Raw genomic sequence first — 114,092 nt, 5'->3', positions numbered from 1 at the left:
TCAGCGATTCGACCTCCATCCAAGGTGATGATGCGGTCCGCATGTTGAACGGTCGAAAGTCTGTGGGCGATGACGATGGTCGTGCGGTTCGTCATCAGACGCTCCAGTGCCTCTTGGACCGCGCGTTCCGACTCCGTGTCCAGCGCGGAGGTGGCCTCATCCAGGATGAGGATGGGGGCGTCCTTGTATATTGCCCTCGCGATGGCCAAACGTTGGCGCTGGCCTCCCGATAACTGGGTCGCGTTGTGACCAACCGCTGAATGGATGCCGTTGGGCAGGCTTTTGACCAGATCACCCAGGTTTGCAGCCTCCAGGCTGCGCAGCACGCGGGCCTCGTCGAGTTTTCGATCGCCAAGCGCGACGTTCGCCGCGATGCTGTCGTTGAGCAAGACCACATGCTGGTGGACGAACGCGTATTGGTTGCGCAGTGCTTGCAGATCCCAGTCTGGCAGAGAGACGCCATCCAACAGGATGCGACCTTGACTGGCCTCGATGAAACGGGGCAACAAATTCACCAGCGTGGTTTTGCCGGATCCCGAGGCGCCCACCAGGGCCACAGTCTCTCCCGGCGCAATTGACAGACTCAGGCCATCGATGGCGGGCCGTGCTGCGTCTGGGTAGCTCAGGCTGACTTGCTCGAAACGTATCTCGCCCCGTGCCCGATGCTCTGGCGGCGGCGGGCTGTACGTTCCGCCTTTCTCCAGTGGGGTATCTTCGACCAAGCTGATGGCGCGCTCAAGTGCGGCCAATCCGCCGGTGATCGAATTGGCCACGCCCGAGAGATGCTTCATGGGCGTCAAAAGCATCAGCATCGCGGTGATGAACGACACGAAGTCACCGATGGTGGCCTCGCCACGGATGCTTTGCATGAGGGCGATGCTGATGACCAAAGACAGCGCGACCGCGGCCAGCATTTGGGTCAGGGGTGTGAGCGCGGAGGACGCGACCCGGGATTTGAACTGCAGGCGCAACAGCGAGCGTCCCAGTTTCTCGAAACGCTGTTGTTGAATGGCCTGAGCACCGTGCAATCGCACGTCCCTGTGAGCCAGAACGTTTTCCTCGACAGCGTAAGCCAGTTCTTCCGTGGCACCAAGGCTGGCGCGCGTGAGCTTGTAGAGACGACGTGAGACCGTGCGTACGACCCAAGCAATGGCCGGGAACAGCAGCCCAACGATCAGGGTCAGCTGCCAGTTCACGTAAAGCAAGTAGGCCAGCAGGGCCACGAGCGTCAAGACGTCCCGGGAGGCACTGATCAGCGTGGGCACCAGCTGGCGCGTCCCGGATGTGATCTCGTAGACGATGGTGTTGGTCAGCGACGTGGCCGAACGATTGCCGAACAAGGTCAAGCGCGCGTCAAGCATGTGCTTGAACAGGTCGCTGCGCAGGCGGAATACGCCATTGCTGGTGATGTTGACGAGTGCCAGCGCCGCGACATAACCCGCGATGCCACGCACACCGAACAGCAGGATGAGTGCGATCGGTACCAACCAAGGGTTGAAGGTGGTGGTGGCGAAGCCGTGGTCCAGCAGTGGCTTCATCAACGCAGGCAATACAGGCTCGCAAGCCGCGACCAGAAAGGTACACAGAACGAGTGCGAACCAAGAGCCTTTGTCTTGGCTGAAGTAGGGCCACACCCGACGCAGGCGGGCAAACACACTGCGCGCGCTGGCGGAAGGTCGTGATGAGGCTTTCATGGGATATGACACCGAGCAAAAGAAGCATTCGCGGCAGACTGCTCGAAGCGAATGCGAAATCCTTCAAGTCTAACTGAACGCCCTTTAACCTCATGGGGTTGTATGATGCCAAGCCCACTTGCCGTGGCTACGTTCCGGTTTTCCTCTTTAGCCCATGCGATCGCCTGGGCCTCTGTCGGAGCGCGACATCGCAAGGTTTTAGTTGCTGGGCAATACGCATGTTGCATCGTCGGTATAGGTTTCCCAATTTCCTTCTGTCCGCTGTCTGGTTTTTTGCCTTGCTGCTGATTCAGCAAGTGCTGATCGCGCCCGCGCACGCCCAGTTCCGTGTCGAGGTGGCGGGAGTCGGCTTGACGCAAGTCCCGTTCTCAGTCGCGCCCTTTCGCGGGGAGGCGGCCACTCCGCAGAAGATCAGCGCGATTGTTCTGGCGGACCTTGAGCGCAGTGGACAGTTTCGCAGCGTGATGCTGAGCAAGGCGGATGCCTTGGATGAAACGGCACGCCCCGATTTGGCTGCGTGGCGGCAGGCCGGTTCGGATGCTTTGGTTGCCGGCAGCGTGACCCGCATGGCCGACGGTCGCTTTGACGTGCGCTTCCGTCTTTGGGATGTGGTCGCGGGCAAGGACTTGGGAGGTCAGAGTTTCTTGGTCAATGCGGCGGATCTGCGTCTCGCGGCGCACCGAGTGGCCGACTATGTGTATGAACAGCTCACCGGTGACAAAGGTGTGTTTTCAACACGCATCGCCTATGTGACCAAGACGGATCAGCGACACAGCCTTTGGGTGGCGGACGCCGACGGCGAGGCTGCACAGCCTGCGCTTTCCAGTCCCGAGCCCATCATTTCCCCCACATGGTCGCCCGATGGTCGGCAATTGGCTTATGTGTCCTTTGAGTCACGTCGGCCCGTGGTTTACATCCACGAAGTGTCCACCGGCCGTCGCCGGCTGGTGGCCAGCTTTCGCGGCTCCAACAGCGCGCCCGCGTGGTCTCCCGATGGACGCTTCCTCGCGGTGACCTTGAGTCGTGATGGAGGGTCGCAACTCTATACCCTGGACTTGAACAATCTTGCGGCCGAACCCGTCCGTTTGACTCGTTCCAACGGCATTGACACCGAGCCCACCTATTCCGCAGACGGCCGCTTCATTTATTTCGTCAGTGACCGCGGGGGCAGTCCGCAAATTTATCGCTTGCCCGCCAAGGGCGGCAATCCTGAGCGAGTGACCTTCAGCGGGACCTACAACATTTCCCCCGCGCTGAGTGTCGATGGGCGTTGGCTTGCCTACATTTCTCGTATCAATGGCGAATTCAAGTTACACGTGATGGAGCTTGCCAGCGGCACGGTGACGATGCTGACCAACACGGTCTCTGACGAGAACCCGAGCTTCGCGCCCAACAGCCGCTTGTTGCTGTATGCAACGAAGCAGAACGATCGTGAGGCTCTGATGACGACCACGCTTGACGGCGCCATCAAGGCGCGCCTGAGCGGACAGGGCGGTGACATCCGAGAACCGGATTGGGGGCCCTTCGTGGGCGTCGCCGGTTCAGGTGGGGCTGCGTCGGTCAGCGCCGCGGGCGGTCAAGCGAACGCGCCGCGGTAACTGCGGTGGACTCGCCATTCGAGCGTGCTGGGACGCGCTCAGCGGCTCAAACGCGGGGCTGTGTGGCGTGAAAATCCAGTCCTGACGCCGCACCTGGCGCACAGGCGCGGCTTTGAGGATTTCATACTTATTAACATTTCTGCCCGCTTGTTTCGGGTAAAGTTTCTTTATCTCTGTTAGCTGGAGCCCATCATGATGAAATTCAAATACTTGGGAATTGCACTGTTTTCATTGACGCTGGCGGCTTGTTCGTCGGTCAAGCTCGACCCGCAGACGGGTGCTGATAGCACCAGCGGTGCTCCATCAAGCGCGACGGTCTCGGATGGCGGTGCGGTGGGCTCGGTGCCCCAGCCCACTGCGACGCCGGAAACCGTGGTGCAGTCCACGGGCCCTACGTCTTCCTCCTTGCAAGCCGCCGCGCTGGCCGCTGGCCGCTTGGTTTATTTCGACTATGACAGCTATGTGATCAAACCTGAGTTTCAGAAGCTGATCGAAGCTCAGGCGCGGTATCTGTCCAGTGATCCTTCCCTGCGTGTTGTGATTGAAGGACACACCGATGAGCGCGGTGGGCGGGAATACAACCTCGCCTTGGGGCAGCGACGCGCCGAGGCTGTGCGTCGCGCGCTGAGTCTGCTGGGGGTTGCGGACGCCCAAACGGACGCCGTGAGCTTTGGCGAAGAAAAGCCTGCCGCGGAGGGAAGCAACGAGGCGGCCTGGTCGCAGAACCGTCGGGCAGAAATTAGCTACCGTTGAGCTGATGGCTCGATCGTGGAGCTTGACAACATCTTGAAGACTCAGTGAAGAACGTGCTGTTCCTGTTTCCCCGCTCATTCTTAGCATTTGATGCTCGATTGAGCCTCGGTGCCGTGTGCCTCAGTATGCTTGGGATGTTGAGCAACCCTGCGGCCGCAGCACTGTTCGGTGACGATGAAGCGCGGGCTGCGATTCTTGAGCTTCGACAGCGTGTTGACGTGCTGAGACTGGACCAAGAGCAGCGCGCTTCAGCCCAGCAGGATCAGCTGCGGCGCCTGATCGATGAAAACATTCAGCTGCGCCGCAGTCTGATTGATCTGCAGACGCAAATCGACAATTTGCGGACTGACAATGCCCGTCTCATTGGGAGGGACGAGGTCTCCGCGCGTGCCTTGGTTGACGCCCAGCGTCAGTACAAGGAGGCCTTGGCTGCGTTGGAAGAGCGTGTGCGTGCCTTGGAGCCAGAGCGCGTGAGCGTTGACGGGCGTGAATTTCTCGCGGAGCGGGCCGAAAGACGAGACTTTGAAACTGGTCTTGGCCTGTTCCGTAAGGGGGATTTCCAAGGCGCTCAGAATGCATTTGCCGAGTTCATCAAACGCTATCCGTCCAGCGGCTACGCACCCTCTGCCTTCTTCTGGCTAGGCAACGCCCAATATGCGACTCAGGACTACAAAGAGGCGATTGAAAACTTTCGCATCCTGCTCAGCCAGTCGCAGGACCATGCGCGTGCGCCCGAAGCCGTATTGGCCATCGCTAACTGCCAAGTCGAATTGAAAGACACCAAAGGCGCCCGCAAGACCTTGGAAGAGCTGATCAAAGCGTATCCCAAGTCAGACGCAGCCGCTACGGCCAAACAGCGTCTGCCACGCTTGAAAGACACGGCGCCCGCCGTGTCCTCCACTCAAGGCAATAGCAAGAAATAAGTTGATGAACTCGAAGGCAGCTCTCCGCCCAATTGGGATTGGAGTTGCTTTTGAGCGACTTGGGTGTTGGTGTATTCGACGTCTTACATGATCAACCTATGATGCAGGCAGTCGATACGGAGCGTCCCGATTTCGAACGTCGATTCGGTGGCTTGGCCCGTCTCTATGGTCAGGCTGGAGCGGCGCGCATCCGCTCCGCTCACGTCGTGGTTGTCGGGATCGGCGGCGTCGGTTCATGGGCAGTCGAAGGGCTGGCACGTAGCGGTGTCGGACGCTTGACGCTGATCGATATGGACCATGTGGCCGAGTCCAACATCAACCGACAGATCCATGCACTCGACGACACGCTCGGGCAAGCGAAGGTGCAGGCCATGCGCGAGCGAATCGCGCAGATCAATCCCTCATGCGAGGTAATTTGCATCGAGGAGTTTGTCGAGCCGGCCAATTGGCCGGGATTGATTGCCCAAGGGCCCCATGTCGATGCGGTGATTGACGCGTGTGATCAAGTCGTGGCGAAGACGGCCATGGCGGTTTGGGCGCGCGACCACTCTTCTAGCCAGCGCTATATCACGGTCGGTGCCGCAGGAGGCAAGACGCAAGCGCATCTGGTGGCTGTGGATGATCTGGTCAACGTCACGCACGACCCTCTGCTGGCCCAGTTGCGGTACCGCCTGCGTAAGCACCATGGCGCGCCGCGTGCGCCAGAGAGTTCACGAACAGGGAAGAAGACTCCTCGCAAAATCGGCATCGCCTGCGTGTACAGCAGGGAGGCGGTTCAAGGTCCGGCTCAGGACGATGAAGCCTGCTCGGTAGGCGGTGACGGCAGTCTTAATTGCAGTGGTTATGGCTCACTGGTTTCCGTGACTGCGACCTTTGGTCTGTGTGCCTCGGGATGGGTGTTGAACAGGATCGCGGCGGCGGACTTGATGTGATCTTCTTTCACCGTGGACTCTGCGCGGTCGTGGAGAGAGGATGTTGCAGGTGTGCGGCGAGCTAGAGGTGAAAAAAGAGGCGGCAAATTGGAGCCGAGGCAAAAAACTCAAAATATTCACGCTATAATCTTTGCTTTGTCGGGGCAAGCGTAACGCGCAGTAAAGCGTCCCGCTGAGTGGGACGTTAGCTCAGTCGGTAGAGCAGCGGACTTTTAATCCGTTGGTCGCAGGTTCGAATCCTGCACGTCCCACCACTGACCGACAAACGACAATTTGTTTACCGAATATTCCCCGATAGCTCAGTCGGTAGAGCGCCGGACTGTTAATCCGTAGGTCCCTGGTTCGAGCCCAGGTCGGGGAGCCAAATCAAAGCCCGCTACAGAACCTGTAGCGGGCTTTTTGCATTTAACCTCTTCTTGAAGGGTCACCGCTGGATATAGGGTGCGCAAGTGCGCTGGCCAGACGCGGATACGCATTCCTTGAGAAAATCCCCGTACCGCATTTGATCTCTTTCCCCATGAGCAGTCTTACCTCCGTGCCTTCCCAGAACACCACGCGCCAACATTTCGCCAGCGACAACTACGCAGGTGTCTGCCCTGAGGCCATGCATTGGTTCCTCGAGGCCAATGCCAGTGGGCATCAACCAGGGTATGGCGATGATGAATGGACCCAACGCGTTTGTGAGCAGTTGAGGCAGTTGTTCCAAACCGATTGCGATGTCTATTTTGTGTTCAACGGCACGGCGGCGAACTCGCTGGCGCTGGCGTCTCTTTGTCAGAGTTATCACTCGGTCATTTGTACCCCGGTGGCGCACATTGAAACCGACGAATGCGGCGGGCCGGAGTTCTTTTCCAATGGCAGCAAATTGTTGATTGCCGAGAACGAGAGTGCTGCTGCCAAACTCGGCAAGCTGACACCAGACGCCGTCGAGCAACTGGTCACTCGGCGCGCCGACATCCATTACCCCAAGCCCAAGGTGGTGAGCCTCACCCAGGCGACCGAGCTAGGCACGCTCTACACGGTGGAGGAGGTACGCGCCATCGCCGCTATCGCCAAGCGCCGCAAGCTCAAGGTGCACATGGACGGCGCGCGGTTCGCGAATGCGGTTGCTGCGCTGGGCTGTGAACCCGCGGACATTACCTGGCGTGCGGGCGTCGATGTTCTGTGTTTCGGTGGTACGAAGAATGGGCTGCCGGTTGGCGAAGCCGTGGTGTTCTTCGACAAAGCCTTGAGTGAGGACTTTGCCTACCGTGTCAAACAATCGGGACAGCTGGCGTCCAAGATGCGCTTCATTTCCGCCCCCTGGATCGGCATGTTGCAAGGCGACGTGTGGTTGCGCAATGCACGCCATGCCAACGCAATGGCGCAACGCTTGTACGACGCGATCAAGGACATGGCTGGCGTGCGTGTTCCGCACCCACCCCAGGTCAACTCGGTGTTTGCCTTCCTGCCTCAGGCCGCCATTCACGCTCTGCGTGCACAGGGCTGGAAGTTCTACGACTTCATCGCTGGCGGTGGCTGCCGCCTGATGTGCGCCTGGGACACTACGCCCGAGGCGGTGGACGCCTTCGCCGCGGACATCCGGCGCGCCTGCGCAGCGGCGTGATGGCCGAGGCGAGGTGCCTCCACGACCATACCGCGGTACGGGCGCGTCTCTGCTTTCAGTCAGGCAGCCTGCCGCGCCGGGATTCACGCCTGCCGGCCCCTCTCTGGCTCAGTCATAAAGGAAGTGCGGCAGCCACAGCGTGAGTTGTGGCCAGAGGTACATCAGCACCATGCACAGGATGACGATGAGCATGTAAGGCATCATGCCCGCGAAAATCTGGTTCAGCGTGACGTGCGGCGGCGACACGCCCTTCAGGTAGAAGGCCGACATCGCCACGGGCGGTGATAGGAAGGCCGCCTGGAGGTTCACAAACACCAGGACACCGAACAGCAGCGGATCGATCTGAAAATGCGCCAGCAGGGGTAGGAAGATGGGCACGAAGATCACGATGATCTCGGTCCACTCCAGCGGCCAGCCCAGGATGAAGATGATGGCCTGTGACAGCAGCAAAAACTGCAGTGACGACAGGTTCAGGGACATCACCCATTGCTCCACCAAAGCTTGCCCGCCAAGGATGGCGAACACGGCCGAGAACAACGCAGACCCCACGAACAGCCAACAGACCATGGCGGTCGTCTTGGCGGTCAGAAACACGGCCTCCTTGATCTTCTTGAAATTCAGCGTGCGGGCGTGCCAGGCCATGAGAAAGGCGCCGGCAGCGCCGACTGCGGCGGACTCGGTGGCCGTCGTGATGCCGAACAGAATCACTCCCAGCACCACCAGCGTGAGCGTGCCCAGCGGCAACACCGAAGACACCAGCATGCGCAGGATCTCGAACTGCTCGGCATCGAGCGCTCGGTAGTACCAGAGTAGCAGCGCAAGCGTGAAGGCCACGGTGATCCAGAAACCTGTATAGAAGGAGGTCGGCACCGCCGCCGCGTGCGGGGTCGGGACCGATTCACCAAGGCTCTGTAGGCCCTCGCTGCGGGCACCCTCTGGTTCACTGGCCCGTGGATCAGTCGCGACCTTTGTCGCAATTGTTGGTGGTTCTTGCACGGCATCGTCGGAGGGTGCGCTGCCCGGAGGTTCCTGCAAACCGCCGTCGGAGGAGGGTGGTTCTTGCAAGCCGCCTTCGGTGGGGGGCTCAGCCAGTCCCGACACGTCCTCGGATGCTGAATCGGCGGACTGGGCTTGCTGCACCTGTTCCATGGTCTGTGGTTCGGGCGCTTCGCTTTGCTGCGTGTAGATGACCATGTACCACCAAACGGTGCCCAGGGTCACTGCTGCGAACAGCAGGGGCGTGAGCGCACTGCCCAGATTGCGCAGCAGCAACCACCAGCTCGCCTTCACGCCCTCGATGCGGGCGGAGAGCGCGCGACGCGGCGAGACGAGCGCCATCAACAGCGCTGGCAGCATGCGCGGCGAGTAGTTTTGCGCAAGGTGAGTGACCCAGGGGGAGACGTCCGCACGCTGCTGTTCGGGGGGTAGCTTGGGTGCTACCTTGGGCTGAAGCAAGGCCCAGCCGATGACGTAGACCAGGTAGAGGAAGGCGAGGAAGAAGCCCGGGAACATGGCGGCGGCGTAGAGCTTCACCACTGACTGTCCGGCCACCGCAGCGTAGACGATGATCATCACAGACGGGGGAATGAGGATTCCCAGTGTGCCCCCGGCGGTGATCACCCCCGCGGCGAGACGCGTGTCATACCCGGCGTTGAGCATGGGCCGCATCGCGATCACGCCCATCAGCACCACCACCGCTCCGACCAGGCCACTGGCGATGCCCCAGAAGGTGCAGATGACCAGCGTGGCCACGGCCAGAGAGCCGGGCACGCGGCGGAAAGCAAGCTGCACGGCGTGGAACATGCGGTCCACCAATGCTCCTCGTTCCATGATGTAGCCCATCAGAACGAAGAGTGGGATGGAGAGCAGGGTTTCGTTGGTCATCGCTCCGAAAGCGCGTTGCACCATCAGATCGAAGATGCGGTTGTCGACCCAGTGCTGAGATGGGTCATAGAAGGCGATGAAGCCGAAGAACATGCCCAAGCCCATCAGGGTGAATGCCGTGGGAAAGCCCATCAGGATCACGACGATGATCAGGCCCAGCATCGTCAGACCAAGTGCGGGATTGCTCATGACGCGCTCCCGACGTTGCCCGTGCCGCGTTGCCGTGCCGATTCGTCGATGGCATGAGCGTTTGCAATCGCGTCCTGTTTGGCCTTTTCATCCACGTAGGTGCTTGCAGCGAGCTGTTCCTCCACCACATCCATCTCTTCGGCGTCCTTGAGGCGGGGCGTCCAGGAACCAGTCTTGAGACAGACGATGCAGCGGATGATTTCAGCGATGCCCTGCAACAGCACCACCGCGCCGGACAGCGGAATGATGAATTTGAAGGGGTAGAGCGGAATCGGCGTCGCATTGAACGTTTGTTCGCGCATGGCCAGCGAGTCTTGAAAGTAGCTCCAGCCCGACCACGTCAGCGCGCAGACACCTGGCAGGAAAAAGACGACGTAGAGCACGAGATCCAGCGTGGCCTGAGTGCGTGGCTTCATGTTGCCGTAGAGAAAATCACCTCGCACGTGGGCATCTTGGCAGAGGGCATACGCTCCGCACATCATGAACAGCGTGCCATACATCATGTTGTTGGCGTCGTAGATCCACGCCGTGGGTGCGTTCAGTGCGTAGCGCTTGAAGACTTCAGCGCACACCACGAGCATGAGCGCCACGATCAGCCAGGCAAAGGTTTTGCCAGTCCAGGTGCTCATTCGATCTGCGGCGTGCAGCAGGCGCTGTGCGTTGGGAAGGGATGTCATGTCAGAAAGCGACGCAACGCCGCGAATAGGTCAATCCGAGAGGGGGCAGCAAACGTCGGCCGTGCTTTGAAAAACTCCGCCACCGGGTAGGACGATGGCGGAGCGCGGATTTGTCGTGACGATCAGGCCTTCTTGGCGCCTCGACCAAAGTAGCGGTTGTAGGCCATGTTGAAGTCCACCATGTAGTCGTTCTGCCACTGCTTGGTGCGTTGCGCGAATGCCCTTTGCGAATCGAGCACCTTCTTGAACAGCGGGTTCTCCGCGCTCTTCTTCTCCATGATCTTGTCCCAGGCGTCGAGCTGGGCGCGCAGGATGGCGTCCGGCGTCTTGTAGAACTTCACGCCCTGCTTCTTCAACTCCTGGTAGTCCTTGGAGTTGCGGTCAATCGCTTTCCAGCTCATGTCAGCGCTGGCGGCCTGGACGGCGTAATCCACGATGGCACGCAATTCGGTGGGCAGCGCTTCCAGCTTACCTTTGTTGAAGAGAATCTCGAACTGCTCACCGCTCTGGTGAAAGCTCTGCAACATGCAGTTCTTGGCCACGTCGGGGAAGCCGAGCACCCGGTCACTGGAGGCGTTGTTGAATTCGGCGCCGTCGATGAGGCCCCGGTCGAGGGCCGCCACGATCTCGCCGCCCGGCAAGGGGTTCACTGCAGCCCCCATGGCCGTGTACATGTCCACGGCCAGACCCACGGTGCGGAATTTCATGCCCTTCACGTCCTCCACCTTGGCGATCGGTTTCTTGAACCAGCCAAAGGGCTGCGTGGGCATGGGGCCGTAGAGGTAAGACACGACGTCCATGTTGATGGACTTGTAAATCTCGTCCAGCAAGGCTTTGCCGCCCCCGTAGTTGTGCCAGGCCAGGACCATGTTGGGGTCCATGCCGAAGGCTGGACCGGACCCCCACAAGGCCAGGGCAGATTGCTTGCCGTAGTGATAGGCGACGACGCCGTGACCGGCATCGAGCGTGCCCTTGTTCACGGCTTCCAGCAGTTGGAAGGCCGGCACCACGGAACCTGCAGGCAGCACCTCAATCTTGAGGCGGCCGCTCGCCATGTCATTGACCTTCTTGGCGAAGTCTTGCGCGTACTCGTGGAAAATGTCCTGGGCTGGCCACGTGCTCTGCAGTCGCAGCGAAGTGGTTTGGGCGTTACTGATCATCGGCACCGACATGGCGCCGGCGGCCACCGCAGCGCCCTTGAGCAGGCTGCGGCGTCGGGTCGTCTTGCTCTGTGTCATCGCTGTCTCCTTCGTTGTGTGGAATGCCTGGACTTTCCAGACCCCGCATCTTTGACGCGTGCAGTGGTGGGACAAAGAGGGTTTTTACGCAGGTCGGCGGGTTATCACGGACGTGATGGGTGGTTTGCATGCGCACGGTGCATTTGGCTTAGGGGCCTCTATTGACGCAGGGGGCGCTGCCCACGCAGGCGTTTTTGCGTGGAAGTTTTCCTGCCGGGGCGCGGTGTGCAGCGTGCGAGTTCTGCGGATCGGGCACACTTAGGGCATGAGCAGCAACCCTAACGCGGCAGATCCTTTGCAGGTGGTCTGTCTCTGCGCCGATTGGTGCAACAACTGTCGTGCGTACCAACCGTTGTTCGAGTCTCTCCAGAGTCAGTTCAAGGGAGTCGCTCGCTTTGACTGGATAGACATCGAGGACGAGAGCGAGGTCATGGGTGACGCCGAAGTTGAAAATTTCCCGACGCTTCTGGTGCTGCGCGCACAAGTGCCGCTTTTCTTGGGGCCGGTAACGCCGCAGCCAGGGGTCTTGGTTCAACTGGTGCAGACGGCACTCGCCGGGCGCATGCAAGCGTTAACCGATCCCGATCAATGCGCCTTGGCCGTGCGGGTGCATCACCATTTGGCTCCGTTGCAAGCCTGATCCACGCCTACTGGGCGCCGCAGTTCAGGACCGTTGGGTATCGACTCTGCCCCAGTTTGAGCTGTGCGGTTCATGCCAGCTGGTTATGAGCTAACGTCAAGATATTCGTTGGAATCTGGGGTGCTGCCGTCCAGAATGGGCGCATTCCCACCTCAGGAGATTCCTCTCATGGCGACGCTACGACTGGGGGACACCGCCCCCGATTTCACCCAGGATTCCAGCATCGGACCCATCAAATTCCATGAATGGGCGGGCGACTCCTGGGTCATCCTGTTTTCTCATCCGGCGGATTTCACGCCGGTCTGTACCACCGAACTGGGCCGCACGGCCGCGCTCTCGGGGGAGTTCGCCAAGCGTGGCGTCAAGCCGATCGCCATCAGCGTGGATCCTGTCGACAAGCATCGGCAGTGGATTCCCGATATCAATGAGACCCAGCACACCACGGTCAACTTCCCGATCCTCGCCGATGCGGACCGCAAGGTGTCCGAGTTGTATGACCTGATCCATCCCAATGCCTCCGCCACGGCCACCGTGCGCAGCGTGTTTTTCATCGACCCCAAGAAAACCGTTCGCGCCACATTGACCTATCCGGCCAGCACTGGACGCAATTTTGATGAACTGCTGCGCGTGATCGATTCCCTGCAGTTGACCGACAGCCACAAGGTGGCCACGCCTGCCGACTGGAAGGATGGTGACGACGTGATCATCGTCCCCAGCCTGCAGGACGCGGATGAAATCGCCCGTCGGTTTCCCAAGGGCTACAAGGCGGTCAGGCCTTACCTGCGTGTCACACCTCAACCCAACAAATGAGGTGTCGCCGGGGACGGCTGCGCCAACAAGCCATGAGAGCAAGGCCGACGTGACGGAAGCGGTGCGTATTCTCATCGTGCCGGGGTGGCGTGATTCGGGTCCCGGACACTGGCAAACCTTGTGGGAACAACGTTACGCGGATACCGTGCGCGTGCAGCAGGACGATTGGCAGACCCCAGCGCGGACGGCTTGGGTGGAGCGCATACGGCAAACCATCTTGGCCCAGGTCGACCAGGATGGCCGTGACTTGCCGGTCGTGGTGGTGGCTCATAGCCTGGGCTGTATCGCCGTCAACCATTTGCCGCAGGACGCGCAAGCGCGCATCCGTGGAGCCCTGCTGGTGGCACCGGCAGACCCCGAGCGCCGCTCCATCCTCAGTGACTTTGCTCCTGTACCGAGTCGCAAGCTCCCATACCGGAGCATCGTGGTCGCGAGCAACAACGATCCCTACTGTCCGATCCGCTTGTGCGGCGCCTATGCCCGCAACTGGGGTAGCGAGTTTGTCCGCGTCCCCGATGCCGGGCACCTCAACGTGGAATCGGGCCATGGCGAGTGGCCGTTGGGTGTGGCACTTCTGCAGTCTTTGGTGGCAAGCGATGCGGGTGAGGGTGGAGGTGGGCTTCGCCGACGCAAACCTGCCGCAAGTTTGCCCGTTTGATCTGGCTTTAAATTCTTTGGTTATGAGCTAACAAGATAATCATCTTTTGAGTTTGAAAGGCGGCCTGGGAAAATCCTGCCCACGCTGATTCCGGAATGGTGGCCGTGTTGCCACCCCGCAGGTCCGCCTGACCCCATTCCAACCGGAGAGACATCCATGAACCTGAAAAATGCCTTCACCCTGACACTGGCGGCTTTGGCGCTGGGAGTATCCCAACTGGCCAGTGCCCAGCAAGTCACCTTGCTGAATTCTTCCTACGATGTGGCACGTGAGTTCTACAAGGACATCAACCCCGCCTTCAGCGCCTGGTACAAGAAAAAGACGGGCAAAGACGTGAAGGTGGACCAATCCCATGGCGGCTCTAGTGCGCAAGCTCGTGCCGTGGCGGATGGGCTGGATGCCGACGTTGTCACATTCAACACCGTGACCGACGTGGAGTTTCTGGCGGATAAGGGGCTTGTCGCAAAAGACTGGACCCAAAAATTCCCTAACAAGGCCACGCCCACCCTGTCCACCCATATCTTCGTGGTGCGCAAAGGCAATCCCAAGGGCATCAAGGATTGGGATGACCTCATCAAGCCAGGAGTCCAGGTCGTAGTGGTCAATCCCAAGTTGGGCGGAAATGGCCGTCAGACTTATCTGGGGGCTTGGGGTTATGTGAAGAAGAAGGGCGGCACGGACGCGCAGGCCGCCGAATTCGTTGCCAAGTTGTTCAAGAACGCGCCGGTGCTGGGCAAGGGCGGTCGTGATGCGTCGGGCATCTTCTTGCAACGCAACATTGGCGACGTGCTGATCACCTTCGAGTCTGAAGTGATTTCCATCGTCAACGAGTTTGGTGCGGGCCAAGTCGAAGCCGTCTATCCCAGCATCAGCGTGGTGGCGGAGAACCCGGTGGCGATCGTGGAGCGCACCGTGGCCAAGAAGGGGACCGCCGACGTGGCCAAGGCCTACCTGGATTTCCTCTACACCGATGAAGCACAGGAAATCGCCGCCAAGCATGCGCTGCGTCCAACCTCGCAAGCCGTGCTGAAGAAGAACGCCGCCACCTTCAAGCCGATTCAGTTGTTCACCGTGTCCGAGGTGTTCGGCAGTGCCGCGGAAGCCCAGAAGGTGCATTTCAACGACGGCGGCAAATTCGACCAGATCTACACCGTCAAATAAGCACTGAATGACTGCGCTAGCTGTACCCGCTGCCGAGCCGAAGGCGAGCCCGGCGGTGTCTTCGCGCCGCAAGGCACGACGCGTTCTGCCCGGTTTCAATTTGACGCTGGGCTACACGCTGCTCTACTTGAGCCTGATCGTCCTGATCCCGCTGTCCGCATTGTTTTTCAAGTCATTCACCATGACGTGGGAGCAGTTCTGGACTGCTGTCGCCTCACCGCGCGTGCTGGCCTCCTACCGTTTGACATTCGGGGCCTCTCTGATCGCGGCTCTGGTCAACTTGGTGTTTGGCCTGCTCGTGGCCTGGGTGCTGGTGCGCTATAAGTTTCCCGGCAAAAAGATCGTGGACGCGCTGGTCGATTTGCCCTTTGCCTTGCCAACTGCCGTGGCAGGCATTTCCTTGACGGCCTTGCTGGCAGGCAACGGCTGGATCGGCCAGTATTTCGAGCCAGATGGAGTCTTGGGCTTTCTGGGCATCAAGCTGGCCTACAACCCCACAGGGGTGGTGATCGCCTTGATCTTCATTGGCCTGCCGTTCGTGGTGCGCACGGTACAGCCGGTGCTGGAAGACACCGAAAAGGAATTGGAAGAGGCAGCAACCTGTCTGGGGGCCACGCGCTGGCAGACGTTTCGCTATGTGATCCTGCCCAGCATCTTGCCGGCGCTGCTCACGGGTTTCGCGATGGCCTTTGCGCGGGCGGTCGGTGAATACGGTTCCGTGATCTTCATCGCGGGGAACATGCCCATGATCTCAGAGATCACGCCGCTGATCATCATCTCCAAGCTGGAGCAGTACGACTACGCGGGCGCGACCGCCGTCGCCCTGGTGATGCTCTTGATTTCCTTCATGATGCTGCTGGTCATCAACGGCCTGCAAGCCTGGCAGCGCAAGCGTTCCGGAGCCTGACGCGATGACGAATTCGATTTCATCTTCTCGCAATGCTCCCGCTGCCCTCGACGTGCGCAAAAGACGCGTTCTGACCACCGAGACACCGCTCGTTCGGTGGACGTTGACCTTGATCGCCTTGGGTTTCATTGCACTTTTCCTGGTGCTGCCCTTGGTCGCGGTCGCAACCGAGGCCTTGCGCAAGGGGTGGGACGCCTATTTCGCAGCCTTGCTAGAGCCCGACGCATGGTCAGCCATCAAACTCACGCTCATTGCCGCAGGAATCGCCGTACCCCTCAATCTGGTGTTTGGTATCGCCGCGGCATGGGCCATCGCCAAGTACGAATTCCGCGGCAAGGCCTTTCTCACGACCCTGGTGGACCTCCCATTCTCGGTGTCGCCCGTCGTCTCCGGCTTGATTTACGTGCTGCTTTTTGGAGCGCAAGGCTGGCTAGGACCCTGGCTGGCCGAGCATGACATCAAGATCATCTTCGCGGTGCCGGGCATCGTGCTGGCCACGATTTTCGTGACCTTCCCATTCATCGCGCGCGAGTTGATACCGCTCATGCAGGCACAAGGCAACGACGAAGAGCAAGCCGCCATCGTGCTGGGCGCGAATGGCTGGCAGACGTTTTGGCACGTGACACTGCCCAACATCAAGTGGGGCTTGTTGTATGGCGTGATTCTCTGCAACGCGCGCGCCATGGGCGAATTCGGGGCGGTTTCGGTGGTGTCGGGACATATCCGTGGTCAGACCAACACGATCCCGCTTCATGTCGAGATTCTTTACAACGAGTATCAATCTGCCGCTGCCTTTGCGGTGGCCTCCTTGCTTGCTGTGCTGGCCGTGGTCACCTTGATTCTGAAGACTTTTGCGGAGTGGAAGCATGAGCGAGACCGGGCAGCTGCGGACAACGCACCACCCGAAAATCCCGGCAAAGCCGTCGCCAATTCCTTACCGGCGGCTTCGTCCGCTGCCTGAGAAAGCCGTTTTCCCATGAGCATTGAAATTCGCAAGGTCAACAAACATTTTGGCGACTTCCGTGCCCTGCACGATGTCGATCTGGACATCGCCTCAGGAGAGCTGCTTGCCTTGCTCGGCCCATCCGGTTGCGGCAAGACGACGCTGTTGCGCATCATCGCCGGTCTCGAGACCGCAGACAGCGGAAGCATCTATTTTTCCGGTGAGGACACGACGGACAAGCACGTGCGCGATCGTCACATCGGCTTTGTCTTCCAGCACTACGCCTTGTTCCGCCACATGACCGTGGCCGATAACGTGGCGTTTGGTCTGCGCATGAAGCCCCGCGGTGAACGTCCGACGGAAAAGCAGATCAAGGCTAAGGTCTTGGATTTGCTGAAGCTTGTGCAGTTGGATTGGCTGGCGGATCGTTATCCGTCCCAGTTGTCGGGTGGTCAGCGTCAGCGCATTGCGCTCGCGCGGGCCCTGGCCGTGGAGCCCAAGGTGTTGCTGCTGGACGAGCCGTTTGGGGCGCTCGATGCGAAAGTGCGCAAGGAGCTGCGCCGCTGGCTACGCCGCTTGCACGACGAACTGCACGTCACCAGTATTTTCGTCACGCATGACCAGGAGGAAGCGCTCGAAGTGGCGGACCGTGTCGTGTTGATGAACCGGGGCGTCGTGGAGCAGGTCGGGTCGCCGCAGGATGTCTGGGAGCACCCAGCAAGTCCTTTTGTGTATGGCTTCCTTGGCGACGTGAATCTGTTTCATGGCCGCGCCCATGAAGGCACTTTGCACCTCGACGGTGTGTCCAGTGACATCACCATTGCCGCACCTGAACATGTGGGTGCGCAAGATGCCCGGGCATTTGCCTACGTGCGTCCCCACGAATTCGAGGTACGTCGCTGGTCTAGCGGTGCGCCGGGCATCGCAGCGCGCTTGTCACGTGCCATCGTCGTCGGGCCGATCGCCCGTTTGGAACTTTTGCCCGAGGAGAGCACTCCATCTTTGCAGCAAGCGGTGATCGAGGTGCAAATCCCTGCATCACAATACCGCGAGCTTGGACTGACAGAGGGCGAGCTGCTGGCGGTAACGCCGCGCAAAGCCCGCGTCTTCGTTGAAGGAACCCAAGATCTTGCTGCATCGACAACTACTTGACATCCTGACGGCACCCCGCCGCATGCTTTTTCTGATTTTCCTGGCCTGTTTGTCGCTCTTGACATTCGGGCTCTATTTGCAACACGTTGTCGGACTAGAGCCTTGCCCGATGTGCATCGTGCAGCGATACGCGCTGGTATTGGTGGCGAGCTTCGCAGGCTTGGCCGCATGGTTCAAAAGTCGATACTGGCATGTGACCGGCGCTGTTTTGGTGCTGCTGTGCTCCGCATTCGGAGCTTTCGTCGCAGCGCGCCAGAGCTGGCTTCAATGGCATCCGCCGGAGTTCCTGAGCTGTGGTCGCGATTTCTACGGAATGATCGAAGCCTTTCCTCTTCAGCGCGTCGTGCCCATGATCTTCCGCGGGTCCGGCGATTGTGCGGCCATCGATTGGACCTTCCTGGGTTTAAGCATTGCGAATTGGTCGTTTGTCTGCTTCTCGCTCATGATCTTGGTGACCCTATTGATGTTGATACGCCCCAAAACAATGCGCGCATAACAAACAGCTGCACCAGTTGCTTGTGACGGGCCACTCGTGTTCAACGCGAGTGGCTTTTTCTTTGGGTGCCTCGGGAAAACACCGCTGATCCCGTTCGCTCAGCCTTCGCGCCTCTTGTTACAGTGTGCGCAGAATAAAAAACAAAACCTTGGTTCTCGCATGCCCTATACCTGGTAAGGGTTCAGTAAGGTCTGGACGCCGTTGAGGAGGAGTTTCCCGTGTTTCGATTCGCTACCATGAGTCTGGGCAAACGCCTGGGTGCCCTGATCGTCAGCGCCATTGTTGGCTTGATTCTGTTGCTGACTTTTTCCATGGTGTCTGAGCGCAGCCTGCTGCTGCAGGAACGCAAGGATGCCGTGCGTCAGGCGACCGAGGTAGCCCACGGCTTGCTGGTGCACTTTCACGATCAGGCCCTCAAGGGCCAGATGTCCATGGACGAAGCCAAGCAGCGAGCCTTGTCGGCCGTCAAGGCCTTGCGCTACAGCGGCACGGAGTATTTCTGGATCAATGACATGCATCCCAAGATGGTGATGCACCCCATTCGCCCGGAACTCGATGGCAAAGACCTGACTGAGAATAAAGATCCGAACGGCAAGCACCTCTTTGTGGAGATGGTGAAAGTCGTGAAAACCCAGGGCTCGGGTGATGTGGACTACATGTGGCCCAAGCCTGGACACTCGACACCGGTCCAAAAGGTTTCGCACGTGAAGGGTTTTCAGCCCTGGGGGTGGATAGTCGGCTCGGGCGTCTACATCGATACGGTGGACACTTCAATCCGACAGCGCGTCATGCAATCTAGCCTAGGTGCATTCATACTCGCTTTGCTGATGCTTGGCTTTGGTTTGCTGATTGTGCGCAGCATTGTTCGACAGCTCGGTGGCGAGCCAGCCGAAGTCAGCCAGATCATGCACAGCATGTCTCAGGGTGACTTGAGCGTGGAGGTTAGATTGAAATCGGGCGATCACAAGAGCCTCATGCATGGCATAAAGGCCTTGCGTGATGCCATGGCGGCCACCGTTGATCGTGTGCGCCGTGGCAGTGAGACCGTTTCGGCCACGAGTGTCGAGATCGCGCAAGGTAACCAAGACTTGAGTTCTCGCACAGAGAGCCAAGCCAGTGCCTTGGAGCAGACCGCGGCTTCAATGGAAGAACTGGGCAGCACGGTGAAGCAGAATGCTGCGAATGCCATGCAGGCCAATCAGCTTGCGCAAAGCGCCAGCAGCGTGGCCATTCAAGGCGGCGAGGTCGTGACCGAGGTCGTGAAGACCATGAAGGGCATCAGCGAGTCCTCCCGCAAGATTGTCGAAATCATCAATGTGATCGATGGCATCGCTTTCCAGACCAACATCTTGGCCTTGAACGCCGCGGTCGAAGCCGCTCGGGCGGGTGAGCAGGGGCGGGGTTTCGCCGTGGTTGCCAGCGAGGTTCGAACGTTGGCGGGCCGCAGCGCCGCCGCCGCCAAGGAAATCAAGGCGCTGATCACCGCCAGCGTGGAGCAAGTAGGGCAAGGCGCAGCCTTGGTGGACCGTGCTGGTTCCACCATGGAACAGGTGGTGAGCAGCATCCGGCTGGTGTCCGATATCGTCGCCGAGATCAGCACGGCAAGCAGCGAACAGAGCTCGGGTGTGATCCAAGTCGGCGAGGCTGTGACCAATATGGATCAGGCCACGCAGCAAAACGCGGCCTTGGTGGAGCAATTGGCTGCAGCGACAAGCAATCTTCGCGCTCAAGCCGAGGAGCTTGTGTCTTCTGTTGCCGTGTTTCAGCTGGCTCCTGGCACGCATGCGGGGAGCCCACATGCAGGTGACCGGCCGCTGGCCATCGGCCAACATACTCCAGCGTTGGCGCTTCCTCGTTGAATTTCTCTCGGGAGCGCGACTGTTACTTTGTTTCAGGTAGGCAGCGCGAGTGTTCTAAGATAGTCTCTCGCTTTGTTTTTCCTTGGCCTGTTTACCAAGGATTGTTACAAAAAGCGCGACCATGAACACGGAAACCTCCGCCAATTTCACGACTGATCTGCTGCGTCGTCTTGAGCAGCTTAACACCATCGGCACTGCGCTTTCGCGCGAGCATGACACGAACCGCTTGCTGGAGAGCATCTTGCTCGCCGCCAAGGAAATCACCAACGCCGATGGTGGGACCCTCTACCGCGTGACCGACGATGAGCGTGCCTTGCGTTTTGAGATCATGCGAACCGACTCGCTCAACATTGCGATGGGCGGCACGACGGGCAAGAAAATTGAATTGCCCTTGGTGCAGTTGTTCGATGCCGAGGGGCGGCTCAATGATCGAGCCGTGGCAGCGTATGCCGCCAACCATGAAAGCACGGTGAACATTCCGGACGCCTACGACAACACCAAATTCGACTTCACCGGAACACGTTCCTTTGATCAGCGCACGGGGTATCGGTCGCAATCGATGCTGGCCGTGCCCATGAAAAATCATGAAGATCGGGTGATCGGTGTGCTTCAGCTGTTGAATGCGCGCAAGCCCGGTAGCGGGGAGGTGACTGCCTTCCTGCCCGCAGACCAGAGCTTGGTCGAATCACTGGCCTCGCAGGCAGCGATTGCTCTGACCAACCGCCAACTGATCGCGCAGCTTGAAGAGCTTTTCGAGGCGTTGATCAGCATGATCAACGAGGCGATTGATGAGAAATCGGAGTACACGGGAGGCCATTGCCAGCGTGTGCCTGAATTGACCATGCTGCTGGCCGATGCGGCAGCGGCCACGACTGCCGGGCCCCTGGCCGATTTCACCATGAGCGACAAAGATCGCTACGAACTGAAAATCGCCGGCCTGCTGCACGACTGCGGCAAGATCACGACGCCCGTGCATGTGGTGGACAAAGCCACCAAGCTGGAAACCATCTACGACCGCATTGGACTGGTGGACACGCGTTTCGAGGTGCTCAAGCGGGATGCCGAAATCGCGGCATTGCGCGAGCAACTCGCATTGCGGCCGCTGGTTGATGCCGAGGCCGAAGCCCGTGTCAGCGAGCGATTGGCTGAGCAACTGAATCGCCTGGACGCAGACCGCGATTTTCTGCGCAGGTCCAACAAGGGCGGCGAGGCCATGCGGGAAGAGGATATTCAACGCGTGCGCCACATGGCCACGCACTACCGCTGGCGCGCGCCGGGAAATGCCGACGGGCAGGACAGCGATTTCCTAAGCACCAACGAGGTTGAGAACCTCACGATCGCGCGCGGCACGCTGACCCACCCAGAGCGCGAAATCATCAACCACCACATTGTCGCAACCATCAATATGTTGGAGCAGCTGCCATGGCCACGGCACTTGCGCAATGTGCCGGAGTACGCCGGCGGTCACCACGAGCGCATGGATGGCAAGGGTTACCCCAAGGGGCTCACCCGCGAGCAGATGTCGGTGCAGGCCCGTGTGATGGGCATCGCCGACATCTTCGAAGCCCTGACTGCGAGCGATCGCCCCTACAAACCCCCGATGAAGCTTTCGCAAGCCTTGTCCATCATGGCGAACATGAAGAAGGGTGGGCACATTGATCCCGATTTGTTCGAGATCTTTGTGCGCGAGCAAGTCTATCTGCGCTACGCCGAGCGCTTTCTGGCGCCCGAGCAGATTGACGAAGTCAATCAGGCCGCCGTGTTGGCCTAAGAAACACCGGTCTTGCGCTGATCCGTTCAGCGCCTTCACAGCGGTCAAAGCTTGAGCACAGGATTTGGTGCAAGCCGTGGCCGTCTTCCGTTTGTCCGGCTCTGCGGGTGGCGAACGGCAAGACCTGGCACAACCGCTGGCGCTGATGGCTGCCTGAATCTCCCGCTTGCTCTCGCTCTCAAACGGCGTCCCGATCGCACTGCCTTAGACGGCCGCTCTCAGGCTAGCTTCTTCACCAACACCTGGCTGCGGCGGTCCCAGTTGTAAAGACGGCGTCGGGCCTCCGGCAGCCAGTCGGGATCGACCTGCTGGAAGCCGCGCTTGATGAACCAGTGCATGGTGCGCGTGGTCAGCACGAAGATGCTCTTCAGTCCCATGGCCCGTGCACGTTGTTCGACGCGCTTAAGGACTTTTTCTCCATCACCCTGGCCTTGGGATTCGCTGGAGACGGTCAGCGCCGCCATTTCGGCCGTGTGGGCCTCGGGGTAGGGATAAAGCGCGGCGCAGGCAAAGATCACGCCGTCGTGTTCGATGATGGTGTAGTTGCCGATGTCGCGCTCGATCTCCGTGCGGCTGCGCTTGACCAGGGTGCCGTCCTTCTCATACGGCTCGATCAGGCGCAAGATCCCGCCCACATCGTCCGCCGTGGCCTCGCGCAGCTCCTCCAGCTTTTCGTCGACGATCATGGTGCCGATGCCGTCGTGCACATAGATCTCAAGCAGCAAGGAGCCGTCCACCGCGTAGGGAATGATGTGGCTGCGCTCAACACCTCCCTTGCAGGCGCGGATGCAATGCTGTAGGTAGAACGCGGCGTCGCTGGGCTGCTCGGGGGCGGGCAGTTCGGCCAACAGTTTTTCGGCGGCGGCCAAGGGCAGTTCGGTGTCGATGGGGTTGTCCTCGGATTCTGGTTCGCTGGGGCGCAATCGCAGGCCGGGAATCTCGGTGATGAAGATCAACTTGTCGGCGTGCAGGGCGGTCGCCACCGAGGTCGCAACGTCTTCCATGGTCAGGTTGAAGGCTTCGCCAGTAGGGGAGAAGCCGAAGGGCGAGAGCAAGGCCACCGCGCCCATGTCCAAGGTGTGCTGGATGGCGGCGACGTCCACCTTGCGCACCAAGCCCGAGCTCTGGAAATCCACGCCATCCACGATGCCCACGGGCCGCGCCGTGATGAAGTTGCCAGAGAGCACTCGCACGGTGGCTCCAGCCATGGGGGTGTTGGGCAGGCCCTGACTGAAGGCGGCCTCAATTTGGTAGCGCAACTGTCCTGCGGCTTCCTGTGCGCAATCCAAGGCGACTTCGTCCGTGATGCGCATGCCGCGCGAATACAGCGGCGCATGGCCCTTGGCCTTGAGTTGATCGTTCACTTGTGGGCGAAAGCCATGCACCAGGACAATCTTCACGCCCATGCTCTGGATCAAGGCCAGATCCTGCGCCAGATTGGGCAGCTTGCCCGCCGCGATGGCCTCGCCACAGACGCCCACCACGAAAGTCTGGTTACGGAATTTGTGGATGTAAGGCGCAACCGAACGGAACCAAGGGACGAAGGTGAAATTGAAGACGGCGGACATGCGTGGACGCGAAGGGCTAGTGGCTGTGGGATGGCGTGTAGGCTGGGATAATCGCGGATTCTCCACGAAGTTTTCCCTTGAGTTCCTCCACACTGAAAATCGAGTTTCCCGAGTCGCTGCCGGTGTCGGCCAAACGCGACGAGATCGCTGCCGCGCTGCAGGCCCACCAAGTCATCATCGTCTGCGGCGAGACGGGTTCGGGCAAGACCACGCAATTGCCCAAGATCGCGCTCAGCCTGGGCCGCGGCAAGCTGAACTACCCCGCCGGCCAGCGTGGCCGGTTGATTGGTCACACCCAGCCACGCCGGATTGCCGCCTCCAGCGTGGCCAAGCGCATCGCGGAGGAATTGCAGACCCCGCTGGGTGAGGTGGTGGGCTACAAGGTGCGTTTCAATGACCGGCTGGGCAAGGACGCCTCGGTCAAGCTGATGACGGACGGCATCTTGCTGGCGGAAACCCAGACCGACCCGCTGCTGAACGCCTACGATACGCTGATCATTGACGAAGCGCACGAGCGTTCGCTCAACATCGACTTCCTGCTGGGTTACCTGCGGCAGATCCTGCCGCGCCGGCCTGATTTGAAGGTCATCGTGACCTCGGCCACGATCGATGCGGAACGGTTTGCCAGGCACTTTGCTTCAGCGCCCAAGGATCGCCCGGCGCCGGGCCGCCCCAGGCCGGGCGAAGCCCCCTCGGGGGGCAGCGAGCCACATGAGGTGGGCGAGCGTGGGGTCCTTGTCCCTGCGCCTGTGATTTATGTATCGGGTCGCACCTACCCGGTCGAGATGCGCTGGCGTCCCTTCGAGGAAACACGTGAGCACGACATCAACGACGCCATCGCCGATGCCGTCGATGAACTCTGGCAAGGCCATGCGACGGGGGACATTCTGGTGTTCTTTCCCGGTGAGCGCGAAATCCGCGAGGCTGCGGACCACCTGCGCAAGCACCTTAGCCACGACCCCATCAAGCGCAGCGCCGAGGTGCTGCCCCTGTTTGCAAGGCTGAGCCAGGCGGAGCAGGACAAAGTGTTCGACGGGCACACCGGCCGCCGCATCGTGCTCGCCACCAATGTGGCCGAAACCTCGCTCACCGTGCCGGGCATCCGTTACGTCATCGACACGGGCACGGCGCGGGTCAAGCGCTACAGTTTCAGGAGCAAGGTCGAGCAGCTGCTGGTCGAGCCCGTCAGCCAGGCCGCCGCCAACCAGCGCGCGGGCCGTTGCGGACGCGTGGCCAACGGCATCTGCATTCGCCTCTACGACGAGCAGGACTTCAACGGGCGTGAGCGTTTCACCACGCCCGAGATCCTGCGCTCCTCTCTAGCGGGGGTCATCCTGCGCATGAAGTCCCTGCACCTGGGCTCGGTGGAGGATTTTCCCTTCCTCGAGGCACCGTCGGGCCGTGCCATCGCCGACGGCTACCAGTTGCTGGCTGAGTTGGGCGCGGTGGACGACGCCAACGAACTCACGCCCTTGGGTCGTGAGCTGGCCAAGCTACCGCTGGACCCCCGCGTGGGCCGCATGATCCTGGAAGCACGGGACCGGCAGGCGCTGGAAGAGGTGCTGGTGATCGCCAGCGCCCTCAGCGTGCAGGATGTGCGTGACCGGCCGCTGGAGGCCCAGGCTCAGGCTGATCAGGCGCACGCGAAGTTCGACGATGAGAAGAGCGAGTTCACCGGCTACCTCAAGCTTTGGAAGTGGCTACACGATGCACGGGGCGGCAAGCCGGACGGGGCGGCGGCTCCAGGGGCAGCAGAACACAAACTCAGCAACCGCCAGTACGAATCCCTCTTGCGCCAGAACTTCGTGAACGTGCGCCGCGTGCGGGAATGGCGTGACATCCACAGCCAGTTGCTGACGGTGGTGACCGAGCATCAATGGCGGCTGAATCAAGCGCCCGCGACTTACGAGCAGATTCACTTGTCCATGTTGGCAGGCCTGCTCGGCAATGTGGGCTGCAAGCACGAGACGGAGGACATCTACCTCGGCGCGCGTGGCGTCAAGTTCCATCGCCATCCTGGCGCACACCTTTCGAAGAAGCCGGGGCGATGGATTGTCTGCGCTGAACTGGTCGAAACGACGCGGCTCTTCGGGCGCGGCATTGCCGCCATCGAGCCGCCATGGCTGGAGCAGGTCGCAGGGCACTTGCTCAAGAAGCAGCTGCTTGATCCCCATTGGGAAAAGAAAGCGGCGGAAGTGGTTGCGTTGGAGCGGGCCACGCTTTACGGCCTGCTGATCTACAGCGGGCGGCGCGTGAATTTCGGGCGGGTCGACCCGGTGGCGGCGCGCGAGGTGTTCATCCGCGAGGCCTTGGTGGCTGGAGAATGGGATGTCCAACTGCCCTTCCTGGCCGCCAACCGCAAGCTGATCCGCGAGGTGGAGGAGCTGGAGCACAAGTCCCGCCGGCAGGACGTGCTGGTGGACGAGCAACTGATCTACGCCTTCTACGACCAGCATTTGCCTGCCCAGGTTTGCAGCGGCTTTGAGTGCGAGCGCTGGTATCGCGAGGCGAGTCGTAGCCAGCCTGACCTGCTGCGCCTGACCCGCGAGGAGTTGATGCGCCACGAGGCGGCGGGGGTCACCAGCAGCGCCTTTCCCAAAACCCTGCGCTTGGGCGGCGTGGATTGCGTGGCCAGCTACTTGCACGAGCCCGGTGACGCGCGCGACGGACTGACGGTCACGGTTCCGCTGTTCGTGCTGAACCAAGTCAGCGAGGAACGCTGTGAATGGCTGGCCCCGGGCATGATCAAGGACAAGATCCAAGCCCTCCTCAAAAGCCTGCCGCAAAAGCCGCGCAGCCGCTTCGTGCCCTTGCCGGAGTCGGCCGCCCGCCTGGCCGAGGAGCTGGGGCAGCCAGAAAACTTTGGCCGAGGCAGCCTCACCGATGCCTTGCTCAAGCGGGTGCGCGATGTGACCAGCCTGGATGTGAAGCGCACGGATTTCAAGCTCGACATGCTCAGCCCCCATCTGTTCATGAACCTGCGGGTGGTGGATGAACACGGGCGGCAGTTGGGCCAGGGGAGGAATCTCGCGGCTCTCAAGGCCGAGTTGGGCGCGCAGGCGCGCGGCGCTTTCCAAGCTTTGGCGGCGCTCAAGGCGGCTCCAGCGGCTCAGATGCCGGATGCCACGATGCGACGATCCAGCGCGGGTGGTGGGCCGAGGCAGTCCAATGCGGGAGAGGGTCTCCAGCCAGGCCAGGCCCCTTCTTCAAGCAAGAGCACATCTAGCCACCCGCAGTCCGCGTTATCCACCAGCCCGGCGGCCGACGCGGCACAGCGTTATCTGGCCTGGACGTTTGGGGAGTTGCCTGAACTGATGGAAATCAGAAAAGGCGGTCAGGCGCTGATTGGCTTTCCAGCCTTGGTGGACGCGAACGATGCCGTGATGATCGAGGTGTTCGACGAGCCTGAGTTGGCCACCGCCAAGCACCGTGCCGGTTTGCGGCGCTTGTTTGCCTTGCAAATCCGCGACGCGCTCAAGTATCTCGAGAAAAACATCCCGGACCTGCAGAAGATGGCCGTGGCCTATTTGGGTTTGGGCACCCTGGAAGAGTTGCGCGAGCAGATTCTGGAAGTGGCGTTGGATCGAGCCTTCCTGCTGGAGCCGCTGCCCGTGAACGAGGTCGAGTTCAAGCGCCGCCTGGACGAAGGGCGCGGCCGCTTGACCTTGATTGCCAACGAAGTGGCGCGCCTGGCTGCGACCATTTTGAGCGAGTACGCCATCGCGCAGCGCAAGATCAAGGACAACAAGAATGCGACGGAGGCGGTTGCCGACTGCAATCAGCAATTGCAGCGTCTTATGCCCAAGCGCTTTCTGGCGAGCACCCCTTGGGCAGCGCTGCAGCACTACGCGCGCTACCTCAAGGCCATCACCTTGCGGTTGGACAAATGGCGTGCCGATCCAGCCCGAGACGCGGCACGGTTGTCCGAGCTCAAGCCGCAGGAACAACGTTACTTGCGACTGTTGGCCGAGCGCAAGGGCGCGAGTGATGCCCGCTTGCAGGAACTGCGCTGGTTGCTCGAGGAGCTGCGCGTGAGTTTCTTCGCGCAAGAGCTACGCACTCCGCAGCCCGTCAGCATCAAGCGCATCGAAAAGGTGTGGCTGCAGTTGAACGGATAGCAAAACGGTCGGCTGAACGTTCGATGCGTGCTTGGCATCCTCGTGATGCCGATCTACTCGAATCTGCGCGCACGTCAGATCGCTCGGCATGCCCTCCTGCTTCATGGCTTTCCCTAGCTGGCCATCTTTGCACTCAAGTCGAGTCCTCTAAGGACGATGAGACAGAGTGGGGCAGTGGGGCCTGTCGCTCATCTCTTGTGCAATCAGTGCCTGATGATGGATTTCCACCACAGCTTGTTCATGTCTGGCCGACATGGCGCGGATGATGAAGGAGAATGACAACGTTGTTGAGGAACGTTTGGACAGGAGGCTGGAAACAGCGAAGAAAGTGATCAAGACCGGAGTGTCGGACTCCACCACGGTTGAAAGAGTCATTAGGGAATGTGAAAGTTGAAGGGTGACAGAGAGCGCCAGCAGAGCGCCTCCCTTCAAGCGCCCGACGAGGCGTGCAGAGGAGTCCATTGTGTCAGCAGAGGGTGATACGCCTGTGGCGGCGGCTTCAGGCGTTTCGGAGGTAGAGCGCAGACAGGCCAGCAGGCTTTATGGCGCGGCGTGGGCAGATGCCCTGCAGAGCATGCGGCCGGTCTTGCAGGACCAGCTCGAGGTCATTGTTGAAAAACTGTTCCGCAGTCTCGCGGAGATCCCGTCAATCAGTGATCTGATTCTGACCATGGCGCCGCCAGAGCAGACCCAGTTCAAGGCACGTCTGCGCGAGTACCTGCTGACCTTGTCTGCCCCCGACCTGGATGCGGAGAAGCATCGCGTGCTCGCGGGGCGCCTGGGTTTGCAGCATGCGGTCATGGGTGTAGCCCGGGACGATCTGACACTGGGCTCGGAAATTCTCCTGGCCCTGGTGCGTGACCACGTCGGTGGAGTACAGCACGGTCGCGCCCTTGCAGCGTTGGGGCAACGGCTGATGCGGGACTTGTCCTTGCAGATGCAGGTCTACCAAGACGTGCAGATTCAGCGGCACAAGCTGACGCAGGAACTGACGCAACTGGTCTGGCAGGTGGAGAGTTACACCGACCTGATAGACCGCATGACGCAGCGCTTGTCTGAACATGGAGAAATCGCCGCCTGCTCGTTTGGTCGGCTGGACAGCCGCGGGTTGTTCCGTTTCGAGGCGGTGTCCGGTCAGGCCAATGATTTCTTGATGCGATTCGAGCAGCTTGCAGGAGGTTCGCTGAGCGAGGTCAGCGAAGATCCGACCGCACGCGCCTGGCGCACCCGAGAGGTCCAACGCTGCATCAATTTCGCCACCGACCCGGCCACCGAGCGCTGGCGTGGCTTGATGCGAGAGCACGGCTACCGTTCCAGCGTGGCCATTCCGGTCGGGCCCAGCGATGGCCCGCCGTTCTTCGTGCTGACGCTTTTTTGCACACTGCCAGGTGGTTTCAGTTCGACGCACCAGCAATCGTTCATCGAGCAATTGCAGACCTTGTTGGTATTCGCCTTGATGGCCATCGAAGGTCGTCATGGCCCCGCGCGCGTGGTTCCGTACGCGACCCGGCAGCATTGGGCCAGCCTGCTGCGCACCGACGCGCTCGAAATGCACTACCAACCCTTGCTGGACCTTCAGTCCGGCAAGGTCACCAAGGTGGAAGCCTTGGCTCGCTTGCGCGCGGACGGTCGTCTGTTGGGGCCCGGTGAGTTCTTCGCGGCCTTGCTGCCCAGTGATTTCGTGGAGCTTTACGCACGCGGGCTGCGCGAGGTGCTGCTCCAACGCCGACGCTGGCGGGACGCGGGTCTGGATCTGGCGGTGTCCTTGAACCTACCGTCCAGTGCCTTGGTCGATCCTCGCTACTTCGAGGTCACGCAAAACATCCTGCTTGAGCAAGGTTGCGAGCCTGAGATGCTCACGCTGGAACTGCTGGAGACCGGGGCCATCGGCTATGGCGCTGACGCGGTCGGGGTGTTCCACAAGTTCAAGTCCTTGGGTGTGAAGTTGGCGGAAGACGATCTTGGGGCCGGCTACAGCGGCTTGGCGCGTTTGCGCGAAATGCCCTTTGACCTGATCAAGATCGATCGCAGCATCGTGCAGAACCTCGAACGCGATACCTTTGACGTGCTGCGCTTCATCTACCAGCTCACGCGGCTCGGGCATGCCTTGGGCAAGCGCGTGGCACTGGAAGGGGTGGAGGACCCAGGCCTCCTGGCGGCGGTGCGCATCCTGGGTGTGGATGCCGTGCAAGGCTACGCGGTTGCCCAGCCCATGCCGGGGGACGCTTTGCTGCCTTGGTTGCAGTCATTCCAGGCCCATTCGGTCGCGCCTTGCCCCCGTTCCAATGGTGTGCTGGCGAGGTTGGCGCGGCTGTTGGTCTGGGAGGAACGTCTGCATCTGCACCTGGAGCACGCCCAGACCCTGGGTGGAGATGTGGAGGAGGATACGTTGATCTCCGGCCCACCGCTGCCCACCTTGTTGGGCGAACGCGGGCGGGTGCACGCGGATCAGGCCGTCGCGGTGGCGCGCTTGCACGGCATGTTGAGCGTCCAATACCAGCATGCGCGTCAGGGACTGATTCTGGCCATCAGCGCCAGCGACTGAGTCGACCTAAACAGGCAGCGCCTGCACAAAGGCACTGCATCCTTCATGGCGGGCTGGCTCGTTCGTTCGTGCGAGCGAGCGAGGCTCAGAGTCTGCTCAGGCGCTCCAAGGCCAGCTGGAGCGTCTCGTCTTTCTTGGCATAGCAAAAACGGATGACTTTCTGGTCGTGGCTATTGCCATAGAAGGCCGACAACGGGATGGCCGCAACGCCAATTTCGGCAGTGAGCCACTGGCAGAAATCGGCTTCGCTCAAATCCCGCTCGGGCACCGACAGTTCAGAAATGTCGACGCACTGGAAGTAGCTCCCCTCGCTGGGCAATAGTCGAAACTTGGTTTTTGCAAGGCCCGCGCGGAACAGGTCTCGCTTGCGTTGGTAGAAGGCGGGCAGGGTCAGGTAAGGCTGCGGGTCAGCCATGTAAGCAGCCAAACCATGTTGCACCGGCGTGTTGACGGTGAAGACGTTGAACTGGTGCACCTTGCGGAACTCGGCCGTCAGTGAGGCCGGGGCTGCGACGTAGGCCACTTTCCAACCGGTGACATGGTAGGTCTTGCCAAAACTGCTCACGATGAAGGAACGCGCGGCGAGACCTGGGTAGCGGGCTACGCTCTCATGTCGCTGGTGGTCATAGACCATGTGCTCGTACACCTCGTCGGCAATGACCAGCACGTTGGTGGGGGCCAGCAGTGCTTGCAGCTTCTCCATGTGCAAGCGCGACCAGACCGTTGCGCTCGGGTTGTGTGGTGTGTTGATGATGATGGCGCGGGTCTTGGACGTGAGGGCCGCGGCGATGCGGTCGAAGTCGGGTTGGAACGATCCCGGTTCGCTGGGTGACCCCAAAGGCACCCTCACCACCACGCCGCCGGCCAGCTCGATGTTGGGCACGTAGCTGTCGTAGCAAGGCTCCAACACGATCACCTCGTCGCCTGGATGCACGACCGCGAGGATGGCCGTGAGGATGGCCTGGGTCGCGCCAGCGGTGATCGTGATTTCGCTGTTGGCGTCGTACGCGTGGCCGTACAGCGCGGTGATCTTGCTTGCCACGGCCTGGCGCAGAGCGGGCACACCCGTCATGGGAGGGTATTGGTTCAGGCCTTTGCGCATGGCGTCAGCCACCGCGTCAACCAGGCGCGGGTCCCCCTCGAAATCCGGAAATCCCTGGCCCAGGTTCACCGCATTTTTCTCCGCCGCCAGCGCGGACATCACCGTGAAGATGGTTGTGCCCACTCTAGGCAGGCGAGACTGAAGAACAGGCGTGGTTGGAACAGGGGTGGTCGCTGTCATGGTGTGATCATCGTCGGTGTTTTCAAGGAGTCCGCTCAACATGCCTCTGAAGAGGCTCGCTATCAGCGTTTTTCACCATCGCGCGATGGGCCGGAAAACGAAGCGAAGGTGCGCGGCGCATCAAGGGCTTCCTACAACTCGTACTCCGTGTGCTCCCCGCGCATCACACGCTGCACGAGGTCACGAGGCAGACGAGCGCTCAAGAGTTCGGCGAATTCGTAGACGAAATTGCGCAGGTAGGCCCCGCGCTTGAAGGCCACCCGGGTGACGTTGTGACCGAACAGGTGGCCCAGCGGGCGCACGACCAATTCGCCCGGATCACGTTGCGCATCCGTTTGCGCATCACCGCTGGTGAGCGAGGGCCGGTCGCGCACCGCCATCTCGGCCACCAGGCCCAGGCCCATCCCCAGCTTGACGTAGGTGGTGATGACGTCCGAATCGATGGCCTCCAGCACGATTTGGGGGTTCAGCTTGCGCTGGGCGAAAGCCGTGTCAATGCGGGTTCGGCCCGTGAAGGTCGGGTGGTAGGTGATGAGCGGCACGGCGGCCAGGTCTTCCAGGTGCAGACGCTCTTTGCTTGCCAAGGGGTGCTGGGCAGGCAGCACCAGCACGTGTTCCCACTCGTAGCAGGGCAGGGTGACCAGTTCATCGTAGTCGGCCAGGGATTCGGTGGCGATGCCGATCTCCGCCACTTCGTCGATCAACATGCGGGCTACCTGGTCCGGGTTGCCCTGGTGGAGCGACAGTTTGACTTGGGGCCAGGCCGAGCGAAGCTTGGCCACTGGCGCGGGCAGCACATAGCGCGCCTGGGTGTGGGTGGTCGCGATGGAGAGCGTGCCGCTGTCCTGGGCGCTGTACTGCTCGCCGATGCGCTTGAGGTTGCCCACCTCGCGCATGATGACTTCGATGCTGCGCAGCACTTGCTCGCCAGGCTCCGTGACGCGCTTGAGCCGTTTCCCGTGGCGGGCAAAGATGTCGATGCCCAGTTCTTCCTCCAACTCAAGGATGGCCTTGGACACCCCGGGTTGCGACGTGTGCAGGGCTTTGGCCGCCTCTGTCAGGTTGAGTTGGCGCCGCACCGCTTCTTGCACAAAGCGAAATTGATGCAGGTTCATGGCATAAAGAAGCTAAAGAATTGCTTTATTATGCCTTTAAATATTTATGACTTCCGGATCGCTTGATTCCGAGTCTTACGGACGCTACATCGATGCCGCCAGCAGGCTTTCATAGTCCTCTGCGCTCGCCTCCTTGGGATTGGTCTTATGGCAGTGGTCGGCCAGTGCGCCTCGCACGATGTCCGAGAACTGTGACGAAGTCACGCCCAGCGCCGCCAGGCCTGTTGGCAGGCCCAGGCGGGCGTTCATCTCCCGGATCGCCGAAGGAATGTCCGAGCCCGCATGCAGTCCCATGGCTTGCGCCATGCGTGCCAACCGGTTTTCCCGTGCAACGCTTTCCGCCCCGGCGTTGAACGCCACCACGGCCGGCAAGAACATCGCATTCAGCGTGCCGTGGTGGAGCCGCGGGTTGAGTCCACCCAGGCTGTGACTCAAGCTGTGCACGCAGCCCAGGCCCTTTTGGAAAGCCATGGCGCCTTGCATGGATGCACTCATCAAATGACGACGCGCTTCACCATCTCGGCCGTCGCGTGTCGCGCGCTCGATGTGGGCCCAGCCGCGCGCCAGGCCGTCCAGCGCGATGCCATCGGCCGGCGGGTTGAAGGCCGAGGCCATGAAGGTTTCCATACAGTGCGCGATGGCATCCATGCCCGTGGCGGCGGTCAGCAGCGGTGGGAGGCCATAGGTGAGTTCCGGATCGCAGATGGCGACTTTGGGCACGAGGTGCCAACTGTGGAAGCCGAGTTTGCGGTGGTCGTCCAAGATGAGCAGGGCCCCGCGCGCCACCTCGCTGCCAGTGCCGCTGGTCGTGGGCACGGCGATCAGCGGCGCCACGCGTTCGGTGATGAGGGCAGAACCCCCTTCGATGGTGGCGTAGCGCCGCAGTGGACCCTCGTGGGTGGCCATCAGGGCGACGCCTTTGGCGCAATCGATGGCGCTGCCGCCTCCCACGGCGATCAAGCCATCGCAATGCTGCTCTCGGTACAGTGTCGTGGCGGCGCGCACGGCCGCCTCGGTCGGGTTGGGCGGGGTCTGGTCGAAGATGGGGACGGTCGCTTTGGCGGGGCTTTGCGCCAAAGCCGCCAGGGCGCGATCAACGATGCCTGCTGCCCTTACCCCTGCGTCAGTTACGACCAGTGGCCGGGTGATGCCAACCCGCTCACATTCTTGCCATAGCTGCCGGATGGCGCCGAAATCGAACTGGACCTGGGTGACATACTGGATGAGTGCCATGTCGTCTCCTGCACAGTGATGGCGCCCTGGGTGAAGTTTTGCTGAGCGGGCGCGTTCGGGCTCGACTCTAGCGGCCGCGGTGCCCGATGTCGCTGGGCGGCTGTCTCGCGCGGTACTCGGTGTCCCGACTGCTTGTCTGAGCCGCAGTCTCCTGTAGGATGCGCGATCCAAGTCCGCGCCTAACGAGCCGCTATGTCCGACCGGTTCGACGGTGCATTGACGGTGGCGTGTCCGTCGACCGTCGCATCGATTCGTTCATCACCCTTTTCCCCGAGACGCCGTACATGCGCGCTCCGCAAGACCGCAATCCTCGCGACCTCCTCAGTCCGGCCATGAGGCAAGTCATCGACAACATCGCGCGCGCACGGCAGCCAGCACTGCATGATTTGCCGCCTGAACAGGCGCGGCTTGCTTACGCCAAGGGCTCGGGTGTGCTGGATGTGCCAGGCCCCGCCCTCGCGCGAGTCGAGGATGTGCAGGTGCCTGCCCGTGATGGCGCCAGCTTGCCAGCGCGGCTGTACGCCTCGCGCACTGTCGCGCAGGGACGCTTGCCCGCTTTGCTTTACTTCCACGGTGGCGGGTTCACGATTGGCGGCATCGCCAGCCACGATGCCTTGTGCCGCCGCTTGGCCGATCAGGCCGCGTGTGCCGTGCTGTCCCTGGATTACCGCCTTGCCCCGGAGCACAGGTTCCCAACGGCGGTGCACGATGCCTGGGACGCGTTGTCGTGGCTGGCCGATCCAGTGCAAGCCCGTCGGCTGGGGATTGATGCCTCTCGCCTCGCCGTGGGGGGGGATAGCGCCGGGGGGACGTTGGCCGTGGTCAGCGCCATCCAGGCCCGGGACGCCGGGTTGCCGCTGGCTCTGCAATTGCTGTTCTACCCGGGCACCACGGCGCATCAGGACACTCCATCGCACCAAACCTTCGCGGAAGGGTTTGTGTTGGGTGCGGCCTCCATACGCTACTTCTTCGACCACTATGCGCCTCGGCGTGAAGACCGGGAGGACTGGCGTTTCGCGCCCTTGCTAGCGCCGGACGTGGACGGCGTTGCCCCAGCGTGGGTGGGCCTGGCCGAGTGTGATCCGCTGGTCGATGAAGGACTGCTCTACGCTGACAAACTGCGTGCCGCTGGCGTGGCGGTCGACCTGGACATCTACCGCGGCGTGACCCACGAATTCATCAAGATGGGCCGCGCGATCCCCGAGGCACTGCAGGCCCAGGCCGACGCGGCCCGCGCCCTGCGCGGTGCCTTGCACCCCTGAGCACACATGAAAGCAGCCGCATGAAACGCCTGGACTTCCGATTCCTCCACCGCTTGCGCGTGCGCTGGGCCGAGGTGGACATGCAGAAAATCGTCTTCAACGCGCACTACCTGATGTACTTCGACACCGCCATCAGCGACTATTGGCGTGTCCTAGCCCTGCCTTACGAGGAATCCATGCAGCAGCTGGGCGGCGATCTCTACGTCAAGAAAGCCACGGTGGAATTCCACGCCTCGGCGCGCATGGACGATCAGCTGGAAATCGGTCTGCGCTGCGCCCGCATCGGCAACTCATCCCTGCAATTCATCGGCGGGATTTTCCGTGGCGAGCAGTTGCTGATCAGCTGCGAGCTGATTTATGTCTACGCGGATCCCGCGACACAGACTTCGCGTCCCGTGCCCGTTGAGTTGCGTCAGTTGCTGACCGATTTTGAAGCGGGTGCCGAAGCCAGTCCTGCCTTGACCCACTTGCGTGTTGGCGGTTGGGCCGAACTGGGCGAGGCTGCTTCGCGGGTGCGTACCGAGGTCTTCGTGCGAGAGCAGCGCATTCCCGCAGACATGGAGTGGGACGCGGCAGACCAGACCGCGGTGCATGCCGTGGTCTTCAACCGTCTGGGCATGCCTCTGGCCACGGGGCGGCTCTTGCGCGACGAGAAGCCTGGGGTGGGCAAGATTGGCCGCATGGCCGTGCATCGCGCCTTGCGCGGCACAAGCCTGGGTCGCGACATCGTGTCTGCCTTGACGCAAGCCGCCCGGCAGCGTGGCGACCATGCCCTGGTGCTGCACGCCCAGCGCAGCGCCGAGGGGTTTTATGCTCGCCTGGGCTTCGAAGTTCGAGGCGAGCCTTACGAAGAGGTCGGAATCCCGCACGTCACCATGGTTCGCTCCCTCGAAGCCTGAGCGATTGCTTTTCGAGGCGCAGACCCAAGGGCCGAGCAGTGCTCAGATGTCCTCGCGCAGGGGGTAGGGCAGAGGGAGGGTTGTGAGTGCCGCACCCTCTGCGGTTTGAAGTTGGGCTTGTGCATGAGCCATCTGGAGCACCACGATGGCGTCAAAGCCACCCTCGGGTGCGGCCCGCCGTCCCAGCGGTGCTGCCGAGGTTTGTGCCACCACGCCACAGGCCTCATGGGGCGCGGCCGCATCGAAAATCTCTTGGCCAGCGCTCAGGGCCACGGGGCTGCGCACGCGCAGCGCGCGGCGCTTGATCGCCCCCCGGAACTGGCTGCGCGCGACCACCTCTTGGCCCGGGTAGCAGCCCTTCTTGAAATTGATGCCCTCGATGGACTCGTAATTGAGCATCTGAGGCACGAACGCCTCAAACGTTGGCGCGCTCACCATGGCGACGCCGCTGAGCACTTCGCCCCAGAGCCAGTCTTCATGAGGCAGAGCCTGCGCTGCGGGCGTGGGCGTTGATGCAGGTGCCAGCCATAGCGCGCGCGCGGCCCACTCATCGCCGTTCACCGCAGGGTGCAGGTGAATTAATCGGGCTTCGCCGCCCAGAGTCTGGCAGGTCCAAGGGGCAGACCTCGGGCCAGCGCCCAGGGTGTGGGCCGCGACGGCGTCACCTGCCAAGCCGTAGAGGGCGAAGCTCGCGGTTGCGTCACTGAGCTTGACCTTCGCACGCAGCACGAACATGGACAAGCGCTTGAGCGTGCGCTCTAGCAAGTCTTTGCTGCAGACCAGCAGGATGTCATCGGCGGCCAGCTTCACGCCAATGAAGCTGGCCTGCATGCGTCCCTGCGCTGAACAAAAAGCGGCGAACCGGGCTTGGTTTGCGCCCAGCAAGGCGAAGTCGTTGGTCAGCTGACTCTGCAGGAACTTGGAGGCCTCTTCACCCTGGACGCGCAAGACGCCCAGGTGGGGCAGGGGGGAAATACCGTTGAGCAGGGGATTCATGGGCCTGAATTATCATCACCCGTCATCAACCTATTCGGATCAGGGTCTGTGTTCAGGACGCTCAAGAATCTCGTGGTTTTGTTTCTGTTGCTGGTCAGCCTCGCCCTGGTGGGGGCGGTGGCTGCGGCCACTTGGTGGTTGAACCAGCCGCTGCAACTCAACGCCTCCATGGTGGAGGTCATCATTCCGCCCGGGGCCTCGGCGCGTGCCGTCGTGCAGACCTTGAACCTCAATGGGGTGCAAACCCAGCCGGTGCTGTTGTACGGCTGGCTGCGATTTTCCGGTGCCTCGAAGCGCATCAAGGCGGGCAACTATGAGCTCACACCGGACCTGACACCGCGCACGCTGCTGGCCAAGCTGGTCAAGGGCGATGTGGCTCAGCGCAGTGTGACCCTGGCTGAAGGCCTGACTTTCGGCCAATGGCGCGCCATCCTGCGCGCGGCGCCAGACCTACAACCTGATACCTCGGGTTTGAGCGCGTCGGAGATCATGGAGAAACTCGGACACCCGGGGGTGCCCGCCGAAGGGCGCTTCTTCCCCGACACGTACAGCTACCCCAAAGGCTCCAGCGATCTGGCGCTGCTACGCCGTGCCAAGCAGGAGATGGACCGGCGTCTGGCCTTGGCCTGGGATCTGCGCGAGCCCAGCAGCCCGCTCAAGTCGCCGGACGAGGCCCTGATTCTCGCCAGCATCGTGGAAAAAGAGACCGGTCACCCCGAGGACCGGGCGCACGTGGCTGGCGTGTTCAACAATCGCTTGCGCATCGGGATGCGCCTGCAGACCGATCCGACCGTGATCTACGGTCTGGGTGAGAAGTTCGACGGCAATCTGCGCAAGGTTGACTTGCAGACCGACACACCCTGGAACACCTACACCCGCGCGGGCCTGCCCCCGACACCGATCGCCATGCCAGGCATGGATTCCCTGCTGGCAGCCGTCAAGCCAGCCAAGACCGAAGCGTTGTACTTCGTGGCGCGGGGGGATGGCACCAGCGAGTTCAGCACCACCTTGAGCGATCACAACCGCGCTGTGCGCGAGTTCCAGCTCAAGCGCAGCGGCAAGGCCGAGCCGGTGCCGGTCAAGGACGAGAAGGCGCCTGGTGTCGCTGAAGCATCGCCGCCGCCCCCGCCCCCGGCTCCGGCTCCGACTGCTCCGCCGCCCACGGCTGTTCCCACTCCAGCCCCCCCCGCACCCGCGCAGCGATGAGCGGTTTCTTCGTCAGCTTCGAGGGCATCGACGGCGCCGGCAAGTCGACCCACATCGAGCGTCTGGCGCAGGCCTTGCGTGAGCAAGGGCATGCGGTGACGCTTACCCGTGAGCCTGGAGGCACCCCGTTGGCCGAGAGCCTGCGGGCCCTGGTGCTGGCAGAGAGGATGGACGCGTTGACCGAGGCGCTTTTGGTCTTCGCAGCGCGGCGGGACCATCTGCAGAACGTGATTGAGCCCGCATTGGCGCGTGGTGACGCCGTGCTGTGCGACCGGTACACCGATGCCAGTTATGCCTATCAGGGGGGAGGGCGTGGATTGGACCTCGGCGTTTTGGGGGCCCTGGAACAGTGGGTGCAGGCGATGCCCGGCGTGGCTGGGTTGCGTCAGCCCGATCTGACGTTGTGGTTCGACCTGCCGCCGGAGTTGGCGGCCCAACGCTTGGCGGGCGCCCGCGCGCCCGATAAGTTCGAGGCCGAACCGGTGGCTTTTTTTCGTCGTGTTGCCGAGGGCTATGCCCGCCGCGCGTCCCAGGACGCTGCGCGTTTCGCGCGCCTGGATGCCGCGCAATCGCGCGAGGTGGTCTGGGAACAACTGCTGCGCGCAGTGCGCTCCAAAGGCTGGCTGACATGACGGAACCCGCCGTCGAGCTTGCCACCCCTGCATTGCCGCCCTGGATTCTTCGCCAGAGCCGTGAGCTGGCCTCTAGACCCGGGCATGCCTGGCTGCTGCAAGGCCCCTCGGGCCTCGGGCAGTACGGCTTGGCACTCGCCTTGGCGCGAGTTTGGTTGTGCGAAAGCCCGGTGGCGCCCGAGGACCATGAAATCGGGCGCAGCGGCTTGGTCGCCTGTGGCCATTGCCCCTCGTGTCACGCCATCGACGTGCGCACGCATGCCGATCTCTGCGTGCTGATGCCCGAGAACGTGATGCTGGAACTGGGCTGGCCCTTGAGCGAAAAAGCCCAGGGCGAAATCGACAAGAAGGAGCGCAAACCCAGCAAGGAAATCCGCGTCGATGCGATGCGAGAGGCTATTGAGTTCGCGCAGCGCACCAGCTCGCGCGGCCGTGGCAAGGTCATGCTGATCTATCCCGCCGAGCGCATGAACGCCATCACGGCAAATGCCTTGCTCAAGACTCTGGAAGAGCCACCGGGCGAGGCGCTCCCCGACACGGTGGCGACCGATGGGCCTGGCCTGTTCGGTGACGAGGTGCTCCCGGTCCCGGCAGCCGTGCCTTCGACCCGCTTCGTGTTGGCCACCGAAGCCGCGCACCAGCTTTTGCCGACCATCCGCAGCCGCTGCATGAGCCATGTGCTGGCCTGGCCTGCGCCCGACGAGGCCCTGGCATGGCTGGGAACGCAAGGACTGAGCGACACCGATGCCCAGGTCTGGCTGCGCGCCGCGGGTGGGCGACCGGAGGATGCGCTGCGCCTCGCGGCCCAGGTGGGTGAGCCGGCGCGTTGGCGAGGATTTCCTCGTGCCATGCTGGGCGGCGAACTGAGCAGCGTGGCCGAGTGGAGTCCCGCCCAACTGATTGACGCTCTGCACAAGCTCTGCCACGACCTGATGGGCCAGCGCGTAGGTGCTGCGCCGCGGTACTTTGATGCCGCTGACCTGCCGCCCCTCAAGGGCGCTGCCTCTGCCGGTAACGCGCTGGGCCGTTTGCGTGATTGGCAGCGTGAGTTGGTGCAGGAGGCCCGCTCGGCGGAGCACCCCTACAACCAGGGGCTGATGATGGAGTCGCTGGTGAGCCGCGCGAGCAGCGCCTTGCGCGTTTGATCACGAACAGACTTCCTTGGATTTGCGCATGTACACCGATTCCCATTGCCACCTGAACTTCCCGGAGCTGCGCTCGGACCTCCCCGGCATCCGATCCGCGATGCGAGCGGCAGGTGTCGAACGCGCTTTGTGCATCTGCACGCGGCTGGAGGAGTTCGAGCCGGTCCACGCGCTGGCCTTGGACCATGCGGACCCTGCCGAGGGCCCGGTCTTCTGGGCCACCGTGGGCGTGCACCCCGACGAGGAGGGCGTGACCGAGCCCAGCTTGGAGGATCTGCTGAGCCGGGGCCGCCTACCCCGTGTCATCGGCATCGGTGAAACCGGCCTGGATTACTACCAGATGGACGAGCGCAAGGGCGGGCGCACGGTGGCCGACATGGAATGGCAGCGCCAACGTTTCCGCGTCCATATCCGTGCGGCCCAGGCCCTGCGCAAGCCCTTGGTCATCCACACCCGCGAGGCTTCGGCCGACACCTTGGCCATCTTGAAGGAGGAGGGCGAGGACGCCTCCCCTGGCAGCGCAGGCGGCGTTTTCCACTGCTTCACCGAAACCGCCGAGGTGGCCCGCGCTGGCCTGGACCTGGGCTTTTACATTTCGTTCTCCGGCATCCTGACTTTCAAGAAGTCCGAGGAACTGCGGGAGGTCGCCCGTTTCGTGCCCCTGGACCGCATGCTGATCGAAACCGACAGCCCCTACCTGGCGCCCGTTCCGTACCGGGGCAAGACCAACAACCCGTCCTACGTCGTGCATGTCGCCCGGCAGATCGCCGAATTGCGCGGTCTGGCGCCCGAGGCCGTGGCCGAGATCACCAGCCGCAATTTCGAACAGCTGTTCAGCGGCTGCCTGGCTTCGGCCTGAGTGCCTGCCGGCGATCGCTGTCCTCGGCGGCGATTTCATACTCGCCGCCCGTGTCCCTCGTCATCCATCTCGCTGCCGGGCTCAGCGCTCCGGTTTGGCGGCGGGATGTCTGTGCATCAGCTCATCGGGTTTGCACCTGGGTTTCACGCTTCAAAGCCAGCACTTCAACTTGCATGAATCTTCCCAGGAAGGGCCTTGATTTCAAAAGACTTCTAGGCTTCTGGGGTGCTGTTCGGATGGGGTTTGAGCGGTTCATTTATTTAATACGATGTGTATTATGTAAACTTTAAAATTAGGTGACCGTCAATGGCTTTTGGGTTTTAAAAGGTTCCGGCCTGACCCCCTCAGCTTGGTCCCCTCTACTACTCGGGCCATCTGGTTGCTACGGAATCTTGCCGACCAAAGTGCTGTACGACTGGATTGCAGGGCCGATGCCACCTCCTGAGCCCTGGGCCAGGCTGGTGACGAAGACCATGCCGCTTTCAAATTCGGTCGCCGTCTTGTCGGCCCACGTGACGTTGGCGCCAGCGCCAGCATTCAGCGTCTGACCGAAGAACCAAGGCGCACTTTTCCCGGCATAGACGCTGCGACTATTGGCGGAGTAAGAGGTATTGAGCGCATCGGTGTTGCGGTAAGCCATCAGCACGGTTCCGTCGGTCAGGTCAATGACATCGCCCAGAAACGTTGGATTATTGGCACCCGCCACGGCGTAATAGCTGGGGTGCGTCACGGCCCAACAGGCATTCTTGCCAACGGGCAAGGCGCCCTTGTAGAGCGGCAGAGCGTTGCGCAGATTGGCGCAGAGGGTCGCTGAATCGGTACTCCAATTCGCCAATGTCCAGGGCTCGATATCCAGCACTACACCATCGAAGGCACTTGCCGGGCCAACGACCTTGGACACCATGGTCGTGAAAACGCTGCTGACGCCGGCGCTGGTCGCCCAATTCGGGGTGCCGGTCGCGACCAGCACCTGGCGTCCGACTGCAGCGGCCTTCCAGCCCGCGACCGCTGCCATGGCCGTTGCATATTGGCCGTTGGCGATGCCATCCCAATATTGGGTGTTGATCCCAAAATAGATTCGGTCGATGCCCCAAGTGTCGGCATAAGTCAGGACGGCTGGAAAATCATTGGGTGCCGTTTGCCAGACCCAGAGGGATTTCGAGAGGGCTAGGTAGTCGTCTTCTGGGCTGGGCATTGTTGACTCCTTTTGACTTTAAAATAGTCCCGTAATTTATTGATATTAAAAGACTTTTATTAAATAAAGGGTTGTCCTGTTGATGCGGCTTGTGGCCTGGCCTGGCCCAGATTGGGTTGGGCTGCCTCCGCCGACTGGCCGGTGGCAGCCCATGCGCATAAGGCGCGCCAAGCGTTATGACAGACCCAGGGCTTGCATCACGAGCCGTTGCTGCTCCGCTTGATGGATCGGCTGCGAAACGGTGGGGCCAGCTGCCGTGCCGGGCCTTGCGGCGCAGCGCAACTGCACGCCATCGGGACAGGCGTTGGCCAATTCGTCCCGAATGAAGGGCCAGGCCCCCTGGTTCAGTTCCTCCTCCTGGGCCCACACCAGTTCCTTGAGACCGCTGTAGCGCTTGAGCAGGCTCTGCAAGTCGGCCTGGGGGAATGGATAAAGTTGCTCCAGTCGAAGCAAGGCGATCCCCTGGGCCAGGGAGGACTCGCGCAGTCCCCGCGCAAGGTCGTAATACAGCTTGCCGCTGCTCAGAACGACCCGCCCTACCCCGTCCCAGGGCTGCGCCCTGGGGTCGTCCAACAAGGGGCTGAAGTGACCGTCCAGCATTTCTTGCAGCGGTGTATGCGAATCGGGTTCGTCATACAGCTTGCCCTTGGGGCTCATGACCACCAACGGTCGGCGTGGCCGCGTGCAGGCCTGCCGACGTAGCAGATGGAACCACTGCGACGCGGTGGACGGCATGGCCACTTGCAGATTGCCTTGCGCGCACAGTTGCAGAAAGCGTCCCAGGAACCCACTGGAGTGTTCAGGGCCTACCCCTTCATACCCATGGGGCAGCAACAGCGTCAAACCGGACGCGCAACCCCACTTTGCATCGCCCGCGGCAATATAGTGGTCTATGTAAACCTGGGCTCCGTTGACGAAATCACCGAACTGCGCCTCCCAGATCACGAGGCGTTTCGAGTCATGCAGGCTGTACCCGTACTCGAAGCCCACAACCGCTTCCTCGGAGAGCTGCGAGTTGTAGATCTCAAAGCGCGCTGGGCCGTTGCGCAGACGGTCTAGCGGCTGGAGCATCGCTGGCGCATGGCCATCCGCTTGCTGGCCATGCCAGACTGCCAAGCGGTGCATGAAGGTGCCGCGACGTACATCCATGCCAGACACCCGCACGCCGATGCCAGCCTGTAGCAGCGTCGCGTAAGCCATGTTCTCGGCGAAACGCCAATCGCACCGCGCATTGGCCCCGGCGGACATGGTCTGCCAATCCTTGATCAGGCCCTGCACCATGGCGTGCGGCTGGAAACCCTCTGGCAACTGGGTCAATGTGGACACGATGCCTTGCACCTGGGCGAGTCCTGGCAATGGCAGATCAGGCGCTCCTGCACGATCGGCTTCGAAGGCAGGCGCTTCAGTGGGCGGGAGATCGAAGGTCGCAATCGCTTGTTCACGCGCGCGGGCGACGACGCGCATCACGTCCAACTCGCTCGCCAGTCCGGCATCGCAGAGTCGGGCAGCATAGCGCTCGACCACCGTGGTGAGCTGATCGATGCGGGCCTGGCGCGCGGGGGCCGTCAGTGTCGGCACATCGTGCTCAGAGTGTCCATGACGGCGGTAGCCAATCAAATCAATGAAGACATCGCTGCCAAAGCGTGTCCGGTAGGCGAGCGCGATCTCGGCCGCTCGTTGCACCTGTTCGGGGGCGTCCGCACTCACGCGCAGCACCGGCGCATCGATGATGCGAGCGACATCGCTGGCATAACGAGGTTGCTCGGCGTCCATGACATTCAGTTCGGTGAAGCCAACCTGGTTGTTGATCACGATGTGCACGGTACCGCCCACGCTGTAACCGTGTTTCCGACCCATCACCAGTGACTCCATCACGACGCCCTGCCCTGCCAGCGCCGCGTCGCCGTGCATCACCACCGGCAGGGTTTGCTGGGGGGCATGATCGGCGCCACGGTCCTGGCTGGCGCGCGCCATGCCCGCCACCACGGGTTGCACGCTCTGCAAGTGCGAGGGGTTGGCAGCCAGTTCCAGCTCTATGTCTCCATGGCGGGTACTGATGCGGTGCCGGGCTCCCAGGTGGTAAGGCAGATCCTTGTGTTGTTCGGGGTGGGGGTAATTGGCTTGGAAGTAAGTCAGCAGATCCAGGGCTGGTCGCCCCATCAGATTGACCAGGACATTGATGCGCCCGCGATGCGGCATGCCCAACACCAGTTTGCTCACGCCATGGGCCCCCGCCTGCTCGACCAGCACGTCCAACAGCGGCAGCAGCGCTTCGCAGCCCTCCAGCGAAAAACGCTTGGCGTGCGGAAAGCGCCGCGCGACGTGGTGTTCCCAGGTTTGCACGTGTACCAGTCTCGCCAGCAGCCCCATGCCCGTCATGTCGGCGGGCAGTGTGTCCGAAGAGAGCGGAGTCTCCATCTCGGCATGGAGCCAGGCCAGCCGTGCCTCATCACGCACCGCGCTGGCATCCAAGGTCAGAGTGCCGCAATAGATCGCTCGCAGCGCTGTTGTCAGTTCCTGCACCGTTTTCAGACCCAACAGGGTTGAACCATCCTCGGTGAGCGCGTCGGTCGGCGACAACCCGAAACGTTGCGGTGTCAGCAGCGCCTCGTCCGCGATAGGGGCTTGCCCCAGCGGGTCCAACACGGCGCACCGATAGCCCCGCTGGCGGAAGGCGTCGAGCAGGCGCTGCACACCGGGGCGTACGCGCTGGCTGGAATTCCAAGCAGTGGGTGCCCCGGCGGTGGACTTGCCGGCATCAAGATGGGGACGGCGCAGCGGCGAATGCTGCGTGAGTGAAGGGTTGCGCATGAAACGTTCTCCCTAAAACACAGGTGGCACCGAGCCTGCACCGACTCTGCGGTGATGGGGCTCGCCATGGGGGCGCGTTCTGGGGCGCCGCATGCCATGGATGGCACGGGCCCGGCCGCGCCCCGGGCATGAGGCGCGGCGCGGGGTCATGCCGGTCTGTCTACCGGCCGTTGTCTCCGGCTAAAAAGAGTTGCGCTGGGGCGGAAGCAAGCATGGGCCTGCCGGCGTGAGCCTGGGGCTTGCCATTCAGCACGAAGGCCCGCACGACCTCGTTGAGCTGATTGGCCTGATCCTGCATGGCGTGCGCCGAAGCCGTGCTCTCCTCCACCATCGCCGCGTTCTTCTGAGTCGATTCGTCCATCTGCACGATGGCTTCGTTCAACTGTTCGATGCCTTGACTCTGTTCGCGGCTGGACGCGCTGATTTCGGCGACGATGTGGCTGACTTGCTTGATGCTGTTGACCACCTGCTGCATCGTCGCGCCAGCCTGGTCCACCATCTGACTGCCACGATCAACCTGATGGACTGAGTTGTCGATCAAGGACTTGATCTCCTTGGCTGCCACCGCGCTGCGTTGCGCGAGGCTGCGCACCTCGGCCGCCACCACGGCGAACCCTCGGCCATGTTCGCCAGCGCGGGCCGCTTCGACCGCCGCGTTCAAGGCCAAGATATTGGTCTGGAAAGCGATGCCGTCGATCACGCTGATGATTTCAACGATGCGCTTGGAAGATTCGGCGATGGAACTCATCGTCGCAACGACTTGGCCGACCACATCGCCGCCTTGGACTGCCACCGATGAAGCCTGCAAGGCCAAGGAGTTGGCCTGGTTGGCGTTGTCCGCGCTGAGTTTGACCGACGAGGTCAACTGCTCCATCGCCGCCGCCGTCTCTTCCAGCGCACTCGCCTGCTGCTCGGTCCGCGAGGACAGATCCAGATTTCCCTGGGCGACTTGGTGGGACGCGCTGACGATGTTGTCGGCGCCGGTACGCACTTCCAAGACGATCCGATGCAGGTTGTCCACCATGTGCTTGAGCGCCCCCATCAAACGCCCCACTTCGTCTCGGCTTTCATCCGATATCTTGTAAGTGAGGTTGCCTCGCGCGACGGACTCCGCCATCAAAATGGCGCGGTCGATCGGTTGCGTGATCGATCGCGTGATGAGGACAGCGGTCACGATTCCCAGCAACACGGCGACCACCGAGAACGCCAGCATGCCGACGCGTGCGCCATCGGACGCGCGCTTGGCCTGGTCCACGTCGGCGATCATGCCCTTCTCTTGGTGGGCCACCATCTTGTCGATCAAGGCGTAGTAGCGTGGTTGCAGAGTGGCCATGTCGCCGTGGTACACGGCCATGGCTTCCTCGCGCTTGCCAGCAGCCATCAGATCGAACAAATTGCGCACCGCGGCCCCATAGGCCTTGCGGGCCTCTGATTGCTCGGCAAAGATGGCCTTGCTTTCGTCGGTATGCAGGAGTTTCTCGAATTTGGCGAAGTTCTCGGTGTTGATGGTGCGCAAAGCCGCGTAGTCGTCCATGTACCTCTTGGTTTGCTCAGGCGTGGTTGCCAGCAAGATGCGTCCGATGATGATCGCGCCCTTGTCACCCACACCCTTGATCGAGTTGCTCAGCGCGATTTGTGCGTACCGGTCGTCCACCAACTGATCCATGGTGCGGTCCACGCGGGTCAGAACGGACAGGCCTGCGACAAGACTGGCCAGCAGCAGGACGATCACCAAGGCGAACGCCAGAGCCAGGCGAGTTCCAATTTTTAAACTGTTCATTTTCATAACGATTCATCTCCTGTTGTTCGGGGCCGCTGCATACGCTTTCACAAATCATCCGGTACCACCGCTTACTCGTTGACGCAGGGAGTGATGCATCCCTGCTGGCGTGAAGAGCAGTACAAGATTCGTGCCTGACTTGCGAGCCATCGACGAGAGAATTGCAACAGTCTGATAGCCCCTCTTGCGAGAGTGACCTCAACAACAACAGGAGACGGTTGGATCAAAGAGCGAGGAGATTTCATCCTGTTGTCGTGTCAGGCCGATGACCTCTGCGCTTGCATGCGATCACAAACATTAACGCGCTGTGCTTGCTGAACAAGGACATTCCCATGCACCGCGCGTAGCATCGCCATGAGGAATCTCTTACGTTGGCATGGCGCTCATTCTGAATGTGCCCACTCGATGCTCCAACGAATATCTCGCTCTTAGCTCATAACCAGGCGCAAGCAGGCTCAGTGGCACCGTGGGTGCCAAGACCAGGCGGACGTATTCGGTTTGTGCATGGATGGAGTCACACCAGCTCGCCTCGCTGTATGACTCGTGTTCATGGGCAGCAATGCACTGCCACAGTTTCTTTCGGCTATTGAGCGATGAGCGTCAGGTGTGCCCTACCCGCTCATCTACCTCGCATCTGCGAAACAGTTGCAGATACGGCGGGATTGCGGATACTGAATGCGGATGCGTTCCGCACGGGATGTGAAGATCAGTGGGAGTGATCTTCGTGGGGGCCATGCCCATGGGCATGGCCCCAGACCAGCAGCGCCTGTCGGTCCTCCACCAGCAGATCGCAGCAGGCACCGACGGGTAGCAACACCTTGGTGGGCACATGTCCGAAGGGCAAGCCAGTCAGCACGGGTACCTTGAGTTGACTGCGCAGCCAATTCACCACGCTTTGAAGCTTGAAGCCTTTGTCGTGCGCTGTCAGCTTGTAGTCAGTGAAGTGACCGAGCAGGATGGCGCGCTGCCGCCGCAATACGCCAGCGTGCAGCAGTTGGGTCAACATGCGCTCGATGCGATAGGGATGCTCGCCCACGTCTTCAAGAAACAGCAATCCCCCTTCGGTCTGCGTTGACGATGGGAAGTACGGTGTGCCCAACAGAGACACCAACACGGCCAGGTTGCCGCCCCACAGAGGTGCGTGCTCCACCTTGAAGTGTGCTGTGTCTCCCAATCGGCGTGCCTGCCATGTACCAGCCGCAATCTGATCGGCCTCGCGGGTGCGTGGCAAGCTCCAGCCGGTGCCCTCGCCCTGCCCCAACAGCAGGTCCTCGAAGCACGCCTGGGTGATGTCGTCGGGCTGCGCTTCTCCACCAAAGGCTTCGAGCAAGGCGGGACCGGCCCAGGTGATCCCTCCCTGCCCACTGCCTTGGGCCAGCAAGGCCAGTTGGAAAGCGGTGAAGTCACTCAGTCCCACGAACGCGGTGCCGCGCTCAATGGCTTTGCGGATTTGCTTGAGAGGTAGATCCGGCAAGATTCGAGTCAAGCCATACCCCCCGCGCGTGATCATCGCCACGTCCGCTCCGCTGGAGGCTGCTCGGCGGATGGCCGCCAGACGGGTCGCGTCATCGCCAGCGAAGCGTTGTTGGCTTGCCAGCGCAGCGTCGTCGACTTCTACCTCAATGTCGGTGCCGATGGCGGGGCCCAGGGCTTTCAAACGTTGGATGCCGCGCTTGAAGGCAGCCTTGTCGCGCACCGCGCCGGACGGGGAATAGAGGTAGATGTGTTTGCTCATACTGGCCGCCATTATCGGCGGCGCCAACGCCCGCCCGGTCCGGGGCGTGGCTGTTCAACACGAGGGTGCTTTCAAATAAGAGCCAAGGCAAGCGTTGGCGGATCAATCCCAAAGGGTGAGCGCCGCGAAGGCGCGTGGTGCCGCGCGGTGCCCGGTGTCGGGAAACGGGGCATCCCAAGCACGGGCCAGCTCGGCGGGCTCGTCCTGCACAAACGCGTCGGCGTAGTGGGTGTGCGTGCATCGCCGCGGCTCGGCCTGGGCCCAGCGTCGTCCGAGTTCGGCGATCACATCCTTGGGTTCTCCAGGCAACAACAAGGCCACCTCCCGCAGGTCCAGCCGTTCAACGAACTCTCGCAGCACCCTCAGATGCCAGTCCAAGCTGTGTGCTTCCTGCTTCTTGGGTTTGTCGCTCCTGCCGAAACCGATCAGGTCCGGCGCGACGACGCGGTGACCTTGCGCCAACAACTGCGGAATCAGCACGCGGTGGCGATAACTCCAGTCGCCTTGCCCGTGCAGGCAGAGCCAGGTGAGGCCTTTTTGAGTGTGATGGGCGTTCGTTGCGCCCTCGTCCCGTGCCACGTTTTCCTGGATCCCTTCGTCCAAGTAATGAAGGCGTAGACCATCCAGGGACGGCAGGTCGTTCATGTAACGCGGCGTCCACGGGAAGTTCGGCAGGTCCGCGAAACGGCGCTCGGGCGTGCGCAGCGCATCCTCCCGCAGCCGAAAGCGCGCGGGGTCGTGGTGCGCGGCTTGTCGCGCCTGCTGGCGGCGTTGCAGGAAGAAATCCTGCAACAGCGCGCCGCAGTCCTCCGCGAGCAATCCGCCGCGCACCTCGGTCTGGTGGTTGAGTTGGGGGTGCGCGAACAGGTTGAGCACCGAGCCTGCGGCCCCTGTCTTGGGGTCGGCCGCGCCGTACACCACGCGCTTGAGCCGCGCGTGCAGCATCGCGCCAGCGCACATCGGGCAAGGCTCCAGCGTCACGTACAGCGTGCAATCGTCGAGTCGGTAATTGCCAAGCACCGAGCCCGCGGACCGCAGGGCGCGCATCTCTGCATGGGCCGTCGGATCATGGTCGGCGATGGGCGTGTTGTGAGCAGTGGCGAGCACGCGATCGGCGCCGCCACGCGAGCCCTGCTGCACGAGCACCGCGCCCACGGGCACCTCCCCTGCTTGCGCGGCCAGGCGGGCCTGGTCCAGGGCCAGGCGCATGTAGTCCTGATCGGTGCTCATGCCCGCCCGTGTAGCCCCAGCCGGTCCATCCAAGCCGCCAGGCCTTGTTCTTCGGAGCTGCCGGTCGAGTAGCCGGCGCGCATGGCGGCGTGGGCCTCGGGCCGGTGCTGGTTGAGCTTGAGCTTGCACTGCAGCGTCGTCACGCGCAGTTCGAAGGCCACGATGCCGTTGAGCATCTTGCGCTGGAACTCGGGGTCCAGGCCGCGCCAACGGGCCGCGTAAGCCGGTTCATGGTCGCCGATCAGTTGCTTGAGCAAGGCGTCCTTGGCGTCGGCATCCTCAATCAGCCTCGCTTCCACCGTGCAATGCACGGCCACGTAGTTCCAGGTTGGCACCCGTTGCTCGTCCGGGTAGACCTGGGGAGACATATAAGCGTGCGGGCCCAGAAAGGTGACCAGCGCCCGAGGGCGAGTTTGCAGATACCGCCAGTGCGGATTGGGCTTGGCCACATGCCCCAACAGGCACAGTCCAGCCCCTTCGGCCTGGTCATCATCTACCACGTGCAGTGGCAGATGGGTCACGTAAGGCAACCCCTCGTCGTCAGTGCTGATCAGGCTGGCGAAGGGATGCTCGCGCATCAGCGCCAGCGCGAGCGACCGGTCCTCGGATCTGAATTGCGGCGGCAGGTACATGCGGGCAGAATGTAGCGCATGAGTGGCGCTTTGGTGGGCTTTCGGGTTGGCGGTGAGAAAAAACTGCTGCGCCTGCATGGCGAGCGCGGTTGCGAGAGCGTGCTGACGAATTTGCTTGCTTGGTTGCGTAGCGTCAGCGACCCACGCCTGCACGCCTATGCCGCCATTCTCAAAACCGTGGATGTCACCCAAGGGCGCTACACCACCGAGCTTGAAGAGAAAGAGCGTGCCATCTTGCTGGCCTTCTTCGAGGATCACTTGGGCGAGAGTTGCCAGCCACCGACCTGGGCCGAAGCTTTCGCGGCGTTTCCCGAACTTGAAGGCTGGCATGCCGGTTTCCCCTACATGCCGGCTGCCAGCATTGACGCCTGTGCGGATGTACCCTGGGGATTTCTGCTCGACCTTGACGCGGATCGCGGCGCGGGCGAGCTGCAGATTTACATCAATCGCCATGCCCGATTCGCGTGGCGCGACATGGGCAGCGAGCTGGCAGTGCCCTGTTGCACCGTGCCGCTGGCACATGCGCGCAAGCTCACGGCCCACGATGTGTCGGCCCTGCAAGGCTTGCTGCACCAGAATTTCTATTCCGACGGCATCGATCCCTGGCTGCCCTTGCGTGAGCCGGTGCGCAGTTACCTGTCGCCCCCATTCCCGGCCATGGGCGCAATCACGTCAAGCGTGGGTGAAGACGCCTGGCTGGCCCGCCTGCATCTTACGGCGGGGCACGCCCGCTTGTTGCTGGAGCGCGCGGGCCTGCAGGCCACGGTGCGGCAGGTCAGCGAGTTGCGGTTGAACGACCCGCACTGCGGTGCCTGGCTGCGCGAAGCGCTGGCGCCCGAGGCGCTGGCGTTGACCCTGGCGATCCACGGCCCCAGCGCCAGCCTGGGTCAGATGGCGCGGGTCGCGGCGCATCTGCCCAGCCTGCCTTTCGCCAGTGAAGCCCGGAACGAAGCCGGGGTCAGTGTCGAAACCGGCGGCCTGCCGCTGCTGGCCTTGGGGCTGAACCCGCACACCGGCCTGAACCTGGCCCTGCATCCGGAAGACGGACCAGCCTTCTTCGATGCGCTGCGCGCCTGTTTTCTGGAGGGGGGCATGAGCGTGCAAGGCTGGCGTTTCCTGATCAAGCAGGACAATGCGGTCCTGCGCGCCATCTTGCAGTTTTTTCCGCCTTCCGCGCGCATCCTGCGCGGCTTCACGCACTTCATCAACTTGCTTGCCGGCAGCCTGCAGCACGAGCCGCTGACCATCGCCCGCTGCCAGCCCGCCTTGCGCGGGGTGGAGCGCATCCTGGACCGCACGCGCGGCCGACCTGAGGCCATGCGCGAGGAGAACGCGCGCATCTTTCTGCGCGCCCTGGTGCGAGCCCGACTGTCGCTCGAACAGGAAGCCAACCTGGCCCACGAAGCGCAGGATGTTTCCGATTTCGTTTACGCGCACACCAACGTGCTCAAGGGCGCGACCTGGGCGTCTTTGTGCCGCCGCTCGGACGCCTGGCACCGCGCCCTGCTGATCGAAGTGGACCCCGCCAAGGACCTGCGCTGGCCCTCCCTTCTGCCCCACTACCAGAGCGGCGCCTACGTGGCGGTGGAGTTGGACTGCGGTTACCTGCTGGCCGAGGAAGGTTTGGAGCAGCGCCATTGCATCGGCAGCTATGCCAACGCCTGCGCGAGCGGCGGCACGCGCGTGTTTTCACTGCGTCAGGGCAGCCCGCAGGGTCGACGTGTCGCGACCTTGGAAGTGCAGCGTGGGCACGATGGCGTTTGGCACATGGTGCAGATTCGCGGCAAGGCCAATACGCCCGTCCACGAGCCGCAAGTGCTCCAGGTGGCGGATCAAGTCGTCGCGGCGTATGCCGCCGCAGTCCAGGCTCAGACCGACCTGCATCGAATCGAGCGCAAGGGGTTGCTGGGTCAAGAAGCGCCGCTGGCAGGCGACTATGCACTGCCGCCCTATGTCATCCACCGCCAGGAGCACTGGACCGGCTGAACTCAAACACGCCGAGGCTCCATGCCCCTCCTTGTGTCCACCGTCCCTCATCCCGAACCCCATGGCCACTGACCGCATTTCCACCGGCGGCCCTGCACTGCCCCTGCCACGCGCCCACAGCGGTGCGACCGCGGCCAACACCGCCTCGCGTTCAGGCGAGGTGCTGACACTGCGCATCGAGAGCCGCGATGGCATGGGTGCGAACCAGGTGTTCCATGCCCGCAGCACCGACGGGCGTCTGTTCCAATTGGGTGCCGCGACCAATGCCGCCGCGGGCATGAGTCTGTCGATTGGGCAGACCCTGCAAGTTCAAGTGCCTGCCGGTGCCTCCGAATCGGCATTCCAATTGACCCTCCAGGGCGGCAGTACCTTGCTCTCGGTGCCGACGTCGTTGACACCGGCGTCTTCCACCGAAACGGCCGCCCGCCTTGCTTTCGCGCAAGCACAGGCTTCGACGCAGGACGGGGCGGCAGGCTCTTCCTCCACAGCGCCTGACTTGGCCCAGCTGCTGGCTCAGCGCTTCTTTCAGGGGCAAGGGAGTCCGAATGACGTTCTGGTGTTGGCGCAGGCCTGGCGCGAACTGGTGCTGGCGCGCCTGCGGCAGGCCCCAGGCCAGGCCTCAACGCCCACGATCCCCTTGCGCCCTAACGCCTTGCCCGGCGATGCGGGCGCCACGGCCCTGTCGCTGGCCCTGCTGCAGGCCATGACCGCGGATGAAGCGCGGCAGGATGTGGCGCTGAATACACCCTCGCTGGGCGCAACGCTCTCGCAACAACACCCCGCGCCCTTGTTGCCGCAGTTCTGGATGTTCCATGCCTACGCTTGGAACAACACCTTGCCCCTGACTTTCTGGGTGTTGCCCCGGGACGATGACCAGCAAGACGGTGAGCCGTCGCCCCGCCCCGCGAACCGCGCGCGCATGTTGCGCCTGTGCTTTTTGCATCCCGTGCATGGGCTGCTGTGGATGGATGTGCGGGTGGACGAGCAGAACGTGACTCTGGACCTCCACGCGGATCAGCCAGATGCCGTGGCGGCCTTGCTGCAGTTGCGCCCTGCGGTCAGCGCGGCTCTCGCCGAGGCGGGCCTGCGATTGCTGCGTTACCAAGTGCGGGCGGGAGCACCGCAACTTCACGCCAACGAAGCTCTGGCTGCGCCGACAGCGTCTCCCTCATCGACCGCGCCTCCCATGAATGGCCTGCCAGCCCTGCTGAATTCACCCGAGACCACGCTGGCACCCGAGCTGTTCATGGCGGCCGTAGGGGTGATGGAGGCCCTCCGAACCGCTTGAATCACAAGCCACCCGCACCGTCGCGGTGCAGCGCCGCCTTGCCGAACCGCTGCGCGCTGATCCGATCGTCACGTGCTCAGCGCGCTTCACCCACGCAGACCACGGCCTGATGCCGCAGGTGGAACATCTCGATATCGGTTTCCAGGAAGAAGGCCGCTTCCCACGGGTTCTTCAGGATGAACTGCGCACGCAGTGGTTCGTACTCGGGCGCCGTGCGCGGCACGAGGTAGGCCTTCATTTCCAGGATGGTGTAGTTCCAGTGGATGGACTGGTCGAAGGTGAACTTGGCGCGTTCGTCGATGGTGAAGAAGCAGCGCGACTCCCGCTTCAGCACCTGTGATTTGAAGGTGCCAGGCCGCGTGATGATGAACACGTCATCGTCTTCCGATGAGAGGAAGGCCATCACGGTGGTGTGCGGCTGCGCGGGGCTCAAGGTGGTCAGCACGCCGATCTTGTTGTGATGGTCCTTTTCCTCGGGCACCGGAATGCGCGCCAGTGGCGAGGCGGCCAGCGCGCGCGCCGGGCGCGGATCGGCGGGAAATTCGTAGCCTGGCTCGCGCTGCGATTCGACCACCCGGGTGCCATGGATCAGACTGAACTCGACCGGCGTCACCGTGGCCCAGTTCTCGTCCACCGCCTGCACCCGGCCCTTGTAGGAAGTCCGGTAAACGCGCAGTTCGGCGTCCAGTTCGTCCACCCCGGTCCGGTTGTCCAGGTGTAGCGTGACCAAAGAGCCCTCCGCGAGCGCATGGCCCTTGGGAATGAAGAGCTGCAGTTGGTTGTCGCGGCGGGGGTAGACCACACAGATGTGGTGCACGATGCCGGCTGCCTGGTACGAAGCCAGCACACCCAAAATTTGCTCACCCAGATAGTCACGCAATGCCATCACGGAATCCTTTGTTTGAGTGCACGCATTCTAGACAGATGGATCCTGATTGGATCGCCCTGCCGTCGGTAGCTCCCACAGGCGTTGCCCCGGTGGGGCGGCGACCAGCAGCACATCGGGTGTCCGAGCCCCTTCAAGATGCCATGGCCATGCGTTCAAGTTCAAACCACATCAATCACGTCGGCTGGGTCAATGCCATCAGCACATCCGTGTACCAGGCGCAATTGAGTCCCAGCGACTCGTCTTCGACCCGATCACGCGTGCGCATGTCCATGCGTGTGGAATGCACCCCGAGCAACTGCCAGGTCGCCAGCGATGCGCTGCCGCCCTCGCCGTTCCTGCGGCGCAGCACGGGTGCTCCGCTGCTGCCGCGGTGGGTCCGGGCGTCGGTCAGGAAATAACCCTGCCGTTGGAAGCGCACGCCATATGCCGATGCAATCGATGCGCTACGAGCCACGGCGAGGTGATGCACTGTGTCATGGAATCCCAGCGGGTAACCGATGATCATCAGCGTGTCCCCAATCGCCGCGTCCTCGCCTTGGGAGGAAAGATTCGATGGCTCAAACGCCTGCAACACCGTGCCTGCGGGCAAGCGGCAGGCATGGATCTCGATGATGGCGACATCCACCGGGCCGGCCGTGTCCGCAGCTTGCCGCCACAGCGCCAAACCGCTGCCATAGAGCGGTATCGAGAACGTCGCGTACTGCGTCAGATCACTGGCATCGGTATGCAGCTCGATCTCGATGCGATCTGGTAGATGGCCACTCGGTTCATCGATGAAAACATGCCGGTTCGTCACCAGGAACAAGCGCTCGTCACGGCGAAAGAAAAATCCGCTTGCGCCTGTCGAGAGATGCGAGCCGGTGTAGGTTCGGATGTGCGTCGTGGTCAGCAGCACCTCCTCGATCGCGTGGCGCTGCTCCAGCGCGGACTGCGGCGGTGCCGTGCCCGCCAGCACGGCCCGCGTCCTGGCGATGTCGCGCTCGAACGCGGCCATCACGTGGTCCGATAGGGTGGTGTTCAGCATGACCGTCCGCGCCGCCTCGGCATGCGCTTCGAACGAGCGCGCCAAGGCGGTATGAGCACTCGATGGCAAAGTTTCCAGGAGCGCGGGAAGCAAAGCATCCAGGGCGACCAGACTGCCTTTGAGCTCGCAGATGCGCTCGGTGGCCTCCTGCAGATTCTTCATTGCAATGCTGCCTTCCAAAAAAGAAAGCGCGGACAAGCCGCGCTTCGGGAGCTCCGTGCAAGCTGTGTGCCTGGGCCCTCGGGCCCAAGGCGCCTCAGCTCACCGCACGAATGTTGGAGGCTTGCGGGCCTTTGGCGCCCTCGGTGACCTCGTACTGCACATGTTGGTTTTCAGTCAGGGTCTTGAATCCGCCACCCTGGATTTCGCGGAAGTGGGCAAAGAGGTCCTTGCCACCCTGGTCGGGGGCGATGAAACCAAAGCCCTTGCCTTCGTTGAACCATTTCACGGTTCCGGTTTGTGTCGTCATGGTGATTTCCTTTCGAAGTTTCCAGGCGCAAAAGCGCGCCCAGTGAAGAGACGCCAAGAAAATCATCAAGGGAGGTTCGACACAGCCACCGGAAGAATCCGGTGAAGCGAATAAAGACCGATGCAGTGATGGTCTTGCACATTTCAACGAACCCATGGTACACGGTATCAGGCCTGCGTGCGGGTTTGTTGAACTTATCTTTTCAAGGCCCCGTCAGCTGCTTGGGCTATCCAATGAAGCGCTGAACAGCGCGGTGTAACGGCGCTGCATCTCCTCGGGAGTGACGGTTTCGATCGCGTGCCCGATCAGCCAACGGTGGCCAAATGGGTCACGCACGGTGCCAGAACGCTCGCCGTAGAAATGGTCCTGCGGCGCGCGATCCAGCGTGCCCCCGGTCGCCACCACGCGCGAGATCAAAGCGTCTGCATTTTCCACATGCAGGTGCAGCGTGACCGGCGAGGCGCCCAGGCCCTCTGGGCTGCGCACGCCCAGTTCCGGGTACTCCTCCGAGATCATCAAAGTGTGGCCACCGAAATCCATTTCGACATGGCCCACACGGCCGGAAGGCTCGGTCAGGCGGAACAGCTCGCGCGCGCCGAAGGCACGGGTGTAGAAATCGATCGCGGCGCGCGCATCGCGCACGCACAGGTAGGCGTACAGCTCGTGGACGGTCATGGCAACTCCTGGTCGGTGATGCGGCATTTTGGCGTGGGCGGGCCTGCGCGTCTTGCAGGAAATTGACCTCCTGTGAATTCAACGGTGAGGCTGTTCCGGTGACTGCGCTTGGTACGGCACATGGCGCGGCGTGGCCAGATCAGCCTGGCGCCGCCACGCGCTGGGCGTCAGGCCCGTGATGTCCCGGAAGCTATTTGCCAGATGCGCCTGGTCTGCATAGCCAGTGGCTGCGGCGATGCCGGACCAGGTTTCCGACGGCCGGGCGGCCAGCGTCAGCACCTGATTGAAACGCTGCAGAGCCAGCCACTCGCGGGGCGCCAGCCCGGTGGCCTGGCGAAACAGCGCGATGCAATGGCGATGGCTGAGGCCGCTGGCGCGCACCAGGTCACGCACGCGCTGCTCGGGACGCCCGGGGCTTTGTAGCACCTGGATCAACGCCGGATGCAAGGCCGCAGGCCGGCCCTGCGCCCGTGCCAGCAACCAGTGCTCGAACCAGGCCAGCCGCCCTGCCCCGTCGCGACAGGCCCTTAGCCGCTCGAACAAGGCCCCCACCTCGCCCGAGTGCAGGATCTGATCCAGTGGCGTGTGCCGTCCGGCCAGCGCGGACTCCGGCACACCCAGCAGCACACTGGCCGCGCCGGGCCGGAGCATCGCGCCCACCGACACCGAGGGCTGCGACACATCGCGCAGGTGGTACACCGTGCGGGCGCCTCCCTCCACGGCATGGCCCAGGCGCTCGCCGTGCAAATCAGCAACGTGCTTGAAGATGTGCAGGGGCGGACCGTCGATGCGCAGCGCGATGTGCGTGGCCCCGGTGGGCAGCACATGCTCGCGTGCGCCGGGTGACGATGTCGCGCCCGAGTCTGGTTGCTGCTCATGCGCCCAGACGGTGTCCACCAGGGCGCGCAGCGCGGAAATGGGAGGACGGTGCAGCGTCGCCATGGGGGGATATTAGCGGGGCGGCATTCCGCAGATGTACTGCAGCACGTTGGCCGATGCCACGTGGGCGGTGCAGGTCGTGCGGAGTTTCATGTGCATGGATCATGCGGGTAAGTCGGGCCTCAGGCACGGCCAGGCCGTGCGAGCAGCGTTCGGATGGCCGCTTCAGTGCGGGCGTATTCGCCTTCGCCGAAGTGTCGGTAGCGGATGCGGCCCCGTCCGTCGACGAGGTAGTGCGCGGGCCAGTAGCGGTTCTCGTAGGCCTTCCATGTGGCGTAACCGTTGTCCATGGCCACGGGGTGCTTCACGCCGTGCCGTTTGATCGCTGCCTGAACGTTCGATGCCGACCTTTCGAATGAGAACTCCGGCGTGTGTACCCCCACCACCACCAGCCCCTGGCCGCGATAGGTTTCGGCCCACCGATTCACGTGGGGCAAGGTGCGCAGGCAGTTGATGCACGCATGGGTCCAGAAGTCCACGAGCACCACTTGCCCTTTCAGAGCAGTCAGCGACAGCGCTGGCGAATTGAACCATTGCTGGATGCCCTGGAAGTCGGGCGCCAATCCCCAGTCATGCAGACCGTCAGGAGCGGCGGAGGCCGCGCCCGACAGGCTCGCCAACAAGGCCATGAAGCTACGGCGGTCGAGCTTGCAATCGGTGTGATGCATGGTCAGAGTCCTCCCGACAGTGCAGGGGGCAGATTCGGAAAAAAGTCAGACAGCCAGAGCGTGACCAGCGTGTCGTACTGCAACAGCGTGAGCAAGCCCACCGCGGCGACCACGATGCCCATCGCCTGTTGCAGCCGGTGGGTGTGGCCGGCCAGGGCACGCACTTTGGCCAGGGCCCATTGCCCGCCATAGGCAATGGCCAGCATGGGCAAGGCGGCTCCCAGCGCATACAGTGCTAGCAGGCCTGCCGATGCGCCCCAGTTCGATTGCGTGGCCACCAAGGCGAGGATGGTCGCCAGTACCGGCCCGGCACAAGGCGTCCAGATGGCACCCAGCGACACGCCCACGAGAATTCCCCCGGCCCATCCTGGGCCGGCCCGGTCGCCCAGGTGGCTGACACGGTTGAGCACACCACTCGCCAACAGGCTCAGGCGCTGAAAGGCGCCTGGCCACACCATGCACAGGCCAAAGACGACGAGCAGGCTGGCGGCAACATCGCGCACGGTCTGTTGTTCCAGTCCCAGCAGGTGCTGCACGGAGCCGAACACCAATGCCAGCAACGTGAACGAGAGCGCGAAGCCAGCGGCGATGAATACTGGCCGCGCGCCGGGGCCACCGGCTGCCGTCGCACCCAGCACCACCGGCAACAGTGGCAGCACACAAGGTGCCGCCACCGTGAGCAGGCCAGCGGCAAACGCCAGACCCGGTTGGGCCAAAGCGACGTCGATCATGGCTTGCCCTCCACATCCGTCGTGGTGGAAGGCGCGCGCAGCCAAAGCTGCGTCTTTCCGAACAGCGGTATTCCCACGTAAGGCCGCACGAGCATCTGCTGCGTTCCGTCCATGGTCAGCTGCACGCTGTAGGTCTTGGCATTCTCGCGGTTGTAGATGGCTCCCGTGAGCGTCCCGTCGCCGGTGACGCGCAAGCCGGACAGGATCTGCATACCCAAAGCGGGTCGCTTGTCGGCGGCTTCCATCTCCTGGCCTGGTGCGCTCATCGAGCGGTTGGCCATCACCCGGGTCACCGTGCCGCACAGGGCATCACCGCAGACGGCGATATCGACCTCGAGGTTGCCGGATTCCGTGATCCAGCGCCCGAGTTGGGCTGGCGGCTGTTGTGGCTGCGCGTGGGCGGCCAAGGCACCCAGGGCAACGGTGGTTGCTGTGGCCATCGCGGTACAAATTAAAGGCATCTTCATGCAGGCTCCTTGAAATGGGATGCCTGTATTGAGCCGTCTCAACTTGTCCTGGATTTATCGGATCCAGGGGGATTTGTTCGCTCAGATGTTCAGCGGCGCCTGCAGACAAACTGAGATACAAAACAAGGGGGCCGGGCTTCGGCGCTGACGGATGCGACTCAAGCTTCTTCGTGTACAAACTTGGCATGGAAAAGCAGGATCACATCCTTATCGTCGATGACGACCCCGAGATTCGCGACTTGCTCACCGGCTACCTGGCGCGCCAGGGACTGAAAGCCACCGGCGTTGCCGATGGCCGAGAAATGCGTCGTGTACTGGCGCGCGAACCTGTGGACCTGCTGGTGCTGGACCTGATGTTGTCGGGCGAGGACGGCATCAGCCTGTGCCGAGAACTCCGTGCTCCTGGCCAGCCCACACTGCCGATCGTGATGCTGAGTGCGCGCTCGGAGGAGGCTGACCGCATCCTCGGGCTCGAACTCGGGGCCGATGACTACCTCTCCAAACCCTTCGCGGCGCGTGAGCTGCTGGCCCGTATTCAATCGGTGTTGCGCCGCACGCGCATGCTGCCGCCCGCCGTTGCCGCCGAGACGCCGCGGGCCCGGTTGCGCTTTGGCGCCTGGACACTCGACACCTTGGCTCGGCACCTGGTGGACCACGCGGGCACGGTGGTGTCGTTGTCGGCGGCGGAATACCGGCTGCTGCGCGTGCTGCTTCAGCATCCACACCATATTCTTAGCCGCGAGCAACTGCTGCAACTCACCCAGGGGCGGGACGCCGACGTGTTCGACCGCTCCATTGACCTGCTGATCAGCCGAGTGCGACAGCGCCTAGGGGATGGACCCCGGGACGCGCGCTACATCAAGACGGTGCGCAACGAAGGCTATGTGTTCTGCATGGCCATTGAAGCTGAGGATCGCACATGAACTGGCCACGCACGCTGTTTGGCCGGTTGATGCTGATCTTGTTGGGGGGGCTGCTGCTGGCTCATGCGCTCACCTTCGCGCTCGCGTTTGCTGAACGCGGCCAGGTGATGCGCCGCATGATGGTGTCATATTTGGCGGCAGACGTGGCCAGTTCGGTGGCCATGCTGGACCGGCTTCCGGCCTCTGAACGGGCAGAATGGCTGCCCCGGCTGCAGCGAGCCAACTACCAGCTTTCACTGCAAGTCGGTCCAATCAGTGGGGAGGCCAGCGCTTCACCGTTGGCGGCGCAGATCACGCAGGTGCTGTCGCAGGCCCTGGCTCAGCCGGTGCAGGCACTCGACGCACCATTGGAAGGCGTCGCGACGCGCCTGCACTTGCAGCTGCGGGACGGCACGCCGATGGTTGTGGATCTCGCCGAGCCTCGCCTGCGCATCTCCCCCTGGGTGATCGGCGTGCTCACGGTGCAACTCGTTCTGCTGGCCGGTGTCTGCGCTGTCGCCGTGAGGCAGGCCACACGACCGCTGTCCAGGTTGGCGCAGGCCGCCACCGCGCTAGCACCCGGTCTGCCCACAACGCCGTTGCCCGAGACGGGGCCAAGCGAAGCGGTTCAGGCTGCATCTGCTTTTAATCACATGCGCGAACGCATCGACGAAAGCCTGTTTGAGCGCACCCAGATGCTGGCGGCGATCTCACACGATCTGCAGACCCCCATCACGCGCATGCGCTTGCGTCTCGAAATCCTGGCCGATGCAGCCATGCGCGAGAAACTGCAAGCGGATCTGGGGCAAATGCAGCACCTTGTCGAACAAGGCCTGACGTATGCGCGAAGTGCACATCCTGTCCACGAGCCCGAGCTGCCAACAGACATCGTGGCTCTGCTGGAGAGCGTCGTGGCGGACTACGAGGACGCCTCGCAGCCCGTGCGCTGGCTCGGTGGCTTGCCCCGCACGGTGATGATCCGGCCTCAGGCGCTGCGACGTGCCCTCGGCAACCTGATCGACAACGCGATCAAGTTCGGCGGCGAAGCCGAAGTCATCCTTCACCATGCGAACGAGCAGACCATGGTGCGGGTGATGGACCGTGGGCCTGGCATTCCTGTCGAAGAGCGGGACAAGGTGATGCAGCCCTTCTACCGCATCGAAAGGTCGCGCAACATGGCGACCGGTGGTAGCGGCCTGGGGTTGGCCATCGTTCAGCGCCTGCTCGTGCACTGCCGGGCAGAGTTGGCCCTGGCCGAGCGTGAAGGTGGCGGACTGGTGGCGGAAATCCGGATCAAAGACCCAGCATGACCGAATCCATCACCAAAACCATTTCCACCGCGGTTCCAGCGAACAGGAACAAGCCCTTGGCGTCACCAAGCCATGGTTTGGACTGTTTCAATCACTCCCACTCAATCGTCGCCGGCGGCTTGCTGCTCACGTCGTAGGTCACGCGGTTGATGCCGCGCACCTCGTTGATGATGCGGCTGCTGACCTTCTTGAGCAAAGCGTAGGGCAGCTCGGCCCAGTCGGCGGTCATGAAGTCGCTGGTCTGCACGGCGCGCAGGGCCACGACGTAGTCGTAGGTGCGGCCGTCGCCCATCACGCCCACGCTCTTGACCGGCAGGAAGACGGTGAACGCCTGGCTGGTCAGCTCGTACCAAGTCTTGCCGAAATTCGCGCCACCCTCTTGGCAGGTGAAGTTGCGCAGTTCCTCGATGAAGATGGCGTCGGCACGGCGCAGCAGGTCCGCGTACTCTTTCTTCACTTCGCCGAGGATGCGCACGCCCAAGCCGGGACCTGGGAAGGGGTGACGGTAGACCATGTCGTGCGGCAGGCCCAAGGCCACGCCGAGTTCGCGCACTTCGTCCTTGAACAGGTCGCGCAGCGGTTCCAGCAGCTTGAGGCCCAGTTGCTCGGGCAGGCCGCCGACGTTGTGGTGGCTCTTGATGGTCACGGCCTTCTTGCTCTTGGCGCCGCCCGATTCAATGACGTCGGGGTAGATGGTGCCCTGGGCCAAGAAGGTCGCGCCCTTCGAGCCCGGACGTGCGGCCTTGAGCTTCTCCGCCTCGGCCTTGAACACGTCCACGAACAGGCGGCCGATGATCTTGCGCTTCTGCTCGGGGTCACTCACGCCTGCGAGTTCGCGCAGGAACAGCGCACTGGCGTCCACGCGCACGACCTTGGCATGCAGTTTGCCCGCGAACATGTCCATCACCATGTCGCCTTCATTCAGGCGCAGCAGCCCGTGGTCCACGAACACGCAGGTCAACTGGTCACCGATGGCGCGGTGGATCAACGCGGCCGCCACGGAGGAGTCCACGCCACCCGAGAGACCCAGGATGACCTCCTCGTCGCCCACTTGGCGCTTGATGGCTCCCACGGCTTCGTCGATGTGGCCGTCCATCGCCCAGTCGGGCCGGGTCTTGCAGATGTCGAGCACGAAGCGCTCCAGGATCGCCCTGCCCTGCAGCGTATGCGTGACTTCCGGATGGAACTGCACGGCATAGAAGCCGCGCTGCTCGTCGGCCATGCCCGCGATCGGGCAGGAGGGCGTGGAGGCCATGAGCTTGAAGCCGGGCGGCAGTTCCGTCACCTTGTCGCCGTGGCTCATCCAGACCTTGAGCATGCCGTGGCCCTCGGGCGTGGCGTAGTCCTGGATGCCATTGAAGAGCTGGGTATGCCCGTGCGCTCGGACATCGGCGGTACCGAACTCGCGCTTGTGCCCGCCTTCCACCTTGCCGCCCAACTGGTGGGCCATGGCTTGCATGCCGTAGCAGATGCCCAGCACCGGCACGCCCAGTTCGAACACCGCCTGCGGGGCCTTGTCCGTGGTTTCCTCGTAGACGCTGGCGTGGCTGCCGGACAGGATCACGCCCTTGAGCGTGCCGTCCTTGGCGTAGTCGCGGATCCACGCGTCCGTCACGTCGCACGGGTGGACTTCGGAATAAACGTGTGCCTCGCGCACGCGCCGGGCGATGAGCTGCGTGACCTGGGAGCCGAAATCGAGGATGAGGATTTTTTGGTGCTGCATGGTGCTGGAACTGAAATGACTTTCAAAACAGAAAGCCCGAACACCATGATGGGGTTCGGGCCTGGTGTCTCAGGGCGTCTTAATTCGCCCGATAGTTCGGTGCTTCCTTGGTGATCTGCACGTCGTGCACATGGCTTTCGCGCATGCCCGCGCTGGTGATCTCCACGAACTCGGCCTTGCTCTTCATCTCTTCTATCGTGGCGCAGCCGCAGTAGCCCATGCTCGCGCGCACGCCGCCGGCCATCTGGAACAGGATGGCGACCACCGAACCCTTGTAGGGCACGCGGCCTTCAATGCCTTCGGGCACCAGCTTGTCGGCCTGCGGGTTGCCGGCGGTCGATTCCTGGAAGTAGCGGTCGGCGCTGCCCTGTTGCATGGCACCAATGCTGCCCATGCCGCGGTAGCTCTTGTAGCTGCGGCCTTCGTACAGGATGACTTCGCCCGGCGCTTCTTCCGTGCCAGCGAACATGCTGCCCATCATGACCGTGGACGCGCCGGCAGCAATCGCTTTGGCGATGTCACCGCTGTAACGGATGCCACCGTCGGCGATCAGCGGAACGTCCGTGCCTTGCAGCGCCGTGGCCACGCCATCGATGGCCATGACCTGGGGCACGCCGACGCCAGCCACGATGCGCGTGGTGCAAATCGAACCAGGGCCGATGCCGACCTTGACCGCGTCCGCACCCACGTCGACCAGCGCGCGCGCGGCGGCACCGGTGGCGATGTTGCCGCCGACCACGTCCACCTGCGGGTAGTTCTGCTTGACCCAGCGCACGCGGTCGATCACGCCCTTGCTGTGACCATGGGCCGTGTCCACCACGATGGCGTCCACTCCGGCTTTCACCAGCGCTTCCACGCGTTCTTCCGTGCCCTCGCCCACTCCGACCGCTGCACCCACCCTCAGGCGTCCGGCCGCGTCACGCGCGGCGTTGGGGAAGTTGAGCTGCTTGGTGATGTCCTTGACGGTGATCAGGCCCTTGAGCTCGAAGGCGTCGTTGACCAGCAGCAAACGCTCCAGCTTGTGCTTGTTCAGCAGGGCCTTGGCCTCGCTCGGCGTGGTGCCGTCGGGCATGGTCACCAGGCGCTCGCGCGGTGTCATGATTTCGCGCACCGGCAGGTCATAGCGGGTTTCGAAGCGCAGATCGCGCCCCGTCACGATGCCGACCACCTTGCCGTTGTCCACGACTGGGAAGCCAGACACGCCCAATTGGTCCGACAACTGCATGACCTGGCGCACCGTGGCATTGGGGTTGATCACGACCGGGTCGCGCAGCACGCCGGATTCGTAACGCTTGACCTTGGCCACCTGGGCGGCCTGCTCGGCAGCGGTCAGGTTCTTGTGGATGATGCCCATGCCGCCTTCCTGGGCGATGGCAATCGCCAGGCGGGCCTCGGTGACCGTGTCCATGGCCGCGGAGACCAGGGGCAGGTTCAAGGCAATGTTGCGGGAGAAGCGGGTGGAGAGAGAAGTGTCCTTGGGCAGGACCTGGGAGTACGCTGGCACCAACAACACGTCGTCGAAGGTGAGCGCTTTACCGAGAAGGCGCATGTTCTAGGGCTCCAAAAACAGCATTGTACCCGCGCGTTCTTTGGGAGCCTGCGCGTGGGTCAAGAAGCGCCTGCGTTGCCCCGGGGCAACCCTTCGTGCGCCACCGCTGCGGTGTTCCGCCACAGCGTTCCTCAACCTAATAACCGGCTTTGGCACCAGCCCTTCGTTGCGCGAAAAGACCGGCGCGTTTGCTGCCTTGGCTGGCGAAGCGCTCGCGCCGCGCTACTTTGGGGTCCACCCGCAGGGGGCGGTACAACTCGACTCGATCACCCTCGCGCAACACCTGCTCGGGCGTGGTCTTGCGGCCCCAAAGGCCCAGCACCCCGCTGGTGGCCAGGGCGGCGAGGTCGTGCGCGGGGAACTCGGGCCAATCGCAGGCGGCCACGGCTTGCGCCACGGTGGCGCCGATGGGCAAGCTCAAGAGCTGTTCGCGCACCTTTCGCGGTGCATGGGCATGGGCCACGACCACGGTGATGGTCGTTGGGGGCTGCACGTGATCTTGCGCGAGACCTTGGGTTGGCCCTTGGCTTTGGGGCATGGTTGTGTTCATGCGGGAGCGCAGTTCGCCTGCCTCACGCCGTGCCGTAGACCTGCTCGGCCCGCTTGACGAAAGCGTCGACCAAGGTGCCGGCAATCTTGTCGAACACGGGGCCGACCAGTTTGCCCAGCAGGGCATTGGCGAAACCGTACTCCAGCGTCAATTCCACCTTGCAATGCGCGTCGCTGCCACCCACGGGTGTGAAGGTCCAGTGTCCGTCGAGCTGGGAAAACGGGCCATCGACCAAGGTCATGTGCACGCTGTTGCCTTCTGGGCCGCTTTGATGGGTGTTGCGTGTGGTGAAGGCCTGATGCAGGCCGCTGAAGGCGATGCCGACTTCGGCCGTCAGTCCATCGGGACGCGACTCGATCACTCGGGCGCGGTCGCACCAGGGCAGAAACTGCGGGTAGTCCGCCACGCGCGTGACCAGATCGAACATCTGCTGCGGGCTGAACCAGATCAGGACGGACTTCTTCACGGTTTTCATAGAATGCGGGGTTACTTTCTGATCCGCCGCGTGATTGTAATTTTGCGCGGAAGGCCCCACATACAGACGCATGTCCACCGACAAGAAAAAAACAGCGAAAACCGCTCTCCCCGCCCGCATCGCCGACAACAAGAAGGCGCTCTTCAATTACCACATCGAGGAGCGTTTCGAGGCCGGCATGGTGCTCGAAGGCTGGGAGGTCAAGGCCGTGCGCGAGGGCAAGGTGCAGTTGACGGATGGTTACGTGGTCATCCGGGAGGGTGAGCTGTTCCTGATCGGTTGCCAGATCAACCCGCTGAAAACTGCTTCGACGCATGTCCGGCCCGACGCGGTGCGCACCAAGAAGCTGTTGTTGCACAAGGACGAAATCCGCCGTCTGATTGGCAAGGTCGAGCAAAAAGGCCATACCCTGGTCCCCCTTAACCTGCATTGGAAAAATGGCAAGGTGAAAGCAGAGGTCGCTCTGGCCAAGGGCAAGGCCGAGCACGACAAGCGAGACACCATCAAGGAGCGCGAAGGCAAGCGCGAGGTAGAGCGGGCCCTGAAACAGCGCAGTCGCTGAGTTTTTTTTCAGGTTCACGGAATAAACGGTCCGGCCAGGGCGTTCATCCAGGTAGGCACGCTGTTGTGCCATTTTTTGGAGACCCCATGAAATCCCTTTTCCGTGCTCCTTCGGCTCTTTTCCTGGCCGTTGTGCTGGCTGGCTGTGCAGCCATGGCCGCCACGCCAGCCCAGGTCAACGATGGTGCCTTGGTCGGCCCCAATGGCATGAGCCTCTACACCTTCGACCGTGACGCCATGGGCAGCGGCAAATCGGTCTGCAACGGGCCCTGCGCCACCAATTGGCCCCCCTTGATGGCCAACGACATGGACAAGGGCACTGGCGACTACAGCGTGATCACCCGCGACGACGGCAAGAAGCAATGGGCCTACAAGGGCAAGCCCTTGTATTTTTGGGTCAAGGACAGCAAGCCGGGTGACCGCACGGGCGATGGTTTCAACAACGTCTGGAAGCTCGCCCGCCCCTGAGCGCGGCGTGGTGACCTCCAACAGTCCCCCGTGTAAGCCATGGACCGCCGACTGTTGACGGAGCAGATTCCGGCCATGCGGCGCTACGCCCGCGCGCTCACGGGTGACTCGTGGGCCGCGGACGATCTGGTGCAGGACGCGCTGGAGCGCGCCTGCGTCAAGTGGCGGCTCTGGTTGGCGGGCTCCGACTTGCGGGCCTGGCTGTTCACGCTCATGCACAACCTCTACATCAGCCAGGTCCGCCAGCGTTTGCGTCAGGGGCCAGCGCCATTGGAACTGGACGCGGTCGAGCAGGAGCCCGCCGCGCCCACGGGCGGCGGCGACGAGGCCCTGGACTTGCAGCGTTGCCTGCTGCAGTTGCCGCACGAGCAGCGCGTGACGCTGCTGCTCGTCACGCTGGAGGGCATGACGTATTCGGAGACAGCTCGGATCACCGGGGTGCCGGTCGGCACGGTGATGTCTCGCCTGTCTCGGGCGCGCAGCCGTATGCAGGAGTTGATGGAAGTCTCCCCTCGCCCCACTACATCCACTTCTGGCTCGGCCGTCGCGGGGCATGGCACGCTGCGCCGGCTCAAGTAGACGCATCACGTCAGCGCATCACGATCACCATGGACGCACCCCAAGACCTTCCTGTCACGGACGACGAGCTGAACGCCTTGATCGACGGGCGGCTCAAACCGCATGAGCACACGGCTCTGCTGGCCCGTTTGGCCCATCAGCCCACCGCGCATGCGCGGTGGACAGCCTGGCAGCGGCAACACGTGGCGCTGCGCGGCTTGCACGCCGACCTGTTGAGCCAGGAACTGCCACCCACACTGCAAGGTACCGCGCAGAATGTGCGGCGCGCGCAGTTGCAAGTGCAGCAGATGCGGCATTGGGGCGGCCTTGCCGCGTCCCTGTTGCTGGCCTTCAGTCTTGGCTGGTTCGGCCGCGCCGCGTGGCTGCCAGCCTCGCCAGCTGTGCTGGCCCAACAAGCACCGGCACGGGATTTCGTGCGTCAGGCCGCGATCGCGCACGCGGTCTATAGCCCCGAGCAGCGCCATCCCGTCGAGGTCGCCGCAAACCAGGAAGAGCATCTGGTGCAATGGCTGTCCAAACGCCTGGGGCGACCTTTGAAGCTGCCGCAATTGCAGGCGCTGGGATACGAACTGGTGGGCGGACGGCTGCTGCCCGGCGACGACGGTGCTCGGGCCCAATTCATGTACCAGAACGCCGGTGGCGAGCGCGTGACCCTGTACCTGGGCCAGCGCCCCGTCCGTCTGGCGGAGGATGCGACGGTCGAATTCCGCTACAGCGCGGATGGCCCCGTGCCGAGTTTCTACTGGATCGATGGAGCGCAAGCGTATGCGCTTTCTGGCACCTTGAGCCGTGAGCAGTTGTTGCGCCTGGCTCAGGCGGTTTACCAGCAGCTGTGATCGGTCATGGGCGGCGCGGTCAGCCGCCCGCTGGTAGCCGGCTCGAAGCCGACTCAGCTTAAATGTTTGAGAGGGTGCGCGTGCGCGGGCCAGGGCGATACAAAAAAGCCCGTCACCATCTCCGGTGACACATCCTCAAGCCGCGCGGGATTCCACTTCGGCGCGCGGTCCTTGTCAACGACCAGGGCGCGGATGCCCTCCATGGTTTCAGTCTGGTCCATGTACCGGCCCAGATGTCGCGTGTTGAAGCAATGCCGCACCATGTCGCGTTCCAAGCGCAGCTCATCGGCCAGGGCCATGCTGGCACCGCGGCGAATCAGCGCCAAGGTGACCTCCAACATCAGCGGCGAATGGCTGCGCAGCGCCTGGCGGGTGGCCTCAGCCCAGCTGGCCTGAGGCTCGTTGCAACCCGTTTTCTTCTCGAGGGCATGCACGATGTCCAGCACAGTGGGCTGATCAAAACAACGCGCGATCGTGTCCAGCGGCAAGGCCGCTTCCGGCGCCGCGCTTGCATACGCCGAGCACCAAGACTGGAGGGTGTCGCCATCGAAGGCAGATAGTCCAGCCAGCGCATCCCAGGCGTTTTGCAGGCGAGCCGGATCAAAGCAGGCATCGGCCAGTTTCAAGGCCAGTGCGTCGCCTGCGCCGATGGCGTCGCTGGTCAGCGCCAGCCATTCGCCCCCGCGTTGGGGGCAGCGTGCCAGGAACCAGCCGCCACCCACGTCAGGGAACAGTCCGATGTGGGTCTCGGGCATGGCCATCTTCGTGCGTGGCGTCACGATGCGCAGAGAAGCACCCTGCGCAATGCCCATGCCACCGCCCATGACGACACCGTCCATGAAGGCGATGTAGGGCTTAGAAAAATGGTGAATCAGATGGTTGAGCGCGTATTCTTCGGTGAAGAAATCCTCCACCTCGGCGTCCCCGCGCAAGACAGCTCCGTGAAAGAAGCGGATGTCACCGCCCGCGCAGAAAGCGCCGAAGGGCCCTTCCTTGCCCTGCCCGCGGATGGCCACGGCCTGAATGGTCGGATCATCGCGCCAGACGTGCAAGGTCTGGGTCAGCGCGCGCACCATGGGGAGCGACAGCGCGTTGAGCGCCCGGGGCCGATGGAGCGTGATGCAGCCAAGAGCGCCGCGCACCTCCAGCAGAAGTTCAGGACAAGATGGAAGGTGGGGGGCTGTCATTTCGCTTGTCCTTGTTCTGCTGGGCCCAACCCAGAGCCTCGTTCGCGGCCAGTGCGCCGATGACCAGCAGGCCACCCGTCAACGCGTTCGCGCCGGGGGCCTCTCCCGCGCCCAGCCAGGCCCAGAGAATGCCGAAGATCACCTCCAGCAGGCCCAGCAGCGCCAGCTCAGCCGCCTTGAGCACGCGCGCGCAGAAGACCGCCAGAACACAGGGAATGCCCAGTTGCACCACGCCCAGCAAACCCAGCCAGCCCAAGTCCGTGACGTCAGCTTGCCAAGGCAACGTCAAGGGCAAGGTGACCAAGGACGACAAGATCGCACCAATCAACACGGAAGGCACCAGTCCAATCTCCGCTGCAGTCTTGTCCGTCGCAACCCGCCGGGACTGGTGTTGTGCCACCGTCCACTGCACGGAGCCTGCGATGGGCACGATCAGCGCGATCAATGAACCTATCAAGAGCCCGTCAGACCCACCTTCTGCCGCTTTCCCGAAATTCAGTTGCGCGCCGTACATCCACACGATGCCCGCTCCCGCCACGACAATCGCGACCCAGGTGCGCACGGGCAGCTTGTGGCGAAGCGCGAAGCGCGCCATCAAGGCCGTGAACAAGGGCCCCAGGGCCATGGTGACCAGCACGTTAGCCACCGTGGTCAGGGTCAGCGCGAACATGAAGGCGGTGAACATGATGCCCCAGCACACACCCGATAGCCAGAGGGAGGTATCGCGCCATGGGATGTGCCGAAACACGCCCCTGCCCTGCCACAGCGGCAGGATGGCGAGCAGCGTGAGGACGGTGAAGAAGCTGCGCCAGAAAGTGACTTCCAGGCCGTGAGCGTGCGTGAGCTGACGCGAAACGAGGCCCGCGATGGACCACATCAGGGTCACGGCCAACATCAGCCAAACGGCCTTGCGATGGGTCAAACGCATAGGTATGGAAGGAGTGCCAATGTTCAGACGGGGGCACCCGTGGAACTGGCTTTGCCAGGCCACTGGGTGCGTCCCCCCTGCCACCGAAGGTTGGCGTTCAGGGGGGAAGCCGCGGAGCGGCTCAGGGGGGTCATTCCCGTGAAGCGCGCTTGCGTTCATGCTCTTTCAGGAAGCGCTTGCGCAGGCGGATGCTCTTAGGCGTGATCTCCACCAATTCATCGTCCTCGATGAACTCGACGCCATATTCCAGCGTGAGATCGATGGGCGGGGTGATCTTGATGGCGTCTTCCTTGCCGCTGACACGGAAGTTGGTCAGCTGCTTGGTGCGCGTGGCATTGACCACCAGGTCGTTGTCGCGGCTGTGGATACCGACGATCATGCCTTCGTACACCGGATCATTGGCCTTGACGAACATGCGGCCGCGGTCGTCCAGCTTGCCCAGGGCGTAGGTGAAGATTTCACCGTCGTCCATGGAAATCAGGACGCCGTTCTTGCGGCTGGCGATCTCACCCTTGTGCGGTTCGTAGCTGTCGAAGATGTTGGCGATCAGGCCCGAACCACGCGTCAGGTTCAGGAATTCGTTGGAGAAACCGATCAGGCCACGCGCCGGAATGCGGTACTCCAGGCGCACGCGGCCACGGCCGTCCGGCTCCATGTTCACCAGCTCGCCCTTGCGTTCGCCGAGGGCCTGCATCACGCCGCCCTGATGGCCTTCTTCGATGTCGGCCGTCACCAACTCGATGGGCTCATGACGTTCTCCATTGATGTCCTTGAACACCACGCGCGGCTTGCCGACGGCCAGCTCATACCCTTCGCGGCGCATGTTCTCCAGCAGGATGGTCAGGTGCAATTCACCGCGACCGCTGACCTCGAACACGCCGTCTTCGTCGGTTTCCTTGACGCGCAGGGCGACGTTGCTTTGCAGTTCTTTCTGCAGGCGATCCCAGATCTGGCGGCTGGTCACGAACTTGCCTTCGCGGCCCGCCAGCGGCGAGGTGTTGACGCAGAAGTTCATGGTCAGCGTGGGCTCGTCGACCTTGAGCATGGGCAGGGGCGCGGGCTTGACCGGATCGGTCACGGTCACGCCGATGCCGATTTCATCGATGCCGTTGATCAGCACGATGTCGCCAGGGCCGGCTTCCGGGGCCTGCACACGATCCAGGCCCTGGAAGGTCAGCACCTGATTGATGCGGCCCTTGGTGGATTTGCCGTCCGGACCTTCCATCACCAGCACGTCCATACCCGGCTTGATCGTGCCCTGGCTCACGCGGCCCACGCCGATGCGGCCGACGAAGGAGGAAAAGTCCAGCGCGGAGATCTGCAACTGCAGCGGCGCGGCCGGATCGCCCTTCTGCGCCGGCACATGCTTGAGCACGGTCTCGAACAGGGCCGACATGTCAGGGCCCCATTGCTCGCCTGGCGCACCCTCGGTCAGCGACGACCAGCCATTGATGCCCGAGGCATAGACCACGGGGAAGTCCAGTTGCTCGTCGTTGGCACCCAGCTTGTCGAAGAGGTCGAAGGCGGCATTGACCACCTTGTCGGGGTTGGCACCGGGCTTGTCCACCTTGTTCACCACCACGATGGGCTTGAGGCCCAGGGCCAGCGCCTTCTTGGTCACGAAGCGGGTCTGCGGCATCGGGCCTTCCTGGGCATCGATCAGCAGCAGGACGCCGTCCACCATGGACAGGGCACGCTCGACTTCGCCACCGAAGTCCGCGTGGCCGGGGGTGTCGACGATGTTGATGTGCGTGCCACCCCAGCTCACGGCGCAGTTCTTGGCCAGGATGGTGATGCCGCGTTCCTTTTCGATGGCGTTGTTGTCCATCACGGTGTCGACCACCTTTTCGTGCTCGGCGAAGGTGCCCGACTGGCGCAGGAGTTGGTCAACCATCGTGGTCTTGCCGTGGTCCACGTGGGCGATGATGGCGATGTTGCGGATTTGCTTGGTACTCATGATTGCGGTTGTGCTTGGGTTTCCAGAATCTGTTGAATTTCGATGGGACTCAACAGTCGTCCCGGTATCAGTTCGCTGGCCTTCACGTGGGCGGTGCCGAGCAGCGCCAGCGGTGCTGCATCTTTGACAGGGGCCGGGCCGAACACGGCCGCGCGCGGCGCGTCTGGCCAGGCGCCCCGGCGGCGCATGCCGGACAGGAAACGTCCGGCATTCTCCGCATCCAGCGTGATGGCCACATGACCATCGAGCAGGATCTCGGTGGGCCTCAACGCACGATGACGCCCAACCTCCTCCATCGCTTCAAGGGCCGCAAGGTCGATGCATTGGGACTCGTCAAACGGCCCGGTGGCGACGCGGCGCAGCGCGACCAGGTGACCACCGCAGCCCAGTGCCTCGCCGATGTCTTCGCCGAGGGTGCGGATGTAGGTGCCCTTGCTGCACAGCACGCGCAGGCGCAGGAACGGGGCATCCCCCTGAAGCTGCATGTCCAGCAGCTCCAGTTCGTGGATCACGACCTCGCGCGGCTTGCGGTCCACCGTCTCGCCATCCCGGGCGTATTCGTAGAGGGCTTTGCCATCCTTCTTGAGCGCGCTGTGCATGGGTGGCACCTGATGGATCGGCCCCATGAAGCGGTCCAGCACCTCGACCACTTGGCCAGGCGTGCAACGCACGGGACGCGTGGCGACCACCTCTCCCTCCGCGTCGGCGGTGCTGGTCTTCACGCCCAGGCGCACTGTGGTCTCGTAGGTCTTGTCGGCGTCCAGGTGCAGCTGGCTGAATTTGGTGGCGGCGCCGAAGCACAGCGGCAGCACGCCGGTGGCCAGCGGGTCCAGCGTTCCCGTGTGCCCTGCTTTCTCGGCGCGCAGCAACCACTTGGCCTTCTGCAAGGCCTGATTGCTGGACAGACCCAGCGGCTTGTCCAGCAACAGCACCCCATGCACGGGGCGCCTCACGACCCGTGCACGTGGAGCGTTCATGCCGGGTTAGACCTCGTCGTCTTTCGCACGGGACGCCACTGCCTTGGCGATCAAGGCGTTCATGTCGGCCGCGCGCTCGGTGGTGCGGTCGAACACGAAATGCAGCGTGGGCACCGTGTGGATGTGCAGACGCTTGAAGAGGCCGTTGCGCAGGAAGCCCGCCGCCTGATTCAGCGCGTCCTGGGTTTCCTGGGGCTCTCCGATCAGCACGCTGAAGTAGACCTTGGCGTGGGCATAGTCCGGAGTGACCTCCACGCCCTGCAGCGTGACCATGCCGACGCGAGGGTCCTTCAGCTCGCGCGCGATCAACTCCGACAGATCGCGCTGGATCTGATCGGCGACCTTGTGACCGCGGTTGATGGGGGACTTCTTCGCTGGCATGGGGGTCTTCGCCTCTGACGCTTACAGGGTGCGCGCGATTTCCTTGACCTCGAAGAACTCCAACTGATCACCTTCTTTGATGTCGTTGTAGTTCTTGAGCTTGATACCGCACTCGAAGCCTTCCTTGACCTCGCGCACATCGTCCTTCATGCGCTTGAGGGAGTCCAGTTCGCCCGTGTAGATGACCACGTTGTCGCGCAGCAGGCGGAAATGCGCGCTGCGCGTGACGTGACCCGAGGTGACCATGCAACCCGCGACGGTGCCGATCTTGGAAGCAACGAAGACGGTGCGGATCTCGGCCATGCCGATGACTTCTTCTTTCTTCTCCGGCGCCAGCATGCCCGACATGGCCGCCTTCAACTCGTCCACGGCGTCGTAGATGATGTTGTAGTAGCGGATATCGATGCCATTGCCCTCGGCCAGCTTGCGCGCGCCCGCGTCGGCACGTGTGTTGAAGCCAATGACCACGGCTTTGGAGGCGATGGCCAGGTTGATGTCCGACTCGCTGATGCCACCCACGGCGGCGTACACAAGCTGAACCTTGACTTCATCGGTCGAGAGCTTGAGCAGGGATGCGGCCAGCGCTTCCTGCGAGCCTTGCACGTCGGCCTTGACGATGATGGGCAGCATCTTGACCTCGCCAGCGGCGATGTCGGAGAACATGTTCTCCAGCTTGGCGGCCTGTTGCTTGGCCAGCTTGGTGTTCCGGAACTTGCCAGCGCGATAGGTCGCGATCTCGCGGGCGCGACGCTCATCGGTCAGCACCATGAATTCGTCGCCCGCCTGAGGCACCTCGGTCAGGCCCTGGATTTCGACCGGGATCGACGGACCCGCGTTGTCGATCTTGCGACCGCTCTCATCCAGCATGGCGCGCACGCGGCCATAGGTCTGGCCGGCCAGCACCACGTCGCCCGCCTTGAGCGTGCCCGATTGCACCAACACGGTGGCGACGGGGCCGCGGCCCTTGTCCAACTGCGCTTCGATGACCAAACCCTTGGCGGCGGCGTCAACTGGCGCCTTCAGCTCCAGCACTTCGGCCTGCAGCAGCACTTGCTCCAGCAGTTCGTCGATGCCCATGCCGGTCTTGGACGACACGGCCACGAAGGGTGAATCGCCGCCGAAGTCCTCGGGCACGACTTCCTCGGCCACCAGCTCGGCCTTGACCTTTTCGATATTGGCTTCGGGCTTGTCGGCCTTGGTCATGGCCACGACGATCGGAACCCCGGCTGCCTTGGCGTGCTTGATGGCTTCCTTGGTCTGCGGCATCACGCCGTCGTCGGCGGCGCAGACCAGGATGACGATGTCCGTGGCCTGGGCGCCACGCGCCCGCATTGCGGTGAACGCCTCGTGACCCGGGGTGTCGAGGAAGGAGATCATGCCGCGCGGCGTCTCGACGTGGTAAGCGCCAATGTGCTGCGTGATGCCGCCCGCCTCGCCCGCCGCGACCTTGGTGCGGCGGATGTAGTCCAGCAGCGAAGTCTTGCCGTGGTCGACGTGGCCCATGACGGTGACCACCGGAGCGCGCGGCAGCGCGTCAGCCTGGTGAGCCGATGCTTCTTCTTCGGTGAACGCTTCCGGATCGTCCAGCGCGGCGATGATGGCCTTGTGGCCCATTTCCTCGACCACGATCATGGCCGTGTCCTGGTCCAGCGGCTGGTTGATGGTGACCATCTGGCCCAGCTTCATCAACACTTTGATGACTTCGCTGGCCTTGACCGCCATCTTGTGAGCCAACTCGGCCACGGTGATGGTTTCGGGCACATGCACTTCGAGCACCCGCGCCTCTTGGGGAGCGGATGCAGCTTGTACTTCTTCGCGGTCATGACCGCGCTTGCCGCCGCGCGGGCCGCTGCGCCAGCTGCCGCGACCGACGCCGCCGCTGGAGTCGCCACGGGTCGGGATGGCCTTCTTCTTGGCCGGATCGCCCGCCCAGCTGGACGACAACTTAGCGGACTTGATTTCCTTACCTGGCGCGTTGGGCGCACCCGGCTTCGCTGCACCCGCAGCGCCAGTCTTGGGCGCGGCGGCCGTTCCACTCGCATTCGCGTTGGCGGGCTTGTGCAGCGTGCCCTTCTTGGCAGCCGGGGCTTCTTCCTTCTTCGGCGGCGGAGGGGGCGCCTTCTTGGCCGGACTGGCCATCATGGTGCGGATGGCGGCGGCCTCGGCTTCGGCCTTGCGACGACGCGCTTCGAGGTCGGCGCGCGCCGCTTCTTCTGCGGCACGAGCCTGGGCGGTCGCCTGTTCCTTGGCCGCCTGCGCGGCAGCGCGGGCAGCGGCCTGGTCCACGGCCACGGCCACGGCCGCGGGCGGCTGAGGCGTCGCCGCCGCCAACTGCTGTGCCGCGGCTTGCGCAGCGGCGGCTTCGGCCGCAGCTGCTGCGGCCCGTTCTTGAGCCTCCTGCTCTTCACGCTGTCGACGGCGTTCGGCCAATTCTTCTTCCTGGCGGCGGATCAGCTCGGCTTGACGGCGCGCCTCTTCCTGGCGACGTGTCAGTTCTGCTTCGTCGATCACGGGCGCGGAGGGGATCACTGGTGCGATTTCCTCCGCAACCGGCACTTCGGTCTCGGCCTGGCTTTCGTTCTCGCCGTCCTCGCGGCGCACGAAAGTGCGCTTCTTGCGCACCTCCACCTGAATGGTGCGCGCCTTGCCCGTCGCATCCGCTTGCTTGATCTCGGTGGTGGACTTCTTCGTCAGGGTGATCTTCTTGCGCTCGGGGGCCGCCGTGCCATGGCTGGCCTGCAGGTGGCTGAGCAGACGCTGCTTGTCAGCGTCGGTCAAGGTGTCGGCGGCGGCGTTTTTGTTGACGCCAGCGGCTTTGAGTTGCTCGATCAAGGTGTCGGTCGGTTTCTTGAGTTCGGCGGCGAACTCGGCGACGGTGGTGCTGGACATGGTGTGTGACCCTGGTTTACGGCCCGGTGCTTTACGCAAGGCGGCGGCTGTTTTGTTTCTCGTGCGCCGCCAGCGCAAGGAGCGCCGGCCTTCAAGTTAATACTGTGAGTTCATGGTGTTCTCTTGGTAGAGAAAGGATGGATCATCCAACGGTCAGGCCTTTATGAAGAAGCCCCCGACGAAGCCGCTTCGTCCGCGAACCAATGCTCGCGCGCCTTGAGGATCAAGGCCTTCGCGTCATCCTCGCTCTGGCCCGTGATCGCGGTCAACTCGTCGATGGCCAAATCGGCCAGATCGTCAAGCGTGTGAACGCCGCCTTCGGCCAGCTTGGCGATCACGTCGGCACCCAGCGGCTTGCCCTGGAATTGCAGATCGCGCAGATCTTGAGAGACCTCGTCCACGCTCTCCTCACGGGCGATCTCGAGCGTGAGCAGCGCGTCCTTCGCGCGAGCGCGCAACTCGTTGACGGTGTCCTCGTCGAAGGCCTCGATCTCCAGCATTTCCTGCAGCGGAACGTAGGCCACTTCTTCGAGGCTGGTGAAACCCTCGGTGATCAGGATGTCGGCGATTTCCTCGTCCACATCCAGCTTTTCCATGAAGAGCTTGCGCAGCGTGGTCGTCTCGTCTGCCTGCTTCTGGGCCGACTCGGCGGCGTCCATGATGTTGATCTTCCAGCCGGTCAGCTCGGAAGCGAGGCGCACGTTCTGTCCGCCGCGACCGATGGCGATGGCCAGGTTTTCTTCGTCGACCACCACGTCCATGGCGTGTTTTTCTTCGTCCACGACGATGGACGACACATTGGCCGGAGCCAGCGCGCCGATCACGAACTGCGCCGGGTCTTCACTCCAGAGCACGATGTCCACGCGCTCGCCCGCCAACTCGTTGGTGACGGCATTGACGCGTGCGCCGCGCACGCCCACGCAGGTGCCGATCGGGTCCACGCGTTTGTCATGCGAGAGCACGGCGATCTTGGCGCGGCTGCCCGCGTCGCGAGCACAGCTCTTGATCTCCAACAAGCCCTGCTCGATCTCCGGGACTTCCTGCCGGAAGAGTTCGATCATGAACTCGGGCGCCGAGCGGGACAACAGGATCGCCGGACCGCGCTGCTCGGTGTTGACTTCCATGATCATGGCGCGCACGCGGTCGCCCGCGCGGAAATTCTCCTTGGGGATCATTTCATTGCGCTTGAGGCGACCTTCGACTCGACCGCTTTCCACGATCAGATCGCCCTTGTCCATGCGCTTGACGGAGCCGACAAAGATCTTCTCGCCACGAGACATGAAGTCGTTGAGCAGCATCTCGCGCTCCGCGTCACGGATCTTCTGCAAGATGACCTGCTTGGCGGCCATGGCGCCGATGCGGCCGATGGGCACGGACTCCACGGCTTCCTCGATGTACTCATCGACCTCGATGTCGGGGATTTGCTCCTTGGCCTCGAACAGCAGAATTTCCTGGTCGGGCAATTGGAGGCCAGCTTCATCCGGCACCACGTGCCAGCGGCGGAAAGTTTCGTACAAGCCGGTGTCACGGTCCACGGCCACGCGGATGTCCACGTCGCCTTCGTAGAGCTTCTTGGTGGCCTGCGCGAGCGCGGCCTCGACCGCGCCAAACACCACGTCGCGCTCGACATTCTTCTCGCGCGAGATGGCTTCCACCAACATCAACAATTCGCTGTTCTTGATCGAACTCATTTCTGAATCCCCTTCAACACTTCAAAACCTCAACCAATTCTTTATCGCGTGACCCGACTCAAGCGTCGACCGCGCCACGGCCTTTGAAATTCACGACTGGCGCCAACCTGGCCTCGCGCAGCTCATTCAGCGTGAACCCAAGGGCTTGCAGTGGCGCTGGCTCACGCTTCTTGCTCACGCGCTGCCCGGGTTTGGGCGCTGGCTCATCGCTCCAGACGATCTGCCAGCCGCCGTCGGCCGTCCTCTCCAGCGTGCCGCGGAACTTCTTGCGGTTCGCCGAGACCTTGGCACCCGCCGCTACGCCTTCCGTGCTCCGAGCGGCTTCGCCGATGGGAGCCTTGAGTGTGACGTCGATCACCTGGCCCAAAAAACGCTCGAAATCTCGTTCGTGCCGCAGCGGCCGATCGATGCCGGGCGACGAAACTTCCAAACGCTTGTATTCAATGCCCTCGACTTCCAGCACATACTGCAATTGACGAGTGACCTTTTCGCAGTCCTCGACGTTCACGAACTGCTCGGGTTGGCCCGCGGTCCAGGGCAAATCGATCGTGATGCGCAAGAGCCCCCCGGCGGAGCGTTCAATCTCCACCAGTTCGTAACCGAGTCCGGTCACGGTTTGTTCGGCAATCTCTTGCAGCGTCAACTTGATCTTGTCCTTGTCCGAATGTGATGCGCCATCCCGTCGGCGGCCTTGGCGCTGGGGCCAAGGCGTGCCACATGCGGCATGCACACTTGTGACGGGACAAATAAAAACGGGCGGTTGGTATCCGCCCGTTGGTCTAGATGCACCGAATTGTAGCCGAAATTCGGCTCAAAACCAAGGCCTGGCCCGGATTTTGCCGGTGGCGAGCGGTCGATTCAACCCGGTTGAGCATGGCAGGCACAGGCCTCGCCATGGGCGGCGGCCACGAGATCGTTCAGGATGCCGCAATGACCGTTTTCATGGCGTCCGTCACAACGCGATTGCAGCTGCAGCAGTTGCTTTTCCAGGGCTTGCATGCTCTTAAGACGGGCGCGCACCCGGCTGAGTTGCTCGGCCACCAGGGCGTCCACCGCGCCCGCGCCAGCGCCCGCTCCTTCCTCGTCCGAGGTTTGGTCGATGAAACCCAGCAAGCGTGAGACATCGACCAAGGGCATGTCCAGGGCACGGCAGTGACGGATAAAGGCCAGCCGTTCTAGATGGGCGATTTGGTAGTCGCGGTAACCGTTGTCCCGCCGTGCTGGCGCGGGAAGCAGGCCTTGCTTCTCGTAATAGCGGATGGTTTCCACGTCGACACCCGTGGCGGCGGCCAAAGCCTTGATTTGCATGCGACGCCTCCTTACTCGGCGCTTGACACTGTAGCAACTTCAGGGTTTTCAATGCATGCACAGGAGAAATATCCATGTCTGCTCACTGCCACCATGACCACGATTTGAGCCCTGGCCAGATCACCCACCTTGCACGCTACCAAGCCATCCTTTGGGTGGCACTGGTGCTCAACGCCGGCATGTTCGCTTTGGAGATCGCCGCAGGCATCCATGCCGGTTCCCTGTCCTTGCTCGCAGACGCGGTCGATTTCGCGGGGGATGCCTTGAATTACGGGGTCTCGCTGGCCGTGTTAACCGCCGCCTTGCATTGGCGGGCCCGAGCGGCCTTAGTCAAATCGCTCTCCATGATGGGGTTTGGCCTCTATGTCCTGTGCCACGCGCTCTGGTCCATCTGGCATGGCGACATCCCCGAGGCCTTGACGATGGGGGTCGTGGCCGCGCTGGCCCTGGCGGTGAACGTCGCGGTCGCCGCCATGCTCTACGCCTTTCGGGAGGGCGATGCCAATATGCGCAGTGTCTGGCTATGTTCGCGCAATGACGCCATCGGCAACGTCGCCGTCATGCTGGCGGCGCTGGGCGTCTTCGGCACGGGTTCGGCCTGGCCTGACCTGGTGGTCGCCTCCCTCATGGCCGCACTGGCCCTGCATGGTGGCTGGCTGGTGATGCGCCAGGCACGCACGGAACTGCGACATGGCACCTCCGTTGATGCGCAGCCGCGTCACGCACAAGCTCAGGCGCACTGTTGTACGCATGACCATCGCCATGACTGAGGCTGGCCTCGACCTCGGAAGGTTGCGCTAGCGGCGGCCGCGCTTGTCTCCCTGGCGTTTATCAAGGTGTGGCTGCGGCCTTTACCAAGGCTTGTGTGTAGGGGTCGTGGGGAGCATCCAACAAGGCCAGCGCCGGACCGGCCTCGACGACGCGTCCAGCCTGCATGACCAGCACGTCATGGGCCATGGCGCGGATCACGTCCACGTCGTGCGTGATGAGCAGGTAGGCCAGGCCATGCTCGCGTTGCAGACGCTGCAGCAATTCCAGCACCTGTTTCTGGATGCTCACGTCCAGCGCGCTGGTGGGCTCGTCCAGCACCAGCAGGCGCGGTCGCACCGCCAAAGCCCGCGCGATGGCGATGCGCTGGCGCTGGCCGCCAGAGAACTCGTGGGGGTAGCGCTGGAGAAAGCCGGGGAACTGCCGTTCATCCAGGCCAACCTCGGCCAGCACCTGAGTGACCCGGGCGCGGCGCCCGGCCGCGTCCAACTCTGGCATGTGCACGCCCAAGCCCTCGCCCACGATCTCTTCGACCGTGCGGCGCGGGGACAGCGAGGAAAACGGGTCTTGAAAAACCACTTGAACTTGGCTTCTTAAATCCTTGTTTTCTTTCTGTTTTTTGCTCCAGACTTGACCTAGGACACGCAGTTCGCCGCTCACCTCCTGGAGGGGCAAGAGCCCCAAGGCGGCAAGTGCCAGGGTGGATTTGCCCGAGCCAGATTCCCCAATCACGCCCAGGGTTTGGCCCGCCCGCAGTTCGAAATCGACCTGATGCACAGCCACGAACTCCCCGCGCCCGAACCAGCCGCGCCAGCCCGGGCGTGCCACCGGATAGCGCACCCGCAAGCCGCGGGCCTCCAGCAGGAGGCTCGTCTCGGCGTCGGAATCGGGCGCGGTGTCCGGCACATCGCGTTGCGGTCTGCTCGCGATCAGGCTGCGGGTGTAGGCGTGTTGTGGACTGCCGAACACCGCATCCACCGCGCCTTGCTCCACGATATGGCCGCTTTCCATCACGATGACGCGTTGGGAGAACCGGCGCACCAGGTTCAAGTCATGCGTGATCATCAACACGGCCATGCCGTGCTTGCGCTGCAGGTCGTCCAGCAGGTCCAGGATTTGTCCACGCAGACTGACGTCCAGCGCGGTCGTTGGCTCGTCGGCCAACAGCAGGCGCGGCTGGCAAGCCAGGGCCATGGCAATCATGGCGCGCTGGCGCTGACCACCGCTGAGCTGGTGCGGATAGGCTGTCGCCCGCCGCGCCGGTTCGGCGATGCCCGTGTCCGCCAAAAGATCCACGGCGCGAGCCCAGGCGGCCCTGCGGCTCAAACCCACCTTGACCTGCAGCACTTCGGCGATTTGGTCTCCGATGGGATAGAGCGGATTCAGGGCCGTCATGGGCTCCTGAAAGATCATCGCGATGTCGCGACCGCGCACACCCCGCAGGGCACGGTCGCCCAGACGCAGCAAATCCACCGGCTCACCTGCACCGCCCTCGCCGCCCGTGAAATGCACCGAGCCTTCCACGCGCGCATCGCCGAGCAAGCGCAGCAGGCTCAAGGCCGTGACGGTCTTGCCCGAGCCGGACTCCCCGACCAGGGCAACCTTCTCACCAGCCGCGATGTCGAAGTCAATCCCATGGACGACCACTTTGTCGTCAAAGGCGACCTGCAAGTTTCGGGCTCGCAACAACACCGTCATGCGACCGCCTTCCGGGGCTGCGCGGGTGCGGATGGGCTGACATCCCGCTTGCGGGGGTCGAGGGCATCACGCAATGCATCGCCCATGAAGGTCAGCAACAGCAGGGTCAGCACCAGCACGCCAAACGTGGACAGGGAAATCCACCAGGCGTCGATGCTGTTCTTGCCCTGGGCCAGCAACTCGCCCAGCGAGGGTGTGCCAGGTGGAACGCCCAGGCCCAGGAAATCGAGCGAGGTCAAGGCGAGGATGGCCGCGCTCATGCGGAAGGGCAGAAAGGTCACCACGGGCGTCAGGCTGTTGGGCAGCACGTGCCTCCAAATGATTTGGGCATGCGACAAGCCGAGTGCGCGCGCCGCTCGCACATAGTCAAGCTGGCGGTTGCGTAGGAACTCGGCGCGCACGTAGTCGGACAAGCCCATCCAGCCAAACAGGCTGAGCAGGATCAGCAGCAACGCCACACTGGGCGTGAAGACGGCGCTGAAAATGATCAACAGGTAAAGCTCAGGCATGGCGCTCCAGATCTCGATGAAGCGCTGAAAGGCCAAGTCGGTCCTCCCACCGAAAAAGCCCTGAATGGCCCCCGTCAGCACCCCCAGCACCACGCCTGTGACGGTGAGCGCGAGCGCAAAAAGCACGCTGACGCGAAAGCCGTAGATCAGTTGCGCCAGGAGATCGCGGCCTCGATCGTCCGTGCCCAGCCAGTTGTCCAGCGTGGGGGCGGATGGATTGGGCGACTTGGCGAAGTAGTTGAGCGTGTTCGGTCCGTAGGGGTTCAGGGTGTAGAGCACCCAGTTGTCACCCGCGCTCAGGCGCTCCTTGATGAAAGGGTCGAGGTAATCGGTGGGCGTTTCGAAGTCTCCCCCAAAGGTGGTCTCGGGGTAGTCCTTCACCATGGGAAAGTAGGTCTGCCCTTCGTAGCGCACGATCAGCGGCCGGTCATTGCTGATCAACTCGGCGCCTAGGCTAATCAGTACCAGCGTGGCGAAGATCAGCAAACTGTAGAAGCCCAGGCGGTTGCGCCGGAAACGCAGCCAGGCTCGGCGTGAAGGTGACAAAGACACAGGCGCTCCGGCCGGTCCTTGCACAGGCTTGGCGTGCTTCTTCGCCATCAGGCGAGTGTTGGGCGGTGTAGAAGGTTCGTTGCCGACTGAAGTCATGGCATGGGCTTAGTCAAACTTCACGCGAGGGTCCGCCCACACGTAGCAGAGGTCACTGACAAGCTTGGTGACCAAGCCGATCAGGGTGAACAGGTACAAGGTGCCCAGCACCACGGGATAGTCGCGACGGATCACGCTCTCGTAACTGAGCAGCCCCAGGCCATCGAGCGAGAACAAGGTTTCGATCAACAGCGAGCCGGTGAAAAAAGCACCAATGAAGGCTGCGGGAAAGCCCGTCACGATCGGGATCAGGGCGTTGCGAAAGACGTGCTTCCACAGGACCTGCCGCTCGGTCAGGCCCTTCGCACGTGCCGTGAGCACGTATTGCTTGCGGATTTCTTCCAGGAAAGCGTTCTTGGTCAGCATGGCCGTGACCGCGAAACTGCCCAGCACCATCGCCGTCACGGGCAGCGTGATGTGCCAGAGGTAATCCACGATGCGCGCTCCCCAGGACAATTCCTCCCAGTTGGGCGACGTCAGCCCGCGCAGCGGGAACCACTGCAGCTGCCCGCCGAAAATCACCAGCAAGGCCACGCCCAGCACAAAGCCCGGGATGGCGTAGCCCACGAGGACGATCAGCGTCGAGACAAGATCAAACCGCGATCCCGCGCGCACCGCCTTGGCCACGCCCAGGGGCACGGCCACGAGGTAACTGATCAGAAAAGTCCAGAGGCCCAGGCTGATGGAGACTGGGAGTTTCTCGACGATGAGATCCCAGACCTCCTTGTTTTGAAAGAAGCTGCGCCCCAAATCGAAACTCGCGAACTGCACCAACATCTGCCAGAAGCGCTCATGGGCGGGCTTGTCAAAGCCATACAAAGCCTTGATCTCTTCGAGGCGTTGAGGCGCCACGCCCTGATTGCCCCGGTAGCTGATGCCACCTGACTCCACGCCACCTCGTCCTGCCGCTGAGCGGGCCTCCACCAGATACTGCTCGACCGGTCCGCCAGGCACGAACTGGATCACCACGAAGGTGACGAGCAGAACGCCCAGCAAGGTGGGCAGCATCAGCAGAAGGCGTTTGACGATGTAGGCGAACATGGCGGCAAAGTCAGTGCGTCGGTAGGAACCACCAGGAGGACATCAGCCACTCCTCCGCCTTCGCGTATGGTGGCATGGGTTCCTGGTAGGCCAGCCGCTGCTGGTTGTACACCATGCGATGGGAAAGCAGGGTCCACTGGGGGATCAGGTAGTGGCTGTGCATGATCACCCGGTCCAGAGCACGACAGGCCGGCAGCAATTCCGCCTGATCGCGTGCGCGCGTCATGGCGGTGACCAGTGCATCCACCGCCGGACTCTTGACGCCTGAATGGTTGCTGGAGGCCTCCACGTCCGCCCCCTGGCTTCCGAAAATTTCCAGCATCTCCTGGCCAGGGTTGTGGGTGCCCTGGTAGGCGAGCGTGATGATGTCGAAATCAAACTTGTCCAACCGTTGCATGTACAAGGCGAAATCCACGGTGACGAAACGCAGGGAGATGCCCAACTTTTCCAGGTTACGTGCCCAGGGTGTCACGCCTCGAAGACCGCTCTCTCGGCTGTCAAGGTACTCCAGCACCATGGGGTTCCCTTGGCTGTCCCGCAGAGCCCCATCGCGGTAGATCCAGCCTGCGTCGGCCAACAACTGCCGCGCGCGCCGCAGGTTGTTGCGCAAGGATTGGCCTTCCCCGTCGGTCGTCGGTGGCTTGTACATGGGGCCAAACACGGTGTCGGGCACCTTGCCGCGCCATGGCTCCAACAAGGCAAGTTCTTTGGAATCCGGAGCGCCAGTGGCTTGGCACGCCGTGTTGCCAAACAGGTCTTGCACTCGTGGGTAACCGCCGTAAAACATTTGGCGGTTCATCCATTCGTAGTCAATGGCCAAGCCCAGTGCCTCCCGGACACGGACGTCCTTCAGCTGGGGACGGCGCGTGTTCAACACATAACTTTGGAAGCCTGCGGGAAGCTGGTGCGCCAGCTCCTTCTTGACCAACACGCCTTGTCGAAACAACTTGCCATCGATGCGACGCGCCCAATCGCCCGCCGAGTAGATGGTCATGAAGTCGAACTCTCCGGCCTTGAGGGCTTCCAGCCGCGCCGTGTTGTCCTTGTATATCTTGACGGTGATGCGGTCAAAGTTGTTGGAACCCCGGTTCACATTCAGCGCGCCACCCCAGTAACTCGGATCGCGAACGTACGTGATGTCGCGCCCGAAACTGACCGGACCGATGCGGTAGGGTCCGCTGCCGATGGGGGTGTCCACCACGACCTCGTCAAAGCGTTTGAGCTTGCCGTCGGCCTGGCGTCCCCAATCGCGGCTGAAGACTGGTAGGCTGCCAACGATGAGTGGCAATTCACGGTTGGGTACCTTGAAGCGGAAACGCACCGTGCGGGCGTCCAACACATCCACGCCCACGACCTCGTGCAGCAGCGTCGCGTAACTGGGCTGGGCATAAGGCCCAATCAGTGTCTCATAGCTGTGTTTGACGTCTGCCGCCTCCACGGGCTTGCCGTTGTGAAAGCGTGCTTCGGCCCGCAAGCGGAAGGTGGCACTCAAACGGTCTTTCGGCACGTCCACGCTCTCTGCCAGCAAGCCATAGGCAGACGCGGTCTCGTCCATGGAACCGACGAGCAAAGTTTCAAAGATCAGCTGTGCCAGGTAAGCGGGCGGCGAACCTTTGATGGTGTAGGGGTTGTACTTGTCGAAGGTCGAGTAGCGCAGATTGCTGACCATCCGCAACTCGCCCCCTTTGGGAGCGTCGGGATTGACATAGTCGAAGTGCGCGAAGCCAGGCGGGTACTTCAAGTCACCCCAGAGCGCATAACCGTGGGCTGCCCAGGCCGGGGTGCCAAAGGCCCACAAAAGAAGAATCAGCCAAAACCGCATGCGACAATTCTGCACTACGTTCAGTGCACCCCGCAACGAATCACGTGATCAACCTGCGGTTGTGCTGCCCGATCTCACAACAGACACTGCCCTCAATTCCACAGGAGAGAAGAACCATGGGTTTTCTGACCGGTAAGAAGCTGCTCATCACCGGCGTTCTGAGCAATCGATCCATCGCCTACGGCATCGCCAAGGCCTGCCACGCTCAAGGCGCGGAACTGGCTTTCAGCTACGTGGGCGAGCGCTTCAAGGACCGGATCACCGAGTTCGCCGCCGAATTCGGCTCCAAACTGATCTTCGATTGCGACGTGGGCGATGACGCGCAGATCGAGAACCTGTTCAAGGATTTGTCGGCCACTTGGCCCAAGATCGATGGTTTCGTCCATGCCATCGGTTTCGCGCCGCGCGAGGCGATCGCGGGCGACTTCCTCGAAGGTCTGAGCCGCGAAGGCTTCAAGATCGCGCACGACATCAGCGCCTACAGCTTCCCGGCCATGGCCAAGGCGGCCCTGCCCTACCTGAATGACAAGGCCGCTGCGCTGACGCTGACCTACCTGGGCGCCGAGCGCGTGGTGCCCAACTACAACACCATGGGCCTGGCCAAGGCTTCGCTGGAAGCCTCGGTGCGTTACTTGGCCGAATCGCTGGGCTCCCAACAGCGTGGCCTGCGCGCCAACGGCATTTCGGCCGGCCCCATCAAGACACTGGCGGCCAGCGGCATCAAAGACTTCGGCAAGATGCTCTCGGCCGTGGCTGCGGCCGCGCCGATCCGCCGCAACGTGACGATCGAGGACGTGGGCAACGTCGCCGCTTTCCTGCTGTCCGACCTGGCAGCGGGCGTCACCGGCGAGATCACCTACGTGGACGGCGGCTACAGCAAGGTCACGGCGGGCATGGCCTGAGTTCCGCGATGCGTCCCTGTCCGGGACGGCTGCGCATCAGTCGTCCTGGCCCGTGCAAAGGGACTCGCGCCAGCAGTGCATCAGGCACCACAACTCAGATGCCGGCTGGCCGGCCAATGACCACACCCAAGATGTCAAGGCGTCCTGCGTGATCCAGGCGCCATCCAGCATCCAACGCCCCCACCCCCGAGCCCGCGCTGTCCCTCGCCCGTCCGCAGGCATGGCATTCGCATTCATCCGCTGGCCTCGCTCGATGTTCAATAGCGGTAGACCAGAGCGGTCATGGCCAAATAATTGTTCTTGACTTGCACGATGGGGCTGTCAGCGGCATCGCCGAGCAGACGGCTCACGCCGCCGGTGGTTTTCACCATCCAGTGCGCGCTGAAGATGTGTGTCCAGTCCAAGGTCAATCTCAGACTGTCCACGCCACCGTCAGGGCGGTAAGCGTCGAAGCCGCTGTTCGCGGATTGCTTGTCGCTGACACCGAAATAGGTCTGCGCGTACCGATCGCTTCCAAGGTGGAGGCTGCCTGTGACGGCAATTTGATCACTCGGCCTGGACCACGCGGGTGCAGTCAAATCCACGCGAGCGCTCCAGCCGCGACGGGTTGCAGTGACCGGCTGATCCAGGGCGGCGCTCAAAGTCACATCGCCCGCGAGGTTTATGCCGATTTGCAGCAGGGCCAAGACCGATTCGGGAATGTTGCCCATGCCGCGCAGATGGTCCGAACCAGGTGTGAGGGCACGGTCCTCGTCGGCACGGCCATAGTCATAGCCGAGGGCCAATGACGAGAACCATCCGTTGCTGAACTGTTTGCGAAAGCCAAGTCCATTCTGCGGGTTGACGAACACCCCGTTGTCAAATTCGGCCGCGATATAGGGCAGAACCAAGGGCTGCAAGTCTTTGCCGCCCTCGTAGCGCGGTGCGACGCCACCGGCCAAGGCGAACAGGTAGACGTTTTCTGCATGGGCCGACTCACTGGCCGCCAGACCCAGGCCGAGCAGCGCGACGCAGAGCAAAGGAGAAAGTAGGGGAACACGCATGTGCAAGACCGTTTTCAATTGGAAAGCCTGAGTCTAGAAAGACGGCGCGGCACCGTCTGTCCTGAAGTTGCGCGAATCTGTGTGAAATTGTCGTCAAGCGTGTTCCAGCGCTCTCTCAAGGCACGCGGGTCCTAGAATCCGCGCGGTCCCGAGGCACACGGTCTCGGGCTTAGCACCACGCGGAGAGTATCGATGACCGAGGCGGCGCCACTCAAACACCCCGTGCTGCTGATCGAGGACGATGACCGTCTCGCGCAGCTCATCGGGGAATACCTGGACGGATACGAATTCGCCGTGACGATCGTGCGGCGTGGCGACCTCGCCGAGGCGGCCGTGCGCGAGCACAAGCCCGTCTTGGTGATTCTTGACCTCATGCTGCCCAACATGGACGGCATGGAAGTGTGTCGCCGGTTGCGGCGCTTTTCCGATGTGCCTGTGCTGATGCTGACGGCACGCATCGACGTATTCGACCAGATCGCCGGCTTGGAGGTCGGCGCCGACGACTACGTGCTCAAGCCCGTGGAGCCGCGTGTGCTCGTGGCGCGAGCACGGGCCTTGCTGCGGCGCGCGCCACCGACCGACACGGTGGCACCCGCCGTAGATAGCCAGCGGCTGGTCTTTGGCGAACTGCACATCTCCCCATCCAACCGCGCCGTGGCCTGGCGCGGCCAAACGGTGGAGCTGAAGACGGTCGAATTCAACCTCTTGTTGATCCTGGCACGGGCTGCTGGCCAGGTGCTCAGCCGCGACGACATCCTGCGGCAACTGCGGGGCATTGAGTTCGACGGCCTCGACCGCACGGTGGATTCGGGCATTTCGCGCCTGCGCCGTCGTTTCGAAGACACGACCCCCGAGCCGCGCAAGATCAAGACGATCTGGGGCCGCGGCTATCTGTTCAGCCCTTCTGCCTGGGAAGAATGAATGCTGCGCTCTTTGATCAAGCTGTACCTGCTCGTGGTGTTGGGCGTGGGCTTGTCCATCGCACTCATCAACCACGCCTTCCCCCAACTGTTCCGTGAACGCATCACGGAAGAGACCCGAGAAAGTTTCCGGGCCTTCACTTTTGTCCTGAACGAGTATGTTCAGCGGTATCCCGGCACGCAGCGGGAAGCGGCCCTGGCCGAGTTGCGACGACAAGCTGGAACCCGCTTCGAGATATTGGCGCTGGAGGACCTCGCCCCCCGCTTGAATCCAGATCAATTGAACGATCTGCGCGCGGGCAAGCTTGTGCTTCTCAGCATGTACACCTCAGACTACATCCTGCCCTTGCCCGACGGGCTCGTCGCCCGATCCAAGTTCGACATGCTAGACAGTGGCATCCAGGCCCTGGCTTATGTCGTGGTGGCGCTGGCCATGCTGTTCTCCGTGTTGTTCTGGGTGCATTACCACTGGCGCGACCTGCGCAAACTGCAAGACGCAGCCCGGGCCTTTGGCGCTGGGCGTTGGTCGACACGGGTGCAGCCGTCGAGGAAGTCGAACATCTATGACCTGTCGCAGCAGTTCAACGAGATGGCACGACAGATCGAAGACATCATCCAGCAGCAGCGCGACCTCATGCATGGCATCTCACACGAGCTCAAGACACCTCTGGCTCGCCTGGAATTTGGTCTTGCACTGCTGGACAGTCCGCAGGCTTCAGAACGGGAGCGCGAACGTCACTTGGCTTTACGCAAGGATGTGCGGGAACTGGATGAACTGGTCACCGAACTGCTGACCTTGAGCCGCCTGGAACAAGGCGTGGGACAGGCGGTGCTGACATGGGTGGTGGTCGCGGAGTTGATCGACAGCGTGGCCGCCGATGTGGCGCACGACATCAACGAGCGCGCCCTCCACCTGTCTGTCCATGTGGAGCACGCGCCCGAGCGGCACGTCTGCGACCCGCGCTTGGTGGCGCGAGCCTTGCTGAACCTCTTGCGCAATGGCATGCGTTATGCGCGACAGGCCATCGTGCTGCGCGCGGAGGCAGGAGTCGACGGAGCCCTGGTCCTGAGCGTGGAAGACGACGGCCCGGGCATACCGACCGAGGCGCGCGCACGCGTCTTCGAGCCCTTCTACCGCCTGGACGCGAGCCGGGATCGGCATACCGGCGGCTTCGGGCTCGGTTTGTCCATTGTGCGTCGCGTGGCCCTGGTGCATGGGGGCGGCGTCGTGCTCGAAGAATCCACCGGCGGCGGTGCCCGTTTTGTCATCACCCTACCCGCGGCCGTGGCGCGTGACCGCTGGGATCACCCCGCCAGTCAAGATACGGACCCGCCCGGAGCGAAAGCAGCGCCAAACGGAAAATCTAAGGCCTGATCCCGGGATGGCGTTGATGCAGGGTGGCACGGAAGTCAAGTATCTGCTACCTCATGCGCTGGCCGATCGACGCCATGCGTTGCGTCCAACGCTGCCCGTATGGCCGGTAGCCGCTTGCTGGCGGCGCGCTGTCCCGCCTCGTACAAATACGGTAGTGCGGCCGTTTCCCAAAGGCCAATCGGCCGATCCAGTTCGAGTTCGAGGTCGATCACCCTTTGTCCTCGTGCCCGCATGACGTCCAAGCGGGCCTGCATCAGGTTGTTGATCAAGGTGGTGCTAGTGCGCGCCACCAGACGCGTGAATCGGTCGATCTTGCGGGGTATGCCGCCCAAGAAACCTAAGGTCAGGATGACACGTGCGTCGGCCGCTGCCGCGACAGGCAGCGGATCGGACAGAACACCATCCACCAACTGAAGCCCGTCGATGGACACGGGGGGGAAGAGAATGGGCAGCGACATGCTTGCGCGTATCGCGTCCGCCAAGCGGCCCTGGGTGATCACCACTGGCCTGCCCGTGGCAGCCTGTGTCGCCGCGACTCGCAATGGCGTGGGAAGCTGTTCCAGCAGGGTGTCTCCGAAAGCCTGATGCACCCGCCGTGCGATGAGGCGGTCGTCACGCAAGGCGAAATGGGGACCGAACCCCGTCAGGCGTGGAGCGATCAATTGCGCATACGCACGCCAGCGCCGCTGCTGCGTCAGCTCCGCGGACCAAAGGGTGGTGGCCAAGCGCAACGCCCGCTCGCCATGCATGCCGCACGCGATTTGAGCGCCAAAAAGCGCGCCGGAGCTGCACCCCACGACCAAGTCGGGGCGGATACCCGCGTGCGCGAGTTGTTCCACGATGCCCAGCGCGGCGACGCTGCGCACGCCCCCACTGCCTAGCACCAATGCCAGGGAATATGAATCGGATCCAGAGTGAACGGGCAATTGAGGGCGATAGGTCGACATGATTGCAATCGGACGGTTCCACAAAGCCCCGGATCGTCGATCATCGTGGCGCGGCCGTCTTCGCAGCGCGCGCCGACTCGATGCGCAACCTGCGCACGTCCGAGGCTTCTGCCTTGCCGCCACGGTTCCGGGTTATGGCGCCATCAGCTCGGCGTCGACGCGCGGTCGCAAGAACGTTGCGAATCGAGGCAATCCTTCGTCCGTCAAGCCCCTGTAGCGGTAGCTCACCCAGCTTCCGATGGGTGGAGGATTAGAGCGCTGCTCGTCGGTGAAACCCGTGCCCAGGCGGAAAAGTCGCCCATCGAGGTTCTGGACTAGCAGAGCCCCCATGCGTCCAGCATGGCGCCCTTGCCCCGGCAAATGTTCAATCACCTGCGCCTCTGCGTCTTGAAAAGGCTTGACCTTGAGCAGATTGTCGCTGCGCCCAGTTTGGTAAGTGGCTTCGCCGCGATGCAGCATCAGGCCTTCTCCTCCTGCACGTACCGTGCTGTCCAGCCGCTGCATCAAGGCGGCATGGGTGGTCCCTCTGCCGTGTTCTATGAAGCTCAACCAGGCGCCCCACTGTGAGCCGTCCAGCCCTTGTCCCAGCGCGACCATGGTTGCCACGCGTTCAGTGAAGGTGCCGCCATGATCCGGCAGTTCAAACACCATGAAGCGCAGCCGCTTCCATGACTCGTCATCGGGAGATCTGCGCGCGACCGTTCCGGCCGTGTCTTCAAAGCGACCTCGGCCGCCCCACAGCTCCCCCTCCAGGGTTTGCCTGGGCCAGGCTTCGGTGAACCAAGTGGGTTCCTGAATGACACGCCCACCGCGAGAAATCAATTTGCGTCCATCCCACCTGGCGCGTACGCCATCCAGCTTTTCACTGACCCAGTAGTCGGCCAATCGCAAGGGAGGGGGCGCGTCGACGCGGTAGTCGCCAGCCAATAGCAGCTGTGGAGTCCTACTTTGGGCGAAAGCCATTCGGGTCCAATGGGCCAGTGCAAAGCACTTAAGAATGGTGGTGACCGCGCGGCGTTTGGATAGGGAGGTCGGAGGCAGTTTCATGCGGACAATCCTAGAATCCGGCAGTGCCGCAAGGAAGCGGCTGCGTCTGTGAGAAGCATGGATTCTTGAAATATCCAAAGTGGTCGCGGGCCGGGTAGACGATGCGGCAGCGCCGATGATGCCCCTTCAGATAATCCACCTGGCAGGGGGGGACGGTCGCCGAATTACCTTGCCTGACTGGCGCGCTCCAGACTTGCATACCCATCTCATTGCTTATCTGATTGATTCAGGGACACCCTATGTTCATGCGATGGTCAACCGAAAACCTGCCCCCAACGCAGCATTTCGAGCAGTGGCGCGAGGCCTGCCGCCGGCACGTCTACGCACTTTCTCCTGAACGTCGTGGGCGCGGCCACTTTCAAGGAAGCATCAGCCGTCATGAGCAAGACGAATTGGACGTGACCGATATCCGTTGCGACGGCCATCTGGTGCGACGCAGCCAGAGGGACATCGACGAACAACCTGGTGATACCTATTACATCTATCTGCAAGGCCGGGGCCGCGTTTGGTTTGAGCAGCAAGGACTACGCTGCGTTCTGGAGTCGGGCGACATGGTGATCGCCGACCCCAACATTCCCTTCTCGACCGGAACAGATCAGTTGTTTGATTTCAGGCTATGGCGCGTGCAGAGGCGCAGACTGCAGGCAAGGCTGCGGCTAGGGTCCACCGGACTAGCGATGCATCGGATCGAGAAGACCCAGGCCGAACGCGAGCTGATTGCAAACTGGCTCGACGTGCTGCTGCACCAACATGAAGGTCTTGCACCCCCGAACGCAGAAATCGCGCTGGACACCTTGCATCGACTGGTCGCCAGCGTCATCGACCAAGCCGCGCCACCTCAGGAGCCAGTGCGTCGAGCACGGCGCCGGGCCTTGCTCGCGCGCGTGCAGCGGGAGGTCACGCGGCGCGCGGCGGAGATGGACCTGACGCCGGAGCGCATGGCTAGCGCCTTTGGCATGTCGCTGCGTGCGCTGCACCAGCTCTTCGCGCTGTCAGGCCTCAGTTTCCAGGAGTTCCTCACTAAGGCGCGGCTCGAACGCGCGCAAGCCTTGCTGCGAGCGCCCGAATGCGGGCACCTGAGCACGGCCGAGATCGGTTTCGAAGCCGGCTTCGCTGAAGTGTCTACTTTTTATCGCCGTTTCAGGCAGCGTCACGGTATGACACCGGGCGAATGGCGCGTCGGCACTGCGTCAGAAGCAGACATGCCGACGCGGTGAAGCTTCTAGCGCGGGGTCAAGCACGCACGCAGTCGGCGTAGTAACGCTTGTTGCCGTTGGCGTCCTTCACCTCGACGAGGCCGTGGATATCGGTCTCGAAGCCGGGGCACTCCTGGTTGAACTTGCGCGCGAACTTCAGGTAGTCGACGATCTTTCGGTTGAAGACCTCGCCCGGAATCAGCAGCGGAATGCCAGGGGGGTACGGCGTGATCAACCCGACGGTGACGCGGCCTTCAAGTTCGTCGACCTCCACGCGCTCGGTCTTGCGCTGGGCAATGTGCGCATAGGCATCGCTGGGCTTCATCGCGGGGGTCAGGTCGCTCAGGTACATCTCGGTCGTCAGGCGCGCGATGTCGTAGTTGGCGTACATCTCGTGCACGAACTGGCAAAGGTCGCGCAGACCCATGCGCTCGTAACGCGGATGTTTCTGGCAGAACTCCGGCATGATGCGCCACATGGGCTGGTTCTTGTCGTAATCGTCCTTGAACTGCTGAAGCGCGGTCAGCAGCGTGTTCCAGCGGCCCTTGGTGATGCCGATGGTGAACATGATGAAGAAACTGTAGAGGCCGGTCTTCTCGACCACCACGCCGTGCTCGGCCAGGAACTTCGTCACGATGGCCGCCGGGATGCCGGTCTTGTCAAACTTGCCGTCCAAGTTCAGGCCCGGCGTGACGATGGTGGCCTTGATCGGGTCCAGCATGTTGAAGCCGTCGGCCAACTGGCCGAAACCGTGCCACTTGCGCTTTGCCGATTTCCCATCGCTGCGGATGATCCAGTCCTCGGCGGTGCCCATGCCCTCCTCGGCCAAATGCTCGGGGCCCCAGACCTTGAACCACCAGTCCTGCCCGTATTCCTCGTCCACCTTGCGCATGGCGCGGCGGAAGTCCAGCGACTCGATGACGCTCTCCTCCACCAGCGCGGTGCCGCCGGGCGGCTCCATCATCGCGGCGGCCACGTCGCAGCTGGCGATGATGCTGTACTGCGGCGAGGTGCTCGTGTGCATCAAGTAGGCCTCGTTGAACAGCGGGTGGTCGAGCTTGCGGTTCTCGGCGTCCTGCACCAGGACGTGGCTGGCCTGGCTGATGCCCGCCAGCAGCTTGTGGATGGACTGCGTGGAATAGACCAGCGAGTTCTTGGGCCGCGCACGCTTCTTGCCCATGGCATGGTACTGGCCGTAGAAGGGATGGAAGGCCGCGTGCGGCAGCCAAGCCTCGTCAAAATGCAGGTTCTCCACGTAGCCATCGAGCAGGCCCTTGATGGTCTCGGTGTTGTAGAGCACGCCGTCATAGGTGGACTGGGTGAGCGTCATCACCCGCGGTTGAACCGACTTCGGGTCGACCCCCTTGAGCAGCGGATTCGCCTGGATCTTGGCCCGGATCGTCGCGGGCTCGAACTCGCTTTGCGGGATGGGGCCAATGATGCCGAAATGATTGCGCGTGGGCTTGAGGAAGACCGGTATCGCGCCCGTCATGATGATGCTGTGCAAGATGCTCTTGTGGCAATTGCGGTCCACCACCACCACGTCGCCGGGCGCCACGGCATGGTGCCAGACGATCTTGTTGCTGGTGCTGGTGCCGTTGGTCACGAAATAACAGTGGTCGGCGTTGAAGATGCGCGCCGCGTTGCGCTCGCTCTCGCCAATGGCGCCGTTGTGGTCCAGCAGCTGGCCCAGTTCCTCCACCGCGTTGCAGACATCGGCGCGCAGCATGTTTTCGCCGTAGAACTGGTGGTACATCTGGCCCACCGGGCTCTTCAGGAAGGCGACGCCGCCCGAATGCCCAGGGCAGTGCCAGGAGTAGGAACCATCCTCCGCGTAGTCCAGCAGCGCCTTGAAGAACGGCGGCTGCACGCCCTCCAAGTAGCTCTTGGCCTCCCGAATGATGTGGCGCGCCATGAACTCCGGCGTGTCCTCGTACATGTGGATGAATCCGTGCAGCTCGCGCAGGATGTCGTTGGGCAGATGGCGGCTGGTCTTGGTTTCGCCGTAGATGTAGATGGGCACGTCGGCGTTCTTGCGGCGCACTTCCTCGATGAAGCGGCGCAGGTTCTGCACGGCGGGCGCCACGCTGGATTCACCGGTCACGTCGGAGGCCAGCGCGAATTCCTCGTCATCGATCGACAGAATAAAGGCGCTGGCACGGCTTTGCTGCTGGGCGAATTGGGACAGGTCGCCGTAGCTGGTCACGCCAAGCACCTCGAAGCCCTCGGTCTCGATGGCTTGGGCTAGCGCCCGGATGCCCAGGCCAGAGGTGTTTTCAGAGCGAAAGTCTTCGTCGATGATGACGATCGGAAAGCGGAATTTCATAAGCGCGGGGGTTCGTGTGGTCTTCATGCCGCCGCTGTGTTGCCGCACAATCGGGGCGCAACATTTCCGTTGCAGGCCGGATTGGAACACAAGCAAACGACATGGCGGATACAACTTTGTGGTGGCTGGGCGCGGGCCTGCTGGTGGCAACCGAGCTACTCAGCGGCAGTTTTTACCTTTTGATGCTCGCTCTGGGCCTTTTGGCCGGCGCGCTGGCCGCCCACGCGGGCCTGAGTGCGTCCGCTCAGGTGGTGGTGGCGGCGCTGGTGGGCTCGGTCGCCGTGCTCGGCTGGCACCTTCAGCGTTCACGGCGCGCTGTGACCCAGCCAGCCGTGCAGGCCAACCCCGATGTCAACCCCGACATTGGCCAGATTGTGCACATTGACGCCTGGGACAACGACGGCACCGCCCGCATCAAGTACCGCGGTGCGCGGTGGACAGCCTCACCACCCGACTTCAAGAACACCGGCCTGCCGGGGCACCATCGGATCATCGAGGTGCGTGGCAACCAGTTGCTGGTGGAGCGCATTGACGAGGATCGCCCGGCCGACCCGCGCTGAACACGCCCACTTCATTTCATCCTTCAGCAAGCCCACGGCGGTCTTTCCGCCCACTCCAAGGACATCGCATGGAAATCGCCCTTCTGCTCCTCGTCATCGCCGCCCTCTTCATCTGGCGTGCCATCAAGATCGTGCCGCAGCAAAACGCTTGGGTGGTCGAACGGCTGGGCAAGTACCACGGGGCACTGACACCGGGACTGAGCTTCATTTTTCCCTTCCTGGACAAGGTGGCCTACAAGCACAGCCTGAAGGAAATCCCGCTCGATGTCCCTAGCCAGGTCTGCATCACGCGCGACAACACTCAGCTGCAAGTGGACGGCATCCTCTACTTCCAGGTCACTGACCCGATGCGCGCGAGTTATGGCTCGTCCAATTACATCGTGGCCATCACCCAGTTGGCGCAGACCACGCTGCGCAGCGTGATCGGCAAGCTTGAGCTGGACAAGACCTTTGAGGAACGGGACATGATCAACGCGCAGGTGGTGTCCGCCATCGACGAGGCGGCACTGAACTGGGGCGTTAAGGTCTTGCGGTACGAAATCAAGGATTTGACCCCTCCCGCCGAAATCCTGCGCGCGATGCAGGCACAGATCACTGCGGAACGTGAAAAACGCGCCCTGATCGCAGCCTCGGAAGGCCGCCGCCAGGAGCAGATCAACATTGCGACCGGCGAGCGGGAAGCGTTCATCGCCCGCTCCGAGGGCGAAAAGCAGGCAGCCATCAACAAGGCTCAGGGCGAGGCTGAATCGATCCGCGCCGTGGCCCTGGCCACTGCGGAGGCCATCGAAAAGGTCGCGGCTGCCATCCGTCAACCTGGCGGGGAGCAGGCCGTACAACTGAAGGTCGCCGAAAAGGCTGTCGACGCCTATGCCCAGGTGGCCGCAGACGCAACGACCACGCTCATCGTGCCGGGCAATATGAGCGAGGTGTCGGCCTTGATCGGCTCGGCCATGACCTTGGTGCGGCAGTCAGCGCCTTCCGTATCAAAGTAAAACAAGCACAGGACCATGTGCATTTCCTGGGCCGCTGACCCCAAGGTCGTTGTGCTCGGGCTTGCGGTCATTCCCAAGACAGTCCGACCTTAGCGGCGCCTGTATCCTCATTGCTTTTTTTCGCTGCGGCGCCCTGGCGCCGCTTTTTTGTTTTCAGGCTTCCCTTCCCCATGACCACCCGCCAGGGCGTAACGCTCTCTCTCCTGTCCTCGCTGCTTTTTGGGCTGATGTATTACCTCAGCACCCTGCTCTTTCCCCTCTCCGGCACCGAGGTCTATGGCTGGCGCATGCTGATGACCTGGCCCGTGATGACGGTCTTCTTGCTCATGGGCGAGCGTTGGGGCGGCATGGGGCGCGCCTGGCTGCTGGTGCGCACCACGCTGGCGCGCTTGCGCCAGGAGCCACAGCTTTGGCTGGTGTTGCCTCTGTCGTCCGCCCTGCTGGGGGTGCAGCTTTGGTTGTTCGTATGGGCACCTCAGGCTCACCATGGCTTGGATGTGGCCATGGGTTACTTCCTGCTCCCCTTGACCATGGTTCTCGCGGGGCGCATTGTTTACAGAGAAAGACTCAGCGGTCTGTTGCAAGTCGCCGTGCTGTCGGCGGGCCTGGGCGTGGCGTATGAGTTCTGGCGTGCAGGGCAATTTGCCTGGCCCACGGCGCTGGTCGCGCTGGGCTATCCGTTGTACTTCGTCTTGCGCCGCCATTTCCGAACCAACCACCTCGGAGGTTTGTGGTTCGATCAGCTACTCATGCTGCCGGTCGCGGCCTGGTTCGCTTTGGGAGTGGATGGTGTCGGCTGGCATGTGTACTGGGATCGCCCTGCCCTGCTGCTGTTGGTTCCTTTGCTCGGCCTGATCAGCGCCAGTGCCTTGCTGCTCTACATTCTCTCCAGTCGAGGCTTGCCGATGGGCCTGCTCGGTCTGCTGGGTTATGTGGAGCCGGCCGTGCTGGTGTTGATTTCCCTGCTGCTGGGGGAGCGCATCGACCCGGGACAATCGGTGATCTACATGGCCATCTGGATCGCCATCCTGCTGCTGATGGCCGAGGGGCTGATGCGCCTGCGAGAACGTAGCCCGAAATGAGTTGCGCAGCGGATCACGAATGACCCAAATGAAAAAGCCCACGGGCGTCTGCTGTCCTGTGGGCTCGCTCGGTTTGTTGGCTCTGAGGCTCTGAGCGTGAATTCTTGGCGGAGAGGGCGGGATTCGAACCCGCGGTAGGTTTTACCCTACACACGCTTTCCAGGCGTGCGACTTAAACCGCTCATCCACCTCTCCTGCGAAGCCCACTATTCTAGCGCAGCGAAATGCCGTGAAGCGGCCCTCACAATAAAAAAAGCGCCTGCTTGCGCAGGCGCTTTTCGATTCGTTGAAGCGAAGATCAGCGAACCACGGCCAGTTGCGTACGAGCGCCAGCCTTGTAGGTGAACAGCGTCAGGGCGCCGTTCTTGATGTCGCCCTTCTCGTCGAACGCGATGGTGCCAGTCACGCCTTGGTAGCCGTCGGTGGCAGCCAGCACGGGCAGGTACTTGGCGGGATCGGAAGAACCCGCCTTGACCATCGCGGCGACCATGACCTTGGTGGCGTCATAGACGTAGGGAGCATAGATCTGCACGTCGACGTTGTACTTGGCCTTGAAGTCAGCCTTGAACTTGTCCAAAGCGGGCTTGCCAGCATCGTCCACACCACCGGCTTCGGCGCAGAAGACCTTGCCTTCGCCAATCGCGTCGCCGGCCAGCTTGGCCAGTTCGCCGGTGCAGATGCCATCGCCGCCCATGAACTTGGCTTCGATGCCCAGAGCCTTCATTTGCTTGAGCATCGGGCCAGCCACGGCGTCCATGCCACCGAAGAACACCACATCAGGCTTCTTGCCCTTGATGGAGGTCAGGATGGCGTTGAAGTCGGTGGCCTTGTCGGTCGTGAATTCCTTGGCCACGACCTTGGCGCCAGCAGCTTCGGCCGCCTTGGTGAACTCTTCGGCCACGCCTTGGCCGTAAGCGGTGCGGTCGTCGATCACGGCGACGTTCTTGGCAGCCAGCGTGCCGACGGCATACTTGCCGAGCGTGCCACCCAGGTGCACGTCATCAGCCACCACGCGGAACGCCGTCTTGTAGCCTTGACGGGTGTACTTGGGGTTGGTGGCGGAGGGAGAAATCTGGGGGATGCCGGCGTCGCTGTAAATCTTGGACGCGGGGATCGTGGTGCCCGAGTTCAGGTGGCCGATCACGCCAGCGACCTTGGCGTCAGCCAGCTTCTGGGCCGCAGCCGTGCCTTGCTTGGGATCCGCGCCGTCGTCTTCGGCCAGCAGTTCCAGAGTGACCTTCTTGTCGCCAATGGTCACACCAGCGGCGTTCAGTTCCTCGATCGCCATGCGGGCGCCGAGTTCGTTGTCCTTGCCCAGGTGGGCGATGGGGCCGCTGACCGGGCCGACGTGGCCGATCTTCACAACGCTGGAAGCGGCGTCATCCTTCTTGCCGCAAGCGGCCAGCAGGGCGGCGGCGGCCACGAGGGTCAGCACGCCAGTAACTTTTTTCATGGACATTTATGGACTCCAGATGTTGGGGAATTTTGCAGGTTCAAAAAAACCGCAGGCGCTAGCCTACATCAAAATTCAGTGGGTACAGAGGGGACTTTTGTAAGAGACCGTCCCTGCCCGCCGAGTGGTGATGGCTTGCGCCGCGGTTCCATGCCTTGCCATGCAAAAACAATGCCCGGTGCGCAAGGGGGTCCAGATTCTTAGACTTCACTGCCCCTTTCGGGGCAGTCTGTGCGCAGGCCGCTAGGAGGCCAGTTGCAGGTCGTGGCGCACGATGGCGTAGCCTTGGTTCGTGTACCTCTTCCAGCGATCGCGCGCCAACTGACGGTCTTGCTCGTCCTGACTGACCACCTCGATCACGCGCGCATAGGTCGTGAAGCCCTGGGGCATGTCGACGCCTAAATTGAGCAGCACCTGCTTGCGCGGCAAGTCGGGGGTGCTCGCATCCTCCGCGAGCACCACGGGCGACAGCGCCAGCAAGGCGGCCATGCCCGCCTGCGGGGCATGGCGCATGGGCACGCGGACATGCGCGACGAAATCCGTCTGCGAAAACGTCCATAACAAGACGTCCAAGCGGGTCAGCATGTCCGCCGGCGCGGTCACCACCACATGGGACCCTTGCACTACCGCCTTGCGAAGCAAACGGCAGGCGTAGGCCAACTTGTCCGGGGCATTGAAATGGAAGGCGACCTCGGTCATGCCTGACAAGCTCAACCCTTGACGCTCGATGTCTTTCGCCCCTTGACAGGGCTGGCGCCTTGGCCCAACAGGAACTCCAGCAACAGGCCCACGGGACGCCCTGTGGCGCCCTTGGCTGCTCCACCTTTCCAGGCCGTCCCGGCGATGTCAAGGTGAGCCCATGGGAACTTGTCCGTGAAGCGTTGGAGGAACTTGGCCGCGGTGACCGCACCGGCGGCCCGGCCCGCGATGTTGGCCACGTCAGCGAAGTTGCTCTTGAGCCCTTCGGCGTACTCGTCGTCCAGGGGCATGCGCCAAGCCAGATCTTGGGCAGCCTCCCCGGCCGCCAGCAGGCGTTGCGCCAGGTCGTCGCTGGTGCTGAACAAGCCGCTGCGCACCGCACCCAGGGCGATCACGCAGGCGCCCGTCAATGTGGCCATGTCGACCACGGCAGCGGGCTTGAAGCGCTCGGCGTAGCTCAGGGCATCGCAGAGGATCAGCCGTCCTTCAGCGTCCGTGTTGAGGATTTCGATGGTCTGTCCGCTCATGCTGGTCACCACGTCACCCGGCTTGATGGCACGACCATCCGGCATGTTTTCGCAACTGGGGATCAGCCCCACGACATTGATGGCGGGTTGCAATTCGGCCAGGGCGCGGAACGTGCCCAGGACGCTGGCTGCGCCGCCCATGTCGAATTTCATCTCGTCCATTTCGCCCGCAGGCTTGATGGAAATGCCACCCGTGTCGAAGGTGATGCCCTTGCCCACCAGCACAGTGGGCGCTTGGCTCGTCGCGGCGCCCTTGTAATGGAGCACGATGAAGCGCAAGGGTTCTTCTGATCCCTGAGCGACGGCCATGAACGCCCCCATCTTGAGCTTGGCGACTTCCTTGGGGCCCAGGACCTGGCAAGTGATGCGCGGCAACTTCGCCAGAGCCTGCGCGGCCCTTCCCAAATCCGAGGGCGTGGCATGGTTGGCAGGTCGATTGGCCCATTCTTTTGCCAGTTCGACCCCGACCACCGTGGCCGCGGCGCGTTCGAATTCGTCCTGAACCTTGTCCTTGGTCACGCTTTTCGGTACCGAGATGGTGACGCGTGCCAGACCCCGAGCCTCGGCCTTGGATTTCGTGGTGGTGTAGACGTAACTGGCGTCCGCCACGGCGAGCACCGCAGCGCGCACGCTGCCAGGGGTCGGCGGGACTGCGAAACAGATGGTGAGTTTCTTGAGCGCTGGGGCCCCGCTGCGCAAGGCACCCAAGGCGCCTGCGACGGCTTGCCTAACGACGCGCGGCGTTCCAGCGCCGACGCCCGCCAGCAACACGCGGCTGGCTTTGGCCTGGGAAGGCTTGTACAAGGCCAACAATTTGCCCGCCTGAGTCTGGATGTCACCGGCTTTGAGGGCCTGCGCGACCAAAGCGGACAACTCGTCCTTGGCCGTGCTGTCGGGTTTGTGGCCATCCGGTAGCAGCACCAGCAAGGCATCGCTTCCTTGTCGGGCTGTGGAATTGAGGTCTGAAATCAGCAGATCGAAGTTCATAATCCAGGTTTTCCTTCTCTGTCAATGTTATTCGATTCATCCATACGCAAGGAACTGGCACGCAGTTTCGGGGGCACGGTCATCGTGCTGGTCACGGTCTTGGTGACCATGACCCTCATCCGCGTGCTCGGTCAGGCTTCGCGAGGCAACTTCAATCCGGCCGACGTGATGCTGGTCATGGGCTACACCGTGGTGACCTTCATGCCGAGCATGATGAGCCTGGCCCTCTTCATCGCGGTGGTGATGACGCTCTCGCGTCTTTACGCCGACAGCGAGATGGTGATCTGGTTCTCCAGCCGCGTTGGCTTGGCGCGGCTGTTGCCCGCTTTGCTGCGCTTTGCCTGGCCGGTGCTCTTGGCGATTGCCTTGCTTTCGCTGCTGGCTTTGCCTTGGGCCAAGTCCCAAATCAACCAACTGCAACGCCAGTTCGCACAGCGCAACGATCTGGAACGCATCGAGCCAGGACAATTCCAGACTTCCGCCGACGGCTCGCGGGTGTTTTTCATAGAGAAGGGCGACATCGGCGAGCTCAAAGCCAACAATGTCTTTGTCGCGACGGATGAAGGTAACAAAAAAACCGTGATCTCGGCGAGACAGGGTTACACCGAACTGGTCGGCGGTGATCGCTTTCTGATTCTGGAACACGGTCAGCGCCTTGAAACCCGTGCGGACGAGCCCGGCGTGCGGGTGGCGGAGTTCGAGCATTACCGCATGCTGGTCTTGCAAGATCCTCTGCGGGACGGTGGCCCCACTTCCCTGGGCGCGCGACCCACCCTGGATCTGCTGCTCATGCCGACCCGAGAGAATCTGGGTGAGCTCTCGATGCGAATCGGGCACCCCCTGGTCGCGCTGCAACTGATCATCTTCGCGCTGGCCTACACCCGCGTGAATCCTCGGGTCAGCCGCACCGGCAACCTGATCCTCTCCCTGATGCTGTTCCAGGTCCTGCAGAACATGATCAACATTGGGCAGAGTTGGATACGTCAGGGCAACGCCAATTTCTGGGCTTTCATGCTGCTGATGCATGGCGGCCTGCTCCTGGCCGCCATGCTGTGGCTGGCATTGCGACATCGGGCCTGGGACTGGCGCACGCTACTCCCGCGCCGCAAGCAGCCCGCCATGACGCCAGGGAGAATCCATTCATGATCACCACCCCCACCCTGCGTCGGCTGCTGTTCCGTGAAATCGTGTTCACGGCCAGTTTCGTGACCTTGGCATTCCTGGCGCTCTTCGTCTTCTTTGATTTCATCGATCAGCTCTCCGCGGTGGGGCGTCCGGACCGTCCGGGCTTTGAACTTCCCCAGGCGCTGATCTACGTCGTGCTGCTCGCGCCCGGACACCTTTATGAGCTGCTCCCCATCACGGTGCTGATCGGCACCATCTACGTGATGACACGATTGGCGCAGAGCTCTGAATTCACCATCCTGCGCACCAGCGGCCTCGGGCCTTGGCGCGCCCTGGCGATGCTGCTGAGCGCGGGCGTGGTCTTTGCAACCGTCACGTTCGTGATTGGCGATTACCTGTCTCCTTGGTCGAATCAGATCGCTCAGACGTACCGAGCACAGTTCCGGAAAGAGGGAGCGTCAGCCATCAAGGGAGGCGCCTGGCTGCGCGAGCGAGAGCCTTACGCCAAGTACGGCATCAACATCGGGGCGCAGCTGCCCGACGGAACGTTGCAGCGCGTGCGCATTTACGAAATTGACAACGCTGGCAGTTTGGTTTCGACCATGCAAGCGTCCACGGCCCGCATCAACAACGACCAGAGCTGGACGCTGATGGAGGTCGAGCGCACCGAGTTCAATGCGGCAGGCCCCGATGTCCGGCGCATTGAAACAACCCTGCTACCGACGTACCGCTGGCCGACAGGCATTTCCGCGGAGATGATCTCCGCTGCGGTCCTGGACCCCGATCGCATGAACACGGTCGACCTGTTCCTCTACATCCGTCATCTTGAGGACAACGCGCAGAACGCCGAACGTTACGAAATCCAGTTCTGGAAGAAGGTCTTCTATCCCTTGTCCTGCCTGGTCATGGTGATGATGGCCCTGCCCTTTGCCTACTTGCACTTCCGCAACCAGGGCATATCGCTGTATGTGTTTGGCGGGGTGATGGCGGGGGTGACCTTCTTTTTCCTCAACAGCATGTTCGGGTACATCGGCGAACTGCGACACTGGACGCCATGGATTGCCGCAGCCACCCCAGGACTGATTTTCATGTTGTTCTCGCTGGCGGCTTTTGCCTGGCTGGTGCTCAAACGCTGACTTGGAACCGATGATGCACGGCTATATCCTTTTCGCGCATGGCTCTCGAGATCCCCTTTGGCGACTGCCCATCGAGGCCGTCGCGACACGCATGCGGGAGCAACTGGCCTCGTCGATCTCGGGCGGGAATGGCTCGCCACCGCCGGTCGCGTGCGCCTATCTGGAGCTCATGGAACCCAGCCTGGCGGCTTGCGTGGAAGGGCTCAAGGCGCAAGGCGTCCAGGATTTCACCATCGTGCCCATGTTTTTGGGGCAAGGGCGCCACGCCCGAGAAGACTTGCCGCAATTGGTCAGTGAGTTGCGGACCGGTCACCCGGACTTGCGTTTCGCTCTGCGCCCCGCTGTTGGCGAAGATCCGGAAATAGTCGACGCTTTGGCAAGTTTGATCCTGCGCTGAGCCGAACCTGGCTCGATGCTTGCGTTCCGGATACCGGACCTCGCTCGAGTCCTGCCTCTTGACCCCCGGGTCGCCACCGGTGCGGGGAAGGCCGAGCTTTTTTAGAATCCCCAGCCCGAACCAAGATGTGCGGACAGGGAAGACCGGAATGCTTGAGCTTCAGAACCACGCACAGGCCAGCGGGTACCCGCGCCGCCACCTCACACTGTCCCGGCAGTTCCTGCTGCTGATCGCCCTCCTCGTCGCTGGCTTCGGCATCTACGGCGCTTGGTCTTTCAAGACCCTGAACGATCTGCGCGTCAACGGCGATGTCTACAAACGCATCATTCAAGGCAAGGATCTGATCGCGGACATCCTTCCGCCTCCGGCCTACATCATTGAGTCCTACCTGACCACCCGGCAAATGATGGACGCGGGTTCCGGCAAGGCGGTTGCCGATCTCAAGGCGCGTCTCCAGCGGTTGCGCGACGAGTACGAAACGCGGCAGACGTTCTGGCGCGGCGAGTCCTTGGAGCCAGAGATTGCCCGGGTCATGCTGGAAGATTCCTATCAGCCCGCGCGCAGGTTTTATGGACGCGCCTTCGATGAATTCGTGCCCGCTCTGGAGCAAGGCGACAGGGTTCGCGCGCAGGCCGTGCTGGATGAACTCGGCCAGTTGTATGAAACGCACCGCCAGTCCATCGACAAGGTGGTCCAATTGACCAACGCCCGCAATGCGCGCGACGAAGCCCTGGCGCAGGAGCGCATCGTCAAGGACAGCTTGGTGATGCTGAGCATCCTCTTGCTGGCCATCGTGCTCGCCAGCACTGCCGCCATGCTGATCGCGCGAGGCACGCTGCGTTTGCTCGGCGGCGAGCCTGCCTACGCCATGGGTATCGCGGACCTCGTGGCTGACGGTGACCTCAGTCGTGCCATCCAAGTACGCCAGGGTGACCAGTCCAGTCTGCTGGGCGCCATGCGACGCATGCAGTCCAGCCTTACAGGCATGGTGCACCGCATTCGCGAAAGCGCGGCCTCCATCGGATCTCGCGCGCATGAGATTCTCGACGGTAACCGTGACCTCGCGGACCGCACCGCTCAACAAGCGGCTGCCCTTGAGCAAACCACTGGCTCGATGCAGGAACTCGCGGCCACGGTCAAGCAGAACGCGGTCAACGCACGACAGGCACACCAATTCGCGACATCCGCATCGTCCGTGGCGGAGCGCGGGGGCAATGTCGTCGATGAGGTGGTGCACACCATGGAGTCCATCGCCGAAAGCTCCAGGCAAATCTCCGACATCATCTCGCTGATCGAGGGCATTGCTTTCCAGACCAACATCCTGGCTCTCAATGCCGCCGTCGAAGCCGCCCGCGCGGGCGAACAAGGCAAGGGCTTCGCCGTCGTCGCGAGCGAGGTGCGGGCCTTGGCCCAGCGCAGCGCCACTGCCGCGAAGGACATCAAGGTGCTGATCCAGGATTCGGTGGGGCGGGTCCAGAGCGGCACCCAGCAGGTCGGTCAGGCCGGGGCGACCATGCGGGACATCGTGTCGGCCGTGCGCACGGTCACGGACATCATGGGCGAGATTTCATCGGCCACGGAAGAACAGGCCAACGGTATCGATCAGGTGAACCGCGCGGTCGCTCAAATGGACGAAGTGACGCAGCACAATGCCACGCTGGTGGACAAGGTGGCCGCGGCGGCAAACGCCTTGAACGCCCAGGCGCGGCAACTGAGCGAGGCGATCGCGGCGTTTCAAACTGCTGCCCCGACATCGGTCCCGCTTGCCTCGCGCGCGCCAGATCACGTCACGCCGACCCTGCCTGGCTGAACGGCGTTGGTCCCCGAACGCAGCGCCTACTAGGCGGCGTGGGGCTTGGCCGACGGAAAAAACCGAAGTATCCAGAGATGCCAGCGTCCGCGTTAAAGGGCGTGCACCTGGGCCGGATCGGGCTTCTCCAGCCAAGCCGCGAACTCTTCCGCCAATTGCACGCTGGCGGCGGTGGCCTGGGTCCACACTTTGACCCGCTCGAGCCAACCGTCCCGGTCTCGCATGTCGTAGCGCGTGAAGTCCGTGCGATCGGGCAATTTGGCATTCGGCAAGGTCCGAACCCATTCCGGATTCGGTGCCAGCAGCAGCATATGGTCCAGAAAGGGCGAGGCGCGGTGACGGTGCTTCAAGGCCTTGTCCAGCCATCCTGGCACCACGGCTTGCTGGAAATGCGGGTACAGCACGAGGCCCGACCCACTCCCCAGGGACTGGCGGTAGTCCAGGTGCAAGTGGTAGTCCGTGATCCCGCCATCCCAATAGGCCCCAGGCAAGGCACCCGCGATGTCGTGCACGGCCCGCAACATGAAGGGGATCGAACAACTGGCCTGCACCGCGTCCTGAAAATTGCTTTCGGTCAGGGCAAATTGGTGGGTACGGTAGTCCCGCGTGCCAAACGGCAAGGAGGCCAGGCCACGCGGCGCATCACCGTCGCGCACCGAAAACACGACCCGATCCAGCCAAGCTCCCATGGCCTTGCGGCTGACCACGTTTGACAGGAAAGCCCCGAGGTAGCCCAGCGGCGTGCGCACGCGCCCCTCACGCCGCAGCACGTGGCGGCCCCGTGAGGTCACGACATGCAGCCGCCAGCGCGGGTGATTCAGCACCTCATGAACGCGTCCGCCATAAAAACTTTCAAGGCTGGCGCCAAACTCGCGACTGATCTGCTCGGGCGGAGGCAGGCGGCGCCCTTGCTGCGGTTCGTAGTGCTGGTGAATGTAATCGTGCTCCAAGCGCCGGAAGGCCGCCACGGGATCATTCAAGCAGGCCGTCGCCATGCGCCAGGCACCGATGGAGGCGCCGATCAGGTCAATGCGATGGTCGCTACCGGCCAACCATTGGCCGAACAGAAATCGGTCGAGCGGTCCAAGGATCAAGCCTTTGGGCCCCCCGGCGGCCCCTGGGATCACGCGCACGTCTCGCGGACTCAAACCCTGGGTTTCGATGTGCCGGCGCGCTTGGGGGCCGGCGTAGATGCGCAATGCGGGAATCAAGGTTCAGCGTCGAGAGTGAGGAGTGAAAAAGGAATGCAGAAATGCGAAGAGCGCATCAATGCTGAGAGTTTGACCAATCGATGGGGTCTTGCTGCAAGACCAGGTCGATGTCGAGGTCCAGCACCTCGCCCACGGCCCCCGGAAACGTCACGGCCAGCTCACGCGCGTCCAGACGCGCCTCCATGGCGCGGGCGCGCCAAGTCGCCAGATGGATCACACCGGCAAGTGGCTCGTAGACGTCGTTGGAAAACGGCGCGTCTTGGTGCTCCAGAGCGTCGATGATCGATTGAGGAAAAAGGCAGCGACGCGCGTAGGCGCCGCTGACCTGCGCATAGCTGTAACCCAAACGCTGCGCCTCGGCTCGGGCACGGCGCAAGTCCAGCGGCCCGCATTCGCGGTTCAGTTCGCTCATCTCGGCGGGCATGGCGGCGTGCATGAGCAGCTCTCCCACCCCATGGATCAGGCCGCAAGTGAAAGCCGCCCCCGGGTTCTGCCGCGTGATGCCCGCCAGCGAGCGCGAGAGCCTGGCGACGTTCAAGCTGTAGTTCCAGAACTGGGGCAACTGCATGCCAGGCACGCTGCGCAAGGACACCGAAGCCGCCGCCGCGCCCGCCATCTGTCGAATGTCCGCCAAGTCCAGCACCGCCAAGGCTTCCGCGGCGCTGTGCACTTTGCCTTCCATCTGGAAACGTGGCGCATTGGCGGCTCGCAAGACCGCTGCCGTCAACACCGGGTCGGCGCTGATGAGTTGGGTGACCTGGCGCAAGTCAGGCGGCTCACGCCGCAATTCACTCGACAGCAAAGCGATCACCTTGGGGATGCTGGGCAGCACGATGGGTGCGTCCAACAGGACGCTCAATTCCATCGGATTCGACCCCGGAGGCTCCAGACCCCCCATGTGCACGGCTGCATGGCTGCCATTATCCATGCGCCCGGGGGTAACGCCCTGGCCGGGGCATGGCGTTAACGCCTCACCCCCCTGCCCTCGTGGCCAGGAGGCCTGGGCAGGCCAAGCCGATGTTCTTCAGCGTTTGAGCTTGGCGAAGGCCGCCGCCATGGCCGATTGCCCGGTCGGTTCATCGCGGCGCCGGGCTTGCTGCACCTGTCCGCGCCCCGCGCCTTCGAAGCGGTTTTCGCGCGGAAAGCCATCACGCGCGGGCCGCGCGGCTGCCGTATCCAGCTTCATGGTCAGGCTGATGCGCTGGCGTGCCAGGTCGACTTCCAACACCTTGACCTTGACGATGTCGCCGGTTTTGACGACTTCGCGCGCGTCGTTGACGAACTTGTTACTGAGCTGGCTCACGTGCACCAAGCCATCCTGGTGCACGCCCAGGTCCACGAAGGCGCCGAACTGGGCCACATTGCTCACGGTGCCTTCCAACACCATGCCCTCGCGCAGGTCCTTGAGGTCTTCCACGCCCTCGTTGAAGCGCGCCACCTTGAAATCCGGCCGCGGATCGCGCCCGGGCTTTTCCAGTTCGCCCAGGATGTCCTTGACCGTGATGACGCCGAACTTCTCGTTGGCGAACAGTTCGGGCTTGAGGGTCTTGAGCATCTCGGCCCGTCCCATCAGCTCGGCGACGGGGCGGCCGGTTTTCTCGATGATCTGTTCCACCACCGGGTAGGTTTCGGGGTGCACGCCCGTCATGTCCAGGGGATTCTCACCACCACGGATGCGCAGGAAGCCCGCGCTCTGCTCGAAGGTCTTGGAGCCCAGACCGGTGACTTTCAGCAATTCCTGCCGGTCGCGGAAGGCCCCGTTGGACTCGCGCCAACGCACCACGGCCTGCGCCACGGTGTTCGACAAGCCCGAGACGCGCGCCAGCAGCGGCGCGCTGGCGGTGTTGAGGTCCACGCCCACGGCGTTCACGCAGTCCTCCACCACGGCGTCGAGTGCGCGCGCGAGTTCGCTCTGGTTCACGTCGTGCTGGTACTGGCCCACGCCGATGCTCTTGGGGTCGATCTTCACCAGCTCAGCCAAGGGGTCCTGCAGGCGGCGCGCGATGCTGGCGGCACCGCGCAGGCTCACGTCGACATCCGGCATTTCCTTGGAGGCGTATTCGCTGGCGCTGTAGACCGAGGCGCCGGCCTCGCTGACCACCACTTTCTCGATTGCCCGTTCGGCCTTGGCCGCCATCTTGATCAAGTCCGCGGCCAGCTTGTCCGTCTCCCGGCTGGCCGTGCCGTTGCCGATCGCGATCAGGTTCACGCCGTGCTTTTCAACCAGCTTGGCCAAGATGAAGAGCGAGCCGTCCCAGTCGCGCCGAGGTTCGTGCGGGTACACCGTGGCCGTGTCCACCAACTTGCCCGTGGCGTCGACCACAGCGACCTTGACACCGGTGCGGATGCCCGGGTCCAGACCCATGACTACGCGCGGCCCGGCCGGGGCGGCGAGAAGCAAGTCGCGCAGGTTGTCCGCGAAGACCTTGATGGCGACCTTCTCCGCTTCCTCGCGCAGACGGGTGAACAAATCACGCTCGATGGACAGACTCAGCTTGACGCGCCAAGTCCAGGCCACGCACTTGCGCAGCAGATCGTCCGCGGGACGTCCCTGATGGCGCCAGCCGAGGTGCAGGGCGATGCGCCCCTCGGCCAGGGACGGCTGCTGCGCGGCCGCCTTGGAATCGGTGGCCGCAGCGGGTTCTGCGGGCACGGGCAGCGCGAGCTTGGCGTCCAGGTACTCCAATTGGCGACCACGGAACACGGCCAGTGCCCGGTGCGAGGGCACACGGCCGATGGGTTCGTCGTAGTCGAAGTAATCACGAAACTTCGCCACGTCGGCGTTGTTCTCGTCCTTGCCTGCGGCCAGCTTGCTCTGGAAGAGGCCCTCGGCCCAGAGCCAGGCCCGCAGGTTTTGAACCAGCGCCGCGTCCTCGGCCCAGCGCTCGGACAGGATGTCGCGCACACCGTCGAGCACGGCGGCCACGGTGGTGAAATCGTCGCCCGCCTCGGTCTTGTCCTTCAACACATAGGCCTGGGCTTCGGTGTGCGGATCAAGTTTGGGATCGGCCCAGAGTTGGTCTGCCAGCGGTTCGATGCCCGCCTCGCGCGCGATCTGGCCCTTGGTGCGGCGCTTGGGCTTGTAAGGCAGGTAGAGGTCTTCCAGCTCCTGCTTGGTCGGCGCAGCCTCGATGGCGGCGCGCAGTTGCGGCGTGAGCTTGCCCTGCTCCTCGATGCTCTTGAGGATGGCGGCGCGGCGTTCTTCGAGCTCGCGCAGATAGGCGAGCCGGGCTTCCAGTTCCCGCAGCTGCGTGTCGTCCAGGCCGTCCGTGGCTTCCTTGCGGTAGCGCGCGATGAAGGGCACGGTGGCACCGCCATCGAGCAAGGCGACGGCGCTCTCCACCTGCGCGGGCCGGACCCGAATTTCCTCTGCGATCTGCGTGATGATTTTCTGCGCGGTGCTGCTCTGCATCTGTCGAAACTCTCGGTGCGCGGGCGCGCTCTGCACGGACCGCCCTGAACAAAGCTCGCGAGTGTGCCATAGCCCTCACCATAGCCTCCACAGAGCCAAGCTGTGGGCTGACCCGGGCGGTTGCCGGCAGTCCGATCCGCCGGCCTCGGTTTGCGACCCCGGTGGAGTGACTCGGCCGGCTCAGCGCGCCGTTTCGACGTGCAGGTGGCGCACGAACAGCTGGGCTGCAGCTGGCAGTGTGTCGAAATCGCGGGCGTACAGATTTAGTTCGCGCCGCGCCCAGTCGTCCTTGAGCGTCACGGCTTTGAGGTCCAAGTGCTTGCCCAAGGCCAGGTAGGCGCCCTCGGGCATGACGCCCAGGCCCAGACCGTTCTCGACCATGCGGCACAAGGCGCTCAGACTGTCCACTTCGATGGTGCGGCGCAACACCCGCCGCGCCAAGCCAGCTTCGCGCGCCAGCACCTGGCCAACGGTGCTGCTCTCGCGCAAGCCGATCTGTGGAAAGTCCAGGGCCCGTGCATAGTCCACGCTGGCCAAGCGTGCCAGGGTGTGTCCCTTGGGCACCACCAGCACCAGTTGCTCGCTGCGGTACGGCCGCACCGCCAAGCCCAGCACATCCTCGCTTTCGCCACAAATGCCCAGGTCGGCCGCGCCCTCGCGCACAGCCTGCGCCACGGCGCGGCTCGCGGCCTGGCGCAGCTCCACGCGCACGTCCGGGTGCCGACGCACGAAAACCGCCATGTCGGCGGGCAGGAACTGCTCCACGGCCGAGGCACTGGCGCACAGGCGCACATGACCGCGCACGCCGCTGGCGAACTCGTCCAGGTCCACGCGCAGATGCTCGGCGGCTGACAGGATGGCGTGCGCATGGCGCAACAGTTGCTCACCCAGCGGCGTGGGCTGCACGCCGCGGGCATGGCGCGTCAGCAAGGGCGCGCCAGCCAGTGCTTCGAGCTCCGCGATCCGCTTGCTCACCGCCGAGGCCACCATCTGCCCTTGGGCCGCCGCGCCCGCGATGCTGCCCCTCTCGCAGACCAGGCTGTAGAGGTCCAAGGTGCCCAGGTCTAGCTGGCGCAGGAAGCTGCGAGGAGAAAGGCGGGACATGAGGCCTGAAGGCGTCCGAGGATGATGCTTGCGCGGATCAGGGGCAGTTTAGCAAGCCATCGCGAAATGGAACGGCTGGCTGAAATTTCGGAACTTCCTTGGGCCATCGAAATTCCCCTAGCATGCCCGGCACGTTGTCTTTTTCCAGGCCGCCCATGACCATAGAAACTCCGAACCCGCCCCGCCATATCCGCCTGACCTCGCACAGCGGCGGCCAGAACGCGCCCGCCATCCACTGGGGTGCGGCCACGCCCGCCGAGCGGGGCCCCATCATCGGCACCACGGCCCAGCGTGAACGGCGCAACGTCATCGGCACGCACAGCGGCAGCTACAGCATCTACCGCGCCTTGGCCGTCGCGGCTGGCGCGCTATCGCCCAAGCACAAGGCCGACCTCACCAACACCGCGCCCACCGACGCCATCGGCCCCTACCCTCAGTGGTCTGAAGCGGGCAAGATCGTCAGCCTGGACCCCTGGGGCGCCCTGGTTGCCGACGTGTACGCGAAAGAAATCGCGGCGGGTGACGACATCCGCCCCACCATCGCCGTGACCAAGGCCCATGTGATCCTGCCCGAGGTCATCGAAGCGGTGCAAAAGGGGCGTCTGAAGCCTGATGGACACATCCTCACCCCCGATGGCGCGGCCTTGGTCACCAAGGCCGCCATCGAACCCGTGTGGTGGCTGCCGGGCGTGGCTGAGCGTTTCGGCTGCAGCTTGACCGATTTGCGGCGCGTGCTGTTCGAGGAAACAGGGGGCATGTACCCCGAACTCGTCACACGACCTGACCTCGATGTCTTCTTGCCCCCCATCGGCGGCCAGACCATCTACATCTTTGGGAATGCGCGCGATCTCGCAGACACGAACGTCGAGTTGACGGCGCGCGTGCACGACGAATGCAATGGCTCGGACGTGTTCGGCTCCGACATCTGCACCTGCCGCCCCTACCTCACGCACGCCATCGAGGAATGCATCCGCGGCGCGCAGCCCAAGGAAGCGGGCGGGCGCGGTGGCGTGGGGCTGATCGCGTATTCGCGCAAGGAAGGCCGCGCGCTGGGCGAAGTGACCAAGTTCCTCGTCTACAACGCGCGCAAGCGCCAGGTGGGGGGTGACACGGCGGACAAATACTTCCTGCGCACCGAGTGCGTGGCGGGCGTGCAGGACATGCGTTTCCAGGAGCTGATGCCCGACGTGCTGCACTGGCTGGGCATCCGCAAGATCCACCGCCTGGTCTCGATGAGCAACATGAAGTACGACGCCATCACGGGCGCGGGCATCGAAGTCGGCGAGCGCGTCAACATTCCCGACGAGTTGATCCCGGCCGACGCACAGGTGGAGATGCAGGCCAAGATGGCCGCTGGCTACTTCACGCCCGGTGAAGTGCCCGATGCGCAGGCCCTGAAAGCCACCCAGGGCCGGGGTCTGGGGGACTGACACAGCATGACCCTCTCCCAAGCAACACGCAGCCCGGGCACCTTGAGGGACGCGGCCGCTGCGGCGGACCCGTTGGATCAGCAAGCCGCCGATCTGCTGCGCGGCACCGACGCCGTGCGCACCCGTGCCCACGCCCTTCTGAGCCGGGCGCGGCAAGGTGAGTCCATCTGGTTCTCCGTGCACGATGAAGCGCTGGCCGAGACCGCCGCCCTGGTGGCCAAGGTCACGCGCGAACGCTACCCGGACCTGAACATCCCCTACCACAGCCGCTGGCGGCACTTCGAGGCAGGTGGCGTGAATCGCCTGGCCTGGCTGAACGCCCTGTTGGGTTCGGCGAGCCCGGCGGAAAAGGCACGAACCCACATCGACCTGGCGCTGGTGAGC

The 114,092-nt window shown here is 62.8% G+C and carries 97 protein-coding genes and 3 tRNA genes (2 of these 100 only partly in view); 47 read left to right on the top strand and 53 right to left on the bottom strand.

Annotation, left to right across the window (positions count from 1 at the left end; translation table 11 throughout):
- Positions 1-1,694, bottom strand: partial view of a lipid A export permease/ATP-binding protein MsbA gene (gene msbA / locus ACLBKS_RS04415; protein WP_410191585.1) — the 5' portion only. Its footprint begins 85 nt before the window's first position; 1,694 of the gene's 1,779 nt are visible here — the first part of the coding sequence; the start codon lies at positions 1,692-1,694; its stop codon lies beyond the left edge, outside the window.
- 296 nt (positions 1,695-1,990) lie between these two features.
- Here msbA and tolB point away from each other — a divergent pair, with 296 nt between their 5' ends.
- The 7 genes from tolB (at position 1,991) to ACLBKS_RS04380 (ending at position 7,506) form a co-directional block, all read left to right on the top strand.
- Complete coding sequence (gene tolB, locus ACLBKS_RS04410) at positions 1,991-3,292, top strand: Tol-Pal system beta propeller repeat protein TolB (protein ID WP_410191926.1); 1,302 nt, start codon at positions 1,991-1,993, stop codon at positions 3,290-3,292.
- 192 nt (positions 3,293-3,484) lie between these two features.
- Positions 3,485-4,045 carry a peptidoglycan-associated lipoprotein Pal gene (gene pal, locus ACLBKS_RS04405; RefSeq protein WP_410191584.1) on the top strand — a complete coding sequence of 187 codons (561 nt, stop codon included), beginning with the start codon at positions 3,485-3,487 and terminating at the stop codon, positions 4,043-4,045.
- A 125-nt stretch (positions 4,046-4,170) separates the two neighbouring features.
- A complete protein-coding gene (gene ybgF / locus ACLBKS_RS04400) occupies positions 4,171-4,968 on the top strand; it encodes a tol-pal system protein YbgF (protein WP_410191925.1) in 798 nt (265 codons plus the stop codon).
- A gap of 98 nt (positions 4,969-5,066) precedes the next feature.
- Positions 5,067-5,900 (top strand): ThiF family adenylyltransferase, encoded by an 834-nt coding sequence (locus ACLBKS_RS04395; RefSeq protein ID WP_410191924.1) that lies wholly within the window; start codon positions 5,067-5,069, stop codon positions 5,898-5,900.
- A 178-nt stretch (positions 5,901-6,078) separates the two neighbouring features.
- Positions 6,079-6,154: transfer RNA gene (locus tag ACLBKS_RS04390), tRNA-Lys, on the top strand.
- Between the two features lie 34 nt (positions 6,155-6,188).
- A tRNA-Asn gene (locus tag ACLBKS_RS04385) sits at positions 6,189-6,264 on the top strand.
- 153 nt (positions 6,265-6,417) lie between these two features.
- Positions 6,418-7,506: a threonine aldolase family protein gene (locus tag ACLBKS_RS04380; RefSeq protein WP_410191583.1), complete on the top strand. Its 1,089-nt coding sequence runs from the start codon at positions 6,418-6,420 to the stop codon at positions 7,504-7,506.
- A gap of 108 nt (positions 7,507-7,614) precedes the next feature.
- Here the strand turns inward: ACLBKS_RS04380 and ACLBKS_RS04375 are convergent, their stop codons facing one another.
- The 3 genes from ACLBKS_RS04375 to ACLBKS_RS04365 form a co-directional block, all read right to left on the bottom strand.
- Entirely contained in the window at positions 7,615-9,579 is a 1,965-nt protein-coding gene (locus ACLBKS_RS04375; RefSeq protein WP_410191582.1) for a TRAP transporter large permease subunit, read from the bottom strand.
- Positions 9,576-10,256 carry a TRAP transporter small permease subunit gene (locus ACLBKS_RS04370; protein WP_410191581.1) on the bottom strand — a complete coding sequence of 227 codons (681 nt, stop codon included), beginning with the start codon at positions 10,254-10,256 and terminating at the stop codon, positions 9,576-9,578. The genes ACLBKS_RS04375 and ACLBKS_RS04370 overlap by 4 nt, the downstream gene beginning before the upstream one ends.
- Before the next feature lie 122 nt (positions 10,257-10,378).
- Entirely contained in the window at positions 10,379-11,494 is a 1,116-nt protein-coding gene (locus ACLBKS_RS04365) for a TRAP transporter substrate-binding protein (RefSeq protein WP_410191580.1), read from the bottom strand.
- A 265-nt stretch (positions 11,495-11,759) separates the two neighbouring features.
- Here ACLBKS_RS04365 and ACLBKS_RS04360 point away from each other — a divergent pair, with 265 nt between their 5' ends.
- The 10 genes from ACLBKS_RS04360 (at position 11,760) to ACLBKS_RS04315 (ending at position 21,891) form a co-directional block, all read left to right on the top strand.
- Positions 11,760-12,134 carry a thioredoxin family protein gene (locus tag ACLBKS_RS04360; RefSeq protein WP_410191579.1) on the top strand — a complete coding sequence of 125 codons (375 nt, stop codon included), beginning with the start codon at positions 11,760-11,762 and terminating at the stop codon, positions 12,132-12,134.
- A gap of 168 nt (positions 12,135-12,302) precedes the next feature.
- Positions 12,303-12,944 (top strand): peroxiredoxin, encoded by a 642-nt coding sequence (locus ACLBKS_RS04355; protein ID WP_410191578.1) that lies wholly within the window; start codon positions 12,303-12,305, stop codon positions 12,942-12,944.
- Positions 12,945-12,993: 49 nt separating this feature from the next.
- On the top strand, positions 12,994-13,602 hold the full coding sequence (locus ACLBKS_RS04350) for an RBBP9/YdeN family alpha/beta hydrolase (RefSeq protein WP_410191577.1): 609 nt from the start codon (positions 12,994-12,996) through the stop codon (positions 13,600-13,602).
- Between the two features lie 156 nt (positions 13,603-13,758).
- A complete protein-coding gene (locus tag ACLBKS_RS04345) occupies positions 13,759-14,763 on the top strand; it encodes a sulfate ABC transporter substrate-binding protein (protein ID WP_410191576.1) in 1,005 nt (334 codons plus the stop codon).
- 7 nt (positions 14,764-14,770) lie between these two features.
- Positions 14,771-15,670, top strand: coding sequence for a sulfate ABC transporter permease subunit CysT (gene cysT, locus ACLBKS_RS04340; RefSeq protein WP_410191575.1), 900 nt, complete (start codon positions 14,771-14,773; stop codon positions 15,668-15,670).
- A gap of 4 nt (positions 15,671-15,674) precedes the next feature.
- Entirely contained in the window at positions 15,675-16,631 is a 957-nt protein-coding gene (gene cysW, locus ACLBKS_RS04335; protein WP_410191574.1) for a sulfate ABC transporter permease subunit CysW, read from the top strand.
- Between the two features lie 15 nt (positions 16,632-16,646).
- Entirely contained in the window at positions 16,647-17,765 is a 1,119-nt protein-coding gene (locus ACLBKS_RS04330; RefSeq protein WP_410191573.1) for a sulfate/molybdate ABC transporter ATP-binding protein, read from the top strand.
- A 22-nt stretch (positions 17,766-17,787) separates the two neighbouring features.
- Positions 17,788-18,261: a disulfide bond formation protein B gene (locus ACLBKS_RS04325; protein ID WP_410191923.1), complete on the top strand. Its 474-nt coding sequence runs from the start codon at positions 17,788-17,790 to the stop codon at positions 18,259-18,261.
- 218 nt (positions 18,262-18,479) lie between these two features.
- Positions 18,480-20,120, top strand: coding sequence for a methyl-accepting chemotaxis protein (locus ACLBKS_RS04320; RefSeq protein ID WP_410191572.1), 1,641 nt, complete (start codon positions 18,480-18,482; stop codon positions 20,118-20,120).
- A 121-nt stretch (positions 20,121-20,241) separates the two neighbouring features.
- Complete coding sequence (locus tag ACLBKS_RS04315) at positions 20,242-21,891, top strand: HD domain-containing phosphohydrolase (protein ID WP_410191571.1); 1,650 nt, start codon at positions 20,242-20,244, stop codon at positions 21,889-21,891.
- 218 nt (positions 21,892-22,109) lie between these two features.
- On the opposite strand, the gene argA is transcribed toward ACLBKS_RS04315, so the two are convergent.
- On the bottom strand, positions 22,110-23,459 hold the full coding sequence (gene argA, locus ACLBKS_RS04310) for an amino-acid N-acetyltransferase (protein WP_410191570.1): 1,350 nt from the start codon (positions 23,457-23,459) through the stop codon (positions 22,110-22,112).
- 77 nt (positions 23,460-23,536) lie between these two features.
- Between argA and hrpA the strand changes: the two genes are divergently transcribed.
- Positions 23,537-27,577 (top strand): ATP-dependent RNA helicase HrpA, encoded by a 4,041-nt coding sequence (gene hrpA, locus ACLBKS_RS04305; protein WP_410191569.1) that lies wholly within the window; start codon positions 23,537-23,539, stop codon positions 27,575-27,577.
- A 147-nt stretch (positions 27,578-27,724) separates the two neighbouring features.
- Here hrpA and ACLBKS_RS04300 read toward each other — a convergent pair whose 3' ends face one another.
- Positions 27,725-28,039, bottom strand: coding sequence for a hypothetical protein (locus ACLBKS_RS04300; RefSeq protein ID WP_410191568.1), 315 nt, complete (start codon positions 28,037-28,039; stop codon positions 27,725-27,727).
- Between the two features lie 208 nt (positions 28,040-28,247).
- Here ACLBKS_RS04300 and ACLBKS_RS04295 point away from each other — a divergent pair, with 208 nt between their 5' ends.
- The gene (locus tag ACLBKS_RS04295) at positions 28,248-30,122 is read left to right on the top strand and encodes an EAL domain-containing protein (protein ID WP_410191567.1); all 1,875 of its coding nucleotides are present in this window, start codon (positions 28,248-28,250) and stop codon (positions 30,120-30,122) included.
- An 85-nt stretch (positions 30,123-30,207) separates the two neighbouring features.
- Here ACLBKS_RS04295 and ACLBKS_RS04290 read toward each other — a convergent pair whose 3' ends face one another.
- The 3 genes from ACLBKS_RS04290 to ACLBKS_RS04280 all read right to left on the bottom strand — a co-directional run bounded on the left by ACLBKS_RS04290 (position 30,208) and on the right by ACLBKS_RS04280 (position 33,752).
- Positions 30,208-31,404: a pyridoxal phosphate-dependent aminotransferase gene (locus ACLBKS_RS04290; RefSeq protein ID WP_410191566.1), complete on the bottom strand. Its 1,197-nt coding sequence runs from the start codon at positions 31,402-31,404 to the stop codon at positions 30,208-30,210.
- Between the two features lie 131 nt (positions 31,405-31,535).
- On the bottom strand, positions 31,536-32,519 hold the full coding sequence (locus tag ACLBKS_RS04285) for a CysB family HTH-type transcriptional regulator (RefSeq protein ID WP_410191565.1): 984 nt from the start codon (positions 32,517-32,519) through the stop codon (positions 31,536-31,538).
- Between the two features lie 84 nt (positions 32,520-32,603).
- Complete coding sequence (locus ACLBKS_RS04280; RefSeq protein WP_410191564.1) at positions 32,604-33,752, bottom strand: iron-containing alcohol dehydrogenase; 1,149 nt, start codon at positions 33,750-33,752, stop codon at positions 32,604-32,606.
- A 332-nt stretch (positions 33,753-34,084) separates the two neighbouring features.
- Here ACLBKS_RS04280 and ACLBKS_RS04275 point away from each other — a divergent pair, with 332 nt between their 5' ends.
- Together ACLBKS_RS04275 and ACLBKS_RS04270 are read left to right on the top strand one after the other, a co-directional pair.
- Entirely contained in the window at positions 34,085-35,014 is a 930-nt protein-coding gene (locus ACLBKS_RS04275; protein WP_410191922.1) for an alpha/beta hydrolase, read from the top strand.
- Positions 35,015-35,034: 20 nt separating this feature from the next.
- Positions 35,035-35,913, top strand: a complete 879-nt coding sequence (locus ACLBKS_RS04270; protein WP_410191563.1) for a YbgC/FadM family acyl-CoA thioesterase — start codon at positions 35,035-35,037, stop codon at positions 35,911-35,913.
- 42 nt (positions 35,914-35,955) lie between these two features.
- Here ACLBKS_RS04270 and ACLBKS_RS04265 read toward each other — a convergent pair whose 3' ends face one another.
- Complete coding sequence (locus ACLBKS_RS04265) at positions 35,956-36,909, bottom strand: YgfZ/GcvT domain-containing protein (protein WP_410191562.1); 954 nt, start codon at positions 36,907-36,909, stop codon at positions 35,956-35,958.
- A 48-nt stretch (positions 36,910-36,957) separates the two neighbouring features.
- On the opposite strand from ACLBKS_RS04265, the gene mltG reads away from it, so the two are divergent.
- Genes mltG through ACLBKS_RS04245 form a run of 4 tightly spaced genes read left to right on the top strand, consistent with a single transcriptional unit; the run spans position 36,958 to position 40,751 of the window.
- Positions 36,958-38,115, top strand: coding sequence for an endolytic transglycosylase MltG (mltG, locus tag ACLBKS_RS04260; protein ID WP_410191561.1), 1,158 nt, complete (start codon positions 36,958-36,960; stop codon positions 38,113-38,115).
- Positions 38,112-38,747 (top strand): dTMP kinase, encoded by a 636-nt coding sequence (gene tmk / locus ACLBKS_RS04255; protein WP_410191560.1) that lies wholly within the window; start codon positions 38,112-38,114, stop codon positions 38,745-38,747. Before mltG ends, tmk begins: the two co-directional genes overlap by 4 nt.
- Entirely contained in the window at positions 38,744-39,892 is a 1,149-nt protein-coding gene (locus tag ACLBKS_RS04250) for a DNA polymerase III subunit delta' (protein WP_410191559.1), read from the top strand. The genes tmk and ACLBKS_RS04250 overlap by 4 nt, the downstream gene beginning before the upstream one ends.
- Positions 39,893-39,920: 28 nt before the next feature.
- Entirely contained in the window at positions 39,921-40,751 is an 831-nt protein-coding gene (locus ACLBKS_RS04245; protein ID WP_410191558.1) for a TatD family hydrolase, read from the top strand.
- Positions 40,752-41,133: 382 nt separating this feature from the next.
- On the opposite strand, the gene ACLBKS_RS04240 is transcribed toward ACLBKS_RS04245, so the two are convergent.
- The 6 genes from ACLBKS_RS04240 to ACLBKS_RS04215 all read right to left on the bottom strand — a co-directional run bounded on the left by ACLBKS_RS04240 (position 41,134) and on the right by ACLBKS_RS04215 (position 50,134).
- A complete protein-coding gene (locus ACLBKS_RS04240) occupies positions 41,134-41,946 on the bottom strand; it encodes a hypothetical protein (protein ID WP_410191557.1) in 813 nt (270 codons plus the stop codon).
- Between the two features lie 174 nt (positions 41,947-42,120).
- Positions 42,121-44,757, bottom strand: coding sequence for a 2-oxoglutarate dehydrogenase E1 component (locus ACLBKS_RS04235; protein ID WP_410191556.1), 2,637 nt, complete (start codon positions 44,755-44,757; stop codon positions 42,121-42,123).
- Positions 44,758-44,917: 160 nt separating this feature from the next.
- Positions 44,918-46,537, bottom strand: coding sequence for a methyl-accepting chemotaxis protein (locus ACLBKS_RS04230; RefSeq protein WP_410191555.1), 1,620 nt, complete (start codon positions 46,535-46,537; stop codon positions 44,918-44,920).
- A gap of 706 nt (positions 46,538-47,243) precedes the next feature.
- On the bottom strand, positions 47,244-48,272 hold the full coding sequence (locus tag ACLBKS_RS04225) for an LD-carboxypeptidase (protein ID WP_410191554.1): 1,029 nt from the start codon (positions 48,270-48,272) through the stop codon (positions 47,244-47,246).
- 102 nt (positions 48,273-48,374) lie between these two features.
- The gene (tadA, locus tag ACLBKS_RS04220; protein WP_410191553.1) at positions 48,375-49,502 is read right to left on the bottom strand and encodes a tRNA adenosine(34) deaminase TadA; all 1,128 of its coding nucleotides are present in this window, start codon (positions 49,500-49,502) and stop codon (positions 48,375-48,377) included.
- Positions 49,499-50,134, bottom strand: a complete 636-nt coding sequence (locus tag ACLBKS_RS04215) for an FMN-binding negative transcriptional regulator (protein WP_410191552.1) — start codon at positions 50,132-50,134, stop codon at positions 49,499-49,501. The genes tadA and ACLBKS_RS04215 overlap by 4 nt, the downstream gene beginning before the upstream one ends.
- An 18-nt stretch (positions 50,135-50,152) precedes the next feature.
- Between ACLBKS_RS04215 and ACLBKS_RS04210 the strand changes: the two genes are divergently transcribed.
- The gene (locus ACLBKS_RS04210; RefSeq protein WP_410191551.1) at positions 50,153-52,120 is read left to right on the top strand and encodes a PcfJ domain-containing protein; all 1,968 of its coding nucleotides are present in this window, start codon (positions 50,153-50,155) and stop codon (positions 52,118-52,120) included.
- Positions 52,121-52,181: 61 nt separating this feature from the next.
- Positions 52,182-53,408 (top strand): flagellar hook-length control protein FliK, encoded by a 1,227-nt coding sequence (locus ACLBKS_RS04205; RefSeq protein WP_410191550.1) that lies wholly within the window; start codon positions 52,182-52,184, stop codon positions 53,406-53,408.
- Positions 53,409-53,484: 76 nt separating this feature from the next.
- Here the strand turns inward: ACLBKS_RS04205 and ACLBKS_RS04200 are convergent, their stop codons facing one another.
- The 8 genes from ACLBKS_RS04200 to ACLBKS_RS04165 all read right to left on the bottom strand — a co-directional run bounded on the left by ACLBKS_RS04200 (position 53,485) and on the right by ACLBKS_RS04165 (position 59,270).
- Entirely contained in the window at positions 53,485-54,294 is an 810-nt protein-coding gene (locus ACLBKS_RS04200) for a hypothetical protein (RefSeq protein ID WP_410191549.1), read from the bottom strand.
- 175 nt (positions 54,295-54,469) lie between these two features.
- The gene (locus ACLBKS_RS04195) at positions 54,470-55,483 is read right to left on the bottom strand and encodes a trypsin-like serine peptidase (protein ID WP_410191548.1); all 1,014 of its coding nucleotides are present in this window, start codon (positions 55,481-55,483) and stop codon (positions 54,470-54,472) included.
- 94 nt (positions 55,484-55,577) lie between these two features.
- On the bottom strand, positions 55,578-55,790 hold the full coding sequence (locus tag ACLBKS_RS04190; protein WP_410191547.1) for a cold-shock protein: 213 nt from the start codon (positions 55,788-55,790) through the stop codon (positions 55,578-55,580).
- A 213-nt stretch (positions 55,791-56,003) separates the two neighbouring features.
- Positions 56,004-56,465, bottom strand: a complete 462-nt coding sequence (locus tag ACLBKS_RS04185) for a VOC family protein (protein ID WP_410191546.1) — start codon at positions 56,463-56,465, stop codon at positions 56,004-56,006.
- Between the two features lie 78 nt (positions 56,466-56,543).
- A complete protein-coding gene (locus ACLBKS_RS04180) occupies positions 56,544-57,407 on the bottom strand; it encodes a helix-turn-helix domain-containing protein (RefSeq protein WP_410191545.1) in 864 nt (287 codons plus the stop codon).
- A 119-nt stretch (positions 57,408-57,526) separates the two neighbouring features.
- Positions 57,527-58,072: a thioredoxin family protein gene (locus ACLBKS_RS04175; protein ID WP_410191544.1), complete on the bottom strand. Its 546-nt coding sequence runs from the start codon at positions 58,070-58,072 to the stop codon at positions 57,527-57,529.
- Positions 58,073-58,074: 2 nt separating this feature from the next.
- Positions 58,075-58,803: a cytochrome c biogenesis CcdA family protein gene (locus tag ACLBKS_RS04170; RefSeq protein WP_410191543.1), complete on the bottom strand. Its 729-nt coding sequence runs from the start codon at positions 58,801-58,803 to the stop codon at positions 58,075-58,077.
- Positions 58,800-59,270: a DUF2147 domain-containing protein gene (locus tag ACLBKS_RS04165; RefSeq protein ID WP_410191542.1), complete on the bottom strand. Its 471-nt coding sequence runs from the start codon at positions 59,268-59,270 to the stop codon at positions 58,800-58,802. The genes ACLBKS_RS04170 and ACLBKS_RS04165 overlap by 4 nt, the downstream gene beginning before the upstream one ends.
- Before the next feature lie 185 nt (positions 59,271-59,455).
- Here ACLBKS_RS04165 and ACLBKS_RS04160 point away from each other — a divergent pair, with 185 nt between their 5' ends.
- A complete protein-coding gene (locus tag ACLBKS_RS04160; RefSeq protein WP_410191541.1) occupies positions 59,456-60,193 on the top strand; it encodes a response regulator in 738 nt (245 codons plus the stop codon).
- Complete coding sequence (locus ACLBKS_RS04155) at positions 60,190-61,482, top strand: ATP-binding protein (RefSeq protein WP_410191540.1); 1,293 nt, start codon at positions 60,190-60,192, stop codon at positions 61,480-61,482. The genes ACLBKS_RS04160 and ACLBKS_RS04155 overlap by 4 nt, the downstream gene beginning before the upstream one ends.
- Positions 61,483-61,573: 91 nt before the next feature.
- On the opposite strand, the gene guaA is transcribed toward ACLBKS_RS04155, so the two are convergent.
- From guaA to ACLBKS_RS04135, 4 genes are all read right to left on the bottom strand, one after another.
- A complete protein-coding gene (guaA, locus tag ACLBKS_RS04150; RefSeq protein ID WP_410191539.1) occupies positions 61,574-63,205 on the bottom strand; it encodes a glutamine-hydrolyzing GMP synthase in 1,632 nt (543 codons plus the stop codon).
- 79 nt (positions 63,206-63,284) lie between these two features.
- Positions 63,285-64,754, bottom strand: coding sequence for an IMP dehydrogenase (gene guaB / locus ACLBKS_RS04145; protein WP_410191538.1), 1,470 nt, complete (start codon positions 64,752-64,754; stop codon positions 63,285-63,287).
- 136 nt (positions 64,755-64,890) lie between these two features.
- Complete coding sequence (locus ACLBKS_RS04140; RefSeq protein ID WP_410191537.1) at positions 64,891-65,292, bottom strand: RnfH family protein; 402 nt, start codon at positions 65,290-65,292, stop codon at positions 64,891-64,893.
- Between the two features lie 34 nt (positions 65,293-65,326).
- The gene (locus tag ACLBKS_RS04135) at positions 65,327-65,779 is read right to left on the bottom strand and encodes a type II toxin-antitoxin system RatA family toxin (RefSeq protein ID WP_410191536.1); all 453 of its coding nucleotides are present in this window, start codon (positions 65,777-65,779) and stop codon (positions 65,327-65,329) included.
- A 70-nt stretch (positions 65,780-65,849) separates the two neighbouring features.
- On the opposite strand from ACLBKS_RS04135, the gene smpB reads away from it, so the two are divergent.
- From smpB to ACLBKS_RS04115, 4 genes are all read left to right on the top strand, one after another.
- On the top strand, positions 65,850-66,341 hold the full coding sequence (smpB, locus tag ACLBKS_RS04130) for an SsrA-binding protein SmpB (protein WP_410191535.1): 492 nt from the start codon (positions 65,850-65,852) through the stop codon (positions 66,339-66,341).
- A gap of 86 nt (positions 66,342-66,427) precedes the next feature.
- Positions 66,428-66,808 carry a hypothetical protein gene (locus tag ACLBKS_RS04125; RefSeq protein WP_410191534.1) on the top strand — a complete coding sequence of 127 codons (381 nt, stop codon included), beginning with the start codon at positions 66,428-66,430 and terminating at the stop codon, positions 66,806-66,808.
- 39 nt (positions 66,809-66,847) lie between these two features.
- Positions 66,848-67,387 (top strand): RNA polymerase sigma factor, encoded by a 540-nt coding sequence (locus ACLBKS_RS04120; RefSeq protein WP_410191533.1) that lies wholly within the window; start codon positions 66,848-66,850, stop codon positions 67,385-67,387.
- Between the two features lie 29 nt (positions 67,388-67,416).
- Positions 67,417-68,223 (top strand): anti-sigma factor family protein, encoded by an 807-nt coding sequence (locus ACLBKS_RS04115; RefSeq protein WP_410191532.1) that lies wholly within the window; start codon positions 67,417-67,419, stop codon positions 68,221-68,223.
- Between the two features lie 53 nt (positions 68,224-68,276).
- Here the strand turns inward: ACLBKS_RS04115 and ACLBKS_RS04110 are convergent, their stop codons facing one another.
- The 9 genes from ACLBKS_RS04110 to ACLBKS_RS04070 all read right to left on the bottom strand — a co-directional run bounded on the left by ACLBKS_RS04110 (position 68,277) and on the right by ACLBKS_RS04070 (position 79,541).
- Positions 68,277-69,410 carry an enoyl-CoA hydratase/isomerase family protein gene (locus ACLBKS_RS04110; protein WP_410191531.1) on the bottom strand — a complete coding sequence of 378 codons (1,134 nt, stop codon included), beginning with the start codon at positions 69,408-69,410 and terminating at the stop codon, positions 68,277-68,279.
- On the bottom strand, positions 69,379-70,338 hold the full coding sequence (locus tag ACLBKS_RS04105; RefSeq protein WP_410191530.1) for a DMT family transporter: 960 nt from the start codon (positions 70,336-70,338) through the stop codon (positions 69,379-69,381). The genes ACLBKS_RS04110 and ACLBKS_RS04105 overlap by 32 nt, the downstream gene beginning before the upstream one ends.
- A gap of 130 nt (positions 70,339-70,468) precedes the next feature.
- Positions 70,469-72,295, bottom strand: a complete 1,827-nt coding sequence (gene typA, locus ACLBKS_RS04100; RefSeq protein WP_410191529.1) for a translational GTPase TypA — start codon at positions 72,293-72,295, stop codon at positions 70,469-70,471.
- Complete coding sequence (truB, locus tag ACLBKS_RS04095; RefSeq protein ID WP_410191528.1) at positions 72,292-73,272, bottom strand: tRNA pseudouridine(55) synthase TruB; 981 nt, start codon at positions 73,270-73,272, stop codon at positions 72,292-72,294. Before truB ends, typA begins: the two co-directional genes overlap by 4 nt.
- Positions 73,273-73,278: 6 nt before the next feature.
- Positions 73,279-73,653 (bottom strand): 30S ribosome-binding factor RbfA, encoded by a 375-nt coding sequence (gene rbfA / locus ACLBKS_RS04090; protein WP_410191527.1) that lies wholly within the window; start codon positions 73,651-73,653, stop codon positions 73,279-73,281.
- A 21-nt stretch (positions 73,654-73,674) separates the two neighbouring features.
- Entirely contained in the window at positions 73,675-76,542 is a 2,868-nt protein-coding gene (infB, locus tag ACLBKS_RS04085; protein WP_410191526.1) for a translation initiation factor IF-2, read from the bottom strand.
- 161 nt (positions 76,543-76,703) lie between these two features.
- The gene (gene nusA, locus ACLBKS_RS04080) at positions 76,704-78,233 is read right to left on the bottom strand and encodes a transcription termination factor NusA (protein ID WP_410191525.1); all 1,530 of its coding nucleotides are present in this window, start codon (positions 78,231-78,233) and stop codon (positions 76,704-76,706) included.
- Positions 78,234-78,291: 58 nt separating this feature from the next.
- On the bottom strand, positions 78,292-78,876 hold the full coding sequence (gene rimP / locus ACLBKS_RS04075; RefSeq protein WP_410191921.1) for a ribosome maturation factor RimP: 585 nt from the start codon (positions 78,874-78,876) through the stop codon (positions 78,292-78,294).
- A 215-nt stretch (positions 78,877-79,091) separates the two neighbouring features.
- On the bottom strand, positions 79,092-79,541 hold the full coding sequence (locus ACLBKS_RS04070) for a Cd(II)/Pb(II)-responsive transcriptional regulator (protein WP_410191524.1): 450 nt from the start codon (positions 79,539-79,541) through the stop codon (positions 79,092-79,094).
- 74 nt (positions 79,542-79,615) lie between these two features.
- On the opposite strand from ACLBKS_RS04070, the gene ACLBKS_RS04065 reads away from it, so the two are divergent.
- Complete coding sequence (locus tag ACLBKS_RS04065) at positions 79,616-80,311, top strand: cation transporter (RefSeq protein ID WP_410191523.1); 696 nt, start codon at positions 79,616-79,618, stop codon at positions 80,309-80,311.
- A 61-nt stretch (positions 80,312-80,372) separates the two neighbouring features.
- On the opposite strand, the gene ACLBKS_RS04060 is transcribed toward ACLBKS_RS04065, so the two are convergent.
- The 4 genes from ACLBKS_RS04060 to ACLBKS_RS04045 are packed head-to-tail and all read right to left on the bottom strand — an operon-like array spanning position 80,373 to position 86,027.
- Positions 80,373-82,007: an ABC transporter ATP-binding protein gene (locus ACLBKS_RS04060; protein WP_410191522.1), complete on the bottom strand. Its 1,635-nt coding sequence runs from the start codon at positions 82,005-82,007 to the stop codon at positions 80,373-80,375.
- Positions 82,004-83,116, bottom strand: a complete 1,113-nt coding sequence (locus tag ACLBKS_RS04055; RefSeq protein WP_410191920.1) for an ABC transporter permease — start codon at positions 83,114-83,116, stop codon at positions 82,004-82,006. The genes ACLBKS_RS04060 and ACLBKS_RS04055 overlap by 4 nt, the downstream gene beginning before the upstream one ends.
- Before the next feature lie 57 nt (positions 83,117-83,173).
- A complete protein-coding gene (locus ACLBKS_RS04050; protein ID WP_410191521.1) occupies positions 83,174-84,205 on the bottom strand; it encodes a microcin C ABC transporter permease YejB in 1,032 nt (343 codons plus the stop codon).
- Between the two features lie 10 nt (positions 84,206-84,215).
- Positions 84,216-86,027, bottom strand: a complete 1,812-nt coding sequence (locus tag ACLBKS_RS04045; RefSeq protein WP_410191520.1) for an extracellular solute-binding protein — start codon at positions 86,025-86,027, stop codon at positions 84,216-84,218.
- 116 nt (positions 86,028-86,143) lie between these two features.
- Between ACLBKS_RS04045 and fabI the strand changes: the two genes are divergently transcribed.
- Positions 86,144-86,929, top strand: a complete 786-nt coding sequence (gene fabI, locus ACLBKS_RS04040; protein WP_410191519.1) for an enoyl-ACP reductase FabI — start codon at positions 86,144-86,146, stop codon at positions 86,927-86,929.
- Between the two features lie 257 nt (positions 86,930-87,186).
- Here fabI and ACLBKS_RS04035 read toward each other — a convergent pair whose 3' ends face one another.
- Complete coding sequence (locus ACLBKS_RS04035; RefSeq protein ID WP_410191518.1) at positions 87,187-87,972, bottom strand: MipA/OmpV family protein; 786 nt, start codon at positions 87,970-87,972, stop codon at positions 87,187-87,189.
- Positions 87,973-88,164: 192 nt separating this feature from the next.
- On the opposite strand from ACLBKS_RS04035, the gene ACLBKS_RS04030 reads away from it, so the two are divergent.
- Both ACLBKS_RS04030 and ACLBKS_RS04025 read left to right on the top strand, forming a co-directional pair.
- Complete coding sequence (locus ACLBKS_RS04030; RefSeq protein WP_410191517.1) at positions 88,165-88,893, top strand: response regulator; 729 nt, start codon at positions 88,165-88,167, stop codon at positions 88,891-88,893.
- Positions 88,894-90,267, top strand: coding sequence for an ATP-binding protein (locus tag ACLBKS_RS04025; RefSeq protein ID WP_410191516.1), 1,374 nt, complete (start codon positions 88,894-88,896; stop codon positions 90,265-90,267).
- Between the two features lie 35 nt (positions 90,268-90,302).
- On the opposite strand, the gene ACLBKS_RS04020 is transcribed toward ACLBKS_RS04025, so the two are convergent.
- Both ACLBKS_RS04020 and ACLBKS_RS04015 read right to left on the bottom strand, forming a co-directional pair.
- The gene (locus ACLBKS_RS04020; protein WP_410191515.1) at positions 90,303-91,214 is read right to left on the bottom strand and encodes a patatin-like phospholipase family protein; all 912 of its coding nucleotides are present in this window, start codon (positions 91,212-91,214) and stop codon (positions 90,303-90,305) included.
- 132 nt (positions 91,215-91,346) lie between these two features.
- On the bottom strand, positions 91,347-92,261 hold the full coding sequence (locus ACLBKS_RS04015) for a DNA ligase (RefSeq protein WP_410191514.1): 915 nt from the start codon (positions 92,259-92,261) through the stop codon (positions 91,347-91,349).
- A gap of 245 nt (positions 92,262-92,506) precedes the next feature.
- On the opposite strand from ACLBKS_RS04015, the gene ACLBKS_RS04010 reads away from it, so the two are divergent.
- On the top strand, positions 92,507-93,478 hold the full coding sequence (locus ACLBKS_RS04010; RefSeq protein WP_410191513.1) for a helix-turn-helix domain-containing protein: 972 nt from the start codon (positions 92,507-92,509) through the stop codon (positions 93,476-93,478).
- Between the two features lie 16 nt (positions 93,479-93,494).
- On the opposite strand, the gene ACLBKS_RS04005 is transcribed toward ACLBKS_RS04010, so the two are convergent.
- Complete coding sequence (locus ACLBKS_RS04005) at positions 93,495-95,783, bottom strand: Orn/Lys/Arg decarboxylase N-terminal domain-containing protein (protein ID WP_410191919.1); 2,289 nt, start codon at positions 95,781-95,783, stop codon at positions 93,495-93,497.
- 101 nt (positions 95,784-95,884) lie between these two features.
- Here ACLBKS_RS04005 and ACLBKS_RS04000 point away from each other — a divergent pair, with 101 nt between their 5' ends.
- From ACLBKS_RS04000 to rarD, 3 genes are all read left to right on the top strand, one after another.
- Positions 95,885-96,343, top strand: a complete 459-nt coding sequence (locus ACLBKS_RS04000; protein WP_410191512.1) for an NfeD family protein — start codon at positions 95,885-95,887, stop codon at positions 96,341-96,343.
- A 68-nt stretch (positions 96,344-96,411) separates the two neighbouring features.
- Positions 96,412-97,335 (top strand): SPFH domain-containing protein, encoded by a 924-nt coding sequence (locus tag ACLBKS_RS03995; protein ID WP_410191511.1) that lies wholly within the window; start codon positions 96,412-96,414, stop codon positions 97,333-97,335.
- Between the two features lie 170 nt (positions 97,336-97,505).
- Positions 97,506-98,417, top strand: coding sequence for an EamA family transporter RarD (rarD, locus tag ACLBKS_RS03990; protein WP_410191510.1), 912 nt, complete (start codon positions 97,506-97,508; stop codon positions 98,415-98,417).
- 105 nt (positions 98,418-98,522) lie between these two features.
- Here rarD and ACLBKS_RS03985 read toward each other — a convergent pair.
- The 4 genes from ACLBKS_RS03985 to ACLBKS_RS03970 form a co-directional block, all read right to left on the bottom strand.
- Positions 98,523-98,612 (bottom strand) — tRNA-Ser (locus tag ACLBKS_RS03985).
- Between the two features lie 103 nt (positions 98,613-98,715).
- Positions 98,716-99,876 (bottom strand): branched-chain amino acid ABC transporter substrate-binding protein, encoded by a 1,161-nt coding sequence (locus tag ACLBKS_RS03980; protein WP_410191509.1) that lies wholly within the window; start codon positions 99,874-99,876, stop codon positions 98,716-98,718.
- Between the two features lie 237 nt (positions 99,877-100,113).
- Complete coding sequence (locus ACLBKS_RS03975) at positions 100,114-100,569, bottom strand: DNA polymerase III subunit chi (protein WP_410191508.1); 456 nt, start codon at positions 100,567-100,569, stop codon at positions 100,114-100,116.
- Positions 100,570-100,580: 11 nt separating this feature from the next.
- The gene (locus tag ACLBKS_RS03970) at positions 100,581-102,083 is read right to left on the bottom strand and encodes a leucyl aminopeptidase (protein WP_410191507.1); all 1,503 of its coding nucleotides are present in this window, start codon (positions 102,081-102,083) and stop codon (positions 100,581-100,583) included.
- Positions 102,084-102,107: 24 nt separating this feature from the next.
- On the opposite strand from ACLBKS_RS03970, the gene lptF reads away from it, so the two are divergent.
- From lptF to ACLBKS_RS03950, 4 genes are all read left to right on the top strand, one after another.
- A complete protein-coding gene (lptF, locus tag ACLBKS_RS03965; RefSeq protein WP_410191506.1) occupies positions 102,108-103,229 on the top strand; it encodes an LPS export ABC transporter permease LptF in 1,122 nt (373 codons plus the stop codon).
- The gene (gene lptG / locus ACLBKS_RS03960) at positions 103,226-104,344 is read left to right on the top strand and encodes an LPS export ABC transporter permease LptG (RefSeq protein WP_410191505.1); all 1,119 of its coding nucleotides are present in this window, start codon (positions 103,226-103,228) and stop codon (positions 104,342-104,344) included. Before lptF ends, lptG begins: the two co-directional genes overlap by 4 nt.
- Positions 104,345-104,357: 13 nt before the next feature.
- Positions 104,358-104,741, top strand: coding sequence for a sirohydrochlorin chelatase (locus ACLBKS_RS03955; protein WP_410191504.1), 384 nt, complete (start codon positions 104,358-104,360; stop codon positions 104,739-104,741).
- A gap of 148 nt (positions 104,742-104,889) precedes the next feature.
- Positions 104,890-106,551, top strand: coding sequence for a methyl-accepting chemotaxis protein (locus ACLBKS_RS03950; RefSeq protein ID WP_410191503.1), 1,662 nt, complete (start codon positions 104,890-104,892; stop codon positions 106,549-106,551).
- Positions 106,552-106,643: 92 nt separating this feature from the next.
- Here ACLBKS_RS03950 and ACLBKS_RS03945 read toward each other — a convergent pair whose 3' ends face one another.
- From ACLBKS_RS03945 to ACLBKS_RS03930, 4 genes are all read right to left on the bottom strand, one after another.
- Complete coding sequence (locus tag ACLBKS_RS03945; RefSeq protein WP_410191918.1) at positions 106,644-107,759, bottom strand: phospholipase; 1,116 nt, start codon at positions 107,757-107,759, stop codon at positions 106,644-106,646.
- A 58-nt stretch (positions 107,760-107,817) separates the two neighbouring features.
- Positions 107,818-108,627: an HDOD domain-containing protein gene (locus ACLBKS_RS03940; RefSeq protein WP_410191502.1), complete on the bottom strand. Its 810-nt coding sequence runs from the start codon at positions 108,625-108,627 to the stop codon at positions 107,818-107,820.
- Between the two features lie 159 nt (positions 108,628-108,786).
- Positions 108,787-111,174 (bottom strand): Tex family protein, encoded by a 2,388-nt coding sequence (locus ACLBKS_RS03935; RefSeq protein ID WP_410191501.1) that lies wholly within the window; start codon positions 111,172-111,174, stop codon positions 108,787-108,789.
- 180 nt (positions 111,175-111,354) lie between these two features.
- Positions 111,355-112,278, bottom strand: coding sequence for a LysR substrate-binding domain-containing protein (locus ACLBKS_RS03930; RefSeq protein WP_410191500.1), 924 nt, complete (start codon positions 112,276-112,278; stop codon positions 111,355-111,357).
- Positions 112,279-112,433: 155 nt separating this feature from the next.
- On the opposite strand from ACLBKS_RS03930, the gene ACLBKS_RS03925 reads away from it, so the two are divergent.
- Positions 112,434-113,708 carry a GTP cyclohydrolase II gene (locus ACLBKS_RS03925; RefSeq protein WP_410191499.1) on the top strand — a complete coding sequence of 425 codons (1,275 nt, stop codon included), beginning with the start codon at positions 112,434-112,436 and terminating at the stop codon, positions 113,706-113,708.
- 6 nt (positions 113,709-113,714) lie between these two features.
- A protein-coding gene (locus ACLBKS_RS03920; protein ID WP_410191498.1) for a URC4/urg3 family protein crosses the window boundary here: on the top strand, positions 113,715-114,092 show its 5' portion. 969 nt of this gene lie beyond the right edge of the window; only the first 378 of its 1,347 coding nucleotides appear in the window; it begins with the start codon at positions 113,715-113,717; its stop codon lies beyond the right edge, outside the window.

It is taken from the genome of Hylemonella sp. W303a (assembly GCF_046452315.1).
Taxonomy (GTDB): domain Bacteria; phylum Pseudomonadota; class Gammaproteobacteria; order Burkholderiales; family Burkholderiaceae_C; genus Hylemonella.
The sequence above is the reverse complement of the archived record's forward strand: the minus strand, read 5'-3'. Positions and strand labels throughout refer to the sequence as shown.

Bases quoted from the DNA above. Each gene is read 5' to 3' on its own strand.
- pal (WP_410191584.1), top strand. From the start codon at position 3,485: ATGATGAAATTCAAATACTTGGGAATTGCACTGTTTTCATTGACGCTG.
- ybgF (WP_410191925.1), top strand. From the start codon at position 4,171: ATGCTTGGGATGTTGAGCAACCCTGCGGCCGCAGCACTGTTCGGTGAC.
- ACLBKS_RS04395 (WP_410191924.1), top strand. From the start codon at position 5,067: ATGATGCAGGCAGTCGATACGGAGCGTCCCGATTTCGAACGTCGATTC.
- ACLBKS_RS04380 (WP_410191583.1), top strand. From the start codon at position 6,418: ATGAGCAGTCTTACCTCCGTGCCTTCCCAGAACACCACGCGCCAACAT.
- ACLBKS_RS04375 (WP_410191582.1), bottom strand. From the start codon at position 9,579: ATGAGCAATCCCGCACTTGGTCTGACGATGCTGGGCCTGATCATCGTC.
- ACLBKS_RS04370 (WP_410191581.1), bottom strand. From the start codon at position 10,256: ATGACATCCCTTCCCAACGCACAGCGCCTGCTGCACGCCGCAGATCGA.
- ACLBKS_RS04365 (WP_410191580.1), bottom strand. From the start codon at position 11,494: ATGACACAGAGCAAGACGACCCGACGCCGCAGCCTGCTCAAGGGCGCT.
- ACLBKS_RS04360 (WP_410191579.1), top strand. From the start codon at position 11,760: ATGAGCAGCAACCCTAACGCGGCAGATCCTTTGCAGGTGGTCTGTCTC.
- ACLBKS_RS04355 (WP_410191578.1), top strand. From the start codon at position 12,303: ATGGCGACGCTACGACTGGGGGACACCGCCCCCGATTTCACCCAGGAT.
- ACLBKS_RS04345 (WP_410191576.1), top strand. From the start codon at position 13,759: ATGAACCTGAAAAATGCCTTCACCCTGACACTGGCGGCTTTGGCGCTG.
- cysT (WP_410191575.1), top strand. From the start codon at position 14,771: ATGACTGCGCTAGCTGTACCCGCTGCCGAGCCGAAGGCGAGCCCGGCG.
- cysW (WP_410191574.1), top strand. From the start codon at position 15,675: ATGACGAATTCGATTTCATCTTCTCGCAATGCTCCCGCTGCCCTCGAC.
- ACLBKS_RS04330 (WP_410191573.1), top strand. From the start codon at position 16,647: ATGAGCATTGAAATTCGCAAGGTCAACAAACATTTTGGCGACTTCCGT.
- ACLBKS_RS04325 (WP_410191923.1), top strand. From the start codon at position 17,788: ATGCTTTTTCTGATTTTCCTGGCCTGTTTGTCGCTCTTGACATTCGGG.
- ACLBKS_RS04315 (WP_410191571.1), top strand. From the start codon at position 20,242: ATGAACACGGAAACCTCCGCCAATTTCACGACTGATCTGCTGCGTCGT.
- argA (WP_410191570.1), bottom strand. From the start codon at position 23,459: ATGTCCGCCGTCTTCAATTTCACCTTCGTCCCTTGGTTCCGTTCGGTT.
- ACLBKS_RS04300 (WP_410191568.1), bottom strand. From the start codon at position 28,039: ATGGACTCCTCTGCACGCCTCGTCGGGCGCTTGAAGGGAGGCGCTCTG.
- ACLBKS_RS04295 (WP_410191567.1), top strand. From the start codon at position 28,248: ATGGCGCCGCCAGAGCAGACCCAGTTCAAGGCACGTCTGCGCGAGTAC.
- ACLBKS_RS04290 (WP_410191566.1), bottom strand. From the start codon at position 31,404: ATGACAGCGACCACCCCTGTTCCAACCACGCCTGTTCTTCAGTCTCGC.
- ACLBKS_RS04285 (WP_410191565.1), bottom strand. From the start codon at position 32,519: ATGAACCTGCATCAATTTCGCTTTGTGCAAGAAGCGGTGCGGCGCCAA.
- ACLBKS_RS04280 (WP_410191564.1), bottom strand. From the start codon at position 33,752: ATGGCACTCATCCAGTATGTCACCCAGGTCCAGTTCGATTTCGGCGCC.
- ACLBKS_RS04275 (WP_410191922.1), top strand. From the start codon at position 34,085: ATGAGGCAAGTCATCGACAACATCGCGCGCGCACGGCAGCCAGCACTG.
- ACLBKS_RS04270 (WP_410191563.1), top strand. From the start codon at position 35,035: ATGAAACGCCTGGACTTCCGATTCCTCCACCGCTTGCGCGTGCGCTGG.
- ACLBKS_RS04265 (WP_410191562.1), bottom strand. From the start codon at position 36,909: ATGAATCCCCTGCTCAACGGTATTTCCCCCCTGCCCCACCTGGGCGTC.
- tmk (WP_410191560.1), top strand. From the start codon at position 38,112: ATGAGCGGTTTCTTCGTCAGCTTCGAGGGCATCGACGGCGCCGGCAAG.
- ACLBKS_RS04250 (WP_410191559.1), top strand. From the start codon at position 38,744: ATGACGGAACCCGCCGTCGAGCTTGCCACCCCTGCATTGCCGCCCTGG.
- ACLBKS_RS04245 (WP_410191558.1), top strand. From the start codon at position 39,921: ATGTACACCGATTCCCATTGCCACCTGAACTTCCCGGAGCTGCGCTCG.
- ACLBKS_RS04240 (WP_410191557.1), bottom strand. From the start codon at position 41,946: ATGCCCAGCCCAGAAGACGACTACCTAGCCCTCTCGAAATCCCTCTGG.
- ACLBKS_RS04235 (WP_410191556.1), bottom strand. From the start codon at position 44,757: ATGCGCAACCCTTCACTCACGCAGCATTCGCCGCTGCGCCGTCCCCAT.
- ACLBKS_RS04230 (WP_410191555.1), bottom strand. From the start codon at position 46,537: ATGAACAGTTTAAAAATTGGAACTCGCCTGGCTCTGGCGTTCGCCTTG.
- ACLBKS_RS04225 (WP_410191554.1), bottom strand. From the start codon at position 48,272: ATGAGCAAACACATCTACCTCTATTCCCCGTCCGGCGCGGTGCGCGAC.
- tadA (WP_410191553.1), bottom strand. From the start codon at position 49,502: ATGAGCACCGATCAGGACTACATGCGCCTGGCCCTGGACCAGGCCCGC.
- ACLBKS_RS04215 (WP_410191552.1), bottom strand. From the start codon at position 50,134: ATGTACCTGCCGCCGCAATTCAGATCCGAGGACCGGTCGCTCGCGCTG.
- ACLBKS_RS04210 (WP_410191551.1), top strand. From the start codon at position 50,153: ATGAGTGGCGCTTTGGTGGGCTTTCGGGTTGGCGGTGAGAAAAAACTG.
- ACLBKS_RS04205 (WP_410191550.1), top strand. From the start codon at position 52,182: ATGGCCACTGACCGCATTTCCACCGGCGGCCCTGCACTGCCCCTGCCA.
- ACLBKS_RS04200 (WP_410191549.1), bottom strand. From the start codon at position 54,294: ATGGCATTGCGTGACTATCTGGGTGAGCAAATTTTGGGTGTGCTGGCT.
- ACLBKS_RS04195 (WP_410191548.1), bottom strand. From the start codon at position 55,483: ATGAAGAATCTGCAGGAGGCCACCGAGCGCATCTGCGAGCTCAAAGGC.
- ACLBKS_RS04190 (WP_410191547.1), bottom strand. From the start codon at position 55,790: ATGACGACACAAACCGGAACCGTGAAATGGTTCAACGAAGGCAAGGGC.
- ACLBKS_RS04185 (WP_410191546.1), bottom strand. From the start codon at position 56,465: ATGACCGTCCACGAGCTGTACGCCTACCTGTGCGTGCGCGATGCGCGC.
- ACLBKS_RS04180 (WP_410191545.1), bottom strand. From the start codon at position 57,407: ATGGCGACGCTGCACCGTCCTCCCATTTCCGCGCTGCGCGCCCTGGTG.
- ACLBKS_RS04175 (WP_410191544.1), bottom strand. From the start codon at position 58,072: ATGCATCACACCGATTGCAAGCTCGACCGCCGTAGCTTCATGGCCTTG.
- ACLBKS_RS04170 (WP_410191543.1), bottom strand. From the start codon at position 58,803: ATGATCGACGTCGCTTTGGCCCAACCGGGTCTGGCGTTTGCCGCTGGC.
- ACLBKS_RS04165 (WP_410191542.1), bottom strand. From the start codon at position 59,270: ATGAAGATGCCTTTAATTTGTACCGCGATGGCCACAGCAACCACCGTT.
- ACLBKS_RS04160 (WP_410191541.1), top strand. From the start codon at position 59,456: ATGGAAAAGCAGGATCACATCCTTATCGTCGATGACGACCCCGAGATT.
- ACLBKS_RS04155 (WP_410191540.1), top strand. From the start codon at position 60,190: ATGAACTGGCCACGCACGCTGTTTGGCCGGTTGATGCTGATCTTGTTG.
- guaA (WP_410191539.1), bottom strand. From the start codon at position 63,205: ATGCAGCACCAAAAAATCCTCATCCTCGATTTCGGCTCCCAGGTCACG.
- guaB (WP_410191538.1), bottom strand. From the start codon at position 64,754: ATGCGCCTTCTCGGTAAAGCGCTCACCTTCGACGACGTGTTGTTGGTG.
- ACLBKS_RS04140 (WP_410191537.1), bottom strand. From the start codon at position 65,292: ATGCCCCAAAGCCAAGGGCCAACCCAAGGTCTCGCGCAAGATCACGTG.
- ACLBKS_RS04135 (WP_410191536.1), bottom strand. From the start codon at position 65,779: ATGAAAACCGTGAAGAAGTCCGTCCTGATCTGGTTCAGCCCGCAGCAG.
- smpB (WP_410191535.1), top strand. From the start codon at position 65,850: ATGTCCACCGACAAGAAAAAAACAGCGAAAACCGCTCTCCCCGCCCGC.
- ACLBKS_RS04125 (WP_410191534.1), top strand. From the start codon at position 66,428: ATGAAATCCCTTTTCCGTGCTCCTTCGGCTCTTTTCCTGGCCGTTGTG.
- ACLBKS_RS04120 (WP_410191533.1), top strand. From the start codon at position 66,848: ATGGACCGCCGACTGTTGACGGAGCAGATTCCGGCCATGCGGCGCTAC.
- ACLBKS_RS04115 (WP_410191532.1), top strand. From the start codon at position 67,417: ATGGACGCACCCCAAGACCTTCCTGTCACGGACGACGAGCTGAACGCC.
- ACLBKS_RS04110 (WP_410191531.1), bottom strand. From the start codon at position 69,410: ATGACAGCCCCCCACCTTCCATCTTGTCCTGAACTTCTGCTGGAGGTG.
- ACLBKS_RS04105 (WP_410191530.1), bottom strand. From the start codon at position 70,338: ATGCGTTTGACCCATCGCAAGGCCGTTTGGCTGATGTTGGCCGTGACC.
- typA (WP_410191529.1), bottom strand. From the start codon at position 72,295: ATGAGTACCAAGCAAATCCGCAACATCGCCATCATCGCCCACGTGGAC.
- truB (WP_410191528.1), bottom strand. From the start codon at position 73,272: ATGAACGCTCCACGTGCACGGGTCGTGAGGCGCCCCGTGCATGGGGTG.
- rbfA (WP_410191527.1), bottom strand. From the start codon at position 73,653: ATGCCAGCGAAGAAGTCCCCCATCAACCGCGGTCACAAGGTCGCCGAT.
- infB (WP_410191526.1), bottom strand. From the start codon at position 76,542: ATGTCCAGCACCACCGTCGCCGAGTTCGCCGCCGAACTCAAGAAACCG.
- nusA (WP_410191525.1), bottom strand. From the start codon at position 78,233: ATGAGTTCGATCAAGAACAGCGAATTGTTGATGTTGGTGGAAGCCATC.
- ACLBKS_RS04070 (WP_410191524.1), bottom strand. From the start codon at position 79,541: ATGCAAATCAAGGCTTTGGCCGCCGCCACGGGTGTCGACGTGGAAACC.
- ACLBKS_RS04065 (WP_410191523.1), top strand. From the start codon at position 79,616: ATGTCTGCTCACTGCCACCATGACCACGATTTGAGCCCTGGCCAGATC.
- ACLBKS_RS04060 (WP_410191522.1), bottom strand. From the start codon at position 82,007: ATGACGGTGTTGTTGCGAGCCCGAAACTTGCAGGTCGCCTTTGACGAC.
- ACLBKS_RS04055 (WP_410191920.1), bottom strand. From the start codon at position 83,116: ATGGCGAAGAAGCACGCCAAGCCTGTGCAAGGACCGGCCGGAGCGCCT.
- ACLBKS_RS04050 (WP_410191521.1), bottom strand. From the start codon at position 84,205: ATGTTCGCCTACATCGTCAAACGCCTTCTGCTGATGCTGCCCACCTTG.
- ACLBKS_RS04045 (WP_410191520.1), bottom strand. From the start codon at position 86,027: ATGCGGTTTTGGCTGATTCTTCTTTTGTGGGCCTTTGGCACCCCGGCC.
- fabI (WP_410191519.1), top strand. From the start codon at position 86,144: ATGGGTTTTCTGACCGGTAAGAAGCTGCTCATCACCGGCGTTCTGAGC.
- ACLBKS_RS04035 (WP_410191518.1), bottom strand. From the start codon at position 87,972: ATGCGTGTTCCCCTACTTTCTCCTTTGCTCTGCGTCGCGCTGCTCGGC.
- ACLBKS_RS04030 (WP_410191517.1), top strand. From the start codon at position 88,165: ATGACCGAGGCGGCGCCACTCAAACACCCCGTGCTGCTGATCGAGGAC.
- ACLBKS_RS04025 (WP_410191516.1), top strand. From the start codon at position 88,894: ATGCTGCGCTCTTTGATCAAGCTGTACCTGCTCGTGGTGTTGGGCGTG.
- ACLBKS_RS04020 (WP_410191515.1), bottom strand. From the start codon at position 91,214: ATGTCGACCTATCGCCCTCAATTGCCCGTTCACTCTGGATCCGATTCA.
- ACLBKS_RS04015 (WP_410191514.1), bottom strand. From the start codon at position 92,261: ATGAAACTGCCTCCGACCTCCCTATCCAAACGCCGCGCGGTCACCACC.
- ACLBKS_RS04010 (WP_410191513.1), top strand. From the start codon at position 92,507: ATGCGATGGTCAACCGAAAACCTGCCCCCAACGCAGCATTTCGAGCAG.
- ACLBKS_RS04005 (WP_410191919.1), bottom strand. From the start codon at position 95,783: ATGAAATTCCGCTTTCCGATCGTCATCATCGACGAAGACTTTCGCTCT.
- ACLBKS_RS04000 (WP_410191512.1), top strand. From the start codon at position 95,885: ATGGCGGATACAACTTTGTGGTGGCTGGGCGCGGGCCTGCTGGTGGCA.
- ACLBKS_RS03995 (WP_410191511.1), top strand. From the start codon at position 96,412: ATGGAAATCGCCCTTCTGCTCCTCGTCATCGCCGCCCTCTTCATCTGG.
- rarD (WP_410191510.1), top strand. From the start codon at position 97,506: ATGACCACCCGCCAGGGCGTAACGCTCTCTCTCCTGTCCTCGCTGCTT.
- ACLBKS_RS03980 (WP_410191509.1), bottom strand. From the start codon at position 99,876: ATGTCCATGAAAAAAGTTACTGGCGTGCTGACCCTCGTGGCCGCCGCC.
- ACLBKS_RS03975 (WP_410191508.1), bottom strand. From the start codon at position 100,569: ATGACCGAGGTCGCCTTCCATTTCAATGCCCCGGACAAGTTGGCCTAC.
- ACLBKS_RS03970 (WP_410191507.1), bottom strand. From the start codon at position 102,083: ATGAACTTCGATCTGCTGATTTCAGACCTCAATTCCACAGCCCGACAA.
- lptF (WP_410191506.1), top strand. From the start codon at position 102,108: ATGTTATTCGATTCATCCATACGCAAGGAACTGGCACGCAGTTTCGGG.
- lptG (WP_410191505.1), top strand. From the start codon at position 103,226: ATGATCACCACCCCCACCCTGCGTCGGCTGCTGTTCCGTGAAATCGTG.
- ACLBKS_RS03955 (WP_410191504.1), top strand. From the start codon at position 104,358: ATGCACGGCTATATCCTTTTCGCGCATGGCTCTCGAGATCCCCTTTGG.
- ACLBKS_RS03950 (WP_410191503.1), top strand. From the start codon at position 104,890: ATGCTTGAGCTTCAGAACCACGCACAGGCCAGCGGGTACCCGCGCCGC.
- ACLBKS_RS03940 (WP_410191502.1), bottom strand. From the start codon at position 108,627: ATGGAATTGAGCGTCCTGTTGGACGCACCCATCGTGCTGCCCAGCATC.
- ACLBKS_RS03935 (WP_410191501.1), bottom strand. From the start codon at position 111,174: ATGCAGAGCAGCACCGCGCAGAAAATCATCACGCAGATCGCAGAGGAA.
- ACLBKS_RS03930 (WP_410191500.1), bottom strand. From the start codon at position 112,278: ATGTCCCGCCTTTCTCCTCGCAGCTTCCTGCGCCAGCTAGACCTGGGC.
- ACLBKS_RS03925 (WP_410191499.1), top strand. From the start codon at position 112,434: ATGACCATAGAAACTCCGAACCCGCCCCGCCATATCCGCCTGACCTCG.